At 69.8% G+C, this 115343-nt stretch carries 91 protein-coding genes and 9 pseudogenes (1 of these 100 running past the window's edge); 43 read left to right on the top strand and 57 right to left on the bottom strand.

What is annotated here, in order from left to right; all coding sequences use genetic code 11:
- Positions 1 to 86, top strand: a pseudogene (locus ACQEXA_RS62315) (IS1380 family transposase) (it extends 1301 nt beyond the left edge of the window).
- A 181-nt stretch (positions 87 to 267) separates the two neighbouring features.
- Here ACQEXA_RS62315 and ACQEXA_RS62310 read toward each other — a convergent pair.
- Positions 268 to 549, bottom strand: a pseudogene (locus tag ACQEXA_RS62310) (hypothetical protein); the annotation flags it as partial.
- Between the two features lie 29 nt (positions 550 to 578).
- On the opposite strand from ACQEXA_RS62310, the pseudogene ACQEXA_RS62305 reads away from it, so the two are divergent.
- Positions 579 to 1016 (top strand): annotated as a pseudogene (locus ACQEXA_RS62305) (DUF899 family protein); the annotation flags it as partial.
- 1 nt (position 1017) lies between these two features.
- On the opposite strand, the pseudogene ACQEXA_RS62300 reads toward ACQEXA_RS62305, so the two are convergent.
- Positions 1018 to 1225: pseudogene (locus ACQEXA_RS62300) on the bottom strand (transposase); the annotation flags it as partial.
- A 546-nt stretch (positions 1226 to 1771) separates the two neighbouring features.
- Between ACQEXA_RS62300 and ACQEXA_RS62295 the strand changes: the two are divergent.
- On the top strand, positions 1772 to 2725 hold the full coding sequence (locus tag ACQEXA_RS62295) for a serine hydrolase (RefSeq protein WP_432920116.1): 954 nt from the start codon (positions 1772 to 1774) through the stop codon (positions 2723 to 2725).
- A gap of 74 nt (positions 2726 to 2799) precedes the next feature.
- Here the strand turns inward: ACQEXA_RS62295 and menC are convergent, their stop codons facing one another.
- The 3 genes from menC to ACQEXA_RS62280 are packed head-to-tail and all read right to left on the bottom strand — an operon-like array spanning position 2800 to position 6508.
- Positions 2800 to 3918 carry an o-succinylbenzoate synthase gene (gene menC / locus ACQEXA_RS62290; RefSeq protein ID WP_433135483.1) on the bottom strand — a complete coding sequence of 373 codons (1119 nt, stop codon included), beginning with the start codon at positions 3916 to 3918 and terminating at the stop codon, positions 2800 to 2802.
- Positions 3915 to 4805, bottom strand: a complete 891-nt coding sequence (locus ACQEXA_RS62285; RefSeq protein WP_433135480.1) for a GNAT family N-acetyltransferase — start codon at positions 4803 to 4805, stop codon at positions 3915 to 3917. The genes menC and ACQEXA_RS62285 overlap by 4 nt, the downstream gene beginning before the upstream one ends.
- A gap of 47 nt (positions 4806 to 4852) precedes the next feature.
- Positions 4853 to 6508 carry a PucR family transcriptional regulator gene (locus ACQEXA_RS62280; protein ID WP_433135477.1) on the bottom strand — a complete coding sequence of 552 codons (1656 nt, stop codon included), beginning with the start codon at positions 6506 to 6508 and terminating at the stop codon, positions 4853 to 4855.
- Positions 6509 to 6671: 163 nt separating this feature from the next.
- Between ACQEXA_RS62280 and ACQEXA_RS62275 the strand changes: the two genes are divergently transcribed.
- Together ACQEXA_RS62275 and ACQEXA_RS62270 are read left to right on the top strand one after the other, a co-directional pair.
- A complete protein-coding gene (locus ACQEXA_RS62275; protein WP_433135474.1) occupies positions 6672 to 8270 on the top strand; it encodes an N-acyl-D-amino-acid deacylase family protein in 1599 nt (532 codons plus the stop codon).
- Complete coding sequence (locus tag ACQEXA_RS62270; RefSeq protein ID WP_433135472.1) at positions 8267 to 9391, top strand: M20 family metallopeptidase; 1125 nt, start codon at positions 8267 to 8269, stop codon at positions 9389 to 9391. Before ACQEXA_RS62275 ends, ACQEXA_RS62270 begins: the two co-directional genes overlap by 4 nt.
- A gap of 124 nt (positions 9392 to 9515) precedes the next feature.
- On the opposite strand, the gene ACQEXA_RS62265 is transcribed toward ACQEXA_RS62270, so the two are convergent.
- The 5 genes from ACQEXA_RS62265 to ACQEXA_RS62245 are packed head-to-tail and all read right to left on the bottom strand — an operon-like array spanning position 9516 to position 16601.
- The gene (locus tag ACQEXA_RS62265) at positions 9516 to 10901 is read right to left on the bottom strand and encodes a serine hydrolase domain-containing protein (protein WP_433135470.1); all 1386 of its coding nucleotides are present in this window, start codon (positions 10899 to 10901) and stop codon (positions 9516 to 9518) included.
- On the bottom strand, positions 10898 to 11995 hold the full coding sequence (locus ACQEXA_RS62260) for an ABC transporter ATP-binding protein (RefSeq protein ID WP_433135467.1): 1098 nt from the start codon (positions 11993 to 11995) through the stop codon (positions 10898 to 10900). The genes ACQEXA_RS62265 and ACQEXA_RS62260 overlap by 4 nt, the downstream gene beginning before the upstream one ends.
- The gene (locus tag ACQEXA_RS62255; RefSeq protein WP_433135465.1) at positions 11992 to 13938 is read right to left on the bottom strand and encodes a dipeptide/oligopeptide/nickel ABC transporter permease/ATP-binding protein; all 1947 of its coding nucleotides are present in this window, start codon (positions 13936 to 13938) and stop codon (positions 11992 to 11994) included. Before ACQEXA_RS62255 ends, ACQEXA_RS62260 begins: the two co-directional genes overlap by 4 nt.
- 6 nt (positions 13939 to 13944) lie before the next feature.
- Positions 13945 to 14988 carry an ABC transporter permease gene (locus tag ACQEXA_RS62250; RefSeq protein WP_433135463.1) on the bottom strand — a complete coding sequence of 348 codons (1044 nt, stop codon included), beginning with the start codon at positions 14986 to 14988 and terminating at the stop codon, positions 13945 to 13947.
- A 14-nt stretch (positions 14989 to 15002) separates the two neighbouring features.
- Complete coding sequence (locus tag ACQEXA_RS62245; RefSeq protein WP_433135461.1) at positions 15003 to 16601, bottom strand: ABC transporter substrate-binding protein; 1599 nt, start codon at positions 16599 to 16601, stop codon at positions 15003 to 15005.
- 441 nt (positions 16602 to 17042) lie between these two features.
- Between ACQEXA_RS62245 and ACQEXA_RS62240 the strand changes: the two genes are divergently transcribed.
- On the top strand, positions 17043 to 18101 hold the full coding sequence (locus ACQEXA_RS62240; protein ID WP_433135459.1) for a Glu/Leu/Phe/Val dehydrogenase dimerization domain-containing protein: 1059 nt from the start codon (positions 17043 to 17045) through the stop codon (positions 18099 to 18101).
- A 63-nt stretch (positions 18102 to 18164) separates the two neighbouring features.
- Here the strand turns inward: ACQEXA_RS62240 and ACQEXA_RS62235 are convergent, their stop codons facing one another.
- The 3 genes from ACQEXA_RS62235 to ACQEXA_RS62225 form a co-directional block, all read right to left on the bottom strand.
- The gene (locus ACQEXA_RS62235; RefSeq protein ID WP_433135457.1) at positions 18165 to 19385 is read right to left on the bottom strand and encodes an RNA-guided endonuclease InsQ/TnpB family protein; all 1221 of its coding nucleotides are present in this window, start codon (positions 19383 to 19385) and stop codon (positions 18165 to 18167) included.
- Between the two features lie 547 nt (positions 19386 to 19932).
- Positions 19933 to 21255, bottom strand: coding sequence for an MFS transporter (locus ACQEXA_RS62230; protein ID WP_432942337.1), 1323 nt, complete (start codon positions 21253 to 21255; stop codon positions 19933 to 19935).
- A gap of 1188 nt (positions 21256 to 22443) precedes the next feature.
- Positions 22444 to 23124 (bottom strand): transglycosylase SLT domain-containing protein, encoded by a 681-nt coding sequence (locus tag ACQEXA_RS62225; protein WP_432942335.1) that lies wholly within the window; start codon positions 23122 to 23124, stop codon positions 22444 to 22446.
- Between the two features lie 1015 nt (positions 23125 to 24139).
- Here ACQEXA_RS62225 and ACQEXA_RS62220 point away from each other — a divergent pair.
- Entirely contained in the window at positions 24140 to 26362 is a 2223-nt protein-coding gene (locus ACQEXA_RS62220) for an MMPL family transporter (protein ID WP_432942333.1), read from the top strand.
- 475 nt (positions 26363 to 26837) lie between these two features.
- Positions 26838 to 26975 (top strand): annotated as a pseudogene (locus ACQEXA_RS62215) (IS630 family transposase); the annotation flags it as partial.
- 144 nt (positions 26976 to 27119) lie between these two features.
- Here the strand turns inward: ACQEXA_RS62215 and ACQEXA_RS62210 are convergent.
- The 3 genes from ACQEXA_RS62210 to ACQEXA_RS62200 form a co-directional block, all read right to left on the bottom strand.
- Positions 27120 to 28349 carry an IS701 family transposase gene (locus ACQEXA_RS62210; RefSeq protein ID WP_432923500.1) on the bottom strand — a complete coding sequence of 410 codons (1230 nt, stop codon included), beginning with the start codon at positions 28347 to 28349 and terminating at the stop codon, positions 27120 to 27122.
- Positions 28350 to 28405: 56 nt separating this feature from the next.
- Positions 28406 to 28747 carry a hypothetical protein gene (locus ACQEXA_RS62205; RefSeq protein ID WP_432942331.1) on the bottom strand — a complete coding sequence of 114 codons (342 nt, stop codon included), beginning with the start codon at positions 28745 to 28747 and terminating at the stop codon, positions 28406 to 28408.
- 109 nt (positions 28748 to 28856) lie between these two features.
- Entirely contained in the window at positions 28857 to 29456 is a 600-nt protein-coding gene (locus ACQEXA_RS62200; protein ID WP_432942329.1) for an SUKH-4 family immunity protein, read from the bottom strand.
- A 165-nt stretch (positions 29457 to 29621) separates the two neighbouring features.
- Here ACQEXA_RS62200 and ACQEXA_RS62195 point away from each other — a divergent pair, with 165 nt between their 5' ends.
- On the top strand, positions 29622 to 31463 hold the full coding sequence (locus ACQEXA_RS62195; RefSeq protein ID WP_433135455.1) for a glycoside hydrolase family 15 protein: 1842 nt from the start codon (positions 29622 to 29624) through the stop codon (positions 31461 to 31463).
- 78 nt (positions 31464 to 31541) lie between these two features.
- Here the strand turns inward: ACQEXA_RS62195 and ACQEXA_RS62190 are convergent, their stop codons facing one another.
- From ACQEXA_RS62190 to ACQEXA_RS62180, 3 genes are all read right to left on the bottom strand, one after another.
- Positions 31542 to 32732, bottom strand: coding sequence for a serine hydrolase domain-containing protein (locus ACQEXA_RS62190; RefSeq protein WP_432942325.1), 1191 nt, complete (start codon positions 32730 to 32732; stop codon positions 31542 to 31544).
- A gap of 262 nt (positions 32733 to 32994) precedes the next feature.
- On the bottom strand, positions 32995 to 33420 hold the full coding sequence (locus ACQEXA_RS62185; protein WP_432942323.1) for an OsmC family protein: 426 nt from the start codon (positions 33418 to 33420) through the stop codon (positions 32995 to 32997).
- A gap of 510 nt (positions 33421 to 33930) precedes the next feature.
- A complete protein-coding gene (locus ACQEXA_RS62180) occupies positions 33931 to 35292 on the bottom strand; it encodes a serine hydrolase domain-containing protein (protein WP_432942321.1) in 1362 nt (453 codons plus the stop codon).
- 761 nt (positions 35293 to 36053) lie between these two features.
- Between ACQEXA_RS62180 and ACQEXA_RS62175 the strand changes: the two genes are divergently transcribed.
- Positions 36054 to 39479 (top strand): S8 family peptidase, encoded by a 3426-nt coding sequence (locus tag ACQEXA_RS62175; protein ID WP_433135452.1) that lies wholly within the window; start codon positions 36054 to 36056, stop codon positions 39477 to 39479.
- Between the two features lie 315 nt (positions 39480 to 39794).
- Here ACQEXA_RS62175 and ACQEXA_RS62170 read toward each other — a convergent pair whose 3' ends face one another.
- Positions 39795 to 40934: an IS701 family transposase gene (locus ACQEXA_RS62170; RefSeq protein ID WP_433135450.1), complete on the bottom strand. Its 1140-nt coding sequence runs from the start codon at positions 40932 to 40934 to the stop codon at positions 39795 to 39797.
- A 144-nt stretch (positions 40935 to 41078) separates the two neighbouring features.
- Between ACQEXA_RS62170 and ACQEXA_RS62165 the strand changes: the two genes are divergently transcribed.
- From ACQEXA_RS62165 to ACQEXA_RS62135, 7 genes are all read left to right on the top strand, one after another.
- Positions 41079 to 41555, top strand: coding sequence for a hypothetical protein (locus tag ACQEXA_RS62165; RefSeq protein WP_433135448.1), 477 nt, complete (start codon positions 41079 to 41081; stop codon positions 41553 to 41555).
- 368 nt (positions 41556 to 41923) lie between these two features.
- Positions 41924 to 42946, top strand: a complete 1023-nt coding sequence (locus ACQEXA_RS62160; protein ID WP_433135446.1) for a winged helix-turn-helix transcriptional regulator — start codon at positions 41924 to 41926, stop codon at positions 42944 to 42946.
- A 225-nt stretch (positions 42947 to 43171) separates the two neighbouring features.
- Positions 43172 to 44203 carry a GlxA family transcriptional regulator gene (locus tag ACQEXA_RS62155; RefSeq protein ID WP_433135444.1) on the top strand — a complete coding sequence of 344 codons (1032 nt, stop codon included), beginning with the start codon at positions 43172 to 43174 and terminating at the stop codon, positions 44201 to 44203.
- Positions 44204 to 44343: 140 nt separating this feature from the next.
- Positions 44344 to 45357 carry a GlxA family transcriptional regulator gene (locus ACQEXA_RS62150; protein ID WP_432942311.1) on the top strand — a complete coding sequence of 338 codons (1014 nt, stop codon included), beginning with the start codon at positions 44344 to 44346 and terminating at the stop codon, positions 45355 to 45357.
- 144 nt (positions 45358 to 45501) lie between these two features.
- Entirely contained in the window at positions 45502 to 46785 is a 1284-nt protein-coding gene (locus tag ACQEXA_RS62145; protein WP_433135442.1) for a sensor histidine kinase, read from the top strand.
- Positions 46785 to 47450 (top strand): response regulator, encoded by a 666-nt coding sequence (locus ACQEXA_RS62140; protein WP_433135440.1) that lies wholly within the window; start codon positions 46785 to 46787, stop codon positions 47448 to 47450. The genes ACQEXA_RS62145 and ACQEXA_RS62140 overlap by 1 nt, the downstream gene beginning before the upstream one ends.
- A gap of 196 nt (positions 47451 to 47646) precedes the next feature.
- Entirely contained in the window at positions 47647 to 48078 is a 432-nt protein-coding gene (locus ACQEXA_RS62135; protein WP_432942305.1) for an STAS domain-containing protein, read from the top strand.
- Positions 48079 to 48296: 218 nt separating this feature from the next.
- On the opposite strand, the gene ACQEXA_RS62130 is transcribed toward ACQEXA_RS62135, so the two are convergent.
- The gene (locus ACQEXA_RS62130; RefSeq protein WP_432942303.1) at positions 48297 to 48668 is read right to left on the bottom strand and encodes a sensor histidine kinase; all 372 of its coding nucleotides are present in this window, start codon (positions 48666 to 48668) and stop codon (positions 48297 to 48299) included.
- Here ACQEXA_RS62130 and ACQEXA_RS62125 point away from each other — a divergent pair.
- A complete protein-coding gene (locus ACQEXA_RS62125; protein WP_432942301.1) occupies positions 48655 to 49008 on the top strand; it encodes a DUF3152 domain-containing protein in 354 nt (117 codons plus the stop codon). The two genes, ACQEXA_RS62130 and ACQEXA_RS62125, sit on opposite strands and share 14 nt — an antisense overlap.
- A 12-nt stretch (positions 49009 to 49020) precedes the next feature.
- On the opposite strand, the gene ACQEXA_RS62120 is transcribed toward ACQEXA_RS62125, so the two are convergent.
- From ACQEXA_RS62120 to ACQEXA_RS62075, 10 genes are all read right to left on the bottom strand, one after another.
- On the bottom strand, positions 49021 to 49614 hold the full coding sequence (locus tag ACQEXA_RS62120) for an ATP-binding protein (RefSeq protein ID WP_432942299.1): 594 nt from the start codon (positions 49612 to 49614) through the stop codon (positions 49021 to 49023).
- 54 nt (positions 49615 to 49668) lie between these two features.
- Positions 49669 to 50481, bottom strand: coding sequence for an MIP/aquaporin family protein (locus ACQEXA_RS62115; RefSeq protein WP_433135438.1), 813 nt, complete (start codon positions 50479 to 50481; stop codon positions 49669 to 49671).
- Between the two features lie 96 nt (positions 50482 to 50577).
- Positions 50578 to 51435: a patatin-like phospholipase family protein gene (locus tag ACQEXA_RS62110; protein WP_432942295.1), complete on the bottom strand. Its 858-nt coding sequence runs from the start codon at positions 51433 to 51435 to the stop codon at positions 50578 to 50580.
- Complete coding sequence (locus ACQEXA_RS62105; RefSeq protein ID WP_432942293.1) at positions 51435 to 52427, bottom strand: alpha/beta hydrolase; 993 nt, start codon at positions 52425 to 52427, stop codon at positions 51435 to 51437. The genes ACQEXA_RS62110 and ACQEXA_RS62105 overlap by 1 nt, the downstream gene beginning before the upstream one ends.
- A gap of 28 nt (positions 52428 to 52455) precedes the next feature.
- Entirely contained in the window at positions 52456 to 53175 is a 720-nt protein-coding gene (locus ACQEXA_RS62100; RefSeq protein ID WP_432942291.1) for a histidine phosphatase family protein, read from the bottom strand.
- 75 nt (positions 53176 to 53250) lie between these two features.
- Positions 53251 to 53655, bottom strand: coding sequence for an OsmC family protein (locus ACQEXA_RS62095; protein ID WP_359406721.1), 405 nt, complete (start codon positions 53653 to 53655; stop codon positions 53251 to 53253).
- Positions 53656 to 53671: 16 nt separating this feature from the next.
- Complete coding sequence (locus ACQEXA_RS62090) at positions 53672 to 54094, bottom strand: universal stress protein (protein WP_359406718.1); 423 nt, start codon at positions 54092 to 54094, stop codon at positions 53672 to 53674.
- Between the two features lie 29 nt (positions 54095 to 54123).
- The gene (locus tag ACQEXA_RS62085) at positions 54124 to 55383 is read right to left on the bottom strand and encodes a YbfB/YjiJ family MFS transporter (RefSeq protein WP_432942288.1); all 1260 of its coding nucleotides are present in this window, start codon (positions 55381 to 55383) and stop codon (positions 54124 to 54126) included.
- Between the two features lie 187 nt (positions 55384 to 55570).
- Positions 55571 to 56371 (bottom strand): aquaporin, encoded by an 801-nt coding sequence (locus ACQEXA_RS62080; RefSeq protein WP_432942286.1) that lies wholly within the window; start codon positions 56369 to 56371, stop codon positions 55571 to 55573.
- Between the two features lie 535 nt (positions 56372 to 56906).
- Positions 56907 to 57875, bottom strand: a complete 969-nt coding sequence (locus ACQEXA_RS62075) for a pirin family protein (protein ID WP_433135437.1) — start codon at positions 57873 to 57875, stop codon at positions 56907 to 56909.
- Between the two features lie 678 nt (positions 57876 to 58553).
- Between ACQEXA_RS62075 and ACQEXA_RS62070 the strand changes: the two genes are divergently transcribed.
- Positions 58554 to 59735: a serine hydrolase domain-containing protein gene (locus tag ACQEXA_RS62070; protein ID WP_433135434.1), complete on the top strand. Its 1182-nt coding sequence runs from the start codon at positions 58554 to 58556 to the stop codon at positions 59733 to 59735.
- A gap of 240 nt (positions 59736 to 59975) precedes the next feature.
- Here the strand turns inward: ACQEXA_RS62070 and ACQEXA_RS62065 are convergent, their stop codons facing one another.
- The 7 genes from ACQEXA_RS62065 to ACQEXA_RS62035 form a co-directional block, all read right to left on the bottom strand.
- Complete coding sequence (locus ACQEXA_RS62065) at positions 59976 to 61394, bottom strand: aldehyde dehydrogenase family protein (RefSeq protein ID WP_433135431.1); 1419 nt, start codon at positions 61392 to 61394, stop codon at positions 59976 to 59978.
- A 197-nt stretch (positions 61395 to 61591) separates the two neighbouring features.
- Positions 61592 to 62761 carry a PrpF domain-containing protein gene (locus tag ACQEXA_RS62060; protein WP_433135429.1) on the bottom strand — a complete coding sequence of 390 codons (1170 nt, stop codon included), beginning with the start codon at positions 62759 to 62761 and terminating at the stop codon, positions 61592 to 61594.
- Positions 62762 to 62771: 10 nt separating this feature from the next.
- The gene (locus tag ACQEXA_RS62055; RefSeq protein ID WP_433135427.1) at positions 62772 to 65102 is read right to left on the bottom strand and encodes a CoA transferase; all 2331 of its coding nucleotides are present in this window, start codon (positions 65100 to 65102) and stop codon (positions 62772 to 62774) included.
- A 5-nt stretch (positions 65103 to 65107) separates the two neighbouring features.
- Positions 65108 to 65908, bottom strand: coding sequence for an enoyl-CoA hydratase/isomerase family protein (locus tag ACQEXA_RS62050; RefSeq protein ID WP_433135424.1), 801 nt, complete (start codon positions 65906 to 65908; stop codon positions 65108 to 65110).
- A complete protein-coding gene (locus ACQEXA_RS62045; protein ID WP_359406692.1) occupies positions 65905 to 66318 on the bottom strand; it encodes a Zn-ribbon domain-containing OB-fold protein in 414 nt (137 codons plus the stop codon). Before ACQEXA_RS62045 ends, ACQEXA_RS62050 begins: the two co-directional genes overlap by 4 nt.
- Before the next feature lie 8 nt (positions 66319 to 66326).
- Positions 66327 to 67463: a thiolase family protein gene (locus ACQEXA_RS62040; RefSeq protein WP_432942270.1), complete on the bottom strand. Its 1137-nt coding sequence runs from the start codon at positions 67461 to 67463 to the stop codon at positions 66327 to 66329.
- A 207-nt stretch (positions 67464 to 67670) separates the two neighbouring features.
- Complete coding sequence (locus ACQEXA_RS62035; protein WP_433135422.1) at positions 67671 to 68249, bottom strand: hypothetical protein; 579 nt, start codon at positions 68247 to 68249, stop codon at positions 67671 to 67673.
- Between the two features lie 820 nt (positions 68250 to 69069).
- Here ACQEXA_RS62035 and ACQEXA_RS62030 point away from each other — a divergent pair.
- From ACQEXA_RS62030 to ACQEXA_RS62020, 3 genes are all read left to right on the top strand, one after another.
- A complete protein-coding gene (locus ACQEXA_RS62030) occupies positions 69070 to 70452 on the top strand; it encodes an MFS transporter (RefSeq protein WP_432942264.1) in 1383 nt (460 codons plus the stop codon).
- Positions 70453 to 70840: 388 nt separating this feature from the next.
- Positions 70841 to 71485, top strand: a complete 645-nt coding sequence (locus ACQEXA_RS62025) for a GntR family transcriptional regulator (protein WP_433135420.1) — start codon at positions 70841 to 70843, stop codon at positions 71483 to 71485.
- A 368-nt stretch (positions 71486 to 71853) separates the two neighbouring features.
- Positions 71854 to 72432, top strand: a complete 579-nt coding sequence (locus ACQEXA_RS62020; RefSeq protein WP_359406334.1) for a peroxiredoxin family protein — start codon at positions 71854 to 71856, stop codon at positions 72430 to 72432.
- 304 nt (positions 72433 to 72736) lie between these two features.
- Here ACQEXA_RS62020 and ACQEXA_RS62015 read toward each other — a convergent pair whose 3' ends face one another.
- Positions 72737 to 73420, bottom strand: a complete 684-nt coding sequence (locus tag ACQEXA_RS62015) for a histidine phosphatase family protein (protein WP_433135418.1) — start codon at positions 73418 to 73420, stop codon at positions 72737 to 72739.
- Between the two features lie 1671 nt (positions 73421 to 75091).
- On the opposite strand from ACQEXA_RS62015, the gene ACQEXA_RS62010 reads away from it, so the two are divergent.
- The gene (locus tag ACQEXA_RS62010) at positions 75092 to 75790 is read left to right on the top strand and encodes a SigE family RNA polymerase sigma factor (protein ID WP_432942259.1); all 699 of its coding nucleotides are present in this window, start codon (positions 75092 to 75094) and stop codon (positions 75788 to 75790) included.
- Positions 75791 to 76387: 597 nt separating this feature from the next.
- Here ACQEXA_RS62010 and ACQEXA_RS62005 read toward each other — a convergent pair.
- Positions 76388 to 77959: a PP2C family protein-serine/threonine phosphatase gene (locus tag ACQEXA_RS62005; protein ID WP_432942257.1), complete on the bottom strand. Its 1572-nt coding sequence runs from the start codon at positions 77957 to 77959 to the stop codon at positions 76388 to 76390.
- Between the two features lie 1009 nt (positions 77960 to 78968).
- Between ACQEXA_RS62005 and ACQEXA_RS62000 the strand changes: the two genes are divergently transcribed.
- From ACQEXA_RS62000 to ACQEXA_RS61985, 4 genes are all read left to right on the top strand, one after another.
- On the top strand, positions 78969 to 79958 hold the full coding sequence (locus ACQEXA_RS62000; protein WP_432942255.1) for a TIGR03617 family F420-dependent LLM class oxidoreductase: 990 nt from the start codon (positions 78969 to 78971) through the stop codon (positions 79956 to 79958).
- Positions 79959 to 80295: 337 nt separating this feature from the next.
- Entirely contained in the window at positions 80296 to 81066 is a 771-nt protein-coding gene (locus ACQEXA_RS61995) for a PAS domain-containing protein (protein ID WP_433135415.1), read from the top strand.
- Positions 81067 to 81616: 550 nt separating this feature from the next.
- Positions 81617 to 82837, top strand: a complete 1221-nt coding sequence (locus ACQEXA_RS61990) for an RNA-guided endonuclease InsQ/TnpB family protein (protein WP_433135413.1) — start codon at positions 81617 to 81619, stop codon at positions 82835 to 82837.
- Between the two features lie 3 nt (positions 82838 to 82840).
- Positions 82841 to 83899 carry a PP2C family protein-serine/threonine phosphatase gene (locus tag ACQEXA_RS61985; RefSeq protein WP_433135411.1) on the top strand — a complete coding sequence of 353 codons (1059 nt, stop codon included), beginning with the start codon at positions 82841 to 82843 and terminating at the stop codon, positions 83897 to 83899.
- On the opposite strand, the gene tnpC is transcribed toward ACQEXA_RS61985, so the two are convergent.
- Both tnpC and ACQEXA_RS61975 read right to left on the bottom strand, forming a co-directional pair.
- Positions 83803 to 85251, bottom strand: a complete 1449-nt coding sequence (gene tnpC / locus ACQEXA_RS61980; RefSeq protein WP_432920114.1) for an IS66 family transposase — start codon at positions 85249 to 85251, stop codon at positions 83803 to 83805. The two genes, ACQEXA_RS61985 and tnpC, sit on opposite strands and share 97 nt — an antisense overlap.
- Before the next feature lie 33 nt (positions 85252 to 85284).
- Entirely contained in the window at positions 85285 to 85905 is a 621-nt protein-coding gene (locus ACQEXA_RS61975) for an aquaporin (RefSeq protein ID WP_433135409.1), read from the bottom strand.
- A gap of 471 nt (positions 85906 to 86376) precedes the next feature.
- On the opposite strand from ACQEXA_RS61975, the gene tal reads away from it, so the two are divergent.
- The 4 genes from tal to ACQEXA_RS61955 all read left to right on the top strand — a co-directional run bounded on the left by tal (position 86377) and on the right by ACQEXA_RS61955 (position 93576).
- Positions 86377 to 87486, top strand: a complete 1110-nt coding sequence (gene tal, locus ACQEXA_RS61970) for a transaldolase (RefSeq protein WP_432942245.1) — start codon at positions 86377 to 86379, stop codon at positions 87484 to 87486.
- A gap of 146 nt (positions 87487 to 87632) precedes the next feature.
- Positions 87633 to 89525, top strand: coding sequence for a BTAD domain-containing putative transcriptional regulator (locus ACQEXA_RS61965; protein ID WP_433135407.1), 1893 nt, complete (start codon positions 87633 to 87635; stop codon positions 89523 to 89525).
- 465 nt (positions 89526 to 89990) lie between these two features.
- Entirely contained in the window at positions 89991 to 92027 is a 2037-nt protein-coding gene (locus ACQEXA_RS61960) for a zinc ribbon domain-containing protein (protein ID WP_432942241.1), read from the top strand.
- Between the two features lie 367 nt (positions 92028 to 92394).
- Positions 92395 to 93576 (top strand): serine hydrolase domain-containing protein, encoded by a 1182-nt coding sequence (locus ACQEXA_RS61955; RefSeq protein WP_433135404.1) that lies wholly within the window; start codon positions 92395 to 92397, stop codon positions 93574 to 93576.
- A gap of 665 nt (positions 93577 to 94241) precedes the next feature.
- Here ACQEXA_RS61955 and ACQEXA_RS61950 read toward each other — a convergent pair.
- Positions 94242 to 95270: a nuclear transport factor 2 family protein gene (locus ACQEXA_RS61950; RefSeq protein WP_432942237.1), complete on the bottom strand. Its 1029-nt coding sequence runs from the start codon at positions 95268 to 95270 to the stop codon at positions 94242 to 94244.
- Positions 95271 to 95832: 562 nt separating this feature from the next.
- Here ACQEXA_RS61950 and ACQEXA_RS61945 point away from each other — a divergent pair.
- A complete protein-coding gene (locus ACQEXA_RS61945) occupies positions 95833 to 96279 on the top strand; it encodes a PAS domain-containing protein (RefSeq protein WP_432942235.1) in 447 nt (148 codons plus the stop codon).
- Between the two features lie 308 nt (positions 96280 to 96587).
- Here ACQEXA_RS61945 and ACQEXA_RS61940 read toward each other — a convergent pair whose 3' ends face one another.
- The 3 genes from ACQEXA_RS61940 to ACQEXA_RS61930 all read right to left on the bottom strand — a co-directional run bounded on the left by ACQEXA_RS61940 (position 96588) and on the right by ACQEXA_RS61930 (position 100202).
- Positions 96588 to 97868, bottom strand: coding sequence for a S53 family peptidase (locus ACQEXA_RS61940; protein WP_432942233.1), 1281 nt, complete (start codon positions 97866 to 97868; stop codon positions 96588 to 96590).
- Positions 97869 to 98085: 217 nt separating this feature from the next.
- Positions 98086 to 99618: a hypothetical protein gene (locus ACQEXA_RS61935; protein ID WP_432942231.1), complete on the bottom strand. Its 1533-nt coding sequence runs from the start codon at positions 99616 to 99618 to the stop codon at positions 98086 to 98088.
- Positions 99619 to 99749: 131 nt separating this feature from the next.
- The gene (locus ACQEXA_RS61930) at positions 99750 to 100202 is read right to left on the bottom strand and encodes a hypothetical protein (protein ID WP_432942229.1); all 453 of its coding nucleotides are present in this window, start codon (positions 100200 to 100202) and stop codon (positions 99750 to 99752) included.
- On the opposite strand from ACQEXA_RS61930, the gene ACQEXA_RS61925 reads away from it, so the two are divergent.
- Both ACQEXA_RS61925 and ACQEXA_RS61920 read left to right on the top strand, forming a co-directional pair.
- Positions 100195 to 100320 (top strand): hypothetical protein, encoded by a 126-nt coding sequence (locus tag ACQEXA_RS61925; RefSeq protein ID WP_432942227.1) that lies wholly within the window; start codon positions 100195 to 100197, stop codon positions 100318 to 100320. The two genes, ACQEXA_RS61930 and ACQEXA_RS61925, sit on opposite strands and share 8 nt — an antisense overlap.
- 972 nt (positions 100321 to 101292) lie before the next feature.
- Positions 101293 to 103017: an LCP family protein gene (locus tag ACQEXA_RS61920; RefSeq protein WP_432942225.1), complete on the top strand. Its 1725-nt coding sequence runs from the start codon at positions 101293 to 101295 to the stop codon at positions 103015 to 103017.
- Positions 103018 to 103047: 30 nt separating this feature from the next.
- Here the strand turns inward: ACQEXA_RS61920 and ACQEXA_RS61915 are convergent, their stop codons facing one another.
- The 7 genes from ACQEXA_RS61915 to ACQEXA_RS61885 form a co-directional block, all read right to left on the bottom strand.
- On the bottom strand, positions 103048 to 103347 hold the full coding sequence (locus ACQEXA_RS61915; RefSeq protein WP_432942223.1) for a hypothetical protein: 300 nt from the start codon (positions 103345 to 103347) through the stop codon (positions 103048 to 103050).
- Positions 103344 to 103913, bottom strand: a complete 570-nt coding sequence (locus ACQEXA_RS61910; RefSeq protein ID WP_432942221.1) for a hypothetical protein — start codon at positions 103911 to 103913, stop codon at positions 103344 to 103346. Before ACQEXA_RS61910 ends, ACQEXA_RS61915 begins: the two co-directional genes overlap by 4 nt.
- A 40-nt stretch (positions 103914 to 103953) precedes the next feature.
- Entirely contained in the window at positions 103954 to 104091 is a 138-nt protein-coding gene (locus ACQEXA_RS61905) for a hypothetical protein (RefSeq protein WP_432942219.1), read from the bottom strand.
- Positions 104092 to 104256: 165 nt separating this feature from the next.
- A complete protein-coding gene (locus ACQEXA_RS61900; RefSeq protein WP_432942217.1) occupies positions 104257 to 104598 on the bottom strand; it encodes a helix-turn-helix domain-containing protein in 342 nt (113 codons plus the stop codon).
- On the bottom strand, positions 104595 to 104930 hold the full coding sequence (locus ACQEXA_RS61895; RefSeq protein WP_432942215.1) for a type II toxin-antitoxin system RelE/ParE family toxin: 336 nt from the start codon (positions 104928 to 104930) through the stop codon (positions 104595 to 104597). Before ACQEXA_RS61895 ends, ACQEXA_RS61900 begins: the two co-directional genes overlap by 4 nt.
- 300 nt (positions 104931 to 105230) lie before the next feature.
- Positions 105231 to 105650, bottom strand: coding sequence for a hemerythrin domain-containing protein (locus ACQEXA_RS61890; RefSeq protein ID WP_432942213.1), 420 nt, complete (start codon positions 105648 to 105650; stop codon positions 105231 to 105233).
- Between the two features lie 247 nt (positions 105651 to 105897).
- A complete protein-coding gene (locus ACQEXA_RS61885) occupies positions 105898 to 106164 on the bottom strand; it encodes a hypothetical protein (RefSeq protein ID WP_432942211.1) in 267 nt (88 codons plus the stop codon).
- A 386-nt stretch (positions 106165 to 106550) separates the two neighbouring features.
- Between ACQEXA_RS61885 and ACQEXA_RS61880 the strand changes: the two genes are divergently transcribed.
- The 4 genes and pseudogenes from ACQEXA_RS61880 to ACQEXA_RS61865 all read left to right on the top strand — a co-directional run bounded on the left by ACQEXA_RS61880 (position 106551) and on the right by ACQEXA_RS61865 (position 108661).
- Positions 106551 to 107117, top strand: a complete 567-nt coding sequence (locus tag ACQEXA_RS61880; RefSeq protein ID WP_433135543.1) for a transposase — start codon at positions 106551 to 106553, stop codon at positions 107115 to 107117.
- 62 nt (positions 107118 to 107179) lie between these two features.
- Positions 107180 to 107939: pseudogene (locus ACQEXA_RS61875) on the top strand (integrase); the annotation flags it as partial.
- 230 nt (positions 107940 to 108169) lie between these two features.
- Positions 108170 to 108505 (top strand): annotated as a pseudogene (locus tag ACQEXA_RS61870) (integrase core domain-containing protein); the annotation flags it as partial.
- 9 nt (positions 108506 to 108514) lie between these two features.
- Complete coding sequence (locus ACQEXA_RS61865; RefSeq protein ID WP_432942209.1) at positions 108515 to 108661, top strand: hypothetical protein; 147 nt, start codon at positions 108515 to 108517, stop codon at positions 108659 to 108661.
- Between the two features lie 473 nt (positions 108662 to 109134).
- Here ACQEXA_RS61865 and ACQEXA_RS61860 read toward each other — a convergent pair whose 3' ends face one another.
- Positions 109135 to 109752, bottom strand: a complete 618-nt coding sequence (locus tag ACQEXA_RS61860; protein WP_432942207.1) for a TetR/AcrR family transcriptional regulator — start codon at positions 109750 to 109752, stop codon at positions 109135 to 109137.
- A 208-nt stretch (positions 109753 to 109960) separates the two neighbouring features.
- On the opposite strand from ACQEXA_RS61860, the gene ACQEXA_RS61855 reads away from it, so the two are divergent.
- The 4 genes and pseudogenes from ACQEXA_RS61855 to ACQEXA_RS61840 all read left to right on the top strand — a co-directional run bounded on the left by ACQEXA_RS61855 (position 109961) and on the right by ACQEXA_RS61840 (position 112973).
- Positions 109961 to 110341: a YybH family protein gene (locus tag ACQEXA_RS61855; protein ID WP_432942205.1), complete on the top strand. Its 381-nt coding sequence runs from the start codon at positions 109961 to 109963 to the stop codon at positions 110339 to 110341.
- A gap of 50 nt (positions 110342 to 110391) precedes the next feature.
- On the top strand, positions 110392 to 110694 hold the full coding sequence (locus ACQEXA_RS61850; protein WP_432942203.1) for a muconolactone Delta-isomerase family protein: 303 nt from the start codon (positions 110392 to 110394) through the stop codon (positions 110692 to 110694).
- A 263-nt stretch (positions 110695 to 110957) separates the two neighbouring features.
- A pseudogene (locus ACQEXA_RS61845) lies at positions 110958 to 111116 on the top strand (IS110 family transposase); the annotation flags it as partial.
- A 636-nt stretch (positions 111117 to 111752) separates the two neighbouring features.
- Positions 111753 to 112973 carry an RNA-guided endonuclease InsQ/TnpB family protein gene (locus ACQEXA_RS61840; RefSeq protein ID WP_433135401.1) on the top strand — a complete coding sequence of 407 codons (1221 nt, stop codon included), beginning with the start codon at positions 111753 to 111755 and terminating at the stop codon, positions 112971 to 112973.
- Positions 112974 to 113074: 101 nt separating this feature from the next.
- Here ACQEXA_RS61840 and ACQEXA_RS61835 read toward each other — a convergent pair whose 3' ends face one another.
- Entirely contained in the window at positions 113075 to 113305 is a 231-nt protein-coding gene (locus tag ACQEXA_RS61835; protein WP_432942199.1) for a DUF4232 domain-containing protein, read from the bottom strand.
- Positions 113306 to 113704: 399 nt separating this feature from the next.
- On the opposite strand from ACQEXA_RS61835, the gene wrbA reads away from it, so the two are divergent.
- Positions 113705 to 114313: an NAD(P)H:quinone oxidoreductase gene (gene wrbA, locus ACQEXA_RS61830; protein ID WP_432942197.1), complete on the top strand. Its 609-nt coding sequence runs from the start codon at positions 113705 to 113707 to the stop codon at positions 114311 to 114313.
- Between the two features lie 73 nt (positions 114314 to 114386).
- Here wrbA and ACQEXA_RS61825 read toward each other — a convergent pair whose 3' ends face one another.
- Both ACQEXA_RS61825 and ACQEXA_RS61820 read right to left on the bottom strand, forming a co-directional pair.
- On the bottom strand, positions 114387 to 114515 hold the full coding sequence (locus ACQEXA_RS61825) for a hypothetical protein (RefSeq protein ID WP_359397569.1): 129 nt from the start codon (positions 114513 to 114515) through the stop codon (positions 114387 to 114389).
- Between the two features lie 334 nt (positions 114516 to 114849).
- Positions 114850 to 115212 (bottom strand): annotated as a pseudogene (locus ACQEXA_RS61820) (integrase); the annotation flags it as partial.
- Positions 115213 to 115343: the final 131 nt, after the last annotated feature.

Genomic DNA, 115343 nt, shown 5'->3' with positions numbered 1-115343 from the left:
TCACCCTGCACCTGCCCGCACGCTGGCCCTGGAGCACCAACTTCACCCAGCTCTTCAACATCGTGCACGCGCCACCAGCCCCCTGACACTCCCTGACCGACCTGCCCGAAAGAGCCCGAGACCTGCGGAAAAGTGGAAGAGCTGGACAGACCAGCGGCCACCTCACGCCCGAATCCGCAACTCAACCCCGACACGGCCTGCACGACCCCGAAACGATCACACCGAAATCAAGCCGGTGGATCCGGGCTGACCGTTCCTGAACAGTGATCAAAAGTGACCATGAAGATCAATCTGGCACTGCACACATCCCGAACGGTCTTGGATGGGCTGGTCCACCGCGTTCCTTCCGCGTTCAGCACGCACGGATCGTGTCCGTGGTCCGGGTACGCGGGGGCGGCTTCCCTCACACCCCCGGTCACTGGGTCGGGCCTGGGCGGTCCGATGCCCGCTGGCATCGCTCTGGTGCCGGCGGGGCGGTGCCGTCCGCCGCCTGATCCGGTGGCCGAGGGTGCGCCTGCCGATCGCCACGGCTGCCGCCTGGTGGCGGGTGGCGGGGGACACTCGACCTCGAACAGCTCATCACCCCCCGCGCGTCGGCGAGGCCCGACCGCTCCTTCACGACCCGTCGGCGCGCGGGACCCGCGTGTGGGCAACTGTACGCGGTCGGCGTCGTGACGCTGCCGCCGCATGCGCCTGTCGGACCCGACGGCCCGGTCCTGTTCCCGGACCTGTTCCAGGGCCGCGACGAGCTCGTGGTCTACAAGCACATGTGGCACGACGGCGCGCCGCACCAGGGGCAGTGCGAGGGCTGCACCACCACGGCCTGGCATCTGAAGGACGCCGTCTACCTCAACGCCCTTGGCGTCTCGTTCGCCGTCCTGACCACGGGCCGCCCGGACGAGGTGGCCTCCTACGTCGAGTTCATGGGCTACACCCAGCCCTGGTACTCGGTGCGCGACGTGGAGATGCCGGTCGGCCGCAGCATGGGATACCTCACCTGCTTCCTGCGCGACGGCGGGTGGGATCGAGCGACATGATGGTCATGTAGAGGCACCTCAGGGGCGGCCTGCTCATGGGGAAAGTGACCGCGGGCCTTGAGGGCGCGCCGGATCCGGGCGTCGACCGACCCAGACGCGTTGGTGGTGCAGCCGATCCGGCGGATGTCAGCGTCGAACCGCAGGAACGCAGTGAACTCCTCCCACGCGTTTTCCCACAGTTGCACGATCGGGGCGCTCTGGCTGGTGCCCACGTCGCCTCCGGCGTTGGCCGCGAGCCGCAGGAACGGCTTCGCGGTCTCGTGCGGTCGGGTGACACGCTCGAAGTCCTCGCGGATCAGCCGCGGTGACGGCGCAGCGGTGGACGCTGGTGGCCGGCGGCGGTGTTGACTTTGCCTGGCCGTAGCAGCCCAGCCAGGGCTTGGCCGGTGGTGCCCGCGGGCCGGCCTGCGCCGGCCCCCCGTGGCTCGTCACGCAGTGGCATCGACACGGCCTTTCGGGGCGGGCCCTGTTGACCGTGCACACCCCAGTCCGCGCGCACGGCGCGATCGGCGCCGCCTCCACCCCTGCCTGCCCCGGGTGGATGTCTGTGGCGTTTTGGGCCGGCCCACCGCATCGCACCTGCCGGCCTTGTCGCCGCCGACGAAGACGCGGCCCTGCCTGGGTGCCCATGCTGCTCCCGCGCCCTGCTCCTGCGCCCTGCTTCCGCGTGTTTTCGGTAGGGGTGGGTGGGGGTGCTGGGGAGTGAACTCGACATCCTGGAAGGGGTCAGGGCTATGGAGGAGAGCAGGGCGAGGGTCGGCGGCCCGCCCGGCGGCCGCGTCGGGGCGGGGGTCGAAGCGGAGCTGGTGCGGCGCAGGGTTGCGGAGGCGTTCGCGGCGGCTGGATCGGGTGGTTTCGTCCATGCCGTGGACATCGACAGCGGGGTGCAGTTCGAGTACGGCGCGGATGAGGGGGTGCTGTTGGCCAGTGTCTGCAAAATCCCGGTGTTGGTCGAGCTGTATGCCCGCTCCGACGAGGGCACGGTCGACTTGAGCGGCCGTGTGCATGTGCCAGAGGGCGGCCGGTCGCCGGGGCCGACCGGGTTGTCGGTCATGCTCGACCCGATCGACGTCTCCTTGCGCGATCTGGCCTACTGGATGATGAGCGTGAGCGACAACGCGGCGACGGACATCCTGTGCGACCTGCTGGGTATCGACGCCATCAACGCCAGGATGAGCAGCCTGGGGTTGAAGGAGGTCCGGCTGGAGGGGACGTGCCGGGACATCTACGCCGCGTTCGACGAAGAACTCGGCGGCGCCGACGTCCTGGACCTCAGTGATACGCAAGCCGAGCGGCTGCGCGCCTCCCGTGTGCTGCACATCCCCTCGGCCACTCGCGGGACACCCCGCTCGATCACCGCCCTCCTTTCGATGATCTGGCAGGACCAGGCGGCGTCGGCCACGTCGTGCGCGGCGATGCGCCGCATCCTGGGACTGCAGGTGTGGCCGCACCGGCTGCGCAGCGGTTTCCCGGACGACGCGGTGGCCGTTGCGGGCAAGACCGGGACGCTGCCGTTCGTCCGTAACGAGGTCGGCGTGGTGGAGTACCCGGACGGCGGCCGGTACGCCGTCGCCGTCTTCACCTGCCCCGATTCGCTGGCGTATGTGAACCCTCCGGCTGACGCCGTCATCGGCACCGTGGCCCGCACGGCCGTCGACTACATCCGGGCGGCGCAGCCGACGAGCTGACGTGGCGGTGCTGGGCCCGATGCCCGGTGCGGCCGCACGCCGGCCCGTGCCCAGCACCGCCGGCATTCCGGGTTTTAGCGCAGGGACTGAAGGTTTATGTAGTGGCGCCAGAGGGTGACTTCCTCCAGCGCGTCGGGTTGGACCTCGATGCCGAATCCGGGTGCGTCGGGCACCTGCAGGTGCCCGTCGGACAGGACGAAGGGCGCGGTGATGTCCTTGGCGTAGTAGCGTGCCGACGCCGAGGTGTCGCCCGGCAGGACGAAGCCGGGAAGCGCGGCGAGTGCCACGTTGGCGGCCCTGCCGATTCCTGTCTCGAGCATGCCGCCGCACCACACGGGGGCGCCCATGGCGGTGCAGACGTCGTGGATGCGCCGGGCCTCCAGGTAGCCGCCGACGCGACCGGGTTTGATGTTGATGATCGAGCAGGCCCCGATGGCCAGTGCGTCGGCCGCGGCGCGGGCCGAGGTGATCGACTCGTCCAGGCACAGGGGTGTGCGGATGCGCTGGGCCAGTTCGGCGTGGCCGCGCACGTCGTCCTCGGCCAGTGGCTGCTCGATCAGCAGCAGGCCGAACGGGTCCAGTTGGGCGAGGGTGGGTGCGTCGGCGAGGGTGTATGCGGTGTTGGCGTCGACTTGGAGCAGCAGGTCCTCGCCGAAGCGTTCCCGTACGGCGCGGACGGGTTCCACGTCCCAGCCGGGTTGGATCTTCAGTTTGATGCGCTGGTATCCGGCGTCCAGGTAGCCGGCCACCGCGTCGAGCAGCCGGTCGGTGGAGTCCATGATTCCGACCGAGACACCGGCGGGGACCGTGTCGTTGACGGCGCCCAGGTAGCGGGCGAAGGGCATGTGGGCGGCCTGTAGTTCGGCGTCGAGCACGGCCATCTCCACGGCCGCCTTCGCCATGCGGTGGTCCTTGACGGGGGCGAGCAGCGGGGCGACCTGGGCGGCGCTCACCTCGGCGACCGCGGCGAGGCGGGGCAGCAGGAAGTGCTCGACGACGTGTGCGGCGCCGTCGCTGTATTCGGCCGAGTACAGCGGGTCGCTCATCGCCACGCATTCGCCCCAGCCTTCCGCGTCGGGGGTGAGCATGCGCAGCAGCAGCAGTTCGCGGGCGTGCTGGGTGCCGAACGAGGTGCGAAACGGTTCGACGAGCGGCAGCCGTAGGCGCCGCAGTTCGCATCCGGTGATCTTCACGACGGGTTCCTCCGGGTGAGTAGGTAGTGCCCGGACCGGGTGCAGGTCCGGATGGCGTAGCCGGCGGCGAGGGCGCCGGTCAGGGCGGTGCGCAGCGCGAGGCGCCAGTGCGCGGCACCGGCGGGGTCTGTGCGGCGTAGGGCTTCGATGTCTGGGGGGATCCAGCACAGTTGGGCGTGTGCGTTGGTGGGGTGCGGTTCGGGGCTGCCGTTCGGGCCCTGGACCAGCCGGGGCTCGGCGTGGGCGGCGGCATCCGGCTGTGCGGGGCGGCGGCTGGGCATGGCGTCGAGCAGATCGATGACGTGGGGGGCCAGCAGCGGCCAGGTGAGGTGGAGCCGGTCGCTGTGCTGGCCTTGGTTGATCCCGTCACTCATGTCGCCGTAGAAGTCGGTGAGGTATTCGGTGGCGCGGGCACCGAGTTTGACCAGGTTGAAATAGGCGTTGCGTCGTATGAGCGGGTCGAAGGTCCAGGTGATGTTCTCGATCCCGCGGCCCAGCGCCCAGGCGCGCTGGTGGAGTTTGAGCGCGAAGCCGATGCTGCGGCCCTGCGCGGATGCGCGGACGCCGCTGATATGGGAGTGCAGCATCGGCCCCTGGCGCAGACCGAGGAAGGCAACGGAGGCGCCGAGCAGTTCCTCGCCGTCGAAGGCGCCCACCACGTAGTTGCCGGCGTGGGCCAGGGCCCGCATGACGTCGGAGTTGAGCGGGGGCCGGTCGGTGTTCCAGATGTTGGCGAACAGCCGGGCCGCGCTTGTCAGAGCAGGGATGTCGGTGAGTTCACGGACATCGACTGCGGCACGGGCCTGGGCCACCGCCGCGGCGGTGGCCGCCCGGTCCAGCGCGTCGGGTGCGGCGCCCGTGAGGGCGGCCGAGGGTGAAGTAGCCACCCTCTTACTGTGTTTGCATCCGCCCACATGTGCTTCGTCGCAGCGGATCAATCCTGGTCGGGGACTTGGTGGGGGCCGACGACGGGCAGGCTTTGGCCGGTGGCCGGCGCTGCTCGTGCCTTCGAGAGCAGCAGTCGCAACTGCAGCCAGAGCACGAGGCGTTCGTCCGCGTCCTGCAGGTTGACGCCGAACAGTTCCCCGACTCGGCGGATGCGGTAGCGGAAGGTGTTCTGGTGGACGTGCAGGCGGTCGGCTGCGACGGTGGTGTCACCGAAGGCGTCGAGGTAGGCCAGGAGGGTCTCGGCGTACCGGGTCCCCCTCTCGGCGTCGTGGCGCAGCATGGCGGTGACCGAGGCGAGCTGGATCCGCGGGTCGTTGACGATGCTCTCTTCGAGTTCCAGCAGGATCGCCTGGCAGCGCACGTCCTGGATGGATGCGACGTGGGCGCGGTGTGGTTGGGCGGCGAGCACCGCCAGGACCCGGTCCGCCTCCTGACGCGAGCGCGGTACGTCTGCGAAGTCGGCCACCGCGGATCCGATGCCGGCCCGCAGCCGGGTGTGCAGCGACTCCTCGGCGCGGGTGATGACGGTCTCGGCCAGGGATGCCACCCGTGCTGGTGGCACGTCCTCGGCAAGGGGGAGCAGGGCGTAGACGACCTGTCCCTCGACCACACAGGAGGCGGAAGAGGTCAGCGTCTCCGCGTAGGCGGTCACCAGGTCGGCGACCTGCAGCCCGAGGACGCCGGCCGGGGTGGCGGAGGAGGCGGGCAGTTCGAGGGCGAGCACGGTCATCCGGCCGCAGTCGATGCCGAATCTGGCCGCGGAGAAGGTCTTGCCGGCGAGCAGGGAGCGCAGCAGTTCGCCGCGGGCCCGGCGTTCCAGCTCGGTGGCGCGGCGCAGCCTGAGCAGGTGGAGCGCGGCCACGCCGGCGGCGTCGGCCAGCGCCTGCTCCGCTTGGGCACCCAGCGGGGTGCCGGACTCCACCGCCCAGATGGAGCCCAAAAGTTCGCTGCCGGCCCGGACCGTCACCGCCAGGCGGGGCAGCGGCGAGGCGTCGCCGATCCGGATGACACCGGGGGCGCGCCACAGCCGCCGGTAGATCCGCAGGTAGTGGTCGTCCAGGGGGACCTGCCGGCCGAGGATGGTGTCGCGGCGCGCGTCGTCGATCGGCTGGCCGGGCAGGTTGGAGTAGGCCAGGACCCGCTGCTGGGGGTCCTCGACGGTGATGGCGCCGCCCACCATCGCCGCCACCGCGTTGGCCAGGGCGAACAGGTCGCCGACCGCGGCGGCCGAGGGAAGTCCGGGCGCGTCCGGCCCGCGGTTGCCCGCGGCGGCGGCCAGCAGCGCATCCACATGCCGCCAGGGAATGACGTCGGCGACGGCGAGCACCGCGACGCCTGCGGCGGTGGCGGCCCCCACCAGCGGCCCGGTGTCCGCCCCGCGGGTCTTGAGGGCGATCGCCGCGGCGCCTGCCCGGCCCAGCGCGGGCAGGGCCTCCAGGAGGGCCGCGGCGTCCGGGCGCATCCCGACGGCCAGCAGGATCGCCCCTTCGTGGGCCGGCCCCTCCTCCTCGGTGACGTCCAGGACACTGTGCCCGGTCACCGGGTTGTCACATCCCGCCGGCGCGGCAAGCAGGCGGGCGGCGGATGGCCCGAGCAGGTCGAGTATCCGCGCGAGGGAGGGATGCGCGTAATGGGTCGTCACGGTCCGTCCTTCCAACACCGCTTACGGTCGCACGCCGCACCCGGCGCGGATATGTGCCAGGCCACATGGTCGCCCCACCCAATTGGTCGCGGAAGACGAGGTGAGGGCGGCTGCCTTTGGCGAGACTGCCGTGCGCAGGCAACCACAGTTGAGGAGACGTGGCGTGTACGAGCTGAAGTTGTTCGGCGGCATCGTCTACGACGGCCTGGGCTCCCCGGGGGTGCGGGCGGACGTCGCCATCACGGGTGACCGGGTGAGGGCGGTCGGCCGCGATCTGGGGCCCGCCCGGCGGGAGATCGATGTTGCGGGGATGGCGGTGACGCCGGGGTTCATCGACCCGCACAGCCACTCGGACATGGTGCCGATGATGTCCGATCCGCAGCCTTTCAAGCTGCTCCAGGGGGTGACCACCGAGATCGCCGGCAACTGCGGCTACTCCGCCGCCCCGATGGACGAGGCGGCCGCCAAGGAGGCCCAGGCGCTGTTCGGCGACCTCGCGGCCGGCGCCGCGTACACGGCGCGCTCCTTTGGCACGTATCTCGACGACATCGAGGCCGCCGGTCCCACGAACCACCTGGCCGTGATGGTCGGGCACCACACGCTGCGGCTGACCGCCAACGGCATGCGCCGCACGCTGGCCCCCAAGGCGCTGGCAGCGATGTGCACGCTGGCAGGCGAGGCGTTCGCCGCGGGGGCCGTCGGCTTCTCCAGCGGTCTGATCTACACCCCGGGGGCGTATGCCGACGTCGAGGAACTGGTGGCACTGGGCATGGTCGCCCACCGGTGGCAACGCCCGTACGCGACCCATATGCGCGACGAGAGCGACGCCCTGGAGGCCGCCCTGGACGAGGCGATCGAGATCGGCCGGCGGGCACGCATCCCGGTGCAGATCTCCCATTGCAAGGCGGCCGGCCGGCCCAACCACGGCAAGTCCTCGATGCTGCTGGGAAAGCTGCACGCGGCGCGGGTGGCCGGCGTGGACGTCCGCGGCGACGTGTACCCCTACCTCGCCGGGGGCACCATGCTCCACGCGCTGCTGCCTCCCCAGGCGCTTGTCGGGGGCGCCAAGGCGCTGCTGGCCCGGATGGCGGATGCGGCCGAGCGTTGCCGGCTGCGGGCCAGGGCCGAGGATCCGGCGCAGGCGATGGCGGCGGGGCTGTGGCGGCAGGTGACGCCCGCCGACGTGCTGATCAACCGTCACCGGGACACCGCCGTCGTCGGCCGGACCCTCAAGGACGTCAGCGGCGAGGGCGACGCGTGGGAGGTGTTGTGTGCCCTGATCACAGCCGACGTGAACGCGATGATCGTGCCGACCATGATGGCCGAGTCGGATATGCGGGCGATGATGGCCGATCCGCTCATCGGTATCGGTTCGGACAACGGCATGCCCACCGGGCTGGATCATCCGCGCACCTGGGGCTGCTTCCCCCACTTCCTCGGCCGCTACGTGCGCGAAGAGCACGTGGTGGACTGGCCGGAGGCGGTCCGTAAGGCGACCTCCGCCAGCGCCGCCCAGTTCGGCCTCGCCGCACGGGGCTGGGTGGGGCCCGGCGCGATCGCCGACCTGTGCGTCATCGATGTGGAGAAGGTCGGCCATGACGGCACCTACACGGTGCCCGACGTCAAACCGACGGGCATCTTGTTCGTGGTGCTGGCCGGGGATGTCGTGGTGGACTGGGGGGAGTTCACCGGTGAGCGGCGAGGCCGGGTGCTGCGTGCGGGCCATGCCGAGCGAGCCGCCCGGGCGGCGGTGGAGGGGTGAAGCACGCCTTGCTGCTCGCCGCGGCCGCCGACGAGGCGCCGCGGATGCGGGCCGAGCTGGCCGCCCTGGTGGAGCAGGAGTCCTTCTCCCAGGACCTGCCGGCCCTGCACGCGTGTGCGGACCTGGTCGCCGAACTCGGCGCGCAGGCCCTGAAAAGCACGCCCAGGCGGCTGGAGCTGGGGGGCCGGCCTCATCTGCTGTGGCCGGGTTCGGGGACCGGCGACGTGCTGCTGCTCGGCCACTTCGACACGGTGTGGCCGACCGGCACGCTCGCCGGGTGGCCGTTCACGGTGGACGGTGACCTGGCGAGCGGCCCCGGTGTCTTCGACATGAAGGCCGGCATCGTGCAGATGTTCGCCGCCCTGCGGCTGCTGCCGTCGGCCCAGGGCGTCGCCGTCCTGCTCACCAGCGACGAGGAGATCGGCTCCCCGTCCTCACGGGAGCTGATCGAGGACACCGCCCGCGGCTGCCGGGCCGTGCTCGTGCCGGAACCGAGCGCAGCCGGGGCGCTGAAGACCGCACGCAAGGGCATCGGTGCCTACCGGCTTCACGTCCGCGGACGGGCGGCGCACGCGGGGCTGGAGCCGGAGGAGGGCATCAACGCGACCGTGGAAGTCGCCCACCAGGTGCTGCGCATCGCCGCACTGGGCAACGTGAGGGTAGGCACCAGCGTGACCCCGACCGTGCTGTCGGGCGGCTCCTCCATGAACACCGTTCCCGAGCAGGCCTTGGTGCAGGTGGACGTGCGGGCATGGACGGCAACCGAGCTGGAGAGGGTGGACGCCGCCCTGCGCACGCTTCAGCCCGTGGCCGCCGGCGCCGGCCTTCAACTGCACGGGGGCGTCAACCGGTACGCGCTGGAGGCCTCCCAATCGGCGGACCTGTTCGCCGCGGCCGCCCAGGAGGCCCAGGCACTGGGGCTGGCCCCGCTGCGCCGCGCGGCGGTCGGCGGCGGCTCGGACGGCAACCTCACCGCCGGGCTCGGGGTGCCCACCCTGGACGGGCTGGGCGCGGTCGGGGATCATGCACACGCCCCGGGCGAGTACGCCGACGTGTCCGCGATGCCGCAGCGGGCGGCGCTCATGACGGCGCTCATCAAACGGCTGCTCGGCACCGGCTGAGGCACTGCACCACCCGGGCCCGGCGGCCGCAGAGGGCCGGTGCACCTGGCCCAAACCCCCCGGACTTTGGCCCTTGTGCCGGCGCACCCGGCCAATGGGCGCGGCGGCACCAGGGCCGCCCCTTTCAGCCGGTCTTCGGCGTGGCGCGACCCCCGAAGTGGATGTAGCGGGAGCCGTCGGCAAGGGTGTAGAGGACGACGGGCGTCCACGCGGCGAAATCCTCTTCCCGGGTGACGAAGAGGCCGGCGTCCGGATCGACGGCGGTCAGCAACATCCGGTGCGGGGGCTCCTCGAGGCCGGCCAGACCCTCGGTGGGGGTCACGGTGAGTTCCGGCGTGCCGTCCTCGCGCGGGGCGAGGTCCATGCGCACGTGGTGCCGCTCGTAGCTCCCGTACCAGTCGGCGAGATGTAGGGGGAGGGGCCCTGCGGGCGGCTGCGGCGGCCCGGGCATGTGCAGCCCGGCGGTCTGGGGGAGTACCTCGTTGGCGACCGCCTGGAAAAGCTCCCGGCTGCGTCCGCCGTTGGCGAGCAGGACGATGACGACGTCCCGGTCGGCAACGACGCGCAGAAAGGCGCTCTGGCCGATGGTGCCGCCGTCGTGGCCGTAGAGGGTCCGGCCCTGCCAGGTCGGCAGGAACCAGCCCAAGCCCCAGTGGCCGGCGATGGTCCAGCGGTCCGGCACCGCCACCTGCGGCTCGCGCATCATGCGTGCCGAAGCGGCGGACAGCACACGGGTGCCGTCCGCGGCCACGCCGTCGGCGAGGTGCATACGGGCGAAGGTGACGAGGTCCTGGGCGGTGGCGACGACGATGCCCGCCGGGCCGGCCGAGCGGGGGACGTCCCAGCGCGGCGCGGGTTGCGGCCAGTCGTCGGCTTTGCCGCCCGGCACCGGCAGATGCCCCATGGCCGCCCGGAACCGCAGCACGTCCTCGGGCAGGGTGAAGGTGCGGTCCATGCCCAGCGGGACAAGGAGACGCTCGCGCAGGGCGGTGTCCCACAGCGTGCCGGTGAGCACCTCGATGACCCGGCCGGCGACGCCGAAGCCGGTGTTGCAGTACGACTGGGTGGCACCCAGGGGGTGCGACTGGCCAAGCTCCGCGCACCGGGCCATGAACCGCTCCAGCACGTCGTCCCCGCGGCCGACGTCGGTGAAGACGTCGCCCTGGATGCCGCTGGTGTGGGTGAGCAGGTGACGCATCGTCACCGACGCGGTCACGTCCGCATCGGCCACCTTGAACGTGGGCAGCACCTTCACCACCGGCTCGTCGAGGTCGAGGAGCCCCTCGTCCACCAGTTGCATCACCAGGGTGGTGGTCAGCGTCTTGGTGATGGAACCGATCTGGAACAGTGAGTCGGTCGTGGTCTCCACTCCCGTACCCCGGTTGAGCACGCCCGCCGCCGCCAGAACGGTCCGGCCGCCCGCGTGGACGGCCAAGCAGGCGCCGGGCACGCGGTAGGTGCGGGTGAGTTCTTCGAGCCGTCGTCCCAGTTCTGCCTGGTCCAGTGTCAACGTTGCTCCTTCGTCGCGGTCTGTTCATCGGTGGCGGCCACCACGGCGAGCGAGGCATGCCCACCGTCCGGCGGGCCCTCGGGTTCTTCGGCGATCCCCAGGGCCGGGCCAGTCGCCATCAGGCCGCCGGCGGCCGCCGGGTCGTCGGCGAAGTGGCAGGCGGCCCGATGGGGCCGCCCGGCCGTGCCAAGCTGCGGGTCCAGGGTCAGGCACACCGAACGGGAGGCGTCCGCGCGCGGCCCGACGGGGCAGCGGGGGTGGAAACGGCAGCCCCGCGGAGGATCGTGGGGATCGGGGGCGTCCAGGTCCCCGAACGGCGTGTTGATCTCGCGCCAGGACCGGCCCAGCTGGGGCACGGCTGCCAGTAGGGCCTGGGTGTAGGGGTGGCGGGGCCGGGTGAGAAGCTCCTCGGCGGGCGCGACCTCCACGATGCGGCCCAGGTACATCACCGCGATGACGTCGCTGACGTAGCGGACCACTTGGAGGTTGTGCGAGATGAACAGCATCGAGGTCCCCGAGCGGGCCTGGATGTCGCGGACGAGGTTGAGTACCGCGCCCTGCACGGAGACGTCGAGGGCACTGGTGATCTCGTCGGCGATGATGACGTCGGGGCGCACCGCGAGCGCCCGCGCGAGGGCCACCCGCTGCCGCTGGCCGCCCGACAGGCGCGCGGGGAGCATGCCCGCATGCTCCGGGGACAGCGCGACCAGATCCAGCAGCCGGCCGATCTCGCGGCCGCGCTGCCCGCGTGTCAGGCAGGCACCGGCACGGGCCCCCAGCGCCTCCTCCAGGGTGGCCCCGACCGTCATCCGCGGATTGAGCGAGGCGTAGGGGTCCTGGAAGACCATCTGGATCCGCTGGTGGCGGGCCGTGTCGGAGGCGATGTCCTCGTCGTCCAGCAGGATGCGGCCCGCGGTGAGGGGAACGAGTTTGACGATGGCGCGGGCGAGGGTCGACTTGCCCGAGCCCGACTCACCCACCAGGCTGACGATCCCTCCCGGGGGCACGGTCAAGCTCACGTCGTCGACCGCCGTCATGGCGCGCTGACCCCGCCCGAACCGTACGGTCAGCCCTTCGATCCGCAATCCGCTCATGCCGGCCCCGCCGTGGTGGTCGTGGTGTCGGTGGGGTCCGCCGGAAGAGGCGGACGCGGATGCCAGCAGGCGACCCGCCGCCCGTCCCGCACCTGCAGTGGCGGCTGCCGGCTGCGGCACGTGTCCGAGGCGAAGGGGCAGCGCGGTGCGAAGGCGCAGCCGGCGGGCAGCTCGCGGGGCTGCGGGGGCCGGCCGGGGATGGTGGCCAGCGGCTGGTTGCGGTCGCTGCCCATGTGGGGCACGGACGCCAGCAGCGCCTGGGTGTAGGGATGGGCGGGGCCGGCGAGCAGGGAGGCGACGTCGATGTCCTCGACGATGTGGCCCGCGTACATCACCACCACCCGGTGGCACAACGAGGTGACGACCGAGATGTCGTGCGAGATCATCAGGATCGCCGCTGTGGTGTCCTGGTTGATCTGGCCCAAAAGCCGCACGATCTGTTCCTGCACGGTCACGTCGAGCGCGGTGGTCGGCTCGTCGGCGATGATCAGTTCGGGTTCCCCCATCAGGCCCATGGCGATCATGGCGCGCTGGCGCATGCCGCCGGACAGCTCGTGCGGGTACTGGGCCATCCTGAGGGCGGGGCTGGGGATACGTACCTGGTGCAGCCGCTCCTGTGCGAGCCGTATCGCGCGGGCGTGCGGCAGGCCCAGGTGGACCTCGCTGGCCTCGGTGAGTTGACGCCCCATCTTCAGTGCGGGGTTGAAGGAGCTGAGCGGGTCCTGGAAGACCACCGCGGTCATCGAACCCAGCAGCCTGCGCCGCTCGGGTGCGCGCAACGTCCCCGGGTCCCGTCCGGCGATCTCCATCCGGGCGGCGGTGACCCGGCCCGGCTCCGGCACGAGCCCGGCGATCGCCATGGCCGTCAGCGTCTTGCCGCTGCCCGACTCGCCGACGATGCCGACCCTCTCGCCGCGCCGAACGTCCAAGGTGACGCCCCGCACGGTGTGCACCGGCCCCACCGGGCCGGGAAAGACGACCGACAGGTCGTGCACGCGCAGCGCGTACGCGCCGGCATCGGCCGTGGGTATGGCCGCCTCGGCCTGCTGCCAGGGTGCGGCGGTGGGGCGCGGTGCCCCACCGAACCGGCGCGGACGGGCGGCCCCGGCGGTGGGTGCGTCGGCGCGGACCAGGGCGGTGGCGCTCTCGCCGAGGGCGGTGAAGACCAGGCCGGCGATGACGATGGCGACGCCGGGTGCGAGGGCCGCGGCGGGGGCGGTGTAGATGCGGTTGAGGTTCTCGTTGAGCAGGCGGCCCCAGTCGTAGGAGGGCGGCTGGACGCCCAACCCGATGAAGCTCAGCCCGGACAGCGCGATGAGCATGCCACCGACCTGCAGGGTCGTGGTCACGATCAGCGGTTCGGCGATGTTGGGCAGGACATGGCGCAGCATCAGACGAGGCCGGGACACGCCGAGGATCCGTGCGGCCAAGACGTAGTCCGAGCCGGACACGGACGAGGCGAGGGTGTAGGTCAGGCGCGCGAAGTTGGGGGCACTGGCGATACCCAGGGCCCACACCGCCCCTTTCGCTCCGACACCGGCCACGGTCGCGACGCACAACGCCAGCAGCAGCGCGGGGAACGCGATCGCGGTGTTCATCACCGATTCCCATGCCCGGCGGCCGCGGCGGCCCAGGACGGTGGGGAACGCGCCGAGCAGCACGCCGGCCGCCGAACCCAGGGCGGTCGCCAGCACCGCGAGGACCAGGGAGAGACGGGCCCCCGACATCACGCGGGCGAACATGTCCCGGCCCAGGCTGTCGGTGCCGAGCAGGTGCTGTGCGGAGGGTCCCTGCTGGGCTGCGGCCACGTCCAGGTGCGAGGCATCAGCGCCCCAGATGACGGGGCCGGCTACGGCCACAAAGAGCAGGAGGAGCAGGCCGAGTGCGCCCAGCATCCCTGTGGGGCCGATCCGAAAGGCGTACCGGCTGGCGTGCGTGGTCACCGTTGTTCAGCTCCTCGTGAGGGTCGAACGGGGGTCGAGCAGACCAAGGGCCAGATCGACGACGAGGTTCACCACCAGCACCACCGCACCCAGGAGCAGGACGATCGCCTGCACCAGCGGGTAGTCCTGGGCGACGATCGCGCCCACCACGGTGCTGCCGAGTCCCGGCCAGGCGAAGACGTTCTCGACCAGGACGCTGCCACCGACCAGCGAGGCGAACAGGATGCCGCCGACGGTGAGCCCCGCGGTGAGCACGTTGGGCAGCGCATGGCGCAGGTAGAGCAGTCGTGCGGGCAGGCGCTTGCTGCGGGCGACCCGTAGGTGGTCCTGCCCCAGGACGCGGGTGGTCTCGGTGCGGATGATGCGGGCGAGCTGGCAGCTGGGACCCAGTGCCAGAGCGAGTGTGGGCAGAAGGTAGGAGGCGGGTGTGTCGGCGCCGGCGGGTGGCAGCCAGGGCAGGGTGATGGCGAAGACGAAGACCAGGCCCACCCCGGTCAGGAAGTCGGGGACGGTGGTGCAGATGCCGGTCACGCCGGTGAAGGCGAGATCCGCGCCGCGCCGGCGCCCGCCGTGGGTGGCCACCGCCACCCACATGCCGACGGGGACGGACACCAGCGCGGTGAGCCCGAACGCCAGACCTGCCAGCTCCGCGGTCGCCGGCAGCCGGGTGGCGATGACCGACGACACCGGATCGCCGCTGGTGATCGAGGTCCCGAGGTTTCCGGTGAAGACACCCCCCAGGTAGTGCAGGTACTGCGTCAGCAGCGGCTCATCCAGGCCGAGTTCGGCTCGGCGGGCCGCCACCACCGCCGGGTCGGCCGTGATGCCCAAAGCGGAGCGCACCGGATCCCCGGGGACCAGGTGGACGAGCAGGAACGAGGCGGTGACGACCACGAAGAGCGAGATCGCCAGGCGTACCACTCGTCTGATCAAAAACCGTGCCCAGGGGGAGAACCGCCGGATGTCCTCCCCCCGGGGTCCCGCGCTTGCAACGACCGCCCCAGAACCCTCGCGCGGGAGAGTCCCGGGACTGGGGGATGGCTGAGCCATGGGGTGGTGTCTCCTCAGTGGGCGCGCAGCCGAATGCTGGTCGGCAGGGGCATCTCGCCGGACATCTCGAAGCTCGCGCCGCGCCCGAAGTAGCTGACGTACCGCTGGGCGATGGGGACGACGTCGGCTCGGGCGAAGAGCGCCTTCTCGGCCTCGGTCCACAGCCGGCAGCCGGGCCGGCCGGGGGTCTTAACCGCCTGGGCGACCAGCTGCTCGTAGGCGCTGTTGTGGATGCCGGCGAAGTTGGATCCCTTGGGGGCGCCGGGGCCCGAGAAGAAGCTGACGCTCTGTGACGGCAGCTGGGTGGCCAGGTTGATCTCCGGGGTGACGTCCCAGTTGTCGCTCTGGAAGACCGCCTGCAGGAAGGCCGCCGAGTTCAGGCTCTTCACCTTCACCTCGACCCCGAGCTTCTTCCACGCGGCCGAGAACAGCTCCATGCCCGCCGACGCGTTCGGCCGGTCGGAGGAGTACATCGCGGTGAGGGTCAGCCGCTTACCGCCCTTCGCCCTGATCCCGTCCGCGCCCTTGCGCCAGCCCGCCTCATCCAGCGCGGCGGCCGCGGCCGCCGCGTCGAACGCGGGGATGCCCGCCGCAGCACCAAAGTCGTCGCAGACCATCGGCGGCACACCCATCGTGCTGTCACCGATCTTGCCCTGCCGGTCGGTGAGCACATCGGCGATCTGCCCGCGGTCCAGGGCCTGCGTGAGCGCCTTGCGGACCACCGGGTCGGCACCGGGATGGCCCGGGTGCTCGTTGAACACCGCCAGGGTCCCGCCGTTCTCGAAGCGGTACTCCTTCATGGTGGCCATCAGCCGCTGCCGGTCGGGGCCGTTGACGATGCTGCCGTTGAGGGTGCCGCTGGTGAGGAGGTTGGCCGCGGTGGTGTCATTGTTGACGATCTTCAGGACGATCTTCTGCGGGGCTCCGGGCACATTGATCCTGGCGCCGTTGGGCCCCCAGGCGTACTCGTCGCGGCGGACCAGCGTGTAGTGGTCGTTGGGGACGGCCTCGGTCAGTTTGTAGGGGCCCGATCCACTGCTGGTCCTGGCCAGTGCGGTGGGGTCGGCCGTGCCGCTGCCGCACACCACGAAGAAGGCGGCCAGTGACGGGAGCAGCAGGCCGTCGGGTGTGCCGGTGGTGATCGTGACGGTGCCCGCGGCGTCGTCGGCCTTGGTGGTGAAGTCCGGGCCCGGCAGCACGATGCCAAGCAGCGGCGAGGCGGACTTGGGGTCCTTGAGATAGTCCAGGTCCTTGCTGACGACGCTGGGGGTCACCGCCGAGCCGTCGGAGCACGTGACGCCCTTGCGGAGGGTCAGGGTGACCGACGAGGGGGTGACATGCCACTTGGTCGCGATGCCCGGGACCGGATTTCCCTTGTCGTCCAGGGCCACCAGCGGGTCGTAGGTGAAAGACAGCAGGTCGTTGGCCGCGGCGACCACGGTGTGGTACGGGTCGAGTTTGCCCGGGTCCTGCGACAGGGTCGACGTGAACGTGCCGTTGCGGACATAGGCGCCCTGGCTCCCGGCGCCCGAGCCCGAGGCCCCTGCGGAGCAGGCCGTGGCGGCGAGCGCGATCACACACAACACCGCTGTCTTGGTTCCGTGCAGTCTCATAAGAAGCCTCCAGCAGCCCACCGTGGCGGTGAGGATGCGCAGGAGCATCCAGCCGGCACCCCCGGGCCGTCTTCGTCGCTGAGCACCAGACGGGCACCTCGCGTTCGTCGCCGGACCCCAATACGCCGGACCCGCAGGCGGATTGCTCGGGGCGGTTGCCTCCGGCCCCGGCCGGGACACGGCGCTTTACCGGCGGACCACGTCAACAGCACGGCCCTGCGAGCTCCTTGGCGTCAACTCCGTCGAAGGCACCCCGGAACGGTCCTTGGAGCCACCGGCGATGTCGTGGAGCGCACTTCTGCCGGCGTGGATGGTGCGGCCCGCACAAGTTCTGGCGCGGCGTTGTGCGCTCCCGACGATGCAACGCGTGGGCGGCGGCCCGGATGCTGCGGCGGATCCCCCGGGAAGAGCGGGGGCCACCATGATCCGAAAGGTAGCCCGATGCAGGATGTCGCAGCGAAGCAGGGCCCGCTCGCACATGAGCGGTTGATCATCCGCCGAGGAGCCCGATCCGGCGTGACGCTCATGGTCGCGGTGCACTCGACGGCACTGGGCCCCGCGGTGGGCGGGTGCCGGATGCGGGCCTACCGCTGCTGGCAGGACGCCTTGGCGGACGTGCTGCGGCTGTCGCAGGCCATGAGCTACAAGTGCGCCGCGGCCGGTCTCGCCTACGGCGGCGGCAAGACCGTGATCGCTCTGGACGAGGGCATCGATCTGGCACGCATCGATCGCCGTTCGGTGCTCCTCGACGTCGGTGACCTGGTCGCGGAGTTCGACGGCCGCTACAGCACGGGGCCCGACGTGGGCACCTGCGCCCAGGACATGATCGTGGTACGGCAGCGCACCCCGCACGCCTTCTGCCTCCCCGAGTCCCACGGCGGCTCCGGATCCCCCGCCCTACCTACCGCGATCGGGGTGCTGGCCGCGTTGCGCACGGTATCGGTGCACCGGTTCGGCACCGAATCGCTCGCCGGACGCCGCATCGCCGTCAGCGGGCTCGGCGCGGTCGGCGAGCGACTGGCGCGCAGCCTCACCGAACAAGGCGCCAAGCTGACGGTGTCCGACGTGGACGACCAAAAAAGGGCGCTGGCCAAGGAACTCGGCGCGACATGGGTAGAACCCGCACAGGCGATCACCACCGACACCGAGATCCTCGTCCCGGCCGCAGTCGGCCAAATCCTTGACCACGAAGTGGTTCCCCGGCTGCGCTGCGCGGCGATCGTCGGACCGGCGAACAACCAACTCGTCACCGACGACGTCGCCGACGTGCTCCGGCAGCGGGACATCCTCTGGGCGCCCGATTTCGTGGCCAACGCCGGCGGCGTGATCTACGCGCTGGCCCGCGAGGTCGAGGGCATCGGGCACGGCGAGGCGATCGAGCGGGTGCACCACATCGGCACCGCGCTCGCCGAGATCCTCACCAACGCCGATCGTGCCGGCCAAACGACGCTCGCGACCGCGACCGACCTCGCGGCCACCCGGCTGAGGACGGCACCTTGAAGGCTCCCCTCCCTGAAGGGAGGGGATTCTCCACCCTCCAGGGCTGATGTGGGGATTCACGGCTCAGGCCGCCACCTGAGCCGGCGGCTCAGGTGGTCTTACGCCCTCGGCACCGTCCGGGTTCCAACCTGCCCGGACCAGCATCACACGGGCGGAGTTCTTGTCCCTGGGGGATACGGCTCCGCACACGGTGCAGGCATAGGTTCTCATCGAGAGAGGTAGTGCGTGCTTGGTTCTCGCTCCGCACATTGCGCAGTCCATCGTGGTGTGCGCCGGGTGCACGAGGCGGACGTCCCGTGCGTGCTTGCGCCCCATCTCGACCAGCGCGCGTTGGGTGGCGGCGATGGCGGCATCGGCTGCCTTGCGGGCCATCGTGGTTTTCGCGAGGAACTTCGGGCGGAAGTCCTCCACCGCTACCCCGTCATGATCACGCATCACGGACTTGGCCCACTTGCGGCCGGTGTCCTCCCGCTGCCGCGCGATCTTCTTGTGCAGCTTCGCTGCCTGTGCCTGCGCCTTCCGGTAGCCCGTGGATGCGGGCCGGCCCTTCGGACGCCGGCGCCGGGCCATCATCCGCTGGTAGCGGGCGAGCCCCTGCGCGGCCCGCTTGCCGTGCTCGGCATGCGGGAGATCGTAGGCGTCGTCCGTGGTGGTGGCGGTCTCCTTCACACCCCAGTCGACGCCCAGGACGCGGCCGGTCTCCACAAGCGGCTCGACCCGGGCCGGGGCGACGAAGGACACATACCAGTGCCCGAGCGTGTCCTGGTACACGCGCACACTCGACGGGTCGGCCGGAAGAGCCCGCGACCACACCACGCTCACCACGATCTGGCCCGCAAGGTGCAGACGACCGTCCTTGAGGCGGAAACCCCGCTTCGTGTAGTTCAGGCTCGGCCTGGCCTCCCGCTTCCGCTTGAAGCGGGGCATCCCCGCCCGGCGGTGCACCGGAAGCCCGTCCTTGATGTCCTTCAGCGCCTTCGCCCGCGACTTGGCGAAGTCCCGAATCACCTGCTGCTGCGGCACCGAGGCACCCTCGGCCAGCCACGGCGTCACCCGACGGGCCTCGGTCAGCATCCTGTCCAACTGCGCCGGACCACACGTCAGCTTCTCACCGGACTCCTTGCTCTGCTGGTGGACCTGTTTGGACTTGGCGACGCATTCATTCCAGAGCCACCGGCAGCGGTCCCACTCCGCTTCAAGTGCGCGCCGTGCGGTAGCCGACAGGCGTACACGGAAGGTGTACCGGGCATGCCCGGCCCCCTCCGTGGTCGCGTCTGTCGTCATGCATCCGAACCTACCCGGGGGGACTGACAGTTGAGGCCTCTTGATCGCCACGGGCTCGCTCACCTCGTCGCGGGTGGACGGTCTTTCGCCCGGGAGGCGAAACCCCTATTTCCTGTCCTGCTCCGCAGAAGTCCGATTCCTCCCCGGCCTGAAGGCCGGGGCATCCTCGGAGGAACCCGGTGAACCACCGGCCGGGGCGCTCCCGCCGCCGACAGCGACCTACCCAGAGCGACCCGCAGACCGCACCTCGGACACGGCGGCTCGGTTGCTCCGCGAGACCGGAGCCAAGCGACCTGGGCCCAGAACCCGGGACGGGCGTGAACGCGGGCGACTGCAACGGGAACCGCAACGGGATCGACTCTGCCGCAACCACCTGACCCGCGCACTGACTTCGGCGGCTCGAGGTGGCTGATCTGCTCAGCGCTGCTGACTGATGGTCACCCGCGCGGTATTGGGCGCGCAGGGCTGGTGGCGCCCGCCAAAGAGCGGGCGCCACCAGCCCTGCGCGCGGCCGTAAAGGCGGCGTCACCGCGTGGGCTCTTGGTACTCACACTGCTTCGAGCAGTCCTGCCGGGGCCGAGCGAGCGAACTGGTCGGTGGTCTGCGGCACCCAGAGCGCGCCCGTGATCGACGCCACCACGCCGACCAGCATGAAGCCGAAGGCGACCGTGTAGGAGAAACGGTCGACGAGGAAGCCCATGACCAGCGGGGTGATGGCTCCCGCGAGCTGGCCGCCGAGGTTGAGCAGGCCCATGCCGGTGCCGACGATGCGGGTGGGAAGCACCCGCAGCGGCAGCCCCATGACAGCCATGGTCGGAAGCGCCATGATCGCGTTGCCGAGGGTGAGGTAGGTGGTGAAGGCGGCGGTGGAGTGGGCCATCATCATGAGCCCGATGAAGATGCCTCCGAGGACGAAGCTGGGTACCACCATGAGCCGGGCCCGGTCGTGGAAGTATCGGTCGAACAGCCATCCGCCCAGGACGGTCGCGGCTGCCGCCACGAACCACGGAATGGCTGCGAGCCACCCGGTGTCGGCAAGTTGGACATGCCGGACGTCCATGAAGTAGCTGGGTACCCAGGTCAGGAGGCCGTAGGCGACGATGTTCCCGCCGCCCAGCAGCGCGGCGAACTTCCACATGGCCGGCGTCCGCAGCAGCGTCCACGAGGGAACCGGCTTCTGGGTTGCGGTGTCGGCCGAGGACTCGGGCTTTGCGGAGGCGCCGCCCAGCTCCTCGCGGTTCAGCTTCCTGGGCAGGAAACGCCACAGGATCACTGCCATCACCAGGCCGAGACCGGCGACGAGCAGGAACGTGTTCCGCCAGCCGACCAGGGCCATGGCGGGGGCCGCGATGAGCGGTGCGAGGGCTGCTCCGAGGCTGTTGGACGACAGCATGGTGCCGATCGCCGCGCCTCGACGTGAGGGCAAGGTGCGTTCGCTCAGCGCCTTGATGGATGCGCCGGGGAAGATGCCCTCGCTGATGCCGAAGAGGATGCGGACCAGCAGGAGTACGGCGAAGGCGGCAACCAAACCGGTGAATCCGGTGAAGAGCGACCAGGCGATGAGGGCTATCACCATCATCGGCCGGGACCCGAAGCGGTCCGCCAGGAGGCCTCCCGGCACCTGGCAGGCCATATACGCGATGAAGAACACCGTTACGACCAGGCCCTGTTCGGTCTTGTCCACGTGGAAGGCCTTGCCGATGTCGGGAAGTGCCAGGGCGATCACCAGCCGGTCGATGTAGTCGACGACCCAGGCGGTGAAGAGCAGACCTGTTGTCAGAGCTCCGATCCGGGCAATGCGACGGGCCGTGTCTGACTCCGTCGTGTGGGGGTCCTCGTCGGGGATATGGGAGGGGGCACGGTACAACACAGGGATTCACCTCCGCGGCACCTGTGGTGCCGAAACCAGCAGATAGGCGGTCGGTTGGTGTGTCAGTGCCGCGCCAGCATGCCCCGCCGAGATCGGACGCGCTTTGTGCCGGGAACCGAACCTCCCGGACACGGATGGTGGCCGCCAACAGGTCTGGGTGATCGCGCGGTGAGTGAGGAAGGGCTGTCGGCCGCCGAGGTTGTTGCGTCACACGTGCGGGCGTTCTTCGCGGGACATGGTGTGGAGGTCGTCGACTACGGCCTCGGACCCGAACGGTGAGAGGTAGTGCCCGATCTGCGGATTGTCGTGGTGGGGCCCGGCCCCCGCAGCGACGGTTGGGCCTATGTGAGTGCCGGGTGCCGGGCTCCGATGGAAAAGGACGGTCACGGAATTGAGTTCGTCATGACCGCGCAGGTTTGCGACCAGCGGTTCATCGATCTCATGGCGGTGATCGCCTACTACCACTGCGGAGGGCATGAGTTCGGCCTGAGGACAGCATGCCGATCGATGAACCGTGGGTGCCGGGTTCGACCTGCGACCACCTGCTGGTCAGCCGTGGCGCGCTGTGCAGCACCTCGATTCCTGTGGGGGGAGGGTGGGCGGGAGGCACCCCGTCTCAGGTGTACGGCAGGCCGAACCGGTAGTGGCCACCGTGGATTTCGAAGGTGTAGGGACGCCTCAACGTGTCCCAGGCGCCGATCATGTCGGCGTCGAAGGCGGCGTTCCCCGGCGTGTGAAGTGCGTCCCGTACCTCGGGGCAGCGGCGGGGGTTCGGTTCTCGCCCGCCAGCCGGTGGTGATGATGCGTGCCTGGGCGCAGGACAGCAGCCGGAGCTCATGCTCGAGCGCCCGGCGCCGCTCCCGGCTCAGGATCCATCGCCAGCCCAGAGCGCTCCGGCTGTACCTGCCCAACCGCGCCGGTCGTGTTCGGCTGTGACGTCTCGGGATGAGGTGCGCACCGATGGCGGTGGCGGTGATCAGCGCCAGGGTCTCCAGCGTGTACATGATCTCGTTCGTCGCACTCACTTCGGCTCCCGGGCGTGCGTCGGCCCCCACCAGCTTCCCTCGTGCCTTCGGTACCGACGTACACGGCGCGGCCCCGCGGGTGCATACAGCCGAAGCCCCTCACCGGTGGACGGCGAGGGGGCTTTGTGGGGGCTGCGCGTCCGCTCTCGAGCGGAAAGTCGGCTCAGTACCAGTGGTTGGCCTGCCAGAACGACCACGCCTGGCAGGGGCTGCCGTACGACTGGTTCATGTAGTTGAGGCCCCACTTGATCTGTGTGGCCGGGTTCGTCTGCCAGTCGGAGCCGACGGACGACATCTTGGAGCCGGGCAACGCCTGGACGAGACCGTAGGCGCCGGAGCCTGCGTTGACCGCGCGGTAGTTCCAGCTGGACTCGTGGTCCACGATGTTGCTGAAGCATTGGAACTGGTTCGCGCCTACGATCTGACTGGCCATGGACTGGATCTGCGCGACCGTGTACGAGCTCTGGATGGGGAAGCTGGATGCGCCACGGCTCGCACGGCTGGCGGTGTCCGCCTCCTTGCGTGCCTTGGCTTCCTCTTCGGACTTCTGCTTGGCGATCGCGTCCGCGGCCGCCTGCTTGCGGGCCGTCTCCTCGGCGTCCTTCTTGGCGCTCACGTCCGCGGCGATAGCCTGTGCGTCGGCCTGCTGCGTCAGCGACGCGGTCTGGACCTTGGCCTGCTGACTTGTAGGTATGTCAGCGAGGAGCATCGAGTCGCTTGCCGTTGCCCCGGCGTCGCTCGAGGGCTGCCCGGTGCTGCCCGAGGCAACACCAGTGACGGCGCCGACAGCGGTGACCGCAGTGGCCGAGGCCACTGCGAATCCCCGGACCGAAATCCGGCTCACACGGTTTCCTTCCAGCATCGTCCGCTTGGGTGACCCTGGCGGACGCAATCGTGCCCCCTGATGCTGGCCTCCCAACTGCGGGGTCACGGGAGGCACGGGCCCGGTGGACAACCCCGTGGCAGGGGCGGCCGCGTGGTGCTCGGGCGGCATACGACGGCGCTATGAAGTTGGCTGTGGTGCTTTTGAGGTGCCGCACCGCTGGGGGTACAGCTGTGTCGTATGCGGGGCCTGACAAGGGTGGAACTTTGCCGCACGTGGATACCGGGGGGCAATTCTGTGATGAGTGTGAAAACTCACATCCCGTTCGGCGCAGTGGATCACGGAAACCCCGGCGCACACCAGGGTCACGTCCACTGCCGTCTCAACCCCGTGCTTCCAGTTGCGGCTCCACCACGGCGAGATCACCCTCGGCTGCGCCCAAACCGGGGAGAGCCTCACGACGTCCTCGTCCTTGATCTCGTGCCCCTCGACGCGGAGGAGGGCGATGGCAGCGTCCAGCGTCGCCGGCGCGGGCGCAGCGGCCCCGGGGCTGGAGAAGCCGACCACTCGCGACCCTGCCTGACTCTTTCCGAGATGCGCGGGCGGCCGGACCGTTTTTGTTCGGCGACCTCGCGGCCGGGGCCGCGTACACGGTCATCGCTGTGATGTACCTGGGCCGCATCGTGGAGTTCGCGAGGAAGCGGTGGTGGGCCGTGCGGGCGCTGACCGTGTGGCGGCCCGAGCCCGTGGTGGCCGGGTGCGGGTGGCGTGCCCCTGCTTGGGATGGGATGGAGGGGCGATGTGTGCGGGCTCGTCGCAGTGGCTGCTGTTGTGGTGTGCCGCGCCCCAGGGCGTGGGCCAAGGTGTTGTCGGCTGGTGGCATGACCGCCGGCGCGGTTCATCCTTGCGGCTGAGGTGGAAGTTCGTCACAGGTGCGGACGAGGCCGGCGTGCGGCGGCTCAAGACTGGATGGGTGTCCTGACCAGGGCATTTTCCCCTTCTTGAGCAGCATCGAATTCGAGCGGAGCGCGGTCGCGTGGCTACATTCCTTGACAGACTGGGCAGATTCGCCTTCCGGCACCGGTTCGGTGTGGCTATTGCGTGGCTGGTGCTCCTCGTGGCGGCCGGTGTCGCGGCGTCGACGGCAGCCCCGGCCGTCCCGAGTTCGTTTGCGTTGCCGGGCACACAGGCGCAGCAGGCGGTGGATGTGTTGAAGGAGCGCTTTCCCGGTATGGACGTGGAGAGTGCGTCGGCGCGGGTGGTGTTCCGGGCGCCAGCCGGGCATCGGGTGACCGAGCGGGCAAACCGGGCGCGGATCGAGGCGACGGTCGCCGCGCTGAAGAAGAGTTCGCCGCAGGTGGCCTCGGTCGCCGACCCGTTCACCGCCCACACCGTCAGCAAGGACCGTACGACCGCGTACGCGCCGGTCGCCTACAAGGCCAGGGCGGTGGCGTTGAGCGAGCGGACCAAGACGGCTCTGGTCCACACGGTGGACAAGGCCCGCGGCGGGGGGCTGGCCGTGGAGGTGGGCGGCAGCGCCGTGCAGGCGGAAGACGGGGGCTCCGGCATGGAGGTGGTGGGCATGGCGATCGCCGCGGTGGTCCTCGTGATCACCTTCGGGTCGCTGGTCGCCGCCGGCCTGCCCCTGATCACCGCACTGCTGGGCGTGGGCATCGGCGTCTCCGTGATCGGCGCCCTGGCCAACCCCCTCGATCTGGGCGATACGACCTCCACGCTGGCACTGATGCTCGGCTTGGCGGTCGGTGTCGACTACGCCCTGTTCATCGTCACCCGCTACCGGACCGAACTGGCGGAGGGCCGTGAGCGGGAGGAGGCGGCCGGCCGGGCTGTGGCCACGGCCGGCTCGGCGGTCGTCTTCGCCGGCCTCACGGTGGTGATCGCTCTGGCGGGCCTGTCGGTGGTCGGTATCCCGGTGCTGACGAAGATGGGCCTGGCCGCGGCCGGAACGGTCGCCCTGGCCGTGGTCGTCGCCCTGACCCTGCTGCCGGCACTGCTGGCGATGGCCGGCAAGCGGATCGTGGGGCGGCGCGCCCGCAAAAGGCCGGCGGGCAGAGCGTCCAGGAAGCCGACGGTGGGGGCCCGCTGGGCGCGTTTCGTACTGCGGCGGCCGCTGATGGTGATGGTGGTGTCGGTGATCGGTTTGGGTGTGCTGGCCGTACCGGCGGCTTCTTTGAAGCTCGGGGTGCCCGATGAGGGGGCCATGGCGGCCAATACCACGCAGCGTAAGGCGTACGACATGCTGTCGGCCGGGTTCGGCCCGGGCATCAACGGCCCGCTCACGGTCGTGGTCGATGCGCAGGGCAGTAAGGACGCTGCACGCGCCGCCCGGAAGGTCACCTCGGCGGTGAGGCAACTTCCTGGGGTTGCGGTGGTCGGGCCCGCCGCCTTCAACGCGGCGCATGACACCGCGGTCGTGACCGTGGTGCCGAGCACCAAGCCGGGCAGTGTGCAGACGGAGAACCTGGTCCGCGCCATCCGCGCCTCCAGTGCCGACCTGCAGCACGTCACGGGTGCCCGCACCATGGTGACGGGGCTGACCGGTATGAAGGTCGACTTCTCCCGGAAGATCACCGGCGCGCTGCTGCCCTACCTGGGCATCACGGTCGGTCTGGCGTTCGTGCTGCTGATGCTGGTGTTCCGGTCCGTGCTGGTCCCGCTCAAGGCCGCCGTGGGTTTCCTGCTGTCGATCGGGGCCTCGCTGGGAGCACTCGTCGCGGTCTTCCAGTGGGGGTGGCTGGCCGACGTCCTCGGCGTCGACCAGAAGGGGCCGATCACGAGCACCATGCCGATCCTCATGGTCGGTATCGTCTTCGGACTCGCCATGGACTACGAGGTCTTCCTCGTCACGCGGATGCGTGAGGCATACGCGGCAGGGCAGAGTCCGCATGAGGCGATCGTGACCGGCTTTCGTCACGGGGGACGCGTGGTGAGTGCGGCGGCGGTCATCATGACGGCCGTCTTCGGTAGCTTCGTCGCCTCGGGCGATCAGTCGATGAAGATGGTCGGTCTCGGGCTCGCGGTCGCGGTCCTGCTGGACGCCTTCGTCGTTCGCATGGCGATCGTGCCGGCCGTCCTGGCCCTTTTGGGTCGGGCGGCCTGGTGGCTGCCGAAGTGGCTTGGCGCCCTCTTGCCGGACATCGACGTCGAGGGAGAAAGACTGCACCGCACCGGCAACACCCTCACTCCTGCCGCGCAGGCATGGCGGGAGGATGCCGGAGGCGACCGGGTGCGCCTGTGACCCTTGATGCGCCGGGCCCGACACCCCCATTTTTTGGTGGGGCCGGGCCCGGCGCCGCATGTCAAAGGAGGGGCGGGCGCAGAGGGGTGCGGGACTTGATGGGCGGTGGCGCTCGGTGCCCAGCGCTCAGGCTGAAGGAGACCGTTACAGCGGATCTGGACGCAGCTCGCCCGCCGGGGCCGGACGCTCACCTGGTGATGGTGGTGGGCGTGATCAATCACTGTGCCTTCCACGTGGGCGCCCCAAGGGGGCAGCTCCATCCCCCGCGGCATGGTCGTGATCTCGGCGAGGGCCGCGGCGTTGGGGACACCCTGCGCACGGATGAGGACTCCAAAGCGCCGGCGCCCGATGACCTCACCGCCGACACGAGCCCCGACAGGCAGAGCGACGACGGTCTTCGCCCAGCTCTGGCGAACCGCCTCGGTCGCCGGCATCTCGGGGCCCGGGGGCCACGCGTACTCGTCCCTCGACAGATCGCGATATCGGCAACCTCGCCGCAGCCGACCTCGGCCAGATCACCCGCGCCGTCAAGCGCAGGCTCAAACAGATCCCGTACCGCCCCGAGCTGGTCGATGGCTGTCTGGTCGGCGTCGAGTTGATCACGGACGGCTGACCAAGAGCGGAGTTCGCTGCTAGTAGGGCTTGGTCAGGTAGGGGGCGAGCGTGTCGTATCAGGGCCAGGGTCTTCGGCAGGTGGGGCACGCCCCGGCCCAGCAGACGAGGAGGACTTGGAGCCCGGCCACGACCTGGTAGATCGTCAGACCGTGGCCGGTGCTGGCGGGCACAGTCGCTCCAGGGTGCAGAACGCCTGCGCCACCGAGGCCAGCGTGAGATGTCGCAGGAAGCCCTGGTAGGTGCGTCCCTCGAAGTGGCCCAGCCCCAGGGCGGTCTTCAATTCCCGGTAGTCGTGCTCGACCCGCCAGCGGATCTTCGCCAGCCGCACCAGGCGCCGCAGGGGAACGTGGGCGGGCAAGGTGGACAGCCAGTACTTGGTCGGCTCCGGCTCTTTGGCGGGCCACTCGGCCAGCAGCCAGCACACCGGCAGGTCCTCACCGGGGTGCGCCCGGCGGACCCGCGCTCCGGCCGGCCGGACCCGCAGCGCGACGAAGTACGAGCGCAGCGGCCCCTTCGAGCCGCGCCGCCAGGTGACGCGGTGCCGTGCGCCGCGCCCGGCGGCCAGCACGATCTCGCGGACCGACACCGGCTTGTCCCGGTAGCAGGGCACCGGCGGCCGCCCGGTGCCCGACCACGGCGGGGCGGTGCGCGCCGCCGTCTGGGGCAACACCGCGGTATCCGACCGCACCCCGACGACATACGCGATCTCCCGCTCCTCCAGTGCCAGGCGAAAGGCCCCGTCCTGCCCGTAGCCCTCGTCGGCCACCACCAGCGGCGGATCCAGGCCCCAGCAGCGCAGCTCGTCGACCATGTCCACGGCCAGCTGCCACTTCGGCACGTGCCCGACCTCATCGGGGACGCGCGCCCGACGGCGCCGCAGGACGGCGCTCTCGGGCTCGTCTGCGGTGGCCGGATCCCATTCGGCGGGCAGGAACAGCCGCCAGTTCACCGGGCAGGAGGCGGCGTCGGTGACCAGGTGCAGACTCGGCGCGACCTGGCAGTTGGCGGTCTTGCCCAGCGCGCCGCAGTACTGCGCGGCCACCCCCGGGGAGGCATGACCGTCCTTGGGGAAGGACACGTCGTCGATCACCCAGGCTGCCGGGTGGATGGCCGGCTCCATCCGCCAGGCCAGCTCGGCCAGCACCATCTGGTGCGACCACGGGGAGTCGGCCAGGAACTGCTGCAGGCCCTGCCGGTCCACCCCCAGCCGGGCGGCCATCGGCTCCATCGACTTGCGCCGCCCCGCGCCCAGCAGCCCCCGCACATACCGCTCGCCCCACCGCCGCTGATCCACCCGCCCGAACGAGCCGAACACCTCGGCCGCGAGCGACTCCAACCGCTGTTGGGCCTCCGTGAGCTCCTGCGGTGTCATTCCCCTCACCTCCGAGAGACGACACACCGCTACTCACCCAAGGTAACCAAGCCCTACTAGTGCTGTGACCGCATAGGTTCGCCGGGGCCAGCTGCCCGGGCGCGCGAATCCTTGCGCTCCGCGAGCTGGAACAAGACGGCGCCGGCGGCGCCGAAGGCGAAGCCGGCGTACATGGAGGCCATGACCGTCTCGTAGGAGGCGTCGGCGATCCGGGGGATGCTGTTGACGAGTGTGAGGGCGTAGAAGCACAAAAAGCCGTAGGCGCGAAGCCGCATCCCTGCCTGCCGCTTCCGCATCCACGGCGGTGTCCACCCTGCCAGCATCGCCACCGGGACCGGCAGCATGAGCGCCGTCGCCAGGGCCAGCCCAATCCAGTGGTACAGCGGATTGCCGTTCACCCCGCGCCCCCCTTTTCGTCGGCGGCCGCCAGCCTAGAGAGGGTTGACGAGGCCCGTCCACGCCGGACGCCGCGAGCTTCCGGCAAACCTTTCCGGTCAGAGCACCAGCTCATGCATCCCAGTCCTCGTAGTCCCCCATCGCCACGTCGTCGCAGAACGTCTCCCAGAATCCGTTGTGCGCGAGAGCTGCCTCGTCGATGCCGGAGATGAGATCCCGAAGCTCTTCCGCCGCCGCCTCGTACCTGTCCTCGTCGCCGTCCGCATAGAACGGGAAGCGCGCGATCACCGCGGCCACGCATTGGTTGAAGGAGCCGAGATCGCTGTTCACGAGACGGGGAGCCCTCGCTGAATCGATCTTGGGAATCTGCACCAGGTGACCAGTGGCAACGTCGACGGCGATGCGTCCGAACAGGCCACTCGTCGCGATGGCGACCAGCCCCCGCTCACCGATCCCCTCAAGGAACACCGCCTCACTCAGCGGCCGGTACTCGTATCCGATCAACCCGGCCGGAATGCCGGTCTCACCGAGATCGACAGCAATCTGGGCGGGCACCTCGGACGGAGCCTCAACATGGATCAAGACGAACTCGGGCTTCGGCAACTGCGGCAGGGGTTGGCTCATGGGGAGATCTTCTCCCCACGGGCAGTCGCCCAGGGCGGCGCGGAGCCGCTGAAGTCCCGCGGGAACCGGCTGCTGCAGCTTGGTCATAAGGGGAGCCAGTGGTCGGGGGCCTCGCTGGGGCCGGCGCCGAAAGCGGCATCTCACGGCGCGCGCTCAGTGAGAGACACCCCCCTCGACGGCCTGGTACGGCATCCCGTGGCGCACCGTGCTGCCCGCTGTGCGCGTCGGCGAGACCATGGGGAGGTGACCGGCATGAGCGACCGTCCCATCTCGGACTATGCGCTGCTCTCGGACTGCCAGACCGCGGCGCTGGTCAGCCTGGACGGTTCCATCGACTGGCTGTGTTTTCCGCACTTCGACTCCCGGGCGGTCTTTGCCCGGCTCTTGGGGCCGCAGGCAGGCCACTGGTCCATCCGCCCCACCGGCCCGTACACCGCCCACCGGCATTACCTCGAGCGCAGCCTGGTGCTGTGCACGCAGTTCCACACCCCTACCGCGGCCGTGACCGTCACCGACGCGCTGGCCACCGGTTTCAACGAGCGCGGCCACCACCTGGGCGAACACGCTCCGCATCTGCTGCTGCGGAGGGTGGAGTGCACCGACGGCCGTGCGGACCTCGAGATGGAGTTCGCGCCCCGCCCCGAATACGGGCTGGTCAGACCGCTACTCCTGCCCGTGGAGGGCGGGCTGCGCTGCCACGGCGGCCCCGACACGCTGGGCCTGTGCTGCCCACTGCCCCTGCAGATCGCCGACATGGCCCGCGCCCACACGCGCCTTGAGGCCGGCCAGAGCGTGGCCTTCGCCCTGCGGCAGGTGCCCGCCGGCAGCCACCCCACACTGATGCGCCAAGACGAGATCGTCGCGCACCTGCAGGACACCGTGGACGGCTGGCGCTCCTGGTCCGAGATGCACCAGTCCTACCAGGGCCCGTGGGAGGAACTGGTCCACCACAGCGGGCGCATCCTGCAGGGCCTGACGTTCCAGCCGACCGGCGCGATCGTCGCCGCCCCCACCACCTCCCTGCCCGAGTGCGTCGGCGGCGTCCGCAACTGGGACTACCGCTTCGCCTGGGTGAGGGATGCCTCCTTCACCCTGGACGCCCTGTGGGTGGCCGCCTGCCCCGACGAGGCGGAGGCCTTCTTTGGGTGGATGGCCCAGGCCGGCGCCAGCGACACCGCCCACTGCGAGTCCATGCAGATCATGTTCGGCATCCGCGGCGAACGCGACCTGAGCGAACAGGAACTGCCCCGCCTGCCCGGCTGGCGCGGCAGCCGCCCGGTCCGTATCGGCAACGGTGCCTGGCAGCAGCGGCAGCTGGATGTCTACGGCGAACTGCTCGCGGCCGCCCACCGCCTGCGCGACGATCTGGCCGCACTGGATACCCCCACCAAGGACTTCCTCGCCGCCTGCGCCGACATGGCCGCCACCTGCTGGGACCAGCCCGACCAGGGCATCTGGGAGGTCCGCAGCGGCCCGCAGCACTTCCTGTACTCCAAGCTCATGTGCTGGGTCGCCGTCGACCGCGCCCTGGCACTCGCCGACGCCCTGGGCGCCCGCGCCCGCATCCCCGCCTGGATGCGCGCCCGCGAGGAGATCCGCGCGGCGATCGAGGAATGGGGCTGGAGCCGGAAGGCCGGCGCCTACACCCAGGCCTTTGGCACCGACGTGCTGGACGCCTCCGTTTTGATGATGCCGATCGTGGGCTTCCTGCCCGCCACCGCGCCCCGCATGCGCGCCACCATCGACGCCGTCCGTGACCGGCTCACCAGCAAGGACGGCCTGGTCTACCGCTACCTGAGCGCCGAGGACGGCCTGCCCGGCGAAGAAGGCACCTTCCTGCTGTGCACCTTCTGGCTGGCCCACGCCCTGGCCCTGGCCGGCGAGAGCCAAGCGGCCCGCCAGGTCTTCGAACGAGCCGCGCGCTGCGCCAACGACGTGGGACTTTTGGCCGAGGAGGTTGATCCGGCAAGCGGTGAGCTGCTCGGCAACTTCCCGCAGGCCTTCAGCCACATCGGTCTGGTCAACGCCGCCTGGGCCATCCACCAGGCCGAGACCGGTGCGGCCGAACTCCCGCTGTGCCACCGGCCCGACTGAACCGTAAGCCATCCGGTGGTGTGCCCGGCCTGCCATCGCGGGCCGGGCACACCACCGAAGGCCGTGGAGTGCAGGTCCTTAGGAGGTGGGGATGTCGTAGACGTTCTTCGGGGTCACGACGCCGGTGACCGCCTTGGCGAACTTCGTGCTCAGCGCCTTGCCCTTCACCACGCTGTCGCTGGTGGTGTGCACCACGAGCGTGGCCTTGACCTTGGGCAGATAGACCATCACCGTCTGGTAGCCGGGCAGCGACCCGTTGTGCCCGATCCACCCGTGGTTGTCGAACACCCCCAGGCCGTAGCCGATGCCGTCCTTGCCCGTCGGCAGCATCGTCAGCCGTTCGGCCTGGGTCGCCTTGGACAGCAGCCTCCCCTCGGCGAGGGTGGACGCCCAGGACCGCAGATCGTGCAGGTTCGAGATCATCACCCCGGACGCGCCGCCCGGCGGGGCCCAGTTCGTCGCGTCCGCGACCGAGCCGTCCGCCGTCTGGTCGGTGTACCCGTGGGCGTGGGGCGCCGGGAACTCGGCACCCTTGGGCATGAAGGTGTGCTTCAGGTGGGCCGGCTTGAGCACATGCTGGGTCAGGTAGCGGTCGAAGGACTGCCCGGTCACCTTCTGAACCACCATCGCCAAAAGGACGGTGTTGGTGTTGCTGTACTCGAACTGGCGGCCCGGAGGGCCGGAGACCGGGTGCTTGAAGGAGTAGGCCAGCATCTCCTCGTTGGTGAACGTACGGCTGGTGTCGGCCAGAAAGGCCTTGGCGAAGTCGCCGTCGTTCAGGTAGTTGAACAGGCCGCTGCGCATTTCCGCGAGGTGACGCAGCGTGATGTGGCGGCCATTCGGGACGCCATGCACGTACCTGGAGATCGGATCGTCAAGGCTCACCTGCTGGTGGTCGACCAGACGCAGCAGCGCGGTGACCGTGAAGGTCTTGGTGACGCTGCCGACGCGCATGTTGAACCCGGGCGACATCGGCGCGTTGGTCGCCTTCTCGGCGGTGCCGAAGGCCCTCACGTAGCTGCCCTTGCCCGGCGCCCACAGGCCCACCGTCACCCCGGGCGTGTGCGTGGTCTTCAGAACGTGCTGGACGGCACGGTCGAGTTGAGCGCGGACCTGCGGCGTCAGCGTCCGCATCACCGGGTGCCCCGAGACGGCCCTGTGCGCCGGGGACGCATCGCCGGCGAAGGCCTGGGCCCCTACACCGGTCGCCACCACCGTGCCGGCGGCCAGAGCCGCCCCGATCACGGCGAGCGTACGACGCCGGGTCATGGGCCGAGTGCGGTCGCCGGTCGATGAACTGTGGAGCATGCTGCGCCCTTTCAACGTGCGGGCGGGCCCCTTCGGCCCACCTGGCTTGGTTTCCATCGTGGTTGCCTCCGTCCTCCCCTTCCTCTGCCGTACGAGCGGTTTCCGCGCTCCGCCGCAGGAATGAGATGCCCGCCGGCCTCACCCCTCCTGCCGCCCGGCACGGTCCCCCAACGGCAGGTGCCCCGACCCGATACGGGCCGGGGCACCTGCCAGTGCAAGGTCCTCAGGCGGCGCCCGGGGACGGCGCGGCGGCGCGGCGCGCCGTGGTGCGGGTGTGCACGGGCACCGAGGCACTGAGCATGCGCTGGATGGGGCAGTGCTCGGCGATGGTGGCCAGCCGGCTGATCTGCTCGGCGTTCAAGTCACCGATGATCTCGACGTCCTTGAGGATCTGCCCGAGCGGCCTGACCCCATGGGCCACGCGGACATCGACCTTGATGCCGGCTAGAGGCCAGCCCTTGCGTTCGGCGTACAGGCGTACCGTCATCGAGGTACACGCGCCGAGACCGGCCATGAGCAGCTGAACGGGGGTCGGGCCGGTGTCGGTGCCGATCGGGTCGGGTTCATCGCCGGTCAGCCGGTGGGGGCCGACGCCGATCGTCCGAGCCAGGTGCCCGCTTTCACGGACGGTGACAGTCCGTCCAGGCATGGCATGCCTCCTCATCTCTTTCTTCTGTACGGCCGGGCCGCATCCACGGCCCTGCATGGGCCGGCGCCGCGACGGGGCGCTCACGCGGGACACGTGCAGCGACAGCCGCACGGCCCGGGAGGGCCACTGACAGCCACGGCCACAGCCGCAGCCCGTTGGCGATGGCGTCTTTGGAATCGGTCAGGTGCCCGCCCCGGCGGGCCGGTGGCCTGGCCGGCGCTGGAGGCGACGGTCGGCCAAGCGTCTCGCGGGAGTGAAGGCGTGCCGCGGCGGCATCCGCCGGGCCGGACACGGTGACCTGGGCCGGTCAGGTCCTGAAGCCCGCACGAAGATCACCGCGGTCGGCCCGGCGGGTGTGAGGACGGGCAGTCCGCCTACGGGACGACGGCCCAGACCAGCGCCGCAGCCGGCCGTCGCTCGATGACCCGCCCGCACGGCAGTGCGGCGAAGACGTTGGCGGTACCAGGCACGGTGAAACAAGCTCGCGGTGCTCCACGTGCCGCTTCGATGTCAGGACGTGGTCGGCTGCCCGTTGGCGCGGTAGGCCCTTGGGTCGTGTATCCAGCCGTTGTGGCCGCTCATAGTGCGCGGCTTTTGATGGTGGTCACTGCGGGAAAGGAAGTGGCCCCCGTCATGCGGGTTACTGGCGCAGAGCGTGTGGCGTGCGGTGGTGAGCCAGGCGGAGACCTGGCCGGCATTCCAGGTGTCGGGGTCGGCGTTGGTGGTCAGCACCAGTTGCCGGGTGCCGTCGGCGCTGGTGAAGGCGTTGGTCTGGGTTCCCAGGACGGTCCCGGTGTGGCCCCACATGGTGACGCCGCACAGCCGTACTTTTTCCAGGCCCAGTCCGTAGCCCTTGGTCGGATCGGCGGGATCGACCTTGTAGGGGCCGGCCTTCATCATCTCGTTCAGCTGGGCCTTGGGCAGGAGCTTGCCGGTGACCAGGGCTCGGTCGAAGCGGGCCAGATCGTTGACGGTCGAGGTCAGTGCGCCCGCCGCCCAGGTGGTGGAGGGGCTGATGGCGGAGGTGATGTCCCGAGGTGCGCGGCCGCTTTGGCCCAGGAGGTAACCGTGCGCGGCCGGCTCTGGGATCTTCAGGGAGCGGACGGGGAGCTGGGTGTCGCGCAGCCGCAGGGGTTGGATGATCCGGCGATCGAGTTCTTGCTTGTAGGAGTGGTGGGTGATCTTTTCGATGATCAGGCCCAGCAGGACGTAGTTGGTGTTGGAGTAGGAGAATTTCGTGCCGGCCTTGAACAGCGGTGCATGGGCGTTCGCCAACGCCACCAGCTGGCGCGGTGATCGGTAGTATCCGGCGTTGCCCTGCAGGTAGGGGGCGGCGAAGGTCGGGTCCTGCTCGAAGGGGTAGAGCCCGCTGGTGTGGTTGAGCAGCTGGCGCACGGTGATGTGGCCGCCGCCTTTGATGATGCCCGGCAGGAACTGCTGCACGGTGTCGTCCAGGCCGAGGCGGCCTTCGGCCACCAGCTGCAGCACCAGGGTGGCGGTGAACACCTTGGTGTTGCTGCCGATGCGCACATGGTCTGCGGTGGTCATGGGCCGCTTGGTGGCCAGGTCGGCGTAGCCGGCCGCGGCCATCGCGGTGCGGCCGTGGTCTTGGATGAGGGCGATCGCTCCGGGTAGACCCGCCCCGGTCAGCTGGCGGACGGCCTGCTGGACGGCATGGTCACCAGCCCAGGGGCGGCCTGGTGATGTGTGAGGGGCCGCTGCGGAGGAGGGGGCCGGGTGAGGGCCGGCGGCGAAAGCGGTGGCGCCGGGGGCCAGGACGGCTGCGGCCGCGCCCGCGGCGCACAGGGGGGCGGCGACCCACCTGCCGCGTCGGCGTGTCGGGCGCGCGGGAGTGGCGGTGTCACGGGTCATGAAAGGGGCTCCCCGGAGGTAGGTACTTTTTCCGCGTCGGCGGATCGGTGTGTCACCAGCCTGCGTGCGGCCGGGGTGAAAGACGTCCGCTCCTTGGACCACCCTTGGGCTCCGCCCTGTGGGGGAGGTGAGCATGCTGCTCCGTCCGCCGGCCGAGAACCGCCGCCACCCGGGCAGCCCCGCCGGCCATGGCGTGCGGGGCCGGGACGGCCGTGGCGGTGGACGTGAGCCGGTTCGGGCCGCAGCAGTAAACCGGTGCGTCGGGGATCCTGACAGCGCGTCGGGCCGTGCAGGCGGTAGCCGTGGAGGGGCACACGCCGGCGACCGGTCGTGGTCGACGTATACGCGGGGCAGCGGTGCGCTCACGCAGTCACCTACAAAAAAGGGCAGCGGAGGAAAGAGGCCGGGTGGCCACCGAATAGGCCGTCATTCCCTCTGATCCGGACATCGCCTGCGACGTCATGCCGTAACGAGTGAGGCATTTCTTTCCGACGTGCTCCTCCGGTACCCCTCTGGGCGGCGTATTTCCCGGATTTTTTGGCATGTGGTGCCCCGGCCAGTGGAGTTGACGGGCCGGCTGGGGTATTCCTGGCCGCTTTCTGACGCTGACTCCTGTTCGCCACGCCAGGCCCTTTCGCGGGCGAGGGGCGGCGCTGAAGGATGGCGCCGCCCGGCATGTGGATCTACGAATTCCGGGCCTGTGCCGGGACATGCGGCACAGCTTTTGCCTGCCTGCTTGTTGATCCAAGGAGTCAGTTCTGTTGAAACGTCTTCATACGGCCGCGGCGGTTTTCGTCGCCGCCGCTTCGCTGTGCATCACCGTCCTGCCCGCTCAGGCCGGCGCGGCGCCCGTCGTCGCGAAGGCCACCCGACATGGCGCCGGCAAGGCCACCTCGGTGACGCTGATCACCGGTGACCGGGTGAGGGTCGTCAAGGATGCCGACGGCCGCAGCACCGTGGCGGTGGAGCCTGCCGACATCCCCGGGCGTCATGTGGTCTTCAGTGCCTGGACCGGTAGCGACGGCGAAGTCCGGGTGGTGCCCAGCGACATGGCGCCGCTGCTGGGCTCGGTCCTGGACGAGCGGCTGTTCGATGTCAGTGAGCTCATACGTGAGGGCTACGACGATGCACACGCCTCGTCGCTGCCGCTGATCGTGCAGCACCGTCCGGGGGCGCGGGCCGCGGCGCTGGGCGGGGCGTCGGTGCGCGCGGGCCGGGAGCTGACCAGCATCCATGCCACCGCCGTCGGGGAGGTCCGCTCCAAGGCCGCCGCCGGTCTGGGAACAGACCTGGCGAAGGCCGGCCACACCGCGCTGACCGGCCACAAGGCCGCCGGCACGCTCGGTGGTGCGCTGGCCGGCATCCAACACGTGTGGCTGGACGGCAAGGTCAAGGCGGCCGGCCTCGACTGGAACCTTCAGAAGATCAACGCCCCGCAGGCGTGGTCCACCGGCGCCACCGGTAAGGGGGTGAAGGTCGCGGTCATCGACACCGGTATCGACACCACCCACCCCGACCTGGCCGGCCAGGTCGGCGCGTCGGTCAACTTCTCCGACTCGGCCGATACCGGGGACCACGTCGGCCACGGCACCCACGTGGCGGGCACCATCGCCGGCACCGGCGCCGCCTCCGGCGGGGCACGCAAGGGCGCCGCCTACGGCGCCTCGCTCTTGAACGTGAAGGTCCTCGACGACGACGGCCGGGGCATGGACTCCTCTGTCATCGCCGGCATGGAGTGGGCGGCCCAGCACGGAGCGAAGGTCGCCAACCTGAGCCTGGGCGGCAGCCCGAGTGACGGCAGCGACCCCGACAGCCAGGCCCTCAACCAGCTCACCGCCCAGTACGGCACCCTGTTCGTCGTCGCAGCCGGCAACAACAGCCGGCCCCACACCATCGCCGCCCCCGGCGCGGCCGATGCCGCGCTGACGGTGGCCGCCACCGACCGCGACGATGCGGTGGCCCGCTTCTCCTCCCGCGGCCCGCGCATCGACGGCGCCTTCAAGCCCGACATCTCCGCCCCCGGTGACGGCATCGTCGAGGACCGTGCCGCGGGCACCTCGCTGGGCACGCCGGTCGACCAGTACTACACCACCCTGTCCGGGACCTCCATGGCCACCCCGCACGTCGCGGGCGCGGCCGCCCTCCTGGCCCAGGAACACCCCGACTACTCCGCCGCGCAGCTGAAGTCCCTCCTGCAGTCCACCTCCCACACGCTGGGCGGGCCGGCCCCGGGTGTGGTCTTCGGCTCCGGCCAGGGCGCGGGCCGGCTGGACGCCGCCGCCGCGCTGCACCAGCAGGTCGTTCCCGACCGGGCGACCTTCGACTTCGGCCGCCTGCTGTGTGACAGCACCACCGAGATGACCCGCCAGGTCACCCTCACCAACACCGGCACGACGGATGTGTCCTTCGACCTGTCCTCCCAGCTGACCGCCCTGAACAACCTTCAGGCGGCGCCGGCCGGCATGGTGACGCTGTCCGCCGACCATCTGACCATCCCCGCCGGCGCGTCCAAGACCCTCACCCTCACCCTCGACCCGAGCCAGACCCTTGAAGGCGAGTACTCCGGTCAGGTCGTGGCCACCCCGCAGGGCGGCGGTGCGCCTCTGCACCTGGCGATCGGCTTCGAGAAGTCCGACCTGTGCGCCTTGCACCTGTCCGCACTCGGCCTGGACGGCAAGCCCGCCATCGCTTATGGCCCGGTGCTGGACTTGGACACCGATCACCCCTCCGGCGTGGGCATCGCCGAGGGCGGGACGACGATGCTGCTGCCCAAGGGCAAGCACCTGGCCTTCACCCTCAACGTCGAGCAGATGCAGCCCGACGGGCGCCTGGCCGCCGCCGTGATGAACGTTCCCGAGATCACGGTCACCCCCGGCAAGCAGGTCGTGCTGGACATGCGCAAGGCATCGCCCGTCACGGCGGACATCCCCAGCCGGCATGTGGCGAGTGCCACCACCTACGTGAACGCCAACCGCGCCAGCGCCGACGGCGTCGGCCACATCGCGTTCTTCGACATGGCCACCGACGCCTCCTCCGACATCGCCTTCTACGCCGGCCAGAGTGACGATCCCGTCGTCCACGGCACCCTGAACACGCAGCAGTCCTTCCGGCTGGTCGACGCCGCGCACGCCACCGACCCCGCGCACGCCTCCCAGGTGTACGACCTGGCCTGGACGGGCTCCTCCTTCCCCGCCGACATGCACCACGTGCTCTCCATCAGGGACGTGGAAAAGCTGGCCCGGATCGATGCCGACTACCGCAACCTCAACTATCCGCAGCAGAGCCGGGGCGACTTCGAGGGACGGCTGCCCTCGGCGAACGGCAGGCCGCTGTTCTTCCTGTGGCCCCCGCACCAGCAGATCGCACTGCCCATCCAGCGGACCGAGTACGTCAGCCCGGGCATCGACTGGCAGCGCTGGTACTTCCACAACTCCTCCAGCAACTGGGCGAGCACCCAGCTGATGAGCATCCGTCCCCAGAACTACCGCACGGGTGAGCGCACGAACGAGGACCAGCTCGCCGGCCCGTTCACCACGGTCGGCACCGGCCGGCTGGACGCGCACGTCCTGGAGATGCTGGCCTGGGATTTGACCGACACCGCCGGCAACAGCCTGTGGAACGACAACCCCGCCGGAATGGAGCCGGGCTGGGGCAATGAGACCCGGGCGTGGCAGGACGGCCGACTGGTCGCCGACTGGCACGACTACCAAGGCGGCTTCGACCTGCCCGCGCCGTCCACCCCGACCACCTGGAAGGTCCAGCGCGACATCACCACCCCCGGCAAGCTCACCAGCGGCAACGACACCCACACGGTGTGGACCTTCCAGACCAAGCCCGTCACCGCCGGTAGCGCCTCTCTGCCCCTGCTCAACCTCGACTACCGCATCCCGCTGGACGAGAACAACCAAGCCCGGCCGGCCCACGCCCTGCCCGTCACCGTTGACGCGCACCGCCTGGCAGGCGCGCAGCCCAGCCGGATCACCTCGCTGAAGGTCGCCTACTCCACCGACGGCGGGAAGACCTGGCAGAACCTGAACGGCGAGATGAAGGACGGCCGCTACCACGGTGTCCTGCCGGGCAGCGCCCTGGCGGCCGGCCACATGGTCGCCCTCCACGTCACCGCACAGGACGCCGACGGCGGCACCATCGACCAGACCCTCAACGAGGCGATCCTGGCCGCCAACTGATCCACCGCCACAGGCCGCATCCGGCAGGGACGAGCGCACCAGTCCCTGCCGGATGCGGCGTAGAGGTACCGACGAAATGAAGTTCCCGGAGTGACGGAATACGCGAGGGAGAGTCAGAGGAGAATTGAGGCTGGTCGCCTTAGTACTGCAATCACAGTTAGGGGGTCTGACCTCGGCGTTTGTAGTGGCTGCGGCGAGCGCGTGTCTGACTGAGCCGTCTCCACCATGACCAATACAGATGGTGCGTCGGCGTGAGGTGTTGTGGGCAATGGAGCAGTCCGATCAGGCGGCGGATCTCCGCGACGGACAGGGGTATCAGGCGGGTTTGTCCAAGATCACTGCCCCCTTTGACAGTTCCTGGGCACGGATGGCGGTCAGTGCGGCGAGGGCGGCCATGGACAGGGTGATGTGCCGGTACCAGGCGTCGTAGCGGCGGACCTGGTAGTGGTCCAGGCCGCACTCGTTCTTGGCGGCCTGGAAACATTCCTCGACCTGCCACCGGGCCCCGGCCACCCGGGCCAGGTCCCTCAGCCGTGTGCCGACCGGGCCGTAGCAGACGTAGTAAGCAATCTCGGTGGGATCGGTGAGACTGCGGCGGGCCAGCACCCAGTGGCCAAAGCCGTTCTCCCACCAGATCCGGATCGGCACCCGGGCCCAGTCATAGAACCGCTGTCCGTGGGCGCCGGGACCGGCGGACAGCCGCTTCCACGCCTGCCGCGGCAGGCCGGCCACCAAGGCGTCGACCCGGACCTCGGCGCCTCGGGTGGTGATGACGGTGTCGTTGACCTTGGTCGCCAGCACGTGCGCGACCGCGCGCTGCTCCAGCCAGTACCGCAGTCGCTTGACCTGCCCGTATGCCTCGTCCGCGGTCACCCACGCGAACGGCACTTTCGCGTCCAGAGCGCGCTGGAGCATGGCCTGGAAGTGCTCGATCTTCGTAGCGAACGGCACATTGTCCGGGATGCCGGCCGCCCGGCACCGCTCCCGGTCGTCCGTCCAGGACTTCGGCAGGTACAACTCCCGGTCGATCAACGCCCGCCCTCGCTCGGAGGCGTAGGCGAGGAAGGTGCCGATCTGGGAGTTCTCCGTTCGCCCTGCAGTTCCGGAGTACTGCCTCTGCACGCCGGCCGACCTGGTGCCCTTCTTCAAGAACCCGGTGTCGTCACCGATCAGCACCGCATTCTTGTCACCAATGCTCTCCACGACGAAGTCCCGCACGTCATCGCGGACCCCATCAGCATCCCAGTCAGCCTCGCCCAGCAGCCGCTGCATCCCGATCGGATGTGCCTCACCGGCTCGTTCCGCCAGCGACCAGCCGTTCTTACGCTCCAACGGCGCAATCAACCCGGCCATGTACTCCAGTGCCCGGCCCCGCGGCTCCGAGCGGGCAAACCGCGCAGCGAACCGCGCGTGTAACCCCGCCAACACATCACGCCATGACTCGACTTGACGCACACCAAGATCCACAGACACCTGGACACTCAATCACACCAGACCCTCTAACTGTGATTGCAGTATTAGGCGACCCGGTGTTCCGCCCACCGACCGCCACCGGCGCCCGGCTTATGGGAAAGCCCCACGAGGGTGGGAAGATATGGCGTGCCGTACCACATCGTGACCGTGACCGGCTCGCACCGCACCGGCTTCGGTCTCCAGGTCGAGCCCGCCGTCTCCATCAAGGCGTTGGCGGCCCGTGTCGCTGACGCCGACGTGCCTGTGCGGGGCGACACTCTGCTTCTGCTCTTTCCCGAGGGCCGTCACGGGAGGGCGATTCTTGTGGACTTCGCCCTGGAAGCGTGGCGCGACGGGGACATGTACTACAGCCGGAGCAGTCCTGATGACCCCGAGTTCACCCTCTTCATCGGCACCGAGCGCGGACCGGAGGACCTTCCGCCGGGCACGGAGATCTGGCTGGACGATGCCGCTTCCACCGGCGGTGCGCGAAGCGGTGGCTGGAGCCGGATCGTCGCGCAGTTCGAGGACCTGCCGTGGGTGAGGGTCGATCCTGACGCGGCCCCGGAGGTGATGCCAACACATTCGTCGTCCTCTGAGCCTCCCGAAGATCCGATGACATGAGGTTCCCGAAGTGACGGAATGCGCGGACGAAAGTTCGGCAGGGGATTCCCACACCGATAGGCGGGATCCTCACCTCACAGATGGCTCGTTTCAGCAGGCCACACCATTTCGCCGGGCGCCCGCGTATCCGCACGCGGCAGGCCCCAGGCAAGTACGGGGGTGGGCGGCCGCCCGGGCCGGGCCACGAGCCGACGTGCCCGAAGGGGCGAGGTGGCCCGGGGTGAGGCAAGGGTGGCCACTGGTGGGGTTACCGAGCCGGCTGCGGTTCTGCCAGCCTTTCACGGGTCCCGGGCAGCGCGGCCGCGGAAGACGAGATGGAGCCAGGCGCGTCCCCATCCGCCGGGAGCGAACCAACGTGGAAGGCGAGCGTGCAGGTCAACGCGATGGACCAGTGGCCCGGCCAGGAGGCGGAACCCGTTCTTGCCCCGCTGGGCCTGTCACCGACCCAGGAGAGGATCTACCTGACGCTGCTGGCGTTGGGCGGCGAGCACACCGAGCGGCTCGCCGACCTGCTGGACCTGCCGGCGCAGACCGCGGCAGCGGGCCTGGCCCACCTGGCAGCACTCGGGCTCGTGGCCGGGCAGGACACGGCGACCGGCGGCCGGTATGCGGCCGTGGCCCCCGATGTCGCGGTGGCGGCGGTGGTGATGCAGCGCCAGGCGGCCCTGCTGAAGGTCCAGTCACGCATCGACGCACTGATGCACACCTACCGCAGCCGTGCGGACGGGGCCGGCCCGCCGGCCGAGCTCATCCGCAGCCCGGACGAGATCAGGGAGTGCTTCGTGCGCCTGCAGCGCACGGCCCGCCGGGAGGTGCTCGCGTTCACCCGCCTGCCCTTCGCCCTGGCCCTGGAGAGCAACGACACGGAGCTGGAGATGCTCGCGCACGGCGTGCAGTACCGGGCCGTGTACGAGCGGGCCGTGCTGGCCCAGCCCGGCGCGCGAGAGCAGCTGCGCGGCTACCTGAACGCCGGCGAGCAGGCCCGCGCCGCGACGGTCTTGCCCGGCAAGTTCGTCATCGCCGACCGCCACCTCGCCATGATCACGGTCCGCAGCGACCAGCAGGAGCCGGTCTCCAGCTGCCTCCTGATCCGCACCGCAGGACTTGTGGAGGCCCTGGCCGCTCTGTTCGAGCAGGTCTGGGACCGCTCGGTGCCGCTGCAGCTGCACGATGAGACCGCGCCCGAAGACGACACGCTCGCCACCGTCGGCGGCGACGACCTTGAGCTCCTCACGCTGATGCTGGCCGGCCTGCCCGACAAGGCCCTGGCCTCCCAACTGGGGCTGAGCGTGCGCACGGTCCACCGGCGCATCCGCCGTCTGATGTCCCTCACCGGCTGCACCACCCGCATGCAGCTGGGCTGGTACGCCGCCCGCGCCGGGCTGCTGTGAGAAGGCCGGTGCACGGTGCGAGCCGGGCGGCCGGCTCGCACCGGCGGGCCGGCCGCTGCGGGAGCTGTGCTCCCGTCGTGAGCGCGGGGCCGGGCGGGAGCCGACCGCCCGATGCCCGCACTCTGCCCGTCCGGGCCCCCCGTTTGGGCCTCCTGCGGGCGATGGCCGGATACGAGGGGTATCGGTCCTTGCCCCGCCGTAAGGCCTGACCCGACCCTGGCAGTCATGATCACCTCGAACCGCCGGGCCGGCGCCAGCCCTCGCACCCACCTCGTCGTGATGGTCCTCTACGAGGGAGTGCAGGCGCTGGACGTCACCGGGCCGATGGACGTCCTGGCGGCGGCCAACGACCACGGGGGCCGCTACCGGGTGGTTGCCCTGTCTCCCGGCGGTAAGGAGGTGCGGACCACGTCCGGGTTGCGGCTGGCCGCCGATGGGGTGCTGGAGGAGTGGGTGGGGCGGATCGGCACGCTCATGGTTCCCGGCAGCCCCAACTGGCACGTGCCCGTGGAAGACCACGAGCTGATCGGGGAGTTGACGCGGCTGGCCCGCTCGGCCGGTCGGGTGGCCTCGCTGTGCGCGGGGGCCTTCCCGCTCGCGGCCGCGGGTCTGCTCGACGGGTGCCGTGTGGCCACCCACTGGCGGCAGGCCGACCAGCTGGCCGCCCGCTTCCCGTCGGTGCACGTGGACCGTGATGCGCTGTTCATCCGTGACGGACGGATCATCACCTCGGCGGGCGTCACCGCGGGCATCGACCTGACGCTGTCGCTGGTGGAGGAGGACTGGGGCCCCGAGGTGGCGCGTGCGGCGGCGAAGGACCTGGTGGTCTTCATGGCCCGGCCGGGCGGGCAATCCCAGTTCAGTGTCCGGCTGCGCGCACGGTATTGCCGCAGCACCGGCGTGCGGGCGGTGCTGGACGCCGTGACGGCCGCTCCCCAGGCGGACCACAAGCTGCCCGCGCTGGCGGCGCACGCGGGGGTGAGCGTGCGCCACCTGACCCGGCTGATCCGCCAGGAGACCGGCACCACGGCCGCCCGGTTCGTCGAGCAGATCCGCCTGGAAGCGGCGCAAAGCATACTCGAATCGGGCACCGACCCCTTGGACGTGGTCGCCCGCCGGAGCGGACTGGGATCGGCGGAGACACTGCGCCGTGTCTTCCAGCGCGAGCTCGGCGTTTCCCCCGGCTCCTACCGCGCACGCTTTCGCAGCACGCAGCCGGACTGCCCCATGACCTCCTCCCACCGTCCTGAGGGCTGAGCAGTTCCCCACCCCGCCGGCCCCGGCTGCCGGCCGTCCGGCGCCGCACCCTCCGGCGAGGGGACGGCACCCGGCGCCACGCCCACCACGAGCTTTTGACCGTCTTGTGCTGGTTGAGGCGACGGGGGGAGGATTTCCCCATGGACGGCAGGAGCGGGCCGCGCCGGCGGCCGCACCTCGTGGTGATGGTGCTCTTCGACTGCGTCCAGTTGCTGGATGTGACCGGGCCGCTGGAGGTGTTCGCCGCCGCCAACGACCAGGGCGCCTGCTACCGGTTGCTGACCGCCTCCTGCGGGGGGCGGGAGGTGGTGACCACGGCGGGTGCGCGGCTGGCGGCGGATGCGGCCCTGGAGGAGTTCACCGGCACCATCGACACCCTGATCATCCCCGGCCGCTCCGACTGGCGCCGGGCGGTGTCCGACGCCCCCCTCATCGCCGGGATCAGCCGCCTGACCGGGTTCTCCCGCCGGGTGGCCTCGGTGTGCGCAGGCGCGTTCCCGCTCGCGGCCACCGGGCTGCTGGATGGGCGCCGGGCGGCCACCCACTGGTGCCTGACCCACGAACTGGCCGAGCACTTCCCGCACGTCCGGGTCGATGCCGACTCGATCTTCGTGCGCGACGGGAAGGTCATCAGCTCCGCCGGTGTCACCTCCGGCATCGATCTGGCGCTGTCGCTGGTGGAGGAGGACTTCGGCCCTCAGGTGGCGCGTGCGGCGGCGAAGTATCTGGTGGTCTTCATGGCCCGGCCGGGCGGCCAGTCGCAGTTCAGCGTCCGCCAGGTCGCCCGGCAGCCCCGCCACCAGGTGGTGCGGCAGGTGCTGGACGATGTCACCGCGGACCCCGCCGCCGATCACAGCCTGGAGGCCGTGGCGGGGCGGGTCGGCGTGAGCGTGCGCCAGCTCACCCGGCTCTTCCGCGCCGAGGCCGGGATGACCGTGACCCGCTTTGTGGAGCAGATCCGCCTCGAGGCCGCGCAAGGGCTGCTCGAGTCCGGCACCGACCCGCTGGACGTCGTCGCCCGCCGCTCGGGTTTCGGCTCCGAGGAGACCCTGCGCCGCGCCTTCCAACGGGAACGCGGCATCACCCCCGGCGCCTACCGGGCGCGGTTCAGGACCACCCTCACCGCCCAGCCGGTTGTGGCCGGGGCCCACTGACCGGCCCTCCTTTTCCATTCCGGCCACATATTCGGCCGTACTTCCCGCTGAACGGGCCACGTCTTCCTTTTCGCGCCGGATTCGGAAATCCCTCGGAGTTCTCGCACGTTGGCCGAGTCCGTCACGCGATAAAAAGGGGCCGCTTTGGGAGCTGTCATCGGCAGAGGTTTCACTCGTGCGCACGAGGCGCGCAGGCATGGGCACATCGATGCCCTCGCCCGGCGCCGGGTACCGACCGCAGTGGTTGACCTCCTGCTCGCCCCTTTGCTCGCGGTGGCCGCCCTTGCGGAGGCCTCCGATCCCGCGCATCCGGCCGGACACGGCCTGGATGCGGTGGGCATCGCCTTGGCCCTGATGGTGGGAGCCCCCTTCGCGGTGCACCGCCGATGGCCGGGTGCCGCGCTGGGGGCCGTCGGCGCGGCAGCGGCCGCGCTCCAGGCCCGCCACTCCATCCCCGCCCCGGTTGCCGGCGGGGGTGCCACCATCGGCACGGTGCTGCTGGCGGTCGGGGCGGCGGTCTTCCTCACTACCGTCCGCTTTGGACGCTGCCCCACCTATCGGCTGCTGGCGCTGACGGCACTGGCGGCCAGCGTCACCGAAGTGCTGATCGCTCCCGCCCACGGCATCGGCTCGGCCCTCGTCGTGGATGTCCTGGTGGTCGCCGCGTGGGCTTTGGGGTGCCTGGTCGGGGCCCGCCGTGCCATGGCGGCCGAAGCGCTCGAGCATGCGGCCGCCCTGGAGCGGGAGCAGGTCGCGCTGGCACGCACCGCCGTGGTGGAGGAGCGCGCCAGGATCGCCCGCGAACTGCACGACATCGTGGCCCATCATGTGAGCCTGATGATCGTGCAGGTCATCGCCGCCGACCGCGTCCAGGCCACGGACCCGGCCAAGGCCCATGAGATGCATGCCGCCATCGAAGCGACCGGCCGTGCCACTGTCGCGGAGCTGCGGCGGCTGCTGGAACTGCTGCGCACCGAGGAGGACGAGGCGGTGGCGGGACGCTCGCCGCAGCCGGCCCTCGCCGACATCCCCCCACTGCTGGACTCCCTGCGCGAAGCCGGACTTCGCGTGGAGTGGGCCCACACGGGCCCGGCCCGCCCCCTGCCGGCCGGCACCGAGCTGACCGCCTACCGGGTGGTGCAGGAAGCGTTGACCAACACGCTCAAACACGCCGGGCACACCCGTGCGGCCGTCACCTTCGACTGGCAGCCGCACGGCCTGACCCTCACGGTGCGCGACGACGGCCCGCTCGTGCCCGCCGCCGCCCGGCCCGTGCCGCCCGGCGGCGGGCACGGCCTGGTGGGCATGCACGAACGCGTGGCCGCCGTCGGCGGCAGCCTCCACACCGGCCCACTTGCGCACGGCGGTTTCCTCGTCCGCGCCCACCTGCCCCTCACTCCGCCCGACAACGAAACGGCCTCTGCCTGATGACTGCCACCCGCATCCTGCTCGTCGACGACCAGCCCATGATCCGTACCGGGCTCCGCCTCATCCTCGAAGCCGAACCCGATCTGACCGTGGTCGGTGAATCCGGCGACGGCCTGGCCGCGGTCGAGGGCACCCGCAGCCTGCAGCCGGACGTCGTCCTCATGGACATCCGCATGCCCCGGCTGGACGGGGTGGAGGCGACCCGCCGCATCCTTGAGACCCAGTCGGCAACCCGGGTGATCATCCTGACCACCTTCGACCTGGACGAACACGTCCTGGACGCACTCCGTGCCGGGGCCAGCGGCTTCCTGGTCAAGGACGGCCCGGCCGACTCCCTCGTCGGGGCGATCCGCACGGTCGCCTCGGGGGAGGCGGTCATCTCGCCCCGGGTGACCCGCCGGCTCCTCGAACGGTTCGCCGCACTGCCCGAACCGGTGCCCGCCCCGCCGGGCCTCAACGCCCTCACGGAACGGGAAATGGACGTGTTCCGGGCCCTGTCTCGCGGACTGTCCAACGCCGAGATCGCCGCCGAACTCTTCGTCAGCGAAGCCACCGTGAAGACCCATGTCGCCCACATCCTCGACAAGTACCACCTACGCGACCGCGTCCAGGCCGTCATCCTCGCCTACGACACAGGACTAGCCCTGCCCTCCACCCGCCCCTAAAGCACAGCCACAGCACCGCGGAGGAGGCGCCCACCACCGTCATCCCCACGAATGATCCCCGCCCTCGCCACCTCGACCGATGCCCGCAACCGCGACGGGGCGCAGGCTGGATGCAGTCGACGGCCACGCCCCCGTTGGCGGCAGCGAGCGCCGCGTTGGAGAGGCGGCCAGAAATCTCTTGAGGAAACAACACGCGATGACCACGAGCACGCTCGACCGTCCCGCCCCCTGTCCGACGATCTCCTGGCCGTGCCCGCCTGGTTTGCGTATCACCCTCCTGACGGGGCCCGGCTGCAGCATGCTCGTCCGCCTGAGCGGCGAACTGGACATCGCCACCAGTCCCGCGGTCAAGAGCGCACTCGACTTCTGCCTCAGCCTCGACCACAGCCACGGCATGACCCTCGACGCAGCCGACCTCACCTTCATCGACGCGGCCGGCCTGAGCCCCCTGGTTTGGGCCCACACGCTCAGCAGGCGACGCGGCCAGTGGCTGCTCATCCACCCGGCGAGCACCGCGCTGCGCCGAGTGCTGACCCTGACTCGGCACACCCACCGGCTCCTTGACTGCACGGCAGCCGGCCAGGGCGACACCGACCAGGTTCTGCCCGGATCGCTGCCGCAGCACTGACCGCGCCGCCCCTCCATGAAGGGAGGGGGCTTTTTTCCTGCCCGGCCCGAAGACCAGGGTCTCCTGGGACGTTGTCGGCCGGTGGTACAGGTGAATGCGCCGCCGACGCCCCGATCAGGTTGGCACGGCACATCCGGCGACGACTCCACAGGATGGGCGGGTGGTTGCACAGCGCTGCCCGGACCCGCTATCAGCGCCGCAGCATTTTGAACGACGCTTCACCGGACCGGATGCCCCGAACGCTGCCGGAGTGCTAAAGAGTGTGCCCGCTGCTCTTGGTGTCCGGTCCGGTTCCGGCCCGGCGTGTGGCGGGTGGGCAGTGCGGCGTGGACGTCCAGGCCGCCTTGCGGGCGGGCCCGGGCGTCTGCGTCGCCGTCGTGGACCCGGGCGACGGCCCGCACGATGGACAGGCCGAGTCCGCTGCCGCGGGCCGACCCTACCCGGTCGGTGAGTCGGCGGAAGGGTTCGAACAGCATGGGGACCTCGTGCGGGGCGACGATCACACCCGTGTTGGAGACCGTGATCCGGAAGCCCTCGGCGGTGGTCTCGGTACGCACCCGCACGCAGCCGCCGGGCGTGTTGTATTTCATCACCCTGGCCTCGCCCGACACGACCGAGACGCTGTGCGCGCAGTGGGGCCTGGACACCGGCGGCGAGGTCAGCTGCGGCGTCAAGCCGAACCTGGTGGTCAACCTGCGGCACTGGATCGACCTGAGCCCCCAACACACCGGCCGCACCCACGCCTACCACATGCTGATCATCAACCACGAGGCAGGCCACGACCTGGGCTACGGCCACCGCACCTGCCCGGGCCCCGGCCTGCCGGCCCCGGTGATGATGCAGCAGATCATGGGACTCAAGGGGTGCACGGCCAACCCGTACGTGTACGACGACAACGGCAGGTTCATCAACGGTCCCAGGGTGCCGTGACCAGTCACCGGGTCACGCCACGCTCGCGGCGGGTGCCGCCGGTCTCCTGGCCGTCGTGAGGCGCAGCACCGCGCCCACGCGCCATCCATCCGGCTCGCGGGTTACCTCGATCGTTTCGGCCAGTGCCTCGACGATGGCCAGGCCGCGTCCATGCTCGGCCAGTTCCTGCGGGATGACGAGCCCGTGTGCCGCCAAAGGAGCTCCGGAATCCGTCACACACATGTACAGCCAGTCGGCCTGCTTAAGGAGGCGGATGCTCATCTCCGCGTGGCCGTAGCGGACGGCGTTGGCCGCCAGTTCGCTGATGACCAGTTGGGCCGCATCGAGGTCGTCTGCACTGACCCCCCACAGGGTGAGCAGATCGGTGGCCCAGCGACGGGCGACGCTCACGCTGGCAGGCTCGGCCGGCAGCGCCACCACAGCTGTCCGAGCAGGACCCGCCGTCACCGGCAGCGTCGTTCGGCGTGCGGCGTCCACGGCCAAGACGCTCTGGTGAGCTGCAGGGCGGGGATAACGCGAACGAGACAGCACGGCGACCTCCAGAGGTGCCTGTGGCGGAGGATCCGCCGGCACATAATGGGCAACCGGGTGCGCCCCTGCGCTCATGGCCGTGCCCCCGGACCTGTTTCCCACGTTTTTGGCCCTCCGCGCGGTCCCGCTTCATCGTGCCCGGCTTCGCAGGGCGTCGTTGCTCCCACACAGCCGGTAGGTGCACGGGGCGGGGATGTCCAGGCGGCGCTGGAGGAGGCAGTGGGCCGCGGCCCCGAGCGACGCGCCGATCAGCGGGGCGACCAGGTAGACCCACAGCAGCCGGGTGCCACCGGACAGCAGCGCGGGGCCCAGCTGGCGGGCCGGGTTCGCCGAGCCTCCGCTCAGTTGCCCCAGCACGATGATGATCAGGGCCGTGGCCACGCCGACGGCGTAGGGCAGCCAGCGGCTGATGGCGGGGCGGGCCAGGAAGAACCCGACCATCAAGACCACCAGCATCAGGCAGCCGCCTTCCGCGACCACCAGCGCGGTCGTGTTCCACGCCGGGTTGGGGTGCACGGCGGCGTAGCGCATCGATGGCCGGGAGATCACCGGTCCCCAACACAGCCGTCCCAGCGCGGTGCCTGTCACCGAGCCGGCCAGCTGCGCGACGGCGTAGGCGGGCACGTAGCGCCCGGGGAAGGCACCCATCAGCCACAGCGCGAGGCTGATCGCGGGGTTCATGTGGGCGCCGGAGCAGCGCCCGGGCGGGGACGTGATCAGCACCACGAGGACGATCCCGACCACCACCCCCACGATGGCCGTTGCCGCCCTCGTGTTGTCCACGGCGAGCGGCGAGTCCGGTGACGTCAGCCAGCGGGCGGCCGTGACCACGCAGTACAACAGGACGGTCGTCAGCACGAACTCCCAGGCCGCGTCGACAAGCCCATACAGCGGGCGGTCCGCAGGCGCGACAGCGGAGCCGGTGGCTTGTTCCCGGAGCACCTTTCGACGGTACGTCGCAGGGCGGCCGCACGGGCGTGCCGGCCGTCGTCGGCGGCTGGTGGCGGGCCCCGGGCCGGCGCATCGGCCTGCGGGTCATCAGGCGGCGGGGGCGGGCCAGATTCCGCGCAGGGTGGCGGCCAGTTCCCGCCCTTGCCGCCGGCCTGCGCGGGCGGAGGGGGGCCGTCGCCCGGGATCCAGCGGATTGGGGCCGATCGCCTCCAGCGCGGCGTCGTCGGGCGTGATGACGTGTACCTGGCTGTGCGCGCGCAGCAGCGCCACCTCGGCCGTGAGCCCGGGGGAGGCGGGGTTGAGTCCCGGTCCGGTGTCGGGTGCGAGGACGACCACCACGTCGTGGCCCAGGGCGAGGTCGGCGTTGGTCGCGGAGCGGACGCTGCCGTCGATGTAGCGGCGTCCTGCGACGGTGGCGGGCGGCCACACGCCGGGCACGGCGCAACTGGCTGCCACAGCGGAGGCCAGCGGGATGCCCGAGGTGCGGTCCCACACGACGAGATTCCCCGTCTGCGCGTCCACCGCCGTGATGAGCAGCCGACGCCCAGGCCAAGCGTCCACCGGTAGTCGCGCCTGGATGGTCCGCATCCGCTCGGCCTCCAAGACGGTGGGCGCTGCAAGGGCCATGGCACCGATCCGGGCCCGGATCTCCCGTGCGTCGCGGGCCCCCTCGATCAGCCGGGTGAAGGCCGCCGCCGCGCCGTGTGGGTCGAAGTCGGCCTTCACCTCCTGCGAGGTGCCGGCGGGCTCCAGCTGGTCGGCGACGAGGCGGTGAAGGCCGATGCCGCTGGTGGCCTGGACCGCCACGACCGATCCGGCCGACGTGCCGACCACCAGGTCGGCCGCTGTAAGGTCCACCCCTGCCTCCTGCAGCGCGTGGAGCACCCCCAGCTCCCAGGCGATCCCGGTCACGCCGCCTCCGCCGAGCACCAGGGCCGTGGACATCAGCGGCCCCCCGCCTTGGGGCGGGGTGCGGCAAGGGCCTGGCCCAGCACGCGCCCGGCCTGGTCGATCGCTGCCTGGGTGAGGGGGGAGGCCGCCAGGGCATCCTGCGCGGTGAAGGAATGGATCGCCCCCAGGTAGCGGACCGCCACCACGGGCACGCCTGCCTCCATGAGTTTGCGGGCGTAGGCCTCGCCCTCGTCGCGCAGCACGTCCGCCTCGGCCGTGATCACCAGGGCCGGCGGCAGGCCGGCCAGTTCCTCGGTGGTGGCCCGCAGTGGCGCGGCGGTCGATTCGGTGCGCACCGAGCGGTCGGGCGCGTAGTGGTTCCAAAACCACTGCATCTGCGCGCGGGTGAGGAAGAAGCCGTCCGCGAACTGCTGGTAGGACGGCGTGTCGAAGCCGGCGTCCAGCGCCGGGTAGAACAGCACCTGCTGCAGCAGGTGGGGCCCGCCCCGGCGCGCGGCCAGCAGGGCGGTGGCGGTGGCCAGGTTGCCGCCCGCGCTGTCCCCGGCGACCGCCAGCCGGGACCCGTCCAGACCTAGCTGCTGCCCGTGCTCGGCGATCCAGGCGGTGGCCGCGTAGGCCTCTTCGAGTGCGACGGGATAGCGGGCCTCCGGTGAGCGGGTGTACTCCACGAACACCACGGCCACGCCGCTGGCGTGCGCCAGGTCGCGGGTGGTGCGGTCGTAGGAGATCCGGTCGCCCAGCACCCAGCCGCCGCCGTGGAAGTACATCACCGCCGGCAGCGTGCCCGAGGAGGCTTCCGGTTTGACGATCCGCACCAACACCTCGCCGCCGGGTCCGATGGGCAGGTGCTCCTCGTGGATGTGGACGGGCTTGAGCACCGCCTGGGCGGCGCGCTGGCCCGCCAGGGCCCCGGCCCGGGCCTGTTCGGGCGACTGGTTTTCCAGCGGCGGCGCATCGGCCGCGGCCAGCTCTGCCAGGAAACGCTGCGCAGAGGCATCGAGGTGCAGGGGCGCGTGGGGATCCATGGGTTTCTCCCTGTGGGGGCTGAAGGCGTTAGGGGCGATGCAGCGCGGCGCCGGTGGCACGGGGCTGCGGCGGCGGGGTGGGCGGGATGCGCCCCGTGGGCGGCGCCGTGCCGCTGTTGGTGGATGCCGGGGAGCGGGGCAGTGCAGCGGCGTCGAAGGCCGGACTGAAGTTCCAGCCCAGCAGGCTGGGCCGCTCGTCGTAGTGGGCCAGGCGCCCGAGGGAGGCGGTGCGCAGCGCCAGGTGCGCTGCGGCCGCGGCGGGAAGGGCGAGCCAGCGGGCGGTTATCAGCCGGATGAGGTTGCCGTGCGAGACGAGGACGACGGGTCTGCCGCCGGCCAACAGACGGCGGGCGCAGTCGAGGACATAATCCGCCCGGGCGGTCACCTCTGGCAGGCATTCGCCCGTACACGCCTGGGTGTGCAGGGCGGTATCCCAGATGTCGTGGTGGCACGGTCCGCTCCCGCAGCGCTCGTCCACCGTGTGGCCGTCGGGCAGCTGGTAGCTCCACTCCCGCAGGTCGGGGCTGATGTCCGCGTTCAGGCCCGCCAGAGCCGCGGTGCGGCGGGCCCGCAGGGCCGGACTGCACAGCACGTGGGCGTCCTGGTGGGCCTCAAGATGCGGCCCGAGCAATCCCGCCTCGCGTTCGCCCGCGGCGGTCAGGTCGGGATCGTCGTGCCCGGTGTAGTAGTGGCGGGAGCGGTTCCAGGCGGTCTCCGCGTGCCGGACGAGAATGATCTGCTGGGGCATCTGCCACCATGCCTTTCCGTGCGGCCCCTGGTGTGCCGGCCGGGAGGGCCGGCACACCAGGGGCCGCCTTGCTTGCTAGGTGCCGGTGTCGTCCGCCTCGACGACCGGCTGTTCGACCTGCACCGTGGTGATGGTCGGCGGTGCGCTCAGCAGTCGGTGGACGGGGCAGCGTCCGGCCACGGCCATGAGCCTGCTGCGCTGGTCGTCGTCCAGGTCTCCGTCGAGGAAGATCTCCCGGATGACGGCCGGCTCGCCGCCCTGCTCCAGCCGCAGCCGGACCTGCACGTCGTGCAGTTTCCAGGCGTGGCGGTCGGCGTACATCCTCAACGTCGTCGAGGTGCAGGCGCCCAGGGCGGCGAGCAGTAGCTCGAACGGGTCGGGCCCCGTGTCGCCGCCGATGGGGGTGTGTTCGTCGGCGGCCAGACGGTGGGGCCCGACGGTGATCAGGCGGGCGAGGCCTGCCTGCTCGGTGACGTGCACCGCGCGGCGGGACACCTCAGCCCTGCCAGGGAGTCAGGAGCACGGCGACCTGGCTCTTGTGGGCGATCGCGATGCTGACGCTGGGGGAGAACCAGGCGGCGAGACGACCGCGGTGGTGCGGGCTGACGACGATCAGGTCGGCGTCGAAGCCCTCGGCGGCCTTCTGCACGGCTTGCGCCACTTCGGATGTCAGGCCGTCCAGCAGTTCGCCGTCCGCCTGGATGCCGGCCTGCCGCAGGGTTGCGACGGCCGAGTCCAGGACCTGGTGGGCGGTTGCGTCGTCTTCCAGGCCGACGACGGTGTCGTACACCACTTCGGAGGTGTCGATGTGCAGCACACGGACCGTCGCGCCGGTCAGCAAGGCCAGTTCGGTGGTGGTGCGGATGGCGCTGTGCGCGGCCGGGCTGCCGTCGACGGCAATCAGGATGCGGTGGAACATGGGGGTCTCCTTGACGTACGGGAGGGTGATCAGCGCTCGGCGGCGCTGGGAGCGGTGGGGGCGACGGGCGCCGCCTCCTGGTGGTGGTGCTCGATGGTCCGCTCCCGCTGGATGACGGCGACGGCTGCGGAGACGGCGAGGAGCACGACAGACAGCCACAGGCCCTTGGCGATGCCTCCGGAGGAGTCGGACAGCAGCCCGGAGATCAGCGGCCCGACCGCCTGGCCGACGCTGAAGGCCACCGTCAGCAGGGCGATGCCCAAGGTCCAGGCGTGCGCGGGCAGCATCCGGCGGGCCAGGACGGTCACTGCGGTGGGCCCGGCCATGAACGAGCCGCCGAAGATGATCGCCGAGGCGATCGCGGCGCCCATCCCGTGCCACAGCAGCACGGGCAGCACACCGACCAGCACGACGGCCGACACCAGCGCGGGCGCCATGCCGCCGCGCAGCCGGCCGATCACCCGGCCCCACACCAGCAGCGTCGCCACGGCGGAGGCGACGCCCAGCACGATGAAGAACGTGCCGGTGCCCCAGACCTTCATACCCTGGCTGTGCAGCAGCGCGATGACGAAGGTCATGTAGGACACGTAGCCGGCGCCGAACAGCACGTACCACACGAACAGGGGCGTCAGCGGCTTGAGGCTGACGCGGCCGCCGTGGGCGGCGCCGCTCGCCACCTGCTCGGGTACCTGGCGGGCGGCCCAGGCAGCGGGGCCGATCGCGAGGAGGGCGAGCACACCCATCAGCAGCCATCCGGCCTGCCAACCCGACACGCCCCAGGCGGTGAGGGCCGCGGGGACCACCACGCCGGAGAGCACCACCCCGATGCCGACGCCGGCCATATACATGGCGACCAGCGAGGCGGAGCGGGCCTGTTGGCCGCCGCTGTGAACGCGGGAGGCGAGCGCCGAGCCGACCACGAAGGTCACCGCGGTGCTCAGACCGCCGATGAACCGCAGGACGGCAAGGCCGGCGAAGTTGCCGGTCGCCCCAGAGGCCAGCAGCGCGAGCGCACTGATGACGATGCCCCACACGAACGCTGACCGGGAGCCGAAGCGGCGCGACCACCAGGCGGCGGTGGCGGCTCCGATGATGTAGCCCAGCGCGTTGGCGGTGTTCATCCCGCCGGCCGCCGCGTAACTCCAGTGCAGCTTCTCGCGCATGGCCGGCAGCAGCAGCGCATAGGCGAACCGGGTGAAGCCCAGTGCCACCACCGGGCCTGCCGCCAGCCCCAGCGCAACAAGAAACTCCGGCCGCTGCTTAGCGGCCGAAGACGGCGAGGCGGTCATCGCACACGCTCCCAGGCAGTCGACTCGATCATGACAGGGCCTTTCTCGAACGATCCGGATGAAGGATCACGGCGCTGGACGGCGCCTTCACGGGGGTTCAACCCGTGCTGTGGGGGCTGCCATGGCCGGTCCTCGGGCCGCACTGCCCACGGATCGGGCCATCGGACAAGGCCCGCACGACCGCGGGTCACGGGGCCGCTTGGCCCGTCACGGCCGGCGAGCCGGCACGGGGGACTGGTGGCAGTGAGGAAGGCAGGGCAGGCGCGTGCGGCAGGCGCCTGCGCACCAGGCCGAAGAGTCCGCCGCCCACCAGCGGGGCGAGCAGATACACCCACAGCCACGCCAGGTCGTGGGAGAACAGCTCCGGCCCGAACTGCCGGGCCGGATTGAAGCTTCCGCCCATCCATCTGCCGACCAGCAGGATCAGTGCGGCGATCACCGAACCCGCGACCGCCGGCAGCCACAGGGCCAGACGGGGCCGGGCCGCCACGAAGGTCACCGCGGCGAGCATCAGGGCCGTGGTGGCGGCCTCGGAGGTGAACACCGCCACCCACGGGATGTGTGCGGACGCCCGGATGGTGGCGAAGCCGACGGCAGGATGGGCCGTCTGCTCGCCCCACACCAGCCGGCCCACCGCCACACCGGCCACCGAACCGGCCAGCTGGGAGGCGGCGTAGGCGGCCGCATCCCGCCCCGGCAGGGCACCCATCAGCCAAAACGCCAGCGAGACAGCCGGGTTCATATGGCCGCCCGAACGCCGCCCGAACGGCGAGACGATCAGCAGGCCGACGGTGGTCCCGCTGACCATGGCATCCGCGACCAGCCGGCCCTCCTGCGAGGGCAGTACGCGTGCCAGGACACTGTCGGCACCGAACAGGCCGCGAAACAGGGTGACCATCACCAGCAGCAGGATCGCGGTCGCAGCGAACTCACTCAGCCACGCACGCCAGTTGTGCCGGCCGCGACTGCGCCGACTCTCTGCTCCCACAGCATCCTCCTGATCACCGCGTGAAGACCCGCACGTCAACGGGCCGCCTGATATCGGCCGGCGGGCACCGGACCGCTGAACCTTCCGTCGTTGACGGGGTCAACCCATGTCGTGGCCGACCGCGTGCCACCCGGCACGGCCACACAGCCCACGGATCAGGCCACCGCTCGCCGCCGCACGGCGGCCCGGAGGTCGGCGGTCCACACCGATCGGCAGCCACGACGAGCCCAGCGGCCCACGACGTGCCGCCCACGGCTGCGCGGCGGCTTTGCGCCGCTTCCGCACCACCGGTGCCCAGGCCCCGGCGGTTGCAGCACGTCCGCCCTCAAAGAAACCTCTGGCAGGAGCCCTTCAAGCACGCAGCCGGCAGGCGCGTGCCGGCCGCGGGACGGGCCTTTCGAGCGGGCATCGCCGCGCCCCGACAACGACGACGGCACCCGCACCAGGCCGCAGACCAGCGGACGCCGTCGCCCGTGCGCCCACCCGCGCCGGGTACACCTGCAGGCCAGGCAGCCCGATGACCATCGCCCCTCCCTTACGGCGTGCCGTCCAGGTGGGCTGCGGGAATGTGGCCCATCCGGCCCTGCAGGTGGTCATCGATGGCCTGCCGGATCTCCGCCTCGGTGTTCATCACGAACGGGCCGTAGCGGGCGATCGGCTCCCTCAGCGGCACGCCGCCCAGCAGCAGCACCTCAAGGCGGCCGGTGCGGCCGCGCTGATGGGCCCCCGCCTGAAGGGTGATGACATCCCCCGCGCCGAACACCGCGAGTTGCCCCTCCTTCACGGGCCGCTGGTCGGCGCCCACGCTCCCCGATCCCTGCAGGACGTAGACCATCGCGCTGAACTGCGGATCCCACCCCGTCCGCACCTGCGCCTGGGGGAGGAGACTGGCGTGCGCGTACACGATCGGGGTGTAGGTCATGCCGGGTCCCTGGTAGCCGCCAAGACCACCGGCGATCAGGCGTACCAGCGCCCCGCCGTCATCGGTGGTGAGCAGCCGGAGCTTGTCCGCCCGGACGTCCTGGTAGCGCGGCTGCGCCCACTTGTGGGCGCGGGGCAGGTTCACCCACAGCTGGATGCCGTGGGCGAGGCCGCCCTTGGCCAGGACCTCCTCGCTGGGGACCTCGTCGTGCAGGATCCCCGACCCTGCGGTCATCCACTGCGTGTCGCCGTCCGATATCACGCCTCCGCCACCGTTGGAATCGTGGTGCACCACCGTGCCGTCGATGACGTAGGTGACCGTTTCGAACCCGCGGTGAGGGTGCCAGGGGGCGCCCTTGGCCTCGTAGGGCTGGTAGACGGTCTCCCCGACGTGGTCGAGCAGCAAGAACGGGTCCGCGTCGGCCAGATCCGCGCTCGGGAATGGACGGCGCACCACAAAGCCCGCCCCCTCCCGCTGCCGATGCGCGGTGACCACACGGCGGACGGGGCGGTCGGTGGCGGCAGCGTCAGGGCGCGGGAGGCGGGGGAGGACCAGGAGATCCTCGACGGTCACGGCGGGCATAGCGGGTCCTTCATATGTACGGTGCGGACGACGCCCCAGGGCGACGACCATCCACTGAGGGCACTTTTCGTGTCTCTGCCTGGGAAACCCCGGCAGGCAGTCGGCGTCCCAAAAGGGGCGAGTGAGGTCGGGCAGGCGTCGATGCGTCCGCCCCTGTCCCATGCGGCCGGCAGCGCCGTACCGCCACGGGGTGGTGTACCGCCGAATCTAACCCGCACACGCACGCACGGTCGCTGCAGGAAGCGGCCGCAAATGCCACACATCGGGCCTTGCTGTTTTCCCATCCCCGCCGAGCAGACACGCTTGGCTGGGCCTGACCGATGCGCCGCCCGGCCGCAGCCGCGCAACCGGGTTCAGCCGGTACCCCTGCCCTTCGGCCGCAGCCTGGCTGCTGCGAGCCCGCAATCACCCCCAAGCCCGGCGACCTCATCCCCGATCCGCCGGAAGAACCACCGTACACAGGCGCTCACCTGTGTAGGGGAGGCGAAACCTCCGCCATGCGGCTGAGGCGATGACGGCACCCCGCCCGCCAGGCTGGATTCCGCGCCTCCTTCCCGTTGGCGTCGTCCGCCGGGACACCGGGGGTGATCAGCCGGTGTCCCGCCCACTTCTGGGAGCGGGCGCGGTGGCGCGTGTGGATTGTGAACCGGACAACCCCTGTACGCGAGAGGCTTCTTCATGCGCCTTCCCCTGCTTGCCGCCGCCACCGTCCTGTCGGGTGCCCTGGCCGTGCCCGCGGCGGTTCCCGCCTTCGCCGACTCGGCCCCTCCCGCGGCTGCCGCCACGTACGGTGCTGCTGCTCACCGGCCCGGCGTCGCCGATCACCTCGCGTGGCACAAGGCCCTGGACGACGTCGTCGCGGCGGGCGTGCCCGGCGTCATCGCCGAGGTACACGACGTCCGCGGTATATGGACCGGCACCAGCGGCAGGGGCAACCTGCACCACCGCCAACTCCCGTCGGTCGACGGACGCTTCCGCGCCGGAAGCAACACCAAAACATTCGTCGCCACCACCGTGCTGCAGCTCGTGGCAGAGAAGAAGGTGCGCCTGGACGCACCCATCGAGCGCTACCTGCCCCACTTGGTGCCAAACGGGAAGCACATCACCGTCCGGCAACTGCTCAGCCATCGCAGCGGACTGTTCAACTACACCGACTCCCTCTGGGGCGGCAGCCTGGAACAGATGTACAAGACCCGGTTCCGTAACTGGACGCCCCAGGAACTGCTCGCCGAAGCCTTCCGGCACGCCCCCTACTTCGCGCCGGGCACTGCCGGCCACTACTCCAACACCAACTACATCGTGCTCGGCATGCTGATCGAGAAGGTCACCGGCAAGAGCGCCGAGCAGGAGATCACCGACCGGATCCTGGGGCCCCTGGGACTGCGCCACACGTCTTTCCCGGACAACTCCGTCCGGATCCCGGGCCCGCACGCCCACGGCTACATACGCATGAACGGCCCGGGCTCCCCGCGCATCGACGTCACCGAGGAGAACATGTCGGCGGCGTCGACGGCCGGTTCGCTGATCTCCACCACCCACGACCTGAACCGCTTCTTCAGCGCACTCATCGGCGGAAAGCTGCTGCCGCCGGCCCTGCTGCGCCAGATGCAGGACGTCAAGCCACTGCCCAACCAGTCGCCCTATGGACTCGGACTCGACCGCATCACCGACCCGGCATACGGCACGGCCTACGGTCACACCGGCGGAACCCTGGGATACACCACCTACAGCTACACCACCGCCGACCACAGCCGCCAGGTCACCATCTCCCTCAACACCATGATCGACTCGCCGCAGATCAAGACGGCCATGGACAACGCACTGACGACGCTGCTGAGCTCTCCCACGAAGACCGCCTGACTGGCCCTGCCGGCCTTTCGAGTTGTGGTCGGGGGCGAAGCTGGGCCTACACCGGGTGTGGAGCCGTTTCGCCCGGAGACAACATCTTGGCGCACGTGATGCTGGGCCCGGTTGGTCTGACCTTCGCTGGTGCTGATCGTGGAAGGCCAGACGGTGCGTCGCCCCCTGTGGCAGCGTGGGCTTGAGATCCCCGCACCGCCCCGAAGGAGACAATCCCCTTCCTCCGGGGATGAGGAGCAGTTACTGCTGGATGGACTTGATCTCGCAGAAGTCCTCCAGGCCGTAGCGGCCGAGTTCCCGGCCGTTGCCGGACTGCTTGTAGCCGCCGAACGGGGCGTTGATGTTGAACGCGCCGCCATTGACCTGGATTTGGCCGGCCCGGATCCGGCGCGCGAAGGCCTGGGCCTTTGCCGCGTTGGCGGACCAGACGGCGCCGGCCAGACCGTAGACGGTGTCGTTGGCGATGTGGACGGCCTCCTCCTCGCTGTCGTACGCCTCGATCGCCAGCACAGGCCCGAAGATCTCCTCGCGGTGGATGGTCATGTCGGTGGTGACCTCGGAGAAGACGGTGGGGCGGACGTAGTGGCCGGTCTCCAGGCCGGGGACCGGGTCGCTGCCGCCGGTGATCAGTTTGGCGCCCTCGGCCAGGCCCTGGTCGATGTAGCCACGCACCCGCTCCAGCTGGGGGGCGGAGACGAGTGGGCCGAGCTGGGTGGCGGGGTCGGTGGGGTCGCCGACCTTGATCGCCTCGACGAGGGTCTTGGCCAACTCCTCGACTTCGGCGAGCCGTTCGCGGGGCACGACCAGCCGGGTGAGGGCGGTGCAGGTCTGGCCAGCGTTGATCATTGCGTCCTGGATGGCCCTGGGCATCACCGCGGCCAGGTCTACGTCCGGCAGCAGCACGTTGGGGCTCTTGCCGCCCAGCTCGAGCGTGACCCGCTTGATGGTCTCGGCGGCGGCCCGGGTGATCTGCTTGCCGGCCCGGGTGGAGCCGGTGAAGGAGACCAGGTCCACGTCCCGGTGGGCGGCGATCGCCTCACCGACCACCGGGCCGACGCCGCTGACCAGGTTGAACACCCCGGGCGGCAGCCCCACCGCGTCGACGACCTCGGCGAGCAGCCAGGCGTCCAGCGGCGCCACCTCGCTCGGCTTGAGCACCACGGTGTTGCCGGCGGCGAGTGCGTAGGCGACCTTGGCGGCGATCTGGTGCAGCGGATAGTTCCAGGGGGTGATCGCCCCGACGACACCGAACGGCTCCCGCACGATGGTCGAGCCGCCTTCGGTCTGCTCGAAGGCGAAGGTCTCGGCCAGCGCTGCCGCGTTCATGAAGTTGCCGATGGGCAGCGGCACCTGGACGGCGTCGGCGAAGCTCGCCGGCGCGCCCATCTCGGCCGTGATCAACTGCTGGAGCTCCTGGTGGCGCTCGGTGAGTGCGGCACCGATCCGCTTGAGGAAGGCGGCGCGCTCGGCAGGGGGAGTCTGCCACCAGCCGGGGTGGGCCTGCCGGGCGGCGGCGACGGCGGCATCCACATCGGCCGGCACGCCGTCGGGAACGGTGGCGATGACCGTCTCGGTGGCCGGGTTGATGACCGCGATGGTGGTGCTGCTGTGCGAGGCGACCCATTGGCCGTCTACGTAGATGCGATCGTGGAAGGGCATGGCTGTGCTCCCTGTCAGGTGGTGCGCGTTGGGGACGGTGCGCAGGATGGTGGGGTGCTGGGCGGTGAAGTGGCAGAGCCCCCCGGGGGCCGGCCGGCGTCCTCGGCGGTGTCCTGGTGCCGGGGCAGCCGGAAGAGTTCGTGGAGGGCGCCGTCGTCGCGGCCGGTGTTCCCTTGGGTGGCACCGGCGTTTGGGTGCTACGGGAGGTCGGGCAGGCGGCTGGGTTCGGCGAACACGGTGCCTTCGAAGATCCGCCGTGCGGTCCTGATCAGCGAGGCGCGGACCACGTCGATGCCGGCTGTAGTCTCGGCGAGTTGAACCTTGACGGTGACCGTCCCGCTGGGGTGGCCGACGCGATACGTGCCGGAGTGGTGGGCCGATGCGCGGGTGATGTCGTGCACCACGGTTCCTTGAAGGGCTGCGGCGACGGCGAGAGGAATGGACCCGGTGCCGGGGAACGCCTTGTGGACGACGTTGCCGATGACGCAGCGTGCGACGAGATCGCAGCTGTCGGCCGGTCGGATCTCCTGGGTGCCGTACAGCTGCCAGTCTGCGGGCGGCGCCACCAGGAGGGTGAAGGGCGTGGCGGGGCTTTCCTGGTGCGCCGTCTCGAGGGATGTGGCGAAGCCCGTGTCGACGGCGACCTTCCGGCGCAGGAAGTCCAGTGCGGCACACACCTTGGGCATGTCCTGGATTTGAAGGGGCCCTTCGGTCCCCTTCAGGCCGAAGTCCTTGGCTGAGACGCAGACTTGCATTCCTGCGATGTCGATCACCGAGTATTCGACCAGGCCGAAGCCGGGCACCTCGGCGGCGTCGCGCCGGTTGCCGGTGGGCAGCAGCGTGCCCGTCTTGGCGCCGACGGCGGCCTTGAAGTCGAGGAGGATCGGTGACCCGGTCCCGGGGACGCCGTCGATGTGCGTGCTGCCCGTCGTTTGGGGCCTGCCGTCGTGGACCTCGACCCGGGCGGAAACGATCTTGCCGGTGTTGACGTTGTGGATGCGGACGACGGTGACCGGTTCCTTGGCCGCAACCAGCCCTTCGTCGATGGCGTATGGGCCGATGGCGGACAGGATGTTGCCGCACATGATCGACCAGTCGACGTGCGGCTGGTCGATCCCCACCTGGGCGAAGGTGTAGTCGACGTCCGCGTCGCTGCGCGAGGGCGGCCCGACGTGGCCGAACTTGCTGGTCAGGATGTCCGCCCCGCCGACGCCGTCGATCTGGCGGGCATCGGGTGACCCCAGGACGGCAAGGATCCACCGCTCCAGTGCGTTCGTGTCCCGGGTGGGGAGGTCCTCGGAACGCACCAGCAGTGCCTTGCTGGTGCCGCCGCGGTAGATGACACCGCGGGTGCCCAGTTGCGTCATGGTCTTCCACCTATGCGTCGAAGGGGCGGTGATCGAAGGGCAGGGGTGTGGCCGCGTCGGGGTGGAGGGTCTGCTTCAGGAACGCGCTGATGGCTGGGTCGTCCCAGTCGGAGGCGTCCTCACCCAGCGCGGGGGCTGCGGCCGGTGTCGGCGGGCGATAGCCGTGCAGTAGCAGGGGGAATCCCTTCAGTCGCCGTCCGCCCGGCGCGACCAGGCGGACCCGGCGCCGCAGGTACCGCTCGTCCGCGGCCCGGTCCGCCGCAGTGTTCACCGCAACCGCGGGGACTCCTGCCTGCTGCAGGAGCGCGACCACTTCGGCGCGGGGGTGCTGCGTGGCCCAGTCGGTGACGAGGGCGTCGACGTGATCCTGGTGGTCCCACCACCATTGCTCCGGCGCCTGGGCGGGCAGTTCGGGGATCAGGGCGGCCAGCGCGTCGCGGTGCTCGGCGGCCGAGCAGGCGATGGCCACCCAGCCGTCCTTGTCGGCCGTCGGATACGTGTCGTGGGGTGTTGTGCCCGGCCTGCGGTTCCCCCGGGGCGTGGCGGCCTGTCCGGTCCAGGCGTAGTGCGCCCATTGGTCGGCCAGCGTCCAGGCGACGACTTCGCGCTGGGAGACGTCGAGGTGCACACCACGCTGCCCGGTGACGACGCTGTGGGCCACCAGCGCGGCGCCCAGCAGGGACACGACCTGGTCCGGGTAGTTGACATCGCCCGATGACCACAGGGGCGGGCCATCGCGATAGCCGGTGACGGCGGCGAGTCCGGACAGCAGGTCGAGCGTCGAGCCGTAGGAGCTGTATCGGGATTCCGGGCCGCTGCTTCCCTGGCTGGACAGGGACAGGTAGATCAGGTCCGGGTTGAGCTGCCGGACGGTCTGGTAGTCGATGCCCATACGGGAGGTGACTCCCGGTCGGAAGTTCTCGACCAGGACGTCGGCGCGGCGGATGAGACGATGCGCGAAACGCCGGCCGCCTTCGGTCTTCAGATCCAGGCACAGGCCGATTTTGCCGACGTTGTTCGAGTCGAACATCGGTGATGCCCAGTGAGCGGGGTCAGCGGGCGGCGTACTGCCGGGCATCACCCAGTGACGGAAGCCGTCGGGGTGGCTCCGCGACTCGATCTTGATGACGGTGGCCCCGTAATCGGCGAGCAGGCGGCTCGTGGCCGCGCCTGCGGTGATGGTGCCGAAGTCCACCACGACCAGACCCGTCAGCGGCCCGTCCGAAACCCGTACGTCACCGCGGTCATCGACGCGGGCGGGCGCGCGGTTTGCCGCGGCGAGAACGCCGTGGTGCTCACCGAGGCGGGGGCGCCGCGCCGGGGGGCCTTCCGGCTCACCAAGCGGTACCGGCAAGGTGACCACTGGCGCGTCCCTGCGGCGCCGCTCCGTCGGCAGGACGAAGCCGCGGGCGTTGAGCTGCTCGTTGACCAGCAGGTCATGGGCGGTGCACGCATACCCGAAGGGAAGCCCCAGCTGCTGCGCGCTGGCGTAGACCTCAGCCGTCTCCCGGTGTGCGATCGCTTCCGCGACCACAGGCCACCACTCCTCGGCCCGCTCTGTTCGCTGCAGGGGATCGCACAGGCCGGGGTCGGCCAGGCGCTTGTCACCGATGAGCTCCACGAGGGCGGACCACTGGTGCGGCAGGAAGATCACCCCGATCCAGCCGTCCTTGGCCGGCACCACGCGCCACGTGCCCCGGGAGGCGCCGCTACGCACCGGGACCGGCCCGCCGAGCCCCAGGGTGATGTCGCTCTTCCAGTCCATGTAGGCGGCCACATCGCTCAGAGCCACCTCCACGCAGTCGCCGAGCCGTGTGGTCTCCCGCCTCCTGACGGCCAGCATGGCGCCGTAGAGTCCGACGAAGGCGGCGGCGTGGGCGGCCTGCTCACCGCCCAGGCTCAAGGGCCGCTCGCCCGGATTCCCGATCATGTTGGCCAGGCCGCCGTAAGCCTCGGCGAGCAGGCTGTCGCCCGGCATCTCTGTGAGGTCGCCGGTGAGGCCGAAGGGGGTGAGGGAGACCACCACCAGGTGCGGGAACCGTGTGCGCAGGTGATCTGGGGAGATGGACGCCGCCTCTGCGGCCGATGGTGTCCAGTCGGTGATCAGTACATCCGCACGAGCGAGCAGGTCCTGCCAGGCCTGGGGATCGTCGCCGGGCTGTAGCACCCGGCTGAGTTTTCCGGCACTGAGGGCGGTGAAGGTGAACTCCCGGGCGCGCAGCGGATGCCCGGACGGCGGCTCGCACAGGACCACCTCGTGGCCCAGGCCCGCGAACAGCCGCCCGCAGGCCGCAGCGGAGACGGTGCCGGACAGCTCGACGATGCGAAGCGGGCGGGGCACGGGCATCACCCCTGCCCCGGATTGCGCTCGCCGGCCCGGAACCGGCCCAGGCCTTCCGCCAGGGCGGTGCTGCGGGCGCTGATCTCGCCGGCCACCTCGTGGCCGAAGGCGATGGCCGCCGTCCATTCGGAGATCTCGCCCGGGATCTTCCACAGTGCCTTCTTCGCCCATTCCAGAGCGGTGGCGTCGAACCGCGCGACGCCTTCGGCGACAGCCCTTGCCTCGGCTTCGAGCTTGTCGAGCGGAACGGCCGCATTGACCAGGCCCCACCGGGCGGCAGTGGCACCGTCGATGCGTTCTCCGGTCAGTACCATCCAGGCAGCACGCTTGGGACTGATGCGCAGCTGGGCGGCGGGGCCGGCGAGCGTGGGGTACAGCCCGAAGCCGATCTCCGGCATGCCGATGCTCGCTTCCTGGGCGGCGATCGCCAGGTCGGACACGTTGATCAGGGTCGAGCCGCCGCCGAGAGCGAACCCGCCGACCACCGCGATGACGATCGCCGGGTGGTTGCGGATCTCCTCCTGTACCGCAGCCCATTCGGTGCGCTTGTCCAGTTCGGCGTCCCCCGTGCTGACCTGACCCTCCTTCAGATCGACCCCCGCGCAGAACGCGGGACCGTTGCCGGTCAGCAGAATGACCTTCGTCTTGCCGCGGCATTCGTCGAGCGCCCTGACCAGACCGACCCTGGCAGCCAGATTCATGGCATTGCGCTGGCGGGGCCGGTTGAAGGTGATCTGCGAGACGCCGTTGCCGAGGTGGTCGAGAAGGATCTCCGGCTCTGTGGCGTGCTGATCCGCGCTGCTCATCGGCCCACCACCTTGAACTTGGGGATGGCCCGGTCGTTGCTGAGGCGCTCGAACACGACCTCAAGAGGCATGCCGCACTGCAGATCGTCCGGCGGGTCGACGATCGTCGACACCATGAAGGGGCCTTCTTCCAGCTGGACGAAGGCCACCAGATAGGGCGTCTCGTCGGCGAAGGCGGGCACGTAGCGCTGGTGCATCCGTATCCACGACCACAATGTGGCCCGGCCGCTGGCCTTGCGCCAGGTGAGGCTCTCGTTCAGAGTGACGCGGTCGACGGGATACTCGGGGAAGCGGGGGGTTGCCGAGTCGCCGTACTGCAGGCGCAGTTCCCCGACCAGGGTGCCCTCCCAAAAACCGCGGTTGGCGTCGGTGACTGCAGGAAGCATCGCGATGAGCAGGTCGGTGTTCATGTCTTGACTCACTCTCCGACCAGCACGTGCGAGGTCACGATGGGAGAAGCACAGATGTAGTGCGCGATGTTGCAGTCGGCCACCTGCCGTTCGCCGGTCTCGCCGCGGATCTGCCGCACGGCCTCGACGTGGTGGGCCCACCCCTGCATGTAGCTTTCGCTGGTGTGCCCGCCGGCCGTGTTGATCGGCGTCTGGCCGGTGCGGGCGATCCGGTCCGCCGTCGCCCACTTCCACGCCTCGCCGCGCGGCGCGTAGTCGAAGCCCTCCAGCGAGAACAGGAGGGTAGGGGTGAAGTTGTCGTAGATCTGCACGCAGTCCATGTCCTGCGGGCCGTAGCCCGACATGCCGTAGACGCGCTTGGCCACGTCCTGCGAGGCGGAAAAGAAGAAGTCCGTGCTCGTGTAGTAGTTGCTCAGATCTCCACGTGCGGCGGTGGCCGCGATACGCACAGGCCGCTTGGCCAGATCCCTGGCCCGCTCCAGCGTGGTGAGGATCAGCGCCACACCGCCGTCGTTGATGAGGCAGTAGTCGTACAACCGCAGCGGTTCCGCGATGTACCGGGACGCGAGGTACTGCTCCTCGGTGAGCTCCTCGCGCATGACGGCGACCGGATTCAGCGCGGCGTTACGCCGGTTGTTGATGGCCAGCGGCGCAAGCGCACCCTCGGGAACCCCGTACTCGTGCCGGTAGCGCTGGTACATCATGGCCACATAGGCCCCGGGCGAGGTCATCCCGTACATCGCGTCATAGCCCTGAGTGGGGGCCTCGCTGTAGGCGCCGCTGTAGGTCATCTTCACCGAGCGCCCGTTGTTGCCGTAGACGCAGGCGACCACGTCCGCCTGTCCGCTCTGGATCAGCGCGACGGCGTGCTGGACGGCTACACCGCTCATCCGGCCGGAGCCCTCCAGGCCGTTGATGACTCGGGGGTGGGGAATGCCCAGCACGTCGGCACCGTGCTCGTAGCCGATCCGCGCGGTCAGCAGACCGTCGACCTCGTCCTTGCGCAGTCCCGCATCGTCCAGCGCCAGCTTGAGGGCCTCGGCCCCCAGCGCGTAGGCGTCACGCTGCGCGTCCTTGTTGGCGTACAGAGCGCCGAAGTCGGTCTGCCCGACTCCGACGATCGCGACCTGCCGTAGTCCTGTCATGTGTGTCCAATTCCTTCCCGTTCGACACAGCTTTCGTCCCAATCCGCCTACTGACGGCGTCTTCTGCGGGAGCCGACGCGGGAGCAGGTCACCTGCGGCATCGGCCTGGTCGAGTCGGCTGGGTGGTGTCGGTGTGCACAAACTCCAGAGCGATCCGCGCAGAGGCGTGCGCTGCCCTGATGGCGCTCCACGGCGAGCCGGCCGCGGTTACCTCCGCGGCAACCAGGCCCACCATGCGAGTTTGTATGACGTAATACAACGTACGACCATACAAACCTCGGCGTCAATGTGATGTGCCTGCGTTCGCCGACCTTGCAGTGTGGACGGGCCGGCAGAGGCGGAGGGCTTCGACTTCGCAGCGGTCTTGGAGTCGGACGACGCGTGCCCCGGCCCCTTCGGCGCCGTTTGGGGCGAGGCGCAGGTACGGCCTTGAACGCGGCGAACTTGCCCAGCCCCGCCGGGGCCCGCAACCGGATCAGAGGCAGCGCATGGAAGGTGGCTGATGGCCGCCGGCCGAAGCCGCCGGGGGTGAACCGCGCACACACCTTGCGCCGGCGGCAGCGCATCGGCCCGCCGGCGGGCACGTGTCCGTCGCGATGCCAGCGCGCGTACCACCCGTCGAGGCGGCCGCGCGCCAGAGCCGGGCCGCGCGCAGCGGCGAGGACGGCCCGTGGTCCTGCCTTCTCCAGGGCGCCCGCCTGCCGCACAGGTGACGGGGGCGCGCAGGGCGAACAGTTGGAAGACGTACCGGTGCGGACCGCGCCCCTTGAGCGGTTCGGGACCCATGTAGCCGCGCCGAGCGGAGCACCCGCACCCCCGCGGGCGAGCCGTCCGCGGTCAGTGCCCCCGTGGGCAGCAAGGCGAGACCCGTGTTCTGTCGTGGAGGTGGGGGAGGGGAAAGCGGTTTGGGGGCGACCGCGATCTAGCCCATGTTTGTCATACATGTTACGGTCCGACGTGTGATGAAGATGATCGCGGCGGCCGACCGCGGCAGGTCGCCCGGGTCTTTGCGGAGTCGGCGATGAGCCCGTCCGACGCGGCGCTCGGGGGCGAACCCGCAGATGAGCCATCCGGCCACCAGACCGTGAACCGCGCCTTCCTCTGCCGGATCCGGGCGCCGCTCGCCGGTGATGCCGGCGGCGTCGGGCGCGTCGTGGTCACCGGCCACCGATCTCCGCACCCCCGCGCCCGGCGCAAGGACCTTGCCGCGCCACGCCTGGTTCCCTGTCCCCGGCGGCCGCTGCCTACCGCTTACGCCGCGGCCGAGCAGGTCGGCCGGCGTCGTGCGTCGTCGGACGGTTGAGCTCCCCACCGCAGACGACCGCTGGTCCAGTGCGCAGGCCATGTCCCCTCGGTTGCGGCGTGAGCAGCGCAGCCGGACGGACCGTACGGGCCCGTCGTGACTCGCGGGGCCGCGGCAGGACGCCGCGCCCCCTCCGGTTCTTCGGGCACTTACTCACCAACGGCACTCGCGCCCGCGCCCGTGCGCAAGCAACGCCGGCTGCGTGCCGATCACCCGCCACGGCCGAGGACACGGCTGCGTCCCGCGGCGAGCAGCGGAGAACTCCCCGTTCCTTATTGTCAAGTTCCTCAAATGGAGGCCCTCATGGCGACACCGCCGACTCTGTCCAGCCTCGTTCCGTCCCCGGCCGGCATCGCCGCCCGGTTGGACGACATGCCGCTGAACCGCTGGCACCGTCGGATCGCGGCGCTCATGGGTATAGGTACGTTCTTCAACTTCTTCGAGGTGGGTCTGGGTAGCCTGCTGGTCACGCTCGTCCCGGCCCACTGGGCGTCGACCACCGCGGACAAGTCGCTGGTGATCGGATCGGCGTTCATCGGTGAACTGCTGGGTGCGCTGCTGCTCGCACCGCTCTCCGACCGGTTCGGGCGCCGCCCGATGTTCCAGATCAACCTGGTGGCCTACGCCGGACTCTCCCTTGCCTGCGTCTTCGCCCCCAACCTGGCGGCGTTCGTGGCGCTGCGGGTGCTGGTGGGCATCGGGCTCGGCGCCGAACTCGTCCTGGTGGACACCTACCTGACCGAGTTGGTTCCCGCGGCCGGCCGGGGTCGCCTGAGCGGGATCTGCTACTTCGTCGGCTGGTGGGCCCTTCCGGTGTCCGGGCTACTGGCCGCGTCGCTCCCACGCGTGATGCTGGGACTCGCCTCCTGGCGTTGGCTGCTGATCGTCAGCGCACTGGGCGCTGTGGTCGCCTGGGCGGCGCGCCGAGGCATGCCCGAATCGCCGCGCTGGCTGGCCGCCAACGGACGCCTCGACCAGGCGCTGAGCGCCGTGAAGCGGATCGAAGCGGCCGCCCCCGGCGCGCGCAACCGCTCGCCGCAGCGATCCGCCACCATGCCGGACAAGGGCGCACTCAACGACGCGCCATCGACGCGGCCCAGGCTGCTCAGGCGGCCGCTGCTCGGGCGCACCGTGCTGGCTTGCGTGATCTGGGTGTGCCAGACCATCGGGGTGATCGGGCTCTCTTCCATCGCGCCGCTCGTGCTGATCCACAAGGGCTTCGACGTGCTTCATTCGCTGGGCTACACGGCGGCGAGCGCGTGCGGGTACCCGCTGGGCGCGGTGCTGACGATGGCCGTCGTCGAGCGGTTCGAGCGCAAGCATGTGCTGGCGGCGTCCGCCGTACTGGTAGCCGTGTGCGGCGTGCTGTACGGCGCGGCCACCTCGGCCGTGCTCATCGTCGTCGCCGGCGCCGCGCTGAACGTGTGCAACGTGGTGATGGGGAACGTCAGCCACGCCTACGCCCCGGAGCTGTTCCCGACCTCGGTACGCAGCACTGCGGCCGGTCGCACCTACTCGCTGTCCCGGCTGGTCTCGGCAGTGCTGCCGTTCGCAACCCTGCCGATGCTCTACGCCTTCGGTCCCGGGGTGCTCTTCGGAGCCTGCGCGGCCCTGATCCTGGTGATGAGTGTGGCCGTCGCGCTGTTCGGCCCGCGCACCAACGCACGCCAACTCGACACCATCTAGCGTCTCTGACGCGGCTCAGGGAAACCGAGTGATGCTCAGTGCCTTGAGCCGATCGTCTTCGTGCCCTGGTGCCGTACGACCGAAAGTCGTCAGCCCGCGTGACACGTCCCTCCGGACGCTGGTCGGCGAAGCCGTGAGACCACGCCGGGGAGGGTGCCCGACGTCGCCTGGGTGCCGGACGTGCGCGTCACACTCTGCCGCAGGATCACTACGACTCGCTAATCCACCTCGACGGACTAGCCCGATACCTGCGGTGGGGCCGCCAGGCGCCCAAGCCTGTGATCTCCCCACTCCGCCCAGAGCACAGCTTTGTAAGATGTAGTCCATCATACAAAAACTGCGCTCGGTGGGGTGGACAGTGAGTCTCGAACATGCACTGCGTATTGACGTGCCCGAAGAGTCGCTTCGGGGAAGAGTCGTACAGGCCATCCGTCAAGCGATCTTCTCGGGTGTGCTCGCCCCCGGGCAGCGGCTGACCGAGCGGGAGCTGGTCGAGTTGACCGGGGTGAGCCGAACCTCCGTGCGTGAGGCGCTGCGGCATCTGCAGGCCCTGGGCCTCCTGGAGACGGGGCGGGGGCGCGGCCTGCGGGTGGCCTCCCTTGACCGGGACTCCGTCCAGCACATCTACGAAGTGCGGGCAGCGCTTGAGCCCACCGCGGCGGAGCTGTTCGTCAAGAGGGCCTCCGATGCGGAAGTCGATGAGCTTCTCCACCTGCCCGATCCGCTACCCGACGATCTTGAGCAGCGTCTGGAAGCGATGTACCACGTCGACGAACTGCTGGTACGCGGCGCCCGGAATCCGATCCTCGCGGAAATCCTCGAGTCCCTGCACACGCGGATCCACGCGCTGCGCCGGGTGTCCTTGTCGATCCCGGGACGGCGAGAGGCATCGGAGCGCGAGTACGACGAGATCTTCGCTGCCATCCGTGCCCGAGATCCCAAACGAGCCGAGCGTGCATCCCGGCGCCATGTCCGTGCCGCGGCGGAAGCGGCCCTTCAGGCAGTAGAACTGCTGGAGCCCCGACGCCCCTGAAGCGCGGGACGCCGCACCCGCCTCACGCTCGACACTCGCCGAGATGAGCGCAAGCTCGTCGCGGCCCTTGCGCACCGTCTCATCCGTGGCCAGCCGCGTCGGGCATCCGCCCCGGCGCAAGTACCAACAGGTCGCGTCTCGCTGCAGCCGACCTGCTCGCAGCGGTGGGGCCGGGTGCGGGCAGCAGCGTGAAAGTTCCCACTCGCACGGAGCAGCCTGGGCACGCGTGCACCCGCGACGCCGCGTGCGCGCCTAGGGTGCTGCCGTACCGGAGCGAGGCGAGACGGCCGTGGTCGGGGACTGAGCGAAGAGCCGGGAACCGTCGTCGGCGCCTGCGCGTGTCGCGGGAACGAGTGCGGAGGCAGGGGATGCGCGCGGACCTCACCGCCGGGGCGACGTTCCCGGACTTCCGGCTGCCGGATCACACCGGCCGGCCGACGAGCCTGTCCGAGATCCAGGGCGACGACCCGATGGTCATCGTGCTGGCCCGGGAGGCATATTCGGCAAAAGACCAGCGCCAGCACGAGGGTCTGGCCCAGCTGTGGCGAGAGATGAAGCCCGGCGTCGGCTACTGCAAGCTGGTGACCATCACCACGAGCGGCCTGCAGGAGACGTACGACTACCGTTCGGGAGTCGCCGCGGAATGGCCGTTCCTTTCGGACCCGGGACGCCTGGTCCAGCGGGAACTCGACATTGCCGAGTACACCGACCCGGAACACGATCAGATGGTCCCCCATACCGTGGTGTGCGAGCCGGGACTGAAGATCTACAAGGTGTACAACGGGTACTGGTTCTTCGGACGGCCCACGGTCGAGGAGCTCCGGCAAGACCTCCGGGTGATGCTCCGACGGTGCCGCTGGGACTGGGATCTGTCCGACCCCCAGGTCCGCGCCGCCTGGCAGCGCGGGGAGAAGAGCCGGTTCTTCCCGCCGGACGTGGAGGAGTGATTGCGCGGACCGCCCCGGTACCTGGCCGCCCGCGCACGTCCCAGCACGTTGATCACGTCCCTCACGTGGATGAGGAACTCGCCGCCGTCGCACCGCGTGAGCTTGTGCCCGCTCCGGGCTCCCCTGGACTCCATATGGATTGTCTGTGCCGCCAGGTGCTGGGCCGCACCAGGACGTCGGCCGCGCCGTTACCGAAGGCGGTCTGCGGGTGCCTGGGGCGACTCATCCGTGGGCTGCTCGATCGGTGCCGTCGCATGCTGGCCGGGACGGTCGGTGCCGCCACCCCCAACAGCCTGGCTCGCCCCTAAACCGACGGGGGCTGTCCCACGCCGTTGACAGGGAACCGGGCCCCGCCGCCCGGTGAGAGCGTGTCGAAGGTCGGGCTGAAGTTCCATCCCAGGAGGCTGGGCCGTCCGTCGTGGTCCCCGAGACGGCCCACGGACGCGGTGCGCAGGGCCAGGTACGCCGCCACGGTGGTCGGCAGGCCGATCCACCTGGCCGCAAGGATCCGAATGAAGTTGCCGTGGGAGATGAGGACCACGTCTTGGCCGCTGTGCAGCGTGCGACGGGCGCGGGTCAGGACGCGGTCGGCCCGCGCGGTCACCTCCGGCACACACTCGGCTGCACAGCCCTCGAACCGGACGGCGTCGTTCCAGACGTCATGGTGGCACGGTGCGGTTGGGCAGCCGTCGTCCATGGTGCGGCCTTCGGGCAGTTGGTAGTTCCACTCCCGCAGATCCGCGCTGATCTCGACCTCCAGCCCGGCCAGCGCCGCCGTGCTGCGGGCACGCAGCGCGGGACTGCACAGCACCTGGGCATGACGATAGGTCGCCAGGTGCGGACGGAGCAATGCCGCCTCGCGCTCGCCCGCGGTGGTGAGGCCGGGGTCGTCTTGTCCGGTGTAGCCGGGGTCGTCTTGTCCGGTGTAGTAGCGCCGTTGCCGATTCCAAGTGGTCTCCGCATGCCGGACGAGGATGATCTGAAACATGTGCAAGCCCCTTTCCGGTGGCTCCGAAAGCGGGCCGGCTCTCGGGGATCGTCTGAGCGTGTAAGGCGCCTACACGGGTTCCAACCGTGTCCGCTTTTGCGGGCGTGGCCGCTCGTCTGGCCGTGGAGTCCACGGATCCGGCCAAATGGCAGGGGCCGGCAGTGCGGTTGGATGCACAGCCACGCGCCCGTCGGCCCGAAGCCGGCCGGCACGGACGGGGTCGCGTAGGGCGAAGTCGTCGAGGCGGCAGATCATCTGGGGTGCGATGAAGGAACCGCCCGAGGCGACGACCCTCTCGGCGGCCGTCCACCTCCCTGTGGAGGAATCCCAAGACCACCGCGACCTGCTCCCTGCCCATACGGCAACCGGCGTCGCGGCAGAGCTAGGGCCTGGCCCGATGCGAGGGAACTGCGTCTCAGCGGCGAGCCATGAAGCTGCCCGCCCGGGTGGTTGAACCCCCCCGGGGCGTGCACAGCGCTCGGATCCACGAGTGGGACCACCCGGAAAGGCCCCCACCATGTTCTGCTCCAGGCACCTTCGTTGTTGGCTCCGCGCCGGCCTCGCGGGTGCACAGCGGCGGCCGGAAGGCCGCTTTGCGGCCAGGGCGGCGATGTAATGGCCAGGGTGGGTATCGGCGTGGTGGTGCGCCCCCGCACTCACCGCGTGGGCAGCTTCCGACCGGCAGGCCGGATGGCTGTTCGTGGGCGTGTTCGCCCTGATGGCGGCCGGGCCGGCTGCTTGGGCCTCTCGCCGCGTCCCCGTCCAGGCGGGCGGCGCCGCACAGAGGGCAAGATCGGCCTGCGCCCGTCGGCTGCGACCGCAGTCCTCTCGAGAGGAACAACCTGGCCGCGCGGGGCCCGCGGACCTTCGTTTGGCCGGGTGCCCCGCCGAGCGGAAGCGGTCCGACGCGCACGGCACAGGCGCACGTGATGGACGTCACCTGAGAGCCACCGAAGAGTCTGGACCGCCCCGCAACCCCGAGGCCGATCGCACGTCTGTCCAGGTGGAGGCGCCTCCCCACAGGGCCGCTGTCACGGGAAGCCACCCGCGGCGGACGCCCGACTCACTATCAGCAATTTGATTCGAGGAGAAACCTCGTGGCACGACACGCTTCTCAACGGAGCCTCCGACCGAGCCGGATGCGCACCATCCTGGGAACCTCCGCTGTCGGCGCGGCGCTCGCTGTCGGCGGCGCCTTCACCGCCCATGCCGCCGCAGGCTCCGCCAAGCCGATGACGGCCGAGGAGTCGGACCACCAGCACGGCGGCGTGTCTGCGCAGCCGATGCCGGGGCCGTACGGGCCTAAGGATTCGGCGTCTGCGCAGCCGATGCCGGGGCCGTATGGGCCTAAGGGTTCGGCGTCTGCGCAGCCGATGCCCGGGCCGTACGGGCCTCACCCGCACTCCGTTGCACAGCCGATGACGCTCGAAGAGGCCAGGAAACTCGGCATCCGCCGATGACGCTCGGGTGGTCGAGCAGCACGGCATGGTGCTCGAGTTCCGCCCGATGACGATCGGACAGTGAGCCGAGCAACTGGGCCACTGACCGGGCCCGAGCCGCTTTGCGGTCCGGGGCACACGGGGCTGCCGGGCGGGTGCCCGGCAGCCCCCTCCGTCCGCCACCGGCTGCCTTGCACGGGTGCGGGCGAGCACCACCACGTCCAGGAGACCCATGAGCACAGCGACGATTCCGGTTGCCCCGACCAGGCCCCACGGCCTGCCGTCGTCCGCACGCGTGCGGGAACGCGCGCCTGCCTGCGCCCTCGCGCGCCTGATGCGCCGTGTCGGGGCATGGTTGCTGCACCGCTCGGCCGACGGGCGGGCGGGTGCGGCCGGCGCTGAACTGTCTCCGGTGCCGCTCGCGATCGCGGCCGTCGCCCCGCGCAGGCCCGGGATCGTCGAGTTGTACCACCATCGCCGCCTGGACCTTGTGCGGCTGGCTGTGCTTTTGGTGGATGACCTTCCCACAGCCGAGGACGTGGTCCAGGACGCCTTCGCGGCGCTGTTGCGCCGGTACGGCGACCAGTTGGCCGGCGTGGACGACCCGGCGGCCTATCTGCGCACCAGCGTCGTCAATGCCGCCCGCTCGGTCCTGCGCCGCCGCCGGACCGCCCGCGCACATGTCCCCGAACACGAGGGCCACGCCCCGCCTGCCGAGGAGTACGTGCTGCTGCACGAGGAGCACCAAGAGGTGCTGGACGCCCTTGGGCGCCTGACCCGGCGCCAGCGTGAGGTTCTGGTCCTGCGCTACTGGTCCAACCTCACCGAGGCCCAGATCGCCGACACCCTGGGACTGTCACGTGGCACGGTCAAGTCCACCGCCAGTCGTGCATTGGACGCCCTGGGGCGGCAGATCGAGGCCTTTCGATGACCTGGCACGCATCCGCCCAGGCCTTGTGTCGTGTCGGCCGGGCGCAATTCCTGGAGGCATCTCGATGAGCGAACACCGCTTCCGCCCTCACCAGGAGTTGCTTGAGCGCCGACTGCGCGCGGCCCTGCGCGCCCGGGCATCCGCCGTCGACCTGAACGGCCTGCGGCCCGCCGCCCCGCCGACCGCGCCTGCTGCCGTGCGCTTCTCGTCGGGCCGCGCAGGCCTCGTCCTGGCCGGCCTCGCCGGCCTGGCTGCGGCGCTGGCCTGCGCCCTGCTTCTCCTCGCCCATCGACAGCCGGCGCCGGTTGAGCCGGCGGGAAGGCCCTCGGTGTTTCATACCCAGGACCCGGATCCGCCCCCGGCCACATCTCCCTCGGCCGTCCCTTCGCCGTCAGGCTCCGGAGTACAGCACACGATTCCGACTGCTGGGAGCCCGTCGGCACCGAGGTCGCGGGGAGTCCCTTTGCCGGCCGCGGGAACTGCTGCAGGGGTTCGGGGAGCCTCCTCGCCGTCTGCTTCCGCAGACCCTGCTCCCGGCTCGTACGGACTGCTGTTGCCGAGACCTTCAGTGAGTCCTTGGTGAGCTTGCGCGGGGCATCAGCGTCTTTGAGACCGTGTTGAGGTCTCTGCCTCTGAGCCCAAAGGAATTTCGAACCAGACAGTCCTGCCGTCGGCATGGTCGCGAACTCCCCAATGCTGTGCCTGTTCGCCGACTATGCGCAATTCCCGGTCGTCGCATTCACCTTGCGGTGCCGCGCTCATGGTTCTGCAGGTGTCGAGCACCTCGACGAGCAGCACATCCGTGCGGTGCAGGCGGACACCGAGGGGGCAACCGTCGTCGCAGGTGGCAGCACTGAGCAGTTCCTCGACCAGAGGCTCTGCCGTGTCCGCGAGCAGTGGCAGGTTCCACTGTTCCAGCTGGCCGCGGATGAGGTGGCGCGCCCGACAGGGCTCGGTGCTGCCGCAGGAAAGGTCCCATGAGGCGGTGCGGTGGTGGGGCAGGCCCCTGATCGCCACCGCCAGGAGGGTGATGTCGTCCTCGCCGCCGTGTGGGCACAGATCGGTGAGGATGGAGTCGCACAGCTGGTTCAGCGAGTGGCCGCCGCGGCCGAGTGCGGTGGCCAGGCGGTCCATTCCGACGTCGATGTCCTGATCGTGGGTCTCTATCAGCCCGTCGGTGTACAGCATGAGGATGTCGCCCTCGGTGAGTTGCAGTTCGGCAGTGGTGTAGCGCTGCTCACCGATGCCCAGCGGCGGACCGGCGGGGATATCGGGGAACTCCACGCAGCCGTCGGGGTGGAGGATCGCGGGCGGTGGATGACCGGCCCGGGCGATGGTGCAACGACGGGAGGCCGGGTCGTAGATGCCGTGCAGGCAGGTTGCGATGTCGGACTGGGCGTGGCCGGCGGCCATGAGTGCGTCGATTGTGGTGAGCAGTTCGGCCGGTTCCCTGCCTTGGCTGACTCCGGCTTGCATGAGTGTCCGTAGTCGGCCCATGACTGCTGCGGCGTGGATGTCGTGTCCGCTCGCGTCGCCGATGGTGAGCGCGACGCGCCCGTCCGGCAGGGCCGCGACGTCGAGCCAGTCGCCGCCGACCAACGCCGAGCGGCTGGCGGGCCGGTAGCGGTGGGTGATTTCCAGCCCTGGGTGGAGGGGGATTTCGCGCGGCAGCAGGCTCATCTGCAGTTCCAGCGCGACGGCCCGTTCGCGGGCGTAGCGGCGGGCGTTGTCGAGCGCCAGCGCCGCGAAGGCGCCGATATGTGTGGCTATCCGCAGATCGGCCTGGGAGAAGGGCACGCGGTGCCGGCCACGATAGAGGGTGACCAGTCCCAGGACCTGCCCCCGTGTGGCGAGTGGGACGGCCATCATCGAGTGGAGGCCGAACCTGCGGAGGTTCGCGCCACTGGGCCGCTTCGGGTGCGGCCAGTTGCCGTCGTGGTCCAGCCGGGGCACCAGTATGGGCTCGCAGAGCGGGCAGGCGGCGTCGAGTTGCGGCAGCGCATCCCGCAGGGTGCGCAGGGGGCCCTGGTCGATGCCGTGCACGGCCGCTCGATGCCAAGCGGACCGGTCGTCCAGTCCGGAGGTGGGCGGATCTTCGCCACGGAGTACCGGTTCCAGCAGGTCGACCGTGCCGTAGTCGGCCATCGCCGGTACCAGGACCGCAGTCATTTCCTGGACCGTTCGGCACAGGTCCAGCGTGGTTCCGATCGTGTGGCTAGCGGTGCCCAGCAGGGCGATCTGCTCACCGGCCCCGGTGGCCGCTTTGGTGGCGGCAGCCGCATGCCTGAGACCTGCTGGGACCTCCCGGACGGGGTTTTCGGAGGGGGGGAGACCTTGCATCATGACTCCGAAGAGAAGCGGTGGAAGGGGGGAGCGGCGTGACCGGCGCATTTGGTCTTTATCCCGTTGCAACCGTTTTGCCGAGATTCGTTATCGCCGCAGCCCGGCCGTAATTCCCACGGATCCGGCCAGAGCGTGCTGTGGGCACCGACGCCCCGCTCGTCCTGTTCCTGACGGTGGCGGCACTCCTTGAGCGCGGCCGACGTGTGAGGCCCTGCACCACGGAGCCGGCGCGGTCGGTGTGGGGTTCCGGCCTTGGCGGTCGGGTTGCGTTCGCGGTGCGTCGCCGTCGGCCGGTGTCGGCTCTCCTGCCCGCCGGTGCGGCGGTCGCCGCATTCCGGGGACATCGCTGGTCGGAGGTGTCGGCGCCTTGGTGTCGCCGGCTGCGGGGGTGGCGATCCTCACCGCGGTCGTGCCTCCTGTGCACGCCCCAAGATCGCCGGCGCCCCGTGAAGGCCCCGCGGGCCGTAAGTGACAGCCGGCCGGGTGCCGCCTGTCCCTCGATGCGGCAGCGGCATTCCCGCGGAGGGTGTGAATCACCTGGCGTCGGCGGACTCGATGACGTGTCACCCGGCCGGGTCATACCGGGACCGGGCCGCTGGGGCTTGACGAGATCATCGACGCTATGAACGATGTATGTTGTCATACAAAGCGCGGGTGGGTGTGCGGAAGCGGGAGTTCCGGCGGCGATCGAGCGCAACCCGCTGCTGTGAGCAGCCCCGCAAGACCGTCGGCTCTTTGACACCGACGTGACCGACTCGAAAGCCCACCGCAGTGGTCGCCTCAAGGCGGGGTGCTGCCGGCGCGAGGCACCTCACCTCAAGGAGCACGTCCCACCATGAAGATCGACCGACAGATACGCGCAACACCCACCGGTACCGGACACGAAGCAGCCGAACTGGAGGCGCTCGGGTACGACGGACTGTGGCGCAGCGAGATCAACTCTGATCCGTTCGTCTCACTCGTCCCTGCCGCCCTGAGCACGAACCGCGCCGACATCGCAACAGGGATCGCAGTCGCCTTCGCGCGCTCTCCGATGAACGTCGCGCACATGGCGCACGACCTGCAGGCCATCTCGGAGGGCCGATTCATCCTCGGCCTGGGTACGCAGGTGAAAGCGCACATCACTCGGCGGTTCTCCATGGAATGGAGCCGGCCGGCTGCACGGATGCGCGAATACGTACTCGCCCTGCGGGCCATCTGGCACGCCTGGAACACCGGTGACCGGCTGGAGTTCGAGGGCGATTTCTATCGACACACGCTCATGTCGGCCGAGTTCACCCCCGCGCCGAACGACTACGGCGCACCGCGCGTCTTCCTCTCCGCAGTAGGGGGCAGGATGACCGAGACGGCCGGAGAAGTAGCCGACGGACTGATCCTGCATCCGTTCACGACGAAGAAGTATCTCGAAGAGATCACCCTGCCAGCGCTCGATCGGGGCCTTCGGGCTGCGGGCAAGGAACGTGCCGACTTCGAGCTCGCCTTCGCCCCCTTCGTCGTCTCGGGATCGTCCGAGGAGGAGTTCTTTGCGAGCAAGCGGGCCATCCGCGCCAGGATTGCCTGGTACGGCAGCACTCCGTCCTACCGCCAGGTCCTGGAGATCCACGGCTGGGGCGACCTGGGCGAGGCCCTGCACACGATATCCGTCAGCGGGGACCCTGAGCAGATCGACAGGATGTTTGAACTCATCGACGACGACGTCCTTGAGGCGTTCGCCGTCGTCGCACCGCCAAAGACGGTGACCAAGGCCCTGACGGCCAGGGCCGGATCCGCCGTCGACCGCCTGCTGCTCTCTGGGGAAGGGTGCGGCCCGGAAGACTTCCGATGATCGGCGCCGCGCAACCAGCGTTCCTGTCGTCGTCAACGGCTGCCGTCGTGTGCCTACCCGGCCGCGCACGGAAGGGAGAGCCGGCCGATACGGCGTTTCCCCCTCTTCTGAAGCAGTACACGTTGATCGCAGTTGCCGGGCACGCACCCGGCCGGGGGCCGCTTCTTCCGTGTGGCAGGGGCAGGGTCCGAATCTGTGCAGGCATAAGCCGGCGGACTTACAAGGGCTGGATCAGTTCGCCGGGATTTATTGCTGTGGCCTGGCCCGGGTGCCAGGCGTGGAGAAGTTCCCGGGCCTGTAGGAGGCTGGGAGAAGAAGGCGGATGGGAGGCGTGGCCATGAATACGCACCCGACTTCGGCAGGCAGTGCCTCCGGATATCTCTCCGTACAGGCGTCGGTAGCCACCGCGACGCTGGGCGCCGACGGCACGGTAATTGCGTGGACTCCAGAGCCGGACGAGTGGCTTGGTTACTCTGCAAAGGACATCCTTGGGCAGCCAGTGACCTCATTGCTGGTCGAGGAGTCCGACCGCGCACTTATAGCCGGGCGATTTCAAAAGGGGGACAGTTGGGCAGGTAAGGTGCTCTTGCGTCGCCACGAGGGCTCCAACGCAGAGGGATGGCTGCGACTGGATTCGGTTCCGAATCCCCATGAGACGGGCACGCGCATGTGGTTGGCCACCATAACCGACATCGAAAGCATGAAGCGTGCGGGCGAAAACTCGGCACTTCTGAAAGCCTTGTTCGACAGTTCCCATATAGGTCTGGTGATTTACGACGCAGAGTTGCATATAACATTTGCGAACACAACACTGCATCGATGGCTGCACGTCCCCGACACCGAACTCGTCGGGCGCAGTGCCCTTGAGCTTCCAACCCACGTGCAGTTGAAGGACTACGAACGGGCTCTGCGGTATGTACTCATGACGGGACGGTCGATTGTCGGCGCACGATTTCGCAGCTTCGAATTCACAGATGCCATCTATGACAACTGCTGGTCGCTTCCATTTTTCGACTGGAGGACCAGTCGCAGCGGATCCTCGGACTGGCGAATATTGTATTCGACATTTCCAAGTCCATGCGATCTCGTGAACGCCTATCGCTCATGAGTCGTGCCATCAAACGCATAGGGACAACTTTGGACCCTACCCAGACCGCCACAGAATTCTGCGAAGCAATCGTTCCGAAGGCGGCCGACTTCACCTCGGTCGACCTCCTGGAATCGGTGGTAAGCATGCATGACCCGGGGGAGGCGGTCGAACCCGATACTCCGATGCGGAAAATGGCCGCGAAATCAGTCCACGAGCTCCTCACCGCAGAGATCACTCAGGAAGACAAATTTAATTTTCCATCGCTTTCTCCGCAAATAGTCGCCATGTCCGAAGAACGGCCCATCGTCATCCCAGCGCTGCACGAGGACACCGAGTGGTATTCGGCAGACCCGGTTTCAGTGTCCCAGCTTCTCGACCTGGGGGTTCACCGGATTTCTCCGAGGATGCCCCGGCCTTCAGGCCGGGGAGGAATCGGACTCCTGCGGAGCAGGGCAGGGACAGCCGGATCGCCGTCAGGGCGATCCGGCGTCCACCCCGCACGGCCGTGATGCCGCCCACAACGGTCAAGAACTCTCAACTGTCAGTCCTCCCAGGTAGGTTCGGATGCATGACGACAGAAGCGACCACGAAGGACACCGGGCATGCCCGGTACACCTTCCGTGTACGCCTGTCGAAGACAGCCCGGCGCGCACTCGAAGCCGAGTGGGAGCGCTGCCGCTGGCTCTGGAACGAATGCGTGGCCAAGTCCAAGCAGGTCCACCAGCAGAGCAAGGAGTCCGGCGAGAAGCTGACGTGTGGTCCGGCCCAGCTTGACAGGATGCTGACCGAGGCGCGTCGGGTGATGCCGTGGCTGGCCGAGGGTGCCTCGGTGCCGCAGCAGCAGGTGATTCGGGACTTCGCCAAGTCGCGGGCGAAGGCGTTGAAGGACGTCAAGGACGGGCTTGCGCAGCACCGCCGGGCGGGGATGCCCCGCTTCAAGCGGAAGCGGGAGGCCAGGCCGAGCCTCAACTACACGAAGCGGGGTTTCCGCCTCAAGGACGGTCGTCTGCACCTTGCGGGCCAGATCGTGCTGAGCGTGGTGTGGTCGCGGGCTCTTCCGGCCGACCCGTCGAGTGTGCGCGTGTACCAGGACACGCTCGGGCACTGGTATGTGTCCTTCGTCGCCCCCGCGCGGACCGAACCGCTTGCCCTCACGGGGCGGGTGCTCGGGGTGGACTGGGGTGTGAAGGAGACCGCCACCACCACGGATGACGCCTACGATCTCCCGCATGCCGAGCACGGCAAGCAGGCCGCGCAGGGGCTCGCCCGCTACCAGCGGATGATGGCCCGGCGCCGGCGCCCGAAGGGCCGGCCCGCATCCAAGGGTTACCGGAAGGCGCAGGCACAGGCCGCGAAGCTGCACAAGAAGGTCGCGCGGCAGCGGGAGGACACCGGCCGCAAGTGGGCCAAGTCCGTGATGCGTGATCATGACGGGGTGGCGGTGGAGGATTTCCGCCCGAAGTTCCTCGCGAAAACCGCGATGGCCCGCAAGGCGGCCGATGCCGCCATCGCCGCCACCAAACGCGCTCTGGTCGAGATGGGGCGCAAGCACGCACGGGACGTCCGCCTCGTGCACCCGGCGCACACCACGATGGACTGCGCAACGTGCGGGGCGAGAACCAAGCACGCACTCCCTCTCTCGATGAGAACCTATGCCTGCACCGTGTGCGGAGCCGTCTCGCCCAGGGACAAGAACTCCGCCCGTGTGATGCTGGTCCGGGCAGGTTGGAACCCGGACGGTGCCGAGGGCGTAAGACCTCCTGGTCCGCTGGACCAAGAGGCGGCCTGAGCCGTGAATCCCCACGCAGCCCTGGAGGGTGGAGAATCCCCTCCCTTCAGGGAGGGGAGCCTTCAAAGCGTGATGGTGGTGCCCCTGGTTACCCGTGGCCGCGCCATCGGCGTGGCGACACTGCTCCGATGGCGGAGACCCATCCCGTTCGAGACCGATGACGCCCTGTTGGTGGAGGAGCTGGCCTCCCGGGCAGCAGCGAACATCGACAACGCGACTCATTACGCCAAGACGCACCAGGTCGCCCTCACCTTGCAACGACGGCTGCTGCCCCAATGCATCCAGGAGCTTCCAACACTGGACGTGGCGTACCGTTATCTGCCCGCAGATACCAGCGTCGGCGTCGGCGGGGACTGGTTCGACCTCATCCCCCTTGCGCGTAACCGGGTTGCGCTAGTGGTCGGCGACGTCACAGGGCACGGCATCCACGCCGCGGCGGCTATGGGAAGGCTGCGGGCCACCATGTGCACCTTGGCCGCCCTCGGCATGGCTCCCGGCGAGCTTTTGCACCAAGCAGACAGGGTTACTCGCCTGCTGGGCGAAGGGGCCGGCGACACCGAAGACACCTCGGATGCTGACGAAACATGCGGCTGGGGCACCATCGGCGCCACATGTCTTTACACCCTGTACGACCCCACATCCCAACGCTGCACCATCGCCTCCGCCGGCCACCTGGCCCCAGCGATCCTCGACCCATCCGGCAGAGTTGAATTCCCCGAAGTGCTCGTAAACCCCCCTCTGGGCATGAACCTGCTAGAACTGCCTTCCCCAACCACCGACCACGAACTACCGCCGGGCAGTCTCATCATCCTGTTTTCTGACGGACTGGTAGAAAGGCGCGACCGTGACATCGACAAGGGGATGGAAATCCTCAAACGAAGCCTGCAAAGCATCGACCCGTCACCCCAGCGCCTCTGCGACCTAGCGCTGCGCACCATGTTGACCGACGGTGACTGGTTTGGTGGTCAGGCTGGGGTGGGGATCCAGGCGCCTCGGCCGTCGAAGAGTCGGGTGATGGTGTCGAGCAGGTTGCGGCCCTGCTTGGCGGCGGTAGATAGGTAGCCGCGCACGGCGAAGAAGCGCTCGGCTCCGGGTGCCGTGCGCCAGCCGCCGGAGATCTTCTGCTGGATCTTGGCCATCCGGATGGCCTGCTCGCTGGTGTTGTTGTCGAAGGGCACCCGCCAGTCGAAGGCGAACCGGAGCACCTGGTGGCTTTCGGTGTCGAGGCGGTCGAGCAGGTTCGCGGCCTTGTCCCGTTTGCGGCGTGGTTCGCCGGGGGCGCGGGGCGGGTGCAGGGTCCGTCCGGCGGCGATGATCTCCTCGTAGCGGGCGGTGAGGCGTTCGAGGGCGTCGACGGTGAAGCCGGTGGCGTGAGGGTGCGCGGTCTGGATGTTCTTGATCTCGTCCCAGGTGTCCACCAGCAGCGCGGCCAGCTCTTCGGCCCAGTCCTCGGGGTGGCCGGCAGGCGCGTTGTCCACGACGGAGGCCAGTTCGCGCAGGTGGTGGGCATTGCATAGGGCGTGGACCGCGTCGGTGTACGTCTTGTAGGGCTTCCAGCCGTCGTGGACCGCGATGCCGGTGAAGTGCGGTAGGACGCCCATGGCTTCGAACGCCTTCACGCCGCGCTTCGTGTGGACCTGGTAGAGCGTCAGCGAGCGGGTGCAGGCGGTGTGTACCCAGCAGGTGCGCCCCGCGATCCGGGTGCCGGTCTCGTCGAAGCCGACCACCTCGCACTCGATGAGTTGCTGCCGCACGGCCTCGGTGTGCGGGGCGACTGCCTCGGCGGCCTGCCCGGCCCACCCGAGCAGAGTCGCGGTGGCCACATCCGCGTCCAGGCAGTCGGCCAGCAGTTCGGCGCACCGCTCGTAGGGCAGGTGCTGGCGAGTGAGCAGGTAGACCGCCAGGCTCTTCAGCCGCGGCCCGTACTGGGCCGGGGCGGCGGGGGCGTCGGAAGGGGTGGCGGCAGCGTTGACCTGCCCGCAGGCGCAGCGGCGGTGTTCGATGCGGTGCTCGGTCACCCGCAGGCGGATCTCGGGCAGGTCGAAGACCTGCCGCCGCTCGATGGAGACTACCTCGGCCCCGGTCAGGTCACCCGCGCAGCCCAGGCAGGCGGTCGGGGAATGGACCTCGATCGCGTCGGGCTCGTCGACCTGCATCAGCGCGCCCCCGGCGCCGCCGCGGGGCTTGCCCGGGCCTCGGCCCGAGGGCTTACGTAGCGACGTCGGCCTCGCCAGCCCGTCGCTGGACGGCGGCTTGGAGGAGTTCTTCGAGTTCATCCCCAGACGCCGCTTCAGCTCACCGTTCTCCGCGCGCAGCTCAGCGATCTCGGCCCGGGCGGCCGTCAGCTCGGCCCTCAACTCGCCAACGAGTGCAATCAGTTCCGCGTAGCTCGGCAGCGGCGGGGTGTCGGACACGAGATCCAATGATCAACGAGTTGGACGCCAAGATCAACTCAGTGCGCCAGGACCACCAAACCAGTTACGACCGACGAAGGACCAATCGCCGACGACGTGACGGTACTCATCGCACGCACCAAGACAGTCCCCGAATAATCTCCTGGCCGGACGCAAAGCCGAGCCCGCACGTATGCACCTGCGCGAAACGGTAAACGGGACATCCCGGGCGACGGCATCGGTCGCGGCGGTCAGTGGATCGGCTGACGGCGAAGCCGACGGCGGGATCCGCCGCCAGCCGGCCCCACAGCAGCCGGTCGGCCCCACACCCGCGACGGGGCCGGCCAGTTGGGAGGCGGCGTAGGCAGCCGCATCCCGCCCCGGCAGGGCACCCATCAGCCAAAACACCAGCGAGACAGCCGGGTTCATATGGCCGCCCGAACGCCGCCCGAACGGCGAGATGATCAGCAGACCGACGGTGGTACCGCTGACCACGGCGTCCGCGACCAACTGGCCCTCGGGGGAGGGGAGGGCGCGGGCCGGCACACTCCCGGCGCCGAAGAGGTACCGGAAGAGGGTGACCATCACCAGCAGCAGGATCGCGGTCGCGGCGAACTTGCTCAGCCACTCACGCCAGTTGTGTCGGCCCAGGCTGCGCCGGCTCTGCGTTCCCACAGCATCCTCCTGATCACCGCGTGACGACACGCGTACCAACGGGACGCCCGGCCTTGGCCGTGCCCGCCCTCCGGCCGTCTGGACGTCCCGTTCACGGCCCCGGGCGGCCCGCTTTCACGAAGCCACCGGGCCGCGTGATGCGGGGCGGTTGTGCGGGGTCAACCCGCGCCCGGGCCGGCGGCATGCCCACAGGCACGGCCACATGGCCCACGGATCAGGCCACGGCCGCCCGGTGCAGGACGCTTCCGCCGCCCGGTACCGGCGGTGGCCACCGGCCGGCCGTCAGGACGAGTCCGCCCCGGGGCGAAGACGGGCCGCCCACACTGGCGCGGCGCCTTGCACCGCTCTTGCACAGCCGGCGCCCCGCCCCCGGCCGCGCAGTGCAATCCGGCTGCAAAGCCGCCCGCCAGGCTCGCCGCACACCCCGGGGGGCATGCCGCACGCCGGCCCCGAAAAGAAAGAGCGACACCCATGACCGACCCTCTTGCCCACCTCACCGCGCACGGCGTCGCCGTGTGGCTGGACGATCTCGACCGGCACGACCTGGAGTCGGGCGAACTGCCCTCACTCGTCCACGCCGGGAAAGTCACCGGCATCACCAGCAACCCGACGATCTTCCAAGCGGCCATCGGCGACGGCAGCGGTCCCTACCGCGGGCAACTGGAGGAACTGCGCAGCGCAGGCGCGGACGTGGACCAGGCGCTGCAAGCCCTGACGACCCACGACGTCCGGCAGGCCTGTGACCTGCTGCGCCCCACCTACGAGGCCTCCGACGGCATCGAGGGGTATGTGTCCGTGGAAGTCTCCCCCCTTCTGGCCCACGACACCGCCGCCACGCTCACCGAGGCACGCCGGCTGTGGCAGCTCGTCGACCGGCCCAACGTCCTGATCAAAGTGCCGGCCACGGTGGAAGGGGCGCGCGCCCTGACCCTGCTGCTCGCCGAAGGGATCAGCGTCAACATGACGCTGCTGTTCAGCCTGCGCCGCTACCGCGAGGTCATCCACGCCTTCTTCGACGGACTGGAGTACGCCCAGGCGCAGGGACGCCCCCTTGCCCCGATCGCCTCGGTCGCTTCCTTCTTCGTCTCCCGCGTCGATGCCGCCGTCGATGCCCGCCTGGCCCAACAGGGCGGCCCCCAACAGGTCGCCCTGCAGGGACGGGCCGCACTCGCCAACGCCCGCCTGGCCTACCACCTGTACGAAAAGGCGTTCTCCACCCGGCGCTGGCAGCGCCTGCGCGCCGCGGGCGCCCGCCCGCAGCGGCCCCTGTGGGCCTCCACCGCCACCAAGAACCCCCGCTACAGCGACACCCGCTATGTGACCGGGTTGCTCGCCCCGGGGACCATCACCACCATGCCCCGCCACACGCTCGACGCGGTCACAGACCACGCCGCCTTTCCAGCCCAGGGGGTGCGCGGCACCTACCGGGACTCCGCCCAGGTCCTGCGCCGGCTCCAGAACGCCGGCATCGCCTACGACGAGGTCATGGCCGCCCTCGAGAAGGAAGGACTGGAGCGCTTCGCCGACTCCTTCACGGCCCTGCGCGCCGCGGTGCACCGCGCACTGCAGAGCCGGCCCTAAAACGCCGCGCCAGGGGCAGGGCGAGGGGTGCGGCCGGCGGCCAAAACCGAGGGGTTGCCGTCCCGTCAGCCCCTGGCGGGCAGGCGCGCGGTGCGGCGAGGCTGGATGCCGGTCCTTGCCCCGCGCCACGAAAGAGCACCACCTGCATGCCGTCCTGCACGACCGCCCTCATCCTGGGAGAGCCCGTCCACCTGCGGCTCATCGGCCCCCTGGAGCTCCTTGGGTCAAAGCCCGGCAACCCGCCCGGCATCCCCAAGGGACGCGCGGAACTGCTGTTCGCGTTGCTGGCCGCCCACCGCAACCGGGTCGTCAGCAAGGACACCATCATCGAAACGCTCTGGCCCGACCATGTCCCGCCCACCGCCCCGCAGACGGTCGCCTCCCTCGTCAGCCGGCTGCGCAAAGTGGTCGGCACCTGCCTGGAACGCACAGGATCCGGATACCGGCTCAACACCACGGGCTGGCAGGTCGACGTGGACGAGGCGGCCCGCCTGACCCAGGCGGCCGAACGGCACCTGCACGCCGGCGAACCCGCGTTCGCCGATGTTGCCGCCCGCAGGGCACTGGACCTGCTGAGCGCAGGCCGCGCGGTCGAGGAGTTCCAGCCCGCCGGCTGGAGCCAAGACCTCGACCGGACGCTGGAGCGGCTGGTGCGCCGTGCCCGCGAAGCCGCCTGGCAGGCCGCCCACCACCTGAACGACCACCGGCAGGCGGCGCACCTGGCCGCGGCAGCCGCGCACGACGACCCCTACGACGAGCCGGCCTGGCGCGCCTTGATGACCGCCCAGTACCGTCTCGGTTCGGCCGGCGCCGCGCTGCACACCTTCAGCCGACTGCGCCGCACCCTGCGCACCGAGCTGGGAGCAGACCCCGACCCGCACACCACCGCCCTGCACGGCGCCATCCGCCAGGGCCGGCCGACCCCCACCCCCGCGCACCCGCGGCCCGCAGCACCGGCCGGCGCCACCCACCCACACCTCGCCGGCCGGGATGAAGAACTCGACCAACTGCAGGCACTGTGGCGTCAGGCGCTCACCGGACAACAACCCACCACCGTCGTGCTGCGCGGCGGGGCCGGAGCCGGCACCTCCGCCCTGCTGTCCGCACTGCACCGCCACGCCCACCACCACGGCGCCACCGTCCTTGCCGCACAATGCCCCCAGCCCGAACGCCTCCTGGCCACCCCCGCACTCGAGCAGGCCATCGCGGACTACTGCCGCACCGCACGGCCCGAAGAGGTCACCCGCGCCGCCGACGGCATCGCACACCGACTGCGGGCCGCCATGCCGCACATCGACACGATCACCGGTGCCGCCGGCCACGGCGACGAGCACACCAGGCCGCCGACGCACGCGCACACCGACGCAGCCGCCCTTTTCCTGCGCAGACTCTCCACCGACCACCCCGTGCTGCTGGCCGTCGACGACGCCCACTACGCGGACGCGCGCACCCTGGAAACCCTCCACCACCTGACCCAGGGCGACACCGGCCACCGGATGATGGTGGTCCTCGGCGCGCGGGAGGACGGCGCCGACCGCATCGCACGACACCTTCCCCACACCACCCAGCTGCCCCTTGGACCGCTTGCGCCCCCTGCCGTCGCCGAGCTGGCCGCCCGCCACGACCTGCCACAAGCAGCCCACCGCGTCCACCAACTCACCGCCGGCCGCCCCGCCCTGGTCCTCGCGGCCCTCCAAGCCGCCCACCAGGGCGCACCACTGGATGAGCCGGACCACCTGCCCGACACACTGATCAACGCGGCACTCGACCTGGTCCACCACGTCGGCGAGCCGATGACGCACCTGCTGCGCACCGCGGCTCTCATCGGCCCCACCTTCCGCTTCGAACAGCTGCTCAAGGCCACAGGCACCGACGGCTGGAAAACGGCCCAGCAGATCGAACAAGCCCTCCGCGTCGGCCTCCTCACAGCCGACGGCGACACGCTCATGTTCGACGGCGAGCTGCTCCACATCGCCCTGTACCAGGCGGTGCCCGCCCCCTTGCGCGCGGGCCTCGCCGCATACGCACGCTCCCGATGACAGCAGCAACACCCCCCCGCGGTGCCCGCCGTTCCCTCACCCCAACGGGCGCCGCCGCGCCCGCGACGAACGACGACGCCCGCGCCGGCCCCTTGGCGCGGTGGACGCCGTCGCCCGCCCGCCCCTGCCGGGCGGGCGGGCCCACGGGCCCTGCGGCCGTCGCCGGCCCTGCCGCGCCCCATGGCGAGCAGCGGGCAAGACGTAGACGCATGGATGGATCGTGGAGCCGCGAAGTGCTGCCGTTGCACGGGGCGTTGTCAGTGGCGGCAGGTAGCTTCGACGTTGGTTGCCGCGCTCGCCACGCTGCGGATTAGGTGTGGGGGTCGGAAACGGGAAAAGGGAGGTGGGTCATCAGTGAGCACGCAGCTGCTTGAGAGTGTGCCTTCCTCCGTTGCTCCCGGGCGCCGGTTCCGCGGGAGGAACAAAGGGAAACGGTGGACGCGGGGTGCGGACACCGAGCTTGCGGTGATCCGCCTCCCGTTGGACGTTCACGACCCCGGCACTCGACACCGGGCCGAGCAGTTGTACTCGGCGATGTGGTCCGTCAAGCGTGCGCTGCAGCGGAATGCCCGGGACGCAGTCGATGCGTACTGGGCGGGTGATGTCCGCCGTGCGGCGGACGCGAAGGCGTGGCGTCTTGAGCTTGGCCTGTCCCGGGAGGGGATGGAACGTCGCGCTTACCGGCACATGGAAAAGTCCAAGCATCTGGGCCATCACGTCACCAAAGCGCTGGTGATGCACCAGGCCGATGAGGTTTTTGAGACGTCGGTGAGTCGGCACCTGTTCCCGGACTTCTCCGGCCGTCGGCACGGGCGGCCACGCGTGGGCCGGTGGTGGGACTACACCCGTATCCCCGGCCGGGCCCGCTCGCACACCACGGGCCGGAAGTGGGAGACGTTCCGCCTGCACGGCACGCTCGCCGGGCACCTGGCCGCCTACCGGCACCGCAATCTTGCACCAACCGTTACCACGCCTGAGCAGGCCGCCGTGCTCCCCTCGGGGGCGCGTGTTCTCGAGCAGCCCAGGCGTATGCCTGCACCGTCGCGGCCTGCGGGACGAATTGCGACGGGCGAGGTGACAGCCGACGGCAAACCGAAGACGCGAGCCGCGACGTGGTGGGACCACACCGGGCCCCTGGCGATTGTGTTCACCGGGGGCGCCGATTCGAGCCGCGGCGACCTGGTCTTGCCCGTACGGCTGCCGTCCGGCTCCGGCCGCTGGCCGCGTCTGCTGCACTTTCTGAACAACCCGGAGACGTGGCACAAGATTGACCTCGTGCGACGTCGTGACGCGTCCGCGCCGGGCGGGTGGGCGTACGAAGCCCACCTGATGGCCCTCTGCGGCGGTTACGCATCTCCCGCTACGAAAGCTCGGCGAGCCGCAGCGGCTGACCTGGAACGGGTCGGTGGGGTCGATGGCAACGTCTCCAACGTGTCCGTCGTTTCGTTCCCGGCCACCTTCGACCCTGCCCACGGCGCTATCGAGGCGACCCGCATTGAGCTCTGCGACGACGAATGCGCCGCCCTGGCGAAAGCCCGGCGCAAGGAACGTGGCCGCAAACGCGCCCTGGACCGCTCCCGCAGGGCATCAAACCCCGGCCAGTACGGGCCGTCGAAGCGGCAGCACGCCCGGGCTGAGCGACGTGCGGCCGCCAGCCTGCCCGAGCGGGTCGTCGAGGTGCCGGGCGGTGCCCGCGCAGCGAACAAGACGGGAGTCCCGAAGCAGGCGTACCGGCGGGATGTTCTCTCGGTCGGCTACCGCCTCAACCGGGCCCGGCTCTCCGAAGCCGCCGCGACCGCGGCCGCGGCGAAAGACCACCGCGCCCGACGCATAGCCGAAGACATCATCGCCGACCACGGCGCCAACCTCACCGTTGAGGACTGCGACATCCGCACCTGGTACCACCTGTGGGGCAAAACCTTGCAGGCCACCACACCCGGCAGACTCATCACCGCCATAGCTCGCGAGTGCGAGAAGACCGGCGGGCGGATCCTCCGTGCCTCCACCTTCACCACCAAGCTGTCCCAGACATGCTTCTGCGGCGAGAAGGTCACCAAAACCCTCGCCGACCGGATCCACACCTGCGCGTGCGGGCTCGTCGGCGATCGGGACATGATCTCCGCCGCCCTGGGCGCCCACGTCCGTGTCGCTGACCCAGACGACCCCAGCACCGCGCGCCTGGACACCGTCCAGACGCGCACCACACAGATCGTGTTCCATGAAGGGCTGCAAGAGGCCCTGTCGAGTCAACCGCAGCGCGGTGCCCGCCCCGCACGGGGCCGCACCCACGCGGCAGCCCACAAGCCGGAAACTCCCGGCCCCCGTGGGCCTCTGCTCGGCAAAACACCACCGCCCGGTACCGGACAAACCCCGAATGAGACCCGCCCCGCAAGCAAGCGGCACAAGGCCCACGTCGGAACAGCCGGCTGTACGGACCAGCGCCACCCAGGCGCGCCACCTCCCTCCGCACAGACACCGGACGGGCATCACAGCATTACGTGATGACTCTTAGCTCGCGGACCCAGCACGGGGGTCGCTGCCCAAAGCGGTCATACATGCCACATATCAGGCATTCATTGTGCGGCCCGGCCGGCACTCTGGCTCGCGGGCGGCTGCTGCCTGGTCCGCCGTAAGAACCACCGCTGCGGGGCGCTCACCTGTTGGGGGGAGACGCAGCATCGGCCACGCGGCTGAGGTGACCACGGCAGCCGCCGACGAGGCTGGATGGTGCGTCGCTTCCCCGTGGGCGGCGCCCGCCGTCCGGGCGGGAGATCGGGTGATCAGCCGGTCTCCCGCCCGGCTCTGGGGCGGGCGCGGTGGCGCGTGTGGATTGTGAACCGGACAACCCCTGTACGCGAGAGGCTTCTTCATGCGCCTTCCCCTGCTTGCCGCCGCCACCGTCCTGTCGGGTGCCCTGGCCGTGCCCGCGGCGGTTCCCGCCTTCGCCGACTCGGCCCCTCCCGCGGCTGCCGCCACGTACGGTGCTGCTGCTCACCGGCCCGGCGTCGCCGATCACCTCGCGTGGCACAAGGCCCTGGACGACGTCGTCGCGGCGGGCGTGCCCGGCGTCATCGCCGAGGTACACGACGTCCGCGGTATATGGACCGGCACCAGCGGCAGGGGCAACCTGCACCACCGCCAACTCCCGTCGGTCGACGGACGCTTCCGCGCCGGAAGCAACACCAAAACATTCGTCGCCACCACCGTGCTGCAGCTCGTGGCAGAGAAGAAGGTGCGCCTGGACGCACCCATCGAGCGCTACCTGCCCCACTTGGTGCCAAACGGGAAGCACATCACCGTCCGGCAACTGCTCAGCCATCGCAGCGGACTGTTCAACTACACCGACTCCCTCTGGGGCGGCAGCCTGGAACAGATGTACAAGACCCGGTTCCGTAACTGGACGCCCCAGGAACTGCTCGCCGAAGCCTTCCGGCACGCCCCCTACTTCGCGCCGGGCACTGCCGGCCACTACTCCAACACCAACTACATCGTGCTCGGCATGCTGATCGAGAAGGTCACCGGCAAGAGCGCCGAGCAGGAGATCACCGACCGGATCCTGGGGCCCCTGGGACTGCGCCACACGTCTTTCCCGGACAACTCCGTCCGGATCCCGGGCCCGCACGCCCACGGCTACATACGCATGAACGGCCCGGGCTCCCCGCGCATCGACGTCACCGAGGAGAACATGTCGGCGGCGTCGACGGCCGGTTCGCTGATCTCCACCACCCACGACCTGAACCGCTTCTTCAGCGCACTCATCGGCGGAAAGCTGCTGCCGCCGGCCCTGCTGCGCCAGATGCAGGACGTCAAGCCACTGCCCAACCAGTCGCCCTATGGACTCGGACTCGACCGCATCACCGACCCGGCATACGGCACGGCCTACGGTCACACCGGCGGAACCCTGGGATACACCACCTACAGCTACACCACCGCCGACCACAGCCGCCAGGTCACCATCTCCCTCAACACCATGATCGACTCGCCGCAGATCAAGACGGCCATGGACAACGCACTGACGACGCTGCTGCGCCCTGCCGCCGAGTCGGAATAGGAACCATTGCCGAGATCTTCAGTGGGACGGCATTCGTCCGGCAGGGCGGATCTTCCGGCTGGCTTCCGGATCGTCTTTGGCACGACGCCCTTCGTGCCGTTACCGCCTCGGACGCGACGCGAGGCGGGGGGGCGAGCGAGTCCGCGAGCAGGTCGCCGTTCGGGTCGGGCAGAAGAGGGCCGCGATCTAATAGGAGCAGTTCGAGCAGTTCACCGCAGATCCGTGGACGCTGAACAGGCCGAGGGGCTGCTGAGGCAGTCGACGCGATCGCCCTGCCAACCTGTGTGGTCAACAGCGGCTCACACGGGCATGTGTGCCATGCCCTGGCCCGGCACTGGGTTGTACGAACGCTGCTGGACCGCACCTCCAGTGCCACCGACGCCGGTCGCCCACGGGGCAAAGCCCGGCCCCAGACCTGTTCTCGCACGCCGCCCAGCGGATGGTGCCGAACCGGCAACCTGCCGTGCTGACTGTGGGGTTGGCGGCTTTGCAGACGCCGTGGCGCACCAGCCCAGGCGTGTCCTCGCCCCCCGCGCCCCGCCCGGCAGACGTGGCCGCCGGTAGCCGGCCACCTCATTGCGCCCGCCGTGGTAGGCCCCCGTTCGGCCACGAACGCCCGTGGCTGGCAACCGCATTGCCGGCCCCGGACGCTGCACGGCCGGGGGCTACTTTGCCTTATGCGGGTTCGTGAAGAAGTCCTGCCAGGCGTTGGTGTCCACCGGAACGTCCTCCATCTTCACGATCTTTCCGTGGCGGATGGTGTAGTACATGGTCACGTCCACCGACTTGACCTCCGGATCCCAGGGACGGTTCATCCGGATGAACTCGCGCGCGAATCCGCCCGCGCTGTCGCCCGCCATCGCGGAGACGTCCAGCTTGTACCGGGTTCCGACGGTGGCCATCACCCGCTTGCGAAACGTGAGGAAGCCGTCCCATCCCTTGTACACGCCTGAGATGTCGGAGTGCCCGGGGATGCGTACTTCGACGTTGTCCGAGACCATGCGGTGGATCCCGTTGAGGTCTCCGCTCCAGAACGTGTTGTAGAAGGTGTTCAAAAAGCCCGTGTTCTTGGGTGAGATGGCGTGCGCGCCGTCGGGCAGTGCGGGCGCCGGCTGGGAGGAGGCCGGTGTGCCGCGGGGCGTGTCGAGGGAGGGTGTCCAGTAGGCGTCGTAGACGTCCTGCTCCTCGGGCATGGTCCATGCCTCCGAGACCCGGCCGTCCTTGATCTTGTACTGCATGGTGAAGCGCAGCGTCCAGATCTTCGCCGGGTCCTTCTTGCGGTTGAGGGTGACGATCTCGCGGGTGAAGGCGGTGTCGCCGTTCACCGCGAAGTGCGGGACCTTCAGTTCGAAGGTGCCGCCGTTGTAGCCCAGGATGTGGCCCATGAACTCTCGAAGGCCTTCTTTCCCCCAGTATTCTCCGGCGTTGAGGCCCTTGCCCGGCACGTGCATGATGAAGTCGTCGGTGACGAACTTCTGCGCGGCGGGAATGTCGCCCTTGGCGAAGGCGGCGTAGAAGCCCTCAATGAGTTTCACCGTGTCCTGCGAGGTCTGCTTGGATGCCCCCGCGGAACCGCCGGCGAGTGTGGTCTCGTGTGGCGTAGTTGCCGCCCCGGCGGCCGGTGCGGCGACGACCGTCGCACCTGCTGCGGCAACGAGGGCGGTGGCTATGGACAGTGAAGCAAGCTTGCGCATCTCGAACTCCTCGCAGCTGTGCGGACCACGGTGGCGGGTTCCGTCGTGAACCCGGTCCGGTAACAGCCGCCGTGACGTGATTGGTCAAACCTTGAAAACGGGGCGCCGCCTCGTGTCGTGAAGGCAGGCGCGCGTCACTTCGGCCCGTCCGGTGTCGCAGGCGGCGCCTGGCACCCGCCGAAATGACCCCGAGACTGCAGTGTCCCCGCCGCCTTTGCACCGAGTTTGCATCGTGGTGCCTCTGCGATGCCGGGCGGGCGTGGTCTGCGGCGTGCAAGCCGTGTGCAAGGCGGTGTTGGACGGTGGTGAGGAGTTGCCCGGCCCGTCGGCCTGGCCGGAACGAACGGCACAAGCCGGCCCGATCGAGCCTGAGCGGCGCTCGTGGGGAAGGGCCGCGGACCGGGCGACCGGGCACTGCCATGACCGGGCAGACCGACCTCGGGTTCACCGCCGCGAACGTTGGCGCGTCCGCCCGCTCGTGACGGCAGCCCCGCAGGGCCGCACCGCACCGGCCCGGCGCACTGCCCGCGCCGGGCCGGCCCCGGGATGAAGGAGAGCAGCCATGACCGATGCACCGCCCACCCGCCCCACTGTGCCGGCGACGGCTGACGGCACCACCGAGCCCTTTGGCGAACTCCCGGCCTCCTACGCGCGGGATGTCCTTCACGAGGCAGTGGAAGCTGTGATCGTGGCGGACCGCAGCGGTGTCATCCGGAGATGGAACCCGAGTGCTGCCCGGATGTTCGGCTACTCCGCCGAGGAAGCCGTGGGCCGGCCGGTGGACCTGATCGTTCCTCAGGAGCTCCGCGCGGCCCACTGGGACGGATACCGGCACGCCGTCTTTCGGGGCGTGATGGCCGAGCCGGGCAAACTCGCGGCCGCACCGGCGGTGCACAAGGACGGCACGCGCCTGTCCGTCGAGTTCCACGCCACGCTCCTGCACGATGACCGCGGGGATGTATACGGTGTGGCCGCCGTCCTGCGTGACGTCGCCGCAGATGCGGATTGAGACGAGCACACACGCAGTGAGTTCCCCCGCAGCCACGTGCGGCAGGACTCTCCGTTGAACCTCCCCGCGCGATGCCAACCGCAGTCAGGGGCCGCGTGGGTCAGGCAAGCCCCTGGACCGCACGCGCACGCAGGCGCGACTCCTGTTGTGCCGCGCGAGGGCGCCGGTTGCGGCCGCTGATCGGGTGCGGAGAGGGCGGTCAAGGCGTGTGGCCCGGTCCTGGGGGACGGGGCCACACGTTGTTATGTCGCTGTTTCCAGGAGTGTGTACCTGTCCTGCTGTGCTTGTTGGGCTGGTGAGTTGCGGTGTCAGAAGGCGCCGAGGCCGTTGGGGGTGCCCAGTCCGGTGGGGCCGTCGTAGCCGGGAAGGGCGTTGCACAGGTAGTCGCCGCCGCAGTCGTAGCCGCCGTTGGGGAAGCCGTTGCTGCCGCTGGTGACGTCGAAGAGCTTGTCGGCGTGTGCGTAGAGGTAGGACGCGTCATTGATCTGGCTGCCGTTGCCCGCCAGGGCGAAGACGCCGGCGATGATGGGTGAGGAGGCGCTGGTGCCTCCGAACACGAGCCATCCGGCGTGGGAGCCGATTCCGTAGGTGTCGTACACGGCGACGCCGGTGAGCGGGTCGGCGACCGCGGAGACATCCGAGACGGTGCGCATGTCGCAGTGGGGGTCCTTATGCCAGGCCGGCTTGTCGATCCAGGCGGAGCAGCCGCTGCCGGCGGCACCGTGGGTGCCGTTGGGGGATCCCCAGGCCGCTTCGGTCCAGCCGCGGGCGTTGGCGGCCTTGGTCAGTGAGGTGCCGCCGACGGAGATGACGCTGCTGAGGGAGGCCGGGTAGGAGGCTTCGTTTTGGAAGCCGGAGTCGCCGGATGAGGCCAGGATCGGGACGCCGGGGTGGTTGTAGTGGCTGGCCATGTCCATGATGCCGGAGTATTCGGGGCCGCCGTAGCTGTTGGACACCTCCGTCGTCCCCAGGCGGACGGCGGTGTCGACCGCGGCTGCCAGGTCCTCGTAGGAGGAGGAGTCGGCTTCGACGAGCAGGATGCGGCAGCCGGGGCAGGTTGCCGAGACCATGTCCACGTCCAGGGAGATCTCCTGGGACCAGCCGGGGTCGGGGACGGGCAGGGAGGTGGTGGTGCCTCGCTGGTCGACCTTGTGGAAGCAGCCGTTGGCGGTGGTGCAGGCGGACAGGCCGTAGGTCTGCTGGTACACCGCGAGGTCAGCCTCGGCAGTGGGGTCGTCGTAGGCGTCGACGATGGCGACGGTCTGGTTGGCGCCGCCGGTCGAGGGGAGCTTGTAGGCCGAGCGCAGGTCGGCCGGTCCGTAGCCGGAGGGCAGGCCGGCGGCCTGCGTGCCGGGGCGGGCGTGTGCTGCCGGCCCCCGCAGACCGCGTCCGCCGTGGATGTCGGTGCGGTACTGGGCCAGGCAGGCGGCCTTGCCGCTCCTGGCGGCGCCGCATGCGTGGGCGACCGTGCCGGTCGGGGCGTGCGGAGCAGCCTTGGTGGGAAGTGCGTCGGCGGTGGTCGGCACTGCGGCGGCGAGAGCCGCAAAGAGCGCGGTGACGGTGAACGTACTCAGCAGGCGACGTATCATGTCATCTCCTCAGGAAACCCGGGACATCACCGGCCCGCCCTCCCCCGGGCAGGGCGGACCGGTAGCAGTGGGGCGAGTGGTTGTCGGCCCGAAGGCGTCAGTGCCGGGCGGTCACGGTGTAGGCGTTCTGCACGGTCTGGGTGATGGAGCCGCCGGCGGTGTCGATGGCGCTGACACGTAGGGTCGGCATGGTGCCGATGGCCGACCGCGGGGTGAACTAGTCGGCGCTGTAGTGGCCTGCGCGGGTCGCCTTCACCTCGGCCTTGTGCCAGGTGGCGCCTCCATCGAAGGAGACCTCTGCCTGCACCGTGCGGATCGGGGTCTGGTCCGCGTAGCGCTGGTGCGCGACCGTCAGGTCGAGCACGGTGTGGCCGGACTCCGCCTGGCCGGACAGGCCGGCGCCCACGATCCGGTAGGAAGTGGTGAGCACCGGGAGTGCTGCGCAGGGGTCGCTGTTGCCGGTGGGGCAGTAATGGTCGCTCGGGATTCCGCTCGCGTCGGGCTTGGCGGAGGTGAAAGTCCACTCCGTGTGGACCTGGGTGCCGTGGAGCTCGTTGGGAACGGTCATCGTCCGGTCGTAGACCGCCCGGATGCTGTGGGCCTCGTCCGGCATCCCGCTGACGAGCACCCCTGCGCTGTCACCGGCGTAGATCTGCGTGCCGTCGACGTCCAGACTGAGGTGCGGCTTGACGAACCACGGATAGTAGGTGCTGTCGTAGTTGTCCGGGTAGCCCTCCTGCAGCGGTGCGAAGACCATGCTGCCCCCGCTGCGGCATCCGTAGCAGTAGCCGTCGGTGTCGGCGTTGAAGGTGGGCACGTGTGTGCCGCGCATCCAGTCCGCGTGCGAATTCTTCATTGGCAGCGGCTTCCAGTCACCGGCGAAGCCCGCTGTTTCAGCCCCGTACCCGGGCGCCGTCGGCTGGACCTGCACCTGGATGAGGGCGTTCGGGACCTTCGTGTAGTAGTCGGTGTGATGTCCGGGTGCCTGGACTTGGTCGCCGCCGACGAACGTGCCCCCCGGTACGTAGCCCGTCGCGATACTGGTGAACGCCGCGTCGAGGCCCGGGACATCCCTGTGATACCGGTTGTCGATTGTCGTGAGCTGGTCCTTGCTGGGCTTGTAGTGCAGGTCGGCCGGGATCCCGTCGTGATGCTCGTAGTACAGGTCGTACGAGTAGGTGCTGTCAGGCCCCGGAGCCGCCGCGTGATATCCGACCGCCAATCCCAGCGTCCCCACCTGCGCCTTCTGATCGGCGCTCACATAGTAGGGAACGCCGCCGGCTAGGTCAGCAAGCCCGATAGCGAGATCCGGGTGAGCGACGTCGTGCCGGACCCAGGCGACGGACATGCTCTTGTACTCCGACGGTTTCGGTGTGGACGCGGTCACCTGCGTGGTTGCAGTGCGTTCGTCCAGAGTGATGCTGGGCGTGGTTCCGTCGGCCGGCCCCACCTTGAAGTCCGCAACCGACACCAGACGCTGCGCGGTTATCAGGCCGTCGCTACCGCGGTCGTAGAAGAGCATCTGGGCGCTGTAGTTGCCCTCCGGCAGGCTCACCCGCCCCTCACCGTCGATGGCGAAGGCAAACGGCGTCGTGCCCCGGAACACATCGTCCACGTTGTACATCGAGAACATTGCGAAGGGAGCCGGATTGCCGTCCTTGTCGATGACATGGACCTGCACGGTACGCATGGGGTAGTGCGGGGTGACCTGGGGTGCGTCGACCGGGCCGGCGAACGCCACCGCGGACACGCCGCCGAGGAACGCCCCCTTGTGCCAGTTGTTCTTGACGTCCGCGGCGATCTGCGCCCGCAGAGCGCCCGCGAACCGTGCTCCGGAATCAGGGGTGATGTAGCCGTCCGCCGACGTTGCACGGACAGACGTCAGCGTGACGCCGTCGGGGTAGTACCCGCGGGAAAGGTCAGGCGGATCGGCGTCCGCACGTCGGCCGAGTCGCCGTAGCCGTCCTTCAGCAGCTGCGTAACATTGAACAGCTGCGGGTCGAGGATCCGTCCCAGGTACGGTTCCGCGGTGTCCGGGATGACGAAGTGGTTCCCTTTGAGGTCGTCGTAGCTGTGGAAACCGTACTTGGCCTTGGCGTCGTGGGGCTCGACGGTGTAGCCGGGCTTGCCGAACGGGCCCGGCGTCACGGTCACCCGGTCGCCGGTCACCAAGGTGACGGTATGGGATGACCGGCCTGCGGCGTCGGATGTCACCGGCTGGACCGTGAGCGCGCTGCTGTTGGGCGTGGCCGCGCTGAAGGCCGGTGTCGCCGAGGCAGCGACGAGCGCGGCGACCGCTGTGACCAGCGCGCCGGGATAGCGCCGTATGCGCATCGAGTTCTCCAGACTGAACGAGAGCAACTCCGGACGTCATGAAACGACATCGGGACTGCGCACGACTGTGAAGCACCTCGCAGACCAGCAGAAGTCCCTGCGCCTGTCGATGATCTGACATGTCTTATGAACGTCACGCACGGACGTCGTCAAGGCGTCCGTGGCGAGTGTTCGGTGCACGAGGCGTTCGCTGTGCGGGCAGACCTCAACCCGCTCCCCGCCCTGCACTGACAGGTATGCACGTTTGACCTTCCTCTTGAGCGCAAGCCCGGGCGTTTACGACTCCGTTGGGATATCCGCCATCACCGGATTGCGGATATCCCAACGGAGTCCTTCAGGCCGGGGAGGTTCACCAGATGTCCGTTACGGAGCGCCCTTGAAAAGGGGACGTCTTCTCATCAGGGACACTTTGATGCGCAAACGGTCAATAGGCGCTGTGGCAGCTGCGGTGCTGGCTGCTCTCCTCGCCCCTCCAGCGGTGCCGGCCTTCGGCGCGGTCACCACCGGATTCACAGCGCCAACAGTCCATTTCGAGCGCGGCCCTGGCCACGTCTGTTCATCGGACGCTCGCACGCCGCTGTCTGAACTCCTCGCAGCTGTGCGGACCAAGGTGGCGGGTTCCGTCGTGAACCCGGTCCGGTAACAGCCGCCGTGATGTGATTGGTCAAACCTTGAAAAGGGGGCGCCGCCTCGTGTCGTGAAGGAAGGCGCGCGTCACTTCGGCCCGTCCGGTGTCGCAGGCGGCGCCTGGCACCGGCCATGCCGAAATGACCCCGGGACTGCAGTGTCCCCGCCGCCTTTGCATCGTGGTGCTCCTGCGGGCCGGGCGTGGTCTGCGGCGTGCAAGCCGTGTGCAAGGCGGTGTTGGACGGTGGTGAGGAGTTGCCCGGCCCGTCGGCCTGGCCGGCACGAACGGCGCAAGCCGGCCCGATCGAGCCTGAGCAGCTGGGGCGGATACCGGCACGCCGTCTTTCGGGGTGTGATGGCAGAGCCGGGCAAGCTGACGTCCCACTTCGCCTGACGGATACGGCCACACACGCCTGGCCACACCCAACGGCCTACTGGGCCCGACCATTCGTGGGAGTGGGAGATGAGTGACCTGCGGGATGGCTCCGCCGACCGGGCCACACGCCGCCGTGCCACCCAGGTGCCCCGCCGACGTACGGACAAGCCCGTCGACGGGCGTCCCCCAGGCGGCCGAGCCGCCGCGCGGGCGGCCTCCCGGTTCGTCGACCGCGGCCGCTCGCGGCGTCGTGCCCGGACGCGGCACCGTGTTCGGCCGAGGCGCCGAGGCAGGCGGGCCCTGCGGATCGCCGGGATATGCCTGGCCGTCGTTGTGCTGGCCGCGGGCGGCGCCGGGTGGTGGTTCTACCACCGCCTCAACGGCAACATCAACAGCGTCGCCCTCGATGGCAGCGGCGGCAGCGAAAAACCCGATGCCCTCGACCGCACCCCCATCAACATCCTCGTCATGGGCACCGACGGCCGCACCAGCGCCACCGACTGCAAACTCGGCGGCGGCTGCTCGCAGACCGGCGTGCAGACCGGCAAGGGGAACGCAGACGTGGAGATGGTCGTGCACATAGCCGCCGACCGCTCCAACACCACCGTCATGAGCATCCCCCGCGACACCATGACCCAGGTGCCGGCCTGCACCGACCCCACATCGCACCACAGCACGCGCGGCTACTACGGGCAGATCAACAGCGCCCTGTTCTACGGGCCGGCCTGCCAGGTCGCCACCATCCACCAGCTCACCGGCATCCCCATCGACCACTTCGTCAAGCTCGACTTCTCCGGCGTCGTCAGCATGTCCGACGCGGTCGGCGGCGTCTCCGTGTGCGTCAGCGACAACGTGTACGACACGTATTCGCATCTGAAGCTGTCGAAGGGCACCCACACCCTCAAGGGGGTCGCGGCCCTGGAGTTCGTCCGCTCCCGCCACGGCTTCGGCGTCGGCAGCGACCTGGACCGCACCTACGCCCAGCATCTCTTCCTCGGCGCCATGATCCGCAAATTCAAAAGCGCCGGCACCCTCACCGACCCCACCGCCGTCTACGGCCTCGCCGACGCCGCCACCAAAGCCCTCACCGTCGACAACGGCCTGGGCAGCATCAACAAACTCATCGGCCTGGCCACCGACCTGAACAAGGTGCCCTCAAAGCGGATCACCTTCACCACCATGCAGACCGCCCCCGACCCCAACAACAGTAACCGAGTAGTGCCAGATACTGGGTCAAAGTCACTGTTCGCGACCATCGCCAACGACCAGTCTTTGACTGGCTCCGACGGCGAGAAGTCCGCCGCGGCCTCTGCCACCGCCGGGCCCGTTGACCCCGCCCGGATCGCCGTCACCATCGAGAACGGCACCAGCATCCCCGGCCGCGCATCCCAGCTGGCCACCGCCCTGACCGGCAAGGGCTTCAGCCAGAAAACCACCACCGCCAACGCCCCCACCACCCAAGCCACCATCCTCACCTACGGCACCGGCCAAAAACCTCAGGCCCAAGCCGTCGCCGACGCCCTCGGCCTGCCGACCTCCCACCTCAAACAGACCACCAGCAGCGGCCTGATCCTTGTCATCGGCGGCGACTGGCCTACCGGTACCACCTACCCCACGGGCAGCGGCCACAGCACCTCCCCGGCCCCCGCCGACACCCACGCCGCCGTCTCCAACGCCCACGCCCAGACCGCCGACCAGTCCACATCCTGCGCCCAGGTCAGCCCCTTCAAAACCGTCCAGTTCAACGGCATCAACATGACTCCCACCCAGGCCTACGCCGCCGCCCGCAACCAACCCAACTCCGACGCCTGAACCGTGGATGACGGTCGCCCGCTGGGTGGGTCAGGTAGCGGGCCCCGCGGTGCGGGCCGGCTTGGTGTGGTCCAGGTCGGTCAGCAGACGCTCCATGTCGGCGACGAGCGATCCATAGACATGCCACGCATCCAGCTTGCCCAGTGCTCCGTGTTCGATGAGGTCAGTCGTCCTGGCATGCCAGGACGACACGCGCTCGATCAGGGTGCGCAACTGCCTTCGGGCATCGGCTTGGGCCGAGCCGGCCGCCCCGATCCCGGCGTACGTGATGAACACCTGCCCTGCCAGATCGAGGGCCTGGGCGTATCGGACGGCGAAGCCCCGCCTCAAGTCGGGGTGTGCGTTGTGATCGAGGTTGTCGGCCAGAGTCCTGCGATGCCTCGCACCTGGTACGACGCCGTGTGCAGCACCTCCAGAGCGCCCTCGTGGAGGGGGATCATGTGGTGTCTTCGCGTCCCGGCCCGGACGTTCCAGCGCAGACTCTCCGCGGCTTTTTGTACCTCCTCCCGTGCTTCCAAGACCTCTCGCTCCGGGTGGCGTGCCCGCTCCAGCCAGATGGAGGCGTGAGTTGAGGACCGTTCCTGCGTCAGTCCTTTGCCCATGTCCTGCAGCCGCGTGCCGGTGCAGCGGGCCAGACGGCGGACGGCGGCGTCCGACTGGGCCAGGTGCGTCGCTGGAAGGATCAGGGCGTTGACCGCGACTCCCGTCACGGCGCCGGTGAGGGTGGAGACCACGGGGGAGACCACGTGTGCGACCGGAGTTGCGGCTGCAGCTGTCAGAGTGATCAACGCGGTCGATGCGATGTGGAGCCGGTCCTCGCCGTTGCCCCGCCTGCTCAGCTTCGCCGACCGGGCCCGCTGGAGCAGCCAGGGCTGATGGTGGTGGCCCGCAGTCATCGCTGCCCTCATCCTCATCACCGCGCTCGCCCTGTGGTGGCTACTGGCCCAACTGCCTCGGCGTCACCCCTGCGGGATCCCCGCCGGCGGCAGCCCCCCGCAGGAAGGCGTCGAACTGCGCGCCCGCGCGCTCGGCGACGCGTTCGCCACCGAGCCGGCGCTCTACCCGGCGTCGCATGTCCGCATCACAGGCCGACGTGCCCACCCTCGCGCCCACATCACCCTCACCCTCAGTACATCGACGTGATCGACTCGGCGGCATCCTCCACGCATACGCACATGCAGCTTGACCTGCGCGGAGGCAATACTCGACACCCACAGAGTGGGAAGGTGCTCAGGACGCTCAGGCTGCGTCGGTGCGGTGCGCGGTGAAGGTCACCTGGGTGTCGTCATTGTCGAGGGCGATGTTCAGGGCCGCGTCCAAAGCCTTGGCCAGCTTGGCCAGGAGCGGCAGCGTAGGGACGGTGTCGGAGCCTTCGATCCGGGAGATCTTCGCCTGGGTGAGGCCCGCGCGGTCGGCCAGTTCGGTCTGGGTGAGCCCGAGCTCGGTACGCCGGTCATACACGGCTTTCGCCAGGGCCATGGACAGCCGGATCTCGCGACGGGCCTCGGCCACGTCTTCCGGCTCGGTGAAGCCTTCGGCGAGCTTCCGCTCGCGCAGGGTCTTCCAGCGGCTGTGGCTCATTGCTCTACCTCTCCTTCCTCGATGGTGCGGATGAATTCCTCGTGGGCCAGGCCGTGTTCGGCCTCGCAGACCTTTTGTGCGAGTTTGGCGCGCCTGACCTCGGTATCCTCCCGCATTCTTGTCTTGCGGAAGACGGTCAGCAGGACCGCGGTGCGGTTCGGAGTGAGCCAGTACGTGATGCGTATGGCAGCACCGTCGAGGGTCGGGCGCAGCTCCCGGACTCCGTCGCCGAGGTGGCGGGCGTAGGGCTCGCCGAGCGCGGCGGCGTGTTCCGCGAGCAGTCCGACGTATTCGTCGATTTTGAGGAAGTGCTTGGCCGGCAGGGCCTCCACAGTCCCGCACCTCGGGTTCGAGCTCGATGGTGAAGAGCGCATCCACACCGCAACGCTATATGTCGTCTGCGACATATTCGAGGTGGTGCGGCGGTTGCCTGCTGCTCTCTCGGACGGCCGGCTATTGTCCGCCGAAGCGTGAGGCCGCCGGGCGCGCGCACAAGGTGTGCGCCGCCTCGATGAGGGGGTCTACGCATCCGTGGGGGCGGCCGGTGCGTGGGTGGCCTTGGTCTCACAGGCGGTGCTGGTCCAGGATCTTCATCAGGTTGCGCTTGCGTTTCTGCTCGGTGCGCAGGTCGGTCATGTACTGAGTGAATCCGGCCTGACTGCCCAGGCGTCCATCTCGGAGGAACAGGCCTGGCGCAGCAGAGGGAAGAGGTTGTTCTCCTCGTCCTCGACGTGGTCGGCCACCTCCTCCATGAGCTGCTGCAGCAGCGGGCTCATGTGGGGGTCGTCGGCGTTCGTCTTCTCCAACTCCTTGAGGAGATTCTCGACACGACTGTGATCGGCGATCTCCTTGTCCGCGATCCGGTCGCCGTCCTCGACGTGCTCGCGCACCGCCGGGTACAGGTACTGCTCCTCGGCGACCGAGTGCCGCACCAGCTCGATGGTGACCTCGTCCACAACGTCACGCAGCTCCTGACCCTGGCCGGTCATGGATTGGATCCGGGCGAAGATCTCTTCGACCTCCCGGTGGTCGGCCATCAATTCCGCGATCACATTTCCGCCGTGCCCTATCGCGCATCCGCCTCTTGCTCGTCCTGTCAGGGCCGGTGCGTCCCGCCCCGCAGACACTGATCCCCGCCCGGGGCGAATTCTGTGGGGCCCAGTCCCTTCGCTCACTCGAACAGATCAACCGGGCCTTTGCCTGTACCCACCACAGCTCCGCATGGATCTGGTCCGCGTAGCCCGCGCCGAACTCATCGGCTGGGTGAACCATTGCGAAACCGCCTTACTGGGCCTGCTGCTAGCCGATGCCCCGGGTGCCGAGCCGCCGTGGGCCCCCGTGGGCGTGCCGGCGGTGTGACGCCGAGCCGGTCAGGAGGGCCAGTCCCAGGCAGAAGATGAGGGCCAGGGCGAGCCCGGCGCTGAAGATCTCGAGGGTATTCATGGTGGCGATGTCGTGGCCGAGCAGCGACACCGTGTACTCGGGGCCGCCGGAGAGGTTGTCTGCGATGGCGAGCGCCGTGAAGGCACCGACGCCCGCAAGGAGAAGCAGGCCGATGAACAGCATGGAGTCATCTCCTCAGGGAGTCCCGTCACCCGTGCGGGTACCCACTGCCACGGATCCACCGCTGCTGGAACTGTCCTGCGCGCGGGCATCAGCGAGGGCCGGGGCCACCGGCGCCGACTGCCCCGGTCGACCCGGGCGGAGGCAGGCAGGTGGGCGGGCTGCAGCACCCAGGCCCCATCCGATTCGAGATCACCGGTGTAGGTGGTCGACGGATGCCACGGCTGGCACCACCGGTGATCTCTCGGCAGCCCTCGCTACCCATCCGTGGGGGGCCTTCGTCGCTTGCGAACCCGACCGCTTGCGTGATCGCGTAGGCGGCAAATGCCACCACGAGCCATGCCGCCGTCGCAGCACCGAGCGCGGGCTTCGCGCTCACCGACTTCCAGATCCACTGGGACGAGCAGTACGCCATCTGCCCCAAGGGAGCCACCAGCCGCTACTGGGGCAGCACCCGCATGGACGGACAGCCACGCACCGTGGTCATCTTCCCCGAGTGGGACTGCCGCAACTGCAAGGTCCGCACCTCGTGCACCAACGGCTTCACCCGGAGACTGACTCTGCACCCCCGCGAGGAGCACGAACTGCTCCAACGCCAGCGCGCCGAGCAGAACACCGACGCCTGGAAGCAGCGGTACGCCAAGCACGCCGGCGTCGAGGGGGCCATCTCCCAAGCCGTCCGCGCCACCGGCATCCGTCGCAGCCGTTACCGAGGCCAGGCCAAGACCGGCCTGGCCCACGTCTTCAGCGCCGCGGCGATCAACCTCCACCGCATCGACGCCCACCTCACCGGGCGCCCCGTCGGCACCACCCGCCGCACCCACTTCGCCGACCTCAACCTCGACCCCAGGCCCCGCGGGAAGACACGCACACGCCATCCGTGGATCGGGCGACAGAGTCCTGCGGGTGCCGATACATCATCCGTCCAGGTCACGGCCTTGATCGGCCGTCTCTGATGCGGCTGCCGGCCGCCCCGCTGTCTTCGCCTGGGCAGGGACGGACGGCATCATGATCGGTCGTGCTGCTGCGTCTGGCCTACCTCGCCGCGACCAACACCTTCACGCTCCTGCGCCTGCTGACGACGAGCAACCGAGAGAAGGACGTGGAGATCCTTGCGCTGCGACACCAGTTACTGGTCCCGCAGCGCCAGGTCGGCAGCCCCACGTTCACCGACACCGACCGCGCAGTCCTCGCCGGCCCGCTCCACCACCTCCCGAGGGGAGAAACTGCGGCACCTCCTGCTGCTGGTACGCCCGGACACGATCGTGCGCTGGCACCGCGACCTGCTCAAGCGATGCCACGCCGCGACCTGCGTGCCGAAACGACGTGGCCGCCCGCCTGCCGCCCGCTCGATCCGCGCCCTGGTCCTGCGCCTGACCCGCGAGAATGGCTCGTGGGGGTATCGCCGCATCCACGGTGAACTCGCGGTGCTGGGCATCAAGGTCGCCGCCTCCACCGTCTGGGAGATCCTCCGAGAGCACGGCATCCCGCCCGCGCCGGAACGCCAGAGCACGACCTGGGCCGACTTCCTGCGCAGCCAGGCCCAGGCGCTGCTCGCGTGCGACCTGTTCGAGACCCGCACCCTGACCGGGGCGCGCCTGTACGTCTTCGCGGTCATCGAGCATGCCTCCCGGCGCGTCCGGATCCTGGGCGCCACCGCACACCCCACCGCGGACTGGATCGTGCAGCTCGGACGCAACCTCGTCGTGGACTTGGAGGACGCCGGCAGCAAGGCCAGGTTCTTGATACGCGACCGGGACTCCACGTTCACGGCAGCGTCTCTGATTGGCTTAGCGAGTCTGAGTGTTACTCAGCCTTGGGAGCCAATCGCCTTCGTGCCCTGGTACTGAACGACAGGAGCCGCCAGCCCGCGTGGCACGTCCCTCCGGACGCTGGTCGACCGGGCCGCAAGACCCGACCGAGGAGGGTGCCCGACGTCGCCTGGGCGCCGGGCGTGCGCGCAGCACCCTGCCACAGGTTCACTACGCTTCGCCAATCCAGCTGGTGAGCCTTCGACGCTGTGCTGACCGATGCCGGGCTGGAGATCGTCACCAGCGGCATCCGGATACCGCGGATGAACTCCGTGATGGAGCGCTGGATACAGAACTGCCGGCGTGAGCTGCTGGACCGCACCCTCATCTGGGGCCAGCGCCATCTGCTCCATGCCCTACGCGAATTCGAGTTGTACTACAACGGGCACCGGCCGCACCGAGCCCTGAATCAAGCCGCCCCACTCCGCCCCTTGCCCGCACCGATTTCCGAACCAGGGCAGATCAGACACCTGGAGATCCGTCGACGAGATCGGCTCGGGGGAGCCCTTCGCGAGTACCAACATGCGGCGTGAGCAGGCCGGATGACTTTTCGGCACCCGCACCGTCGCCAACTACCGCCTGACGCCAAGGAACAGGCCACCACCGCAGTGCACCATCTCAACACCCGCCGAGTGCTGCGGATCCGGATCCTCGGCGGCGTGATCAATGAGTACCGCTACATCGCTTGACCAGCGACGATGACTTTTCGAGCGGCACAGGTCGGCGGTCCGGATCACCGCTCTCCGGGCCAGCCGTTTCTTCGTGGACGGCGCCAGTTCCGCGAGCGGCATAGGGATTCTCACAGCAACTGCGGCAGTCTCACTCAAGACGCGGTGCCCCTGGTTACACCCTGCAGAAGCGCCGAACCAAGGCCAGACGGCCGTCGCACTCAATCTGCGGCGCAGCAGGTCAGAGCTCAGCCGTTACCGCAACTGATGTGAGACCTCACAGGCGGTATTCCGGTGAATGGTCTGCGGGGGCAGGTGCACGCGGCGTGCGGGACCCGCCGGCGAGGAATCCGAGGCCGCTGGCCCGGGCGGCCGCGGTCACCAGCGCCGCCGGCCATCGGCGGGGTGAGAACGGGCGTGCTCACCCCGAGAGCGGCGAATGCGGGAATCATGGATGTGTGTCTCTCCTGCGCGGGCGGAACCGCCCGCGGTTCTCAGGCCTCGGCAGCCGTCTGCGGTGCGCGGGCGCCCAGCAGGGACAGGGCGCTCGTCCACAAGGTGTCGGCCAGAGACGTGTTGTTGTAGAGCTTGGCGAAGAGCACCTGACCCTCGAGCTGGGCGACGATCGACCGGGCGGCCTGATGGGTGTCGCTGACGACGACCTCGCCGCGTTCGCGGGCCTCGCCGATGAGGGAGCCGACCATGTCGACCTGGGCGTCGAAGATGCCCTGCAGGCGCGCGCGGATGGCCTCGGTCTGGTTGCTCATCTCCAGGGTGAGGTTCCCGAACATGCAGCCCGAGACGGTTCCGCAGTTCCGCTGGCCGGTCAGCTGGGCCGCCTCCGTCAGCTCGAATAGTCGGCGCAGCCGCTCCAGCGGCTCCGCGTCGCTGTTCAGCACGCCGGTCCACCCGCGGCGCTCGACCGCCCAGTGCTGGTCGATCACGGCCAGCGCGAGCGCCTCCTTGGACTCGAAGAAGTAATAGAAACTGCCCTTGGGCACTCCGGCCGCCTTGCAGATCTCGGCCACGCCCAACGCCGAATAGCCGTGGAGCTCGATGAGCGACTCCGCGGCACTGATGATCTTCTCCTTGGCATCACTGGTGCGCCCCATGAGGGCAGTATACGACCGCTCGGCTATCATTTACTAGACCGGTCGGCTAGGATTCGGAACTCCGCACTGCGGCCACTCTGCCGGACGGAACCGCGACAGCCCCCGGCAGCCCGCCGCCGAGTCAGCGGACGGGGCCGGGCCCTGCCAACTCCCTTCACAGCGCCGCCTTCGCCTCCGGCGCACCCCATCCCCAGGAGAGCTGATCACCATGAGTGCAGACGCATCGAACCATCCCATGCATGAGGTGCTGGGCCGCTGGAAGGCCGCCTTCGACGGCCACCAGTCGGCCGCCATGGCCGACCTGTTCACCCCCGACGCCCTCTTCCAGGGATTCGGGCCCGTGGTCATCTCCGGCCGGGAGGCCGTACGCGCCTACTACGAGGCCGTGTCGGCCGAGCGTAGCGCCCACGTCGCGGACGTCCAGGGCTACCGGATCGGCGAGGACGTGGCCGGCGGCTTCGCCGACGTCACGTTCCGCGACCCAGACGGCTGGGCGGTGTCCGTGCACCTGTCGCTGGTCCTTCTGCACGACGGCGACGGCTGGCGGATCCGCCAGTACCACGTCTCCCGGGTCGCCGCCGACGACTGACGGGCCCACGCCGCTCAAGTGCCCCAGCAGCACCGCAGATTGGAGAGGTCATGAAGGAGTTCCTGGTCGAGCTCACCACTGTCGTCCCCGAGGACACCCCGCAGGTCGAGGTCGACCGCCGCCGTGCCGCCGAAGCCGTCCGGGCCGGGGAACTGGCCGCCGCCGGCCACCTGGTCAGGCTGTGGCGCCCGGTGGGCGAACTGCGCAGCATCGGCTTGTGGCGCGCCGCGGGCGAGCAGGAACTGCACGAGAAGGTGCTCGGCACCCTGCCGCTGTGGCCCTGGATGGTCTCGGTGATCACCGCCGTGCAGCCGCACCCCAACGATCCGGGCCCGGCAGGCCGCGTCGCCTGACCCGCGCGTTCGGGCGCGCGTCCCCCGTTACCTACTTCGTGGCTCCGCAACGGGGTCTCCGGCCTTCGGGTCCAGCATGACTTCCCCCTCCTGTTGTTGATGATCCGGGGGGTGGTGTCACCGGGTCCGAAGGCATCGACGGACCGCTGATGAGGGGCTTGAGCACCGGCTTCACCCGAGCCGGAAGAGCTCTCCGTAACGTGGATGTGGCAGCTCAGTGCCCTGGCAAGGCCGGACGAAAGCGTGAGCGGAGGGGCCTGCACGTGATCGACACCGGCGACATCGACGTCTTCCTCGGCCTGGACGTCGGCAAGGGCGAACACCACGCCACCGCCGTCACCCCGGCCGGGAAGAAAGCCTTCGACAAGCGCCTGCCCAACACCGAACCCAAGCTCCGCGAGCTGTTCGCGAAACTCCAGGCCAATGCCGCGTGGCTCGCCCTGTCGGCCCTGGCACACAATCTGACCCGCGCCGCCGACGCCCTGGCCTCCGCGTTCCATGCCAGGCGACCACCGCCACCATCCGCGACCACCCCATGCCCAAATCCCCAACCCAGCCCCGACACGGCCTGCGCGACCCCGAAACGATCAACCGGGAATCAAGCCGGTGGATCCGGGCTGAGCCGCGGACGTCCGACGTCCTCCCGCAGAGCGGGGCAGGGGCGCACGGCCCCGCGCCCCCGCCGCGACCGGGCTGCCTGCTGCTACCTGTTGCCGGGCACCGGGCCGACCTGCAGGTTCTGCATGGTGGGGGCCGACGCACTCGTGCTTGTTCCACGCGATGTCCGCCGACGCCTTCTGGCTCGGCGGGTAGATGCGCAGGGCCGGCACCGTAGTGAGACGGGACTCTTCGGGCGTGTATCCGCCCTGGCCGTTCACCGGGTTCCTCCGAGGATGCCCCGGCCTTCAGGCGGGGGAGGAATCGGTCTCCTGCGGAGCAGGACAGGAAATAGGGGTTTCGCCTCCAGGGCGAAAGACCGTCCACCCGCGACGAGGTGAGCGAGCCCGTGGCGATCAAGGGGGTCTCAACTGTCAGTCCTCCCAGGTAGGTTCGGATGCATGACGACAGAAGCGACCACGGAGGGGGCCGGGCATGCCCGGTACTCCTTTCGTGTGCGCCTGTCGGCTACCGCGCGGCGCGCACTTGAAGCGGAGTGGGACCGCTGCCGGTGGCTCTGGAATGAATGCGTCGCCAAGTCCAAGCAGGTCCACCAGCGAGCCAAGGAGTCCGGCGAGAAGCTGACGTGTGGTCCGGCGCAGTTGGACAGGATGCTGACCGAGGCGCGTCGGGTGATGCCGTGGCTGGCCGAGGGTGCCTCGGTGCCGCAGCAGCAGGTGATTCGGGACTTCGCCAAGTCGCGGGCGAAGGCGTTGAAGGACGTCAAGGACGGGCTTGCGCAGCACCGCCGGGCCGGGATGCCCGGCTGGAAGAAGAAGCGGGAGGCCAGGCCGAGCCTGAACTACACCCGGCGGGGTTTCCGTCTGAAGGAGGGTCGTCTGCACCTTGCGGGCCAGATCGTGGTGAGCGTGGTGTGGTCGCGGGCTCTTCCGGCCGAGCCGTCGAGTGTGCGCGTGTACCAGGACACGCTCGGGCACTGGTATGTGTCCTTCGTCGCCCCCGCGCCGAGCGAACCGCTTGCCCTCACGGGGCGGGTGCTCGGGGTGGACTGGGGTGTGAAGGAGACGGCCACCACCACGGATGGCGCCTACGATCTCCCGCATGCCGAGCACGGCAAGCGGGCCGCGCAGGGGCTCGCCCGCTATCAGCGGATGATGGCCCGGTGCCGGCGTCCGAAGGGCCGGCCCGCATCCAAGGGCTACCGGAAGGCGCAGGCACAGGCCGCGAAGCTGCACAAGAAGGTCGCGCGGCAGCGGGAGGACACCGGCCGCAAGTGGGCCAAGTCCGTGATGCGTGATCATGACGGGGTGGCGGTGGAGGACTTCCGCCCGAAGTTCCTCGCGAAAACCACGATGGCCCGCAAGGCAGCCGATGCCGCCATCGCCGCCACCAAACGCGCTCTGGTCGAGATGGGGCGCAAGCACGCACGGGACGTCCGCCTCGTGCACCCGGCGCACACCACGATGGACTGCGCAACGTGCGGGGCGAGAACCAAGCACGCACTCCCTCTCTCGATGAGAACCTATGCCTGCACCGTGTGCGGAGCCGTCTCGCCCAGGGACAAGAACTCCGCCCGCGTGATGCTGGTCCGGGCAGGTTGGAACCCGGACGGTGCCGAGGGCGTAAGACCTCCTGGTCCGCTGGACCAAGAGGCGGCCTGAGCCGTGAATCCCCACGCAACCCTGGAGGGTGGAGAATCCCCTCCCTTCAGGGAGGGGAGCCTTCAAGGCCTGCACTTCGGCGCAGGGATGGGCGTTCGGGATCAGCGTGACGATCCGGGAGGCGTCCCCGGGCAGCGTGCGGCTGGCGCCTTGCCGAGCTGGGTGCCGTGCGTGTCGGCGAACGAGACGCCCGGGTGCCCGGTCAGGGTGTAGGGGGCCGTGCCGGTGTTCTCGAAGACAAGCTGGAAACCGATGTGGCCCGCACCGCTGTCGAAGTTCGCCGCGGTGATGTGCAGCCGACTGGTGGCACATCCCCGGGATACCGGCCGCATCCCCCGAGCCCTTCGATGTGGACGAACCGGCACTGCCCGCCGGCGCGTCCGGTCCGCGGTCGTGCCGCCGCCGGGCTGCGCGGCCGACGCCGTGCCGCCGTAGCCGCACGCGGCCAGTGTCAGGTGCAACGGCCAGCATGCCGGTCATCAGTCCGCGGCGGGCGGTCGCAGTGAGCCTGGTGCTTCTCTTCTCATTGTGGCTTGTCGGTGGAGGCTGCGGGGCGCCGGGCGGAGTTCCGGCCCGCGTCGAGACGGCTTCGACTGTGTAGACGGCTGTCGCCGAAGCCCGGTTCGCACCCGGCGCAGACCTTTGACGACTACTAGACCGGTCGTCTATGTTGACTGCAATCGCTCGCCGCCAACTGCTCCAAGCACCTGCACAACGAATCGGAGAGCCCTGTGGCCACCCCCGTGAAGCTCGCAATCGTCTACTACTCCTCGACCGGCACCATCACCGAGGTCGCCGAGGAACTGCGCAACGCCGGTCTCAAGGCCGGCGCCGAGGTTCGGCTGCTCAAGGCCGCCGAACTGGCCCCGCAGGCCGCCATCGACTCCAACCCGGCCTGGGCCGCCAACCACGCCGCCACCGCGGACGTCCCCGTCGCGACCCCCGCCGACGTCGAGTGGGCCGACGCCGTGATCTTCGGTACTCCGACCCGCTTCGGCAACGTCTCCTCGCAGCTGAAGCAGTTCATCGACACCCTGGGTGGCCTGTGGGCCGAGGGCAAGCTGGCCAACAAGGTCTACAGCGGCTTCGTCTCCACAGCGACCGCGCACGCCGGCCAGGAGTCCACCCTGCTGGCGCTCTACAACTCCGTCCACCACTTCGGCGGCATCATCGCGTCGCCCGGGTTCACCGACCCGGCCAAGTTCGTGGACGGCAACCCGTACGGCACCTCGCACGTGGACGGCCAGCTCAACAACCCCGTCGACGACATCACCCGCACCGCCGCCCGGATCCAGGCCGAGCGCGTCGTGCAGATCGCCGCACGGCTCAAGTCCGCCTGACCGCCCCGGCGACACCCTGGAGTACCCGGCCCTGCCTGCCCGCGCCACGGCAGTAGGGGCCGGGTGCATTTCGTCATCCGGTACGGCGGACGGACCGGGCCTTCTTGCCTCTCTCCGATTCCGGGCGGAGATCCGGGCGCAGGTGCGGGGTGGCGCCCATGGCGTCCAGGAGGCGGAGGCTGATGTCCCCGAGCTGGTCCATGCGTTCCGCTCCCAGGACGTCCACGACCAGCGGCCAGGGGGATGCAGAAACGCTTCCGGCGCCTTGGCTCCGCTCACCGTGGCAGAAGTCCGCAGACTCCTGGCGTTTCGCCTCGCCTCGAACCATCGAGCCGGCTGGCCGGTTCGCGCGCAGCTGCTGAACTGGTCACACTGGCGCCGCAGACGCCAAGCCGTCGCTCGCCACTGCCACTACCGGCGACGCCTCCACTCGATGGAGGGGCGGTCCGGCAAGACCGCCCCTGACCCGACATCAGCCAACTACACTCCGGACGACGCCTCTGACCAGGCCAGATAGCGAAACGCTGCTGGAGTACTAGGCGCAGCACCAGCGCTCGGATCGAGCGCACAGTGCGCGGCCGGCCCCCGCGCTTTGGCCGGGACTGGGCGGCGTGCCGGCCGGCGATGAGGTTACGGTGCCAGCGCAGCAGCGTGTCCGGCCGCACCAGCAGTCGCATCCGGCGCAGGACCTCCCGCGGCAGGCCCTGGAGCAACGCGGCCAGGAACGCCCGGTCGCTCGCGTGGAACCGGACCCGCTGCCCGTTCAACTGCCGTTCCAGGACTGCAATCTGATGGCGCAGGGTCAGGATTTCTACATTCTTCTCGCGGCCGCTCATCGGCAGCAGCCGCAGCATCGCGAACGTGTTCGTCCTACCCAGGTACGCCAGTCTCAGCAGCACGACCGATCATCATGCCGCGACCACCACCGACCGTGCGAGAGTGCCGGCTCGGGCAACCACTGGCCGACACCCAAACCCATTCTCACCTGCATGGATGAGGTATTCGGCAAGGGCACGATCCTGGTGGTTAA

Origin of the sequence: Streptomyces sp. CA-106110 (genome assembly GCF_050936285.1) — a bacterium.
Taxonomy (GTDB): Bacteria; Actinomycetota; Actinomycetes; order Streptomycetales; family Streptomycetaceae; genus Streptomyces.
Note: the sequence above shows the minus strand (reverse complement) of the source record. Positions and strands in the feature narration are given on the sequence as shown.

Excerpts from the sequence above, each read along its gene's own strand:
- ACQEXA_RS62100 (WP_432942291.1), bottom strand. The coding sequence starts at position 53,175 with ATGCCCCAGCAGATCATTCTCGTCCGGCACGCGGAGACCGCCTGGAAC.
- ACQEXA_RS61825 (WP_359397569.1), bottom strand. The coding sequence starts at position 114,515 with ATGGACCAGCTCGGGGACATCAGCCTCCGCCTCCTGGACGCCATGGGC.
- ACQEXA_RS62060 (WP_433135429.1), bottom strand. The coding sequence starts at position 62,761 with ATGACGCAACTGGGCACCCGCGGTGTCATCTACCGCGGCGGCACCAGC.
- ACQEXA_RS62010 (WP_432942259.1), top strand. The coding sequence starts at position 75,092 with ATGAGCACAGCGACGATTCCGGTTGCCCCGACCAGGCCCCACGGCCTG.
- ACQEXA_RS62090 (WP_359406718.1), bottom strand. The coding sequence starts at position 54,094 with ATGTTCCACCGCATCCTGATTGCCGTCGACGGCAGCCCGGCCGCGCAC.
- ACQEXA_RS61990 (WP_433135413.1), top strand. The coding sequence starts at position 81,617 with ATGACGACAGAAGCGACCACGAAGGACACCGGGCATGCCCGGTACACC.
- ACQEXA_RS62135 (WP_432942305.1), top strand. The coding sequence starts at position 47,647 with ATGACCACGAGCACGCTCGACCGTCCCGCCCCCTGTCCGACGATCTCC.
- ACQEXA_RS61945 (WP_432942235.1), top strand. The coding sequence starts at position 95,833 with ATGACCGATGCACCGCCCACCCGCCCCACTGTGCCGGCGACGGCTGAC.
- ACQEXA_RS62065 (WP_433135431.1), bottom strand. The coding sequence starts at position 61,394 with ATGCCCTTCCACGATCGCATCTACGTAGACGGCCAATGGGTCGCCTCG.
- ACQEXA_RS62085 (WP_432942288.1), bottom strand. The coding sequence starts at position 55,383 with ATGACCGCCTCGCCGTCTTCGGCCGCTAAGCAGCGGCCGGAGTTTCTT.
- ACQEXA_RS62140 (WP_433135440.1), top strand. The coding sequence starts at position 46,785 with ATGACTGCCACCCGCATCCTGCTCGTCGACGACCAGCCCATGATCCGT.
- ACQEXA_RS62070 (WP_433135434.1), top strand. The coding sequence starts at position 58,554 with ATGCGCCTTCCCCTGCTTGCCGCCGCCACCGTCCTGTCGGGTGCCCTG.
- ACQEXA_RS61850 (WP_432942203.1), top strand. The coding sequence starts at position 110,392 with ATGAAGGAGTTCCTGGTCGAGCTCACCACTGTCGTCCCCGAGGACACC.
- ACQEXA_RS62040 (WP_432942270.1), bottom strand. The coding sequence starts at position 67,463 with ATGACAGGACTACGGCAGGTCGCGATCGTCGGAGTCGGGCAGACCGAC.
- ACQEXA_RS62150 (WP_432942311.1), top strand. The coding sequence starts at position 44,344 with ATGGACGGCAGGAGCGGGCCGCGCCGGCGGCCGCACCTCGTGGTGATG.
- ACQEXA_RS62155 (WP_433135444.1), top strand. The coding sequence starts at position 43,172 with ATGATCACCTCGAACCGCCGGGCCGGCGCCAGCCCTCGCACCCACCTC.
- ACQEXA_RS61855 (WP_432942205.1), top strand. The coding sequence starts at position 109,961 with ATGAGTGCAGACGCATCGAACCATCCCATGCATGAGGTGCTGGGCCGC.
- ACQEXA_RS62200 (WP_432942329.1), bottom strand. The coding sequence starts at position 29,456 with ATGACCAAGCTGCAGCAGCCGGTTCCCGCGGGACTTCAGCGGCTCCGC.
- ACQEXA_RS62045 (WP_359406692.1), bottom strand. The coding sequence starts at position 66,318 with ATGAACACCGACCTGCTCATCGCGATGCTTCCTGCAGTCACCGACGCC.
- ACQEXA_RS62185 (WP_432942323.1), bottom strand. The coding sequence starts at position 33,420 with ATGCCTGGACGGACTGTCACCGTCCGTGAAAGCGGGCACCTGGCTCGG.
- ACQEXA_RS61920 (WP_432942225.1), top strand. The coding sequence starts at position 101,293 with ATGAGTGACCTGCGGGATGGCTCCGCCGACCGGGCCACACGCCGCCGT.
- ACQEXA_RS62050 (WP_433135424.1), bottom strand. The coding sequence starts at position 65,908 with ATGAGCAGCGCGGATCAGCACGCCACAGAGCCGGAGATCCTTCTCGAC.
- ACQEXA_RS62030 (WP_432942264.1), top strand. The coding sequence starts at position 69,070 with ATGGCGACACCGCCGACTCTGTCCAGCCTCGTTCCGTCCCCGGCCGGC.
- ACQEXA_RS62020 (WP_359406334.1), top strand. The coding sequence starts at position 71,854 with ATGCGCGCGGACCTCACCGCCGGGGCGACGTTCCCGGACTTCCGGCTG.
- ACQEXA_RS61955 (WP_433135404.1), top strand. The coding sequence starts at position 92,395 with ATGCGCCTTCCCCTGCTTGCCGCCGCCACCGTCCTGTCGGGTGCCCTG.
- ACQEXA_RS61950 (WP_432942237.1), bottom strand. The coding sequence starts at position 95,270 with ATGCGCAAGCTTGCTTCACTGTCCATAGCCACCGCCCTCGTTGCCGCA.
- ACQEXA_RS61925 (WP_432942227.1), top strand. The coding sequence starts at position 100,195 with ATGCGCATCGAGTTCTCCAGACTGAACGAGAGCAACTCCGGACGTCAT.
- ACQEXA_RS61860 (WP_432942207.1), bottom strand. The coding sequence starts at position 109,752 with ATGGGGCGCACCAGTGATGCCAAGGAGAAGATCATCAGTGCCGCGGAG.
- ACQEXA_RS61840 (WP_433135401.1), top strand. The coding sequence starts at position 111,753 with ATGACGACAGAAGCGACCACGGAGGGGGCCGGGCATGCCCGGTACTCC.
- ACQEXA_RS62295 (WP_432920116.1), top strand. The coding sequence starts at position 1,772 with ATGGAGGAGAGCAGGGCGAGGGTCGGCGGCCCGCCCGGCGGCCGCGTC.
- ACQEXA_RS61930 (WP_432942229.1), bottom strand. The coding sequence starts at position 100,202 with ATGCGCATACGGCGCTATCCCGGCGCGCTGGTCACAGCGGTCGCCGCG.
- ACQEXA_RS61900 (WP_432942217.1), bottom strand. The coding sequence starts at position 104,598 with ATGAGCCACAGCCGCTGGAAGACCCTGCGCGAGCGGAAGCTCGCCGAA.
- ACQEXA_RS62260 (WP_433135467.1), bottom strand. The coding sequence starts at position 11,995 with ATGAGCGGATTGCGGATCGAAGGGCTGACCGTACGGTTCGGGCGGGGT.
- tal (WP_432942245.1), top strand. The coding sequence starts at position 86,377 with ATGACCGACCCTCTTGCCCACCTCACCGCGCACGGCGTCGCCGTGTGG.
- ACQEXA_RS62195 (WP_433135455.1), top strand. The coding sequence starts at position 29,622 with ATGAGCGACCGTCCCATCTCGGACTATGCGCTGCTCTCGGACTGCCAG.
- ACQEXA_RS61940 (WP_432942233.1), bottom strand. The coding sequence starts at position 97,868 with ATGATACGTCGCCTGCTGAGTACGTTCACCGTCACCGCGCTCTTTGCG.
- ACQEXA_RS62035 (WP_433135422.1), bottom strand. The coding sequence starts at position 68,249 with ATGGGTCCCGAACCGCTCAAGGGGCGCGGTCCGCACCGGTACGTCTTC.
- ACQEXA_RS61905 (WP_432942219.1), bottom strand. The coding sequence starts at position 104,091 with ATGCGACGCCGGGTAGAGCGCCGGCTCGGTGGCGAACGCGTCGCCGAG.
- ACQEXA_RS61910 (WP_432942221.1), bottom strand. The coding sequence starts at position 103,913 with ATGACTGCGGGCCACCACCATCAGCCCTGGCTGCTCCAGCGGGCCCGG.
- ACQEXA_RS61885 (WP_432942211.1), bottom strand. The coding sequence starts at position 106,164 with ATGCTGTTCATCGGCCTGCTTCTCCTTGCGGGCGTCGGTGCCTTCACG.
- ACQEXA_RS62105 (WP_432942293.1), bottom strand. The coding sequence starts at position 52,427 with ATGGATCCCCACGCGCCCCTGCACCTCGATGCCTCTGCGCAGCGTTTC.
- ACQEXA_RS62250 (WP_433135463.1), bottom strand. The coding sequence starts at position 14,988 with ATGGCTCAGCCATCCCCCAGTCCCGGGACTCTCCCGCGCGAGGGTTCT.
- ACQEXA_RS61865 (WP_432942209.1), top strand. The coding sequence starts at position 108,515 with ATGACTTTTCGGCACCCGCACCGTCGCCAACTACCGCCTGACGCCAAG.
- ACQEXA_RS62110 (WP_432942295.1), bottom strand. The coding sequence starts at position 51,435 with ATGTCCACGGCCCTGGTGCTCGGCGGAGGCGGCGTGACCGGGATCGCC.
- ACQEXA_RS62130 (WP_432942303.1), bottom strand. The coding sequence starts at position 48,668 with ATGAAATACAACACGCCCGGCGGCTGCGTGCGGGTGCGTACCGAGACC.
- ACQEXA_RS61835 (WP_432942199.1), bottom strand. The coding sequence starts at position 113,305 with ATGCGGCCGGTATCCCGGGGATGTGCCACCAGTCGGCTGCACATCACC.
- ACQEXA_RS62015 (WP_433135418.1), bottom strand. The coding sequence starts at position 73,420 with ATGTTTCAGATCATCCTCGTCCGGCATGCGGAGACCACTTGGAATCGG.
- ACQEXA_RS62180 (WP_432942321.1), bottom strand. The coding sequence starts at position 35,292 with ATGACCCGTGACACCGCCACTCCCGCGCGCCCGACACGCCGACGCGGC.
- ACQEXA_RS62120 (WP_432942299.1), bottom strand. The coding sequence starts at position 49,614 with ATGAGCGCAGGGGCGCACCCGGTTGCCCATTATGTGCCGGCGGATCCT.
- ACQEXA_RS62235 (WP_433135457.1), bottom strand. The coding sequence starts at position 19,385 with ATGACGACAGACGCGACCACGGAGGGGGCCGGGCATGCCCGGTACACC.
- ACQEXA_RS62240 (WP_433135459.1), top strand. The coding sequence starts at position 17,043 with ATGCAGGATGTCGCAGCGAAGCAGGGCCCGCTCGCACATGAGCGGTTG.
- ACQEXA_RS61995 (WP_433135415.1), top strand. The coding sequence starts at position 80,296 with ATGAATACGCACCCGACTTCGGCAGGCAGTGCCTCCGGATATCTCTCC.
- ACQEXA_RS62075 (WP_433135437.1), bottom strand. The coding sequence starts at position 57,875 with ATGCCCGCCGTGACCGTCGAGGATCTCCTGGTCCTCCCCCGCCTCCCG.
- ACQEXA_RS62005 (WP_432942257.1), bottom strand. The coding sequence starts at position 77,959 with ATGACTGCGGTCCTGGTACCGGCGATGGCCGACTACGGCACGGTCGAC.
- ACQEXA_RS62000 (WP_432942255.1), top strand. The coding sequence starts at position 78,969 with ATGAAGATCGACCGACAGATACGCGCAACACCCACCGGTACCGGACAC.
- ACQEXA_RS61965 (WP_433135407.1), top strand. The coding sequence starts at position 87,633 with ATGCCGTCCTGCACGACCGCCCTCATCCTGGGAGAGCCCGTCCACCTG.
- ACQEXA_RS62210 (WP_432923500.1), bottom strand. The coding sequence starts at position 28,349 with ATGACACCGCAGGAGCTCACGGAGGCCCAACAGCGGTTGGAGTCGCTC.
- ACQEXA_RS62190 (WP_432942325.1), bottom strand. The coding sequence starts at position 32,732 with ATGACCCGGCGTCGTACGCTCGCCGTGATCGGGGCGGCTCTGGCCGCC.
- ACQEXA_RS62245 (WP_433135461.1), bottom strand. The coding sequence starts at position 16,601 with ATGAGACTGCACGGAACCAAGACAGCGGTGTTGTGTGTGATCGCGCTC.